At 71.6% G+C, this 82774-nt stretch carries 63 protein-coding genes, 2 tRNA genes, 3 rRNA genes and 2 pseudogenes; 21 read left to right on the forward strand and 49 right to left on the reverse strand.

Features of this window, described 5'->3' with window-relative positions; translation table 11 throughout:
* Positions 1-327: 327 nt before the first annotated feature.
* Entirely contained in the window at positions 328-1053 is a 726-nt protein-coding gene (locus FHU30_RS44880) for a polysaccharide deacetylase family protein (protein ID WP_253883845.1), read from the forward strand.
* 549 nt (positions 1054-1602) lie between these two features.
* Here FHU30_RS44880 and FHU30_RS44885 read toward each other — a convergent pair.
* The 3 genes from FHU30_RS44885 to FHU30_RS44895 all read right to left on the reverse strand — a co-directional run bounded on the left by FHU30_RS44885 (position 1603) and on the right by FHU30_RS44895 (position 4522).
* On the reverse strand, positions 1603-2727 hold the full coding sequence (locus tag FHU30_RS44885; RefSeq protein WP_253883846.1) for a DUF4192 domain-containing protein: 1125 nt from the start codon (positions 2725-2727) through the stop codon (positions 1603-1605).
* Positions 2728-2938: 211 nt separating this feature from the next.
* Positions 2939-3439, reverse strand: a complete 501-nt coding sequence (locus tag FHU30_RS44890; protein WP_253883847.1) for a phosphoribosyltransferase — start codon at positions 3437-3439, stop codon at positions 2939-2941.
* Between the two features lie 60 nt (positions 3440-3499).
* Positions 3500-4522, reverse strand: a complete 1023-nt coding sequence (locus tag FHU30_RS44895) for an MlaD family protein (RefSeq protein ID WP_253883848.1) — start codon at positions 4520-4522, stop codon at positions 3500-3502.
* Between the two features lie 210 nt (positions 4523-4732).
* Here FHU30_RS44895 and FHU30_RS44900 point away from each other — a divergent pair, with 210 nt between their 5' ends.
* Positions 4733-6919, forward strand: coding sequence for an ATP-dependent DNA helicase (locus tag FHU30_RS44900; protein WP_372504076.1), 2187 nt, complete (start codon positions 4733-4735; stop codon positions 6917-6919).
* Between the two features lie 47 nt (positions 6920-6966).
* On the opposite strand, the gene FHU30_RS44905 is transcribed toward FHU30_RS44900, so the two are convergent.
* From FHU30_RS44905 to FHU30_RS44915, 3 genes are all read right to left on the reverse strand, one after another.
* Entirely contained in the window at positions 6967-8178 is a 1212-nt protein-coding gene (locus FHU30_RS44905; protein ID WP_253883849.1) for a pyridoxal phosphate-dependent aminotransferase, read from the reverse strand.
* A 328-nt stretch (positions 8179-8506) separates the two neighbouring features.
* On the reverse strand, positions 8507-11029 hold the full coding sequence (locus tag FHU30_RS44910; RefSeq protein WP_253883850.1) for an ABC transporter permease: 2523 nt from the start codon (positions 11027-11029) through the stop codon (positions 8507-8509).
* On the reverse strand, positions 11026-11817 hold the full coding sequence (locus FHU30_RS44915; RefSeq protein WP_372504078.1) for an ABC transporter ATP-binding protein: 792 nt from the start codon (positions 11815-11817) through the stop codon (positions 11026-11028). The genes FHU30_RS44910 and FHU30_RS44915 overlap by 4 nt, the downstream gene beginning before the upstream one ends.
* A 321-nt stretch (positions 11818-12138) precedes the next feature.
* On the opposite strand from FHU30_RS44915, the gene FHU30_RS44920 reads away from it, so the two are divergent.
* The 4 genes from FHU30_RS44920 (at position 12139) to FHU30_RS44935 (ending at position 16609) form a co-directional block, all read left to right on the forward strand.
* The gene (locus FHU30_RS44920; protein ID WP_253883851.1) at positions 12139-12936 is read left to right on the forward strand and encodes a TetR/AcrR family transcriptional regulator; all 798 of its coding nucleotides are present in this window, start codon (positions 12139-12141) and stop codon (positions 12934-12936) included.
* Complete coding sequence (locus FHU30_RS44925; protein WP_253883852.1) at positions 12933-13955, forward strand: AurF N-oxygenase family protein; 1023 nt, start codon at positions 12933-12935, stop codon at positions 13953-13955. Before FHU30_RS44920 ends, FHU30_RS44925 begins: the two co-directional genes overlap by 4 nt.
* Positions 13956-14002: 47 nt before the next feature.
* Positions 14003-15655, forward strand: coding sequence for a flavin-containing monooxygenase (locus FHU30_RS44930; RefSeq protein ID WP_308211518.1), 1653 nt, complete (start codon positions 14003-14005; stop codon positions 15653-15655).
* A gap of 129 nt (positions 15656-15784) precedes the next feature.
* The gene (locus FHU30_RS44935) at positions 15785-16609 is read left to right on the forward strand and encodes an SDR family NAD(P)-dependent oxidoreductase (RefSeq protein WP_253883853.1); all 825 of its coding nucleotides are present in this window, start codon (positions 15785-15787) and stop codon (positions 16607-16609) included.
* Positions 16610-16771: 162 nt separating this feature from the next.
* Here FHU30_RS44935 and FHU30_RS44940 read toward each other — a convergent pair whose 3' ends face one another.
* The 3 genes from FHU30_RS44940 to ctaD all read right to left on the reverse strand — a co-directional run bounded on the left by FHU30_RS44940 (position 16772) and on the right by ctaD (position 20629).
* On the reverse strand, positions 16772-17911 hold the full coding sequence (locus tag FHU30_RS44940) for a PP2C family protein-serine/threonine phosphatase (RefSeq protein ID WP_253883854.1): 1140 nt from the start codon (positions 17909-17911) through the stop codon (positions 16772-16774).
* A 282-nt stretch (positions 17912-18193) separates the two neighbouring features.
* Positions 18194-18883 carry a class I SAM-dependent methyltransferase gene (locus FHU30_RS44945; RefSeq protein WP_253883855.1) on the reverse strand — a complete coding sequence of 230 codons (690 nt, stop codon included), beginning with the start codon at positions 18881-18883 and terminating at the stop codon, positions 18194-18196.
* 72 nt (positions 18884-18955) lie between these two features.
* Positions 18956-20629, reverse strand: a complete 1674-nt coding sequence (ctaD, locus tag FHU30_RS44950) for an aa3-type cytochrome oxidase subunit I (protein WP_253883856.1) — start codon at positions 20627-20629, stop codon at positions 18956-18958.
* A 119-nt stretch (positions 20630-20748) separates the two neighbouring features.
* Between ctaD and FHU30_RS44955 the strand changes: the two are divergent.
* From FHU30_RS44955 to FHU30_RS44970, 4 genes and pseudogenes are all read left to right on the forward strand, one after another.
* Positions 20749-20922, forward strand: a pseudogene (locus FHU30_RS44955) (2-thiouracil desulfurase family protein); the annotation flags it as partial.
* 240 nt (positions 20923-21162) lie between these two features.
* Positions 21163-21564, forward strand: a pseudogene (locus tag FHU30_RS44960) (2-thiouracil desulfurase family protein); the annotation flags it as partial.
* Positions 21565-21574: 10 nt separating this feature from the next.
* The gene (locus tag FHU30_RS44965; protein ID WP_253883857.1) at positions 21575-22339 is read left to right on the forward strand and encodes a glutamate racemase; all 765 of its coding nucleotides are present in this window, start codon (positions 21575-21577) and stop codon (positions 22337-22339) included.
* Between the two features lie 441 nt (positions 22340-22780).
* Entirely contained in the window at positions 22781-23539 is a 759-nt protein-coding gene (locus FHU30_RS44970) for a hypothetical protein (RefSeq protein WP_253883858.1), read from the forward strand.
* Between the two features lie 78 nt (positions 23540-23617).
* Here FHU30_RS44970 and FHU30_RS44975 read toward each other — a convergent pair whose 3' ends face one another.
* The 8 genes from FHU30_RS44975 to FHU30_RS45010 form a co-directional block, all read right to left on the reverse strand.
* Positions 23618-24505, reverse strand: a complete 888-nt coding sequence (locus tag FHU30_RS44975) for a hypothetical protein (RefSeq protein ID WP_253883859.1) — start codon at positions 24503-24505, stop codon at positions 23618-23620.
* A gap of 3 nt (positions 24506-24508) precedes the next feature.
* A complete protein-coding gene (locus FHU30_RS44980; RefSeq protein WP_253883860.1) occupies positions 24509-25072 on the reverse strand; it encodes an RNA polymerase sigma factor in 564 nt (187 codons plus the stop codon).
* A gap of 86 nt (positions 25073-25158) precedes the next feature.
* Positions 25159-25773, reverse strand: a complete 615-nt coding sequence (locus FHU30_RS44985; protein ID WP_308211517.1) for a class I SAM-dependent methyltransferase — start codon at positions 25771-25773, stop codon at positions 25159-25161.
* Positions 25673-26308 carry a DUF1707 SHOCT-like domain-containing protein gene (locus FHU30_RS44990; protein ID WP_253883862.1) on the reverse strand — a complete coding sequence of 212 codons (636 nt, stop codon included), beginning with the start codon at positions 26306-26308 and terminating at the stop codon, positions 25673-25675. Before FHU30_RS44990 ends, FHU30_RS44985 begins: the two co-directional genes overlap by 101 nt.
* Positions 26309-26484: 176 nt before the next feature.
* Positions 26485-26601: ribosomal RNA gene (gene rrf / locus FHU30_RS44995) — 5S ribosomal RNA — on the reverse strand.
* Positions 26602-26751: 150 nt separating this feature from the next.
* Positions 26752-29859: ribosomal RNA gene (locus FHU30_RS45000) — 23S ribosomal RNA — on the reverse strand.
* A 430-nt stretch (positions 29860-30289) separates the two neighbouring features.
* Positions 30290-31818, reverse strand: a 16S ribosomal RNA gene (locus FHU30_RS45005).
* Together the 16S, 23S and 5S rRNA genes form the textbook arrangement of a ribosomal RNA operon.
* Before the next feature lie 607 nt (positions 31819-32425).
* The gene (locus tag FHU30_RS45010; RefSeq protein ID WP_253883863.1) at positions 32426-33247 is read right to left on the reverse strand and encodes an SDR family NAD(P)-dependent oxidoreductase; all 822 of its coding nucleotides are present in this window, start codon (positions 33245-33247) and stop codon (positions 32426-32428) included.
* A 66-nt stretch (positions 33248-33313) separates the two neighbouring features.
* Here FHU30_RS45010 and FHU30_RS45015 point away from each other — a divergent pair, with 66 nt between their 5' ends.
* Entirely contained in the window at positions 33314-33928 is a 615-nt protein-coding gene (locus FHU30_RS45015; RefSeq protein ID WP_253883864.1) for a TetR/AcrR family transcriptional regulator, read from the forward strand.
* 17 nt (positions 33929-33945) lie between these two features.
* Here the strand turns inward: FHU30_RS45015 and FHU30_RS45020 are convergent, their stop codons facing one another.
* On the reverse strand, positions 33946-34671 hold the full coding sequence (locus FHU30_RS45020) for a DUF6882 domain-containing protein (RefSeq protein ID WP_253883865.1): 726 nt from the start codon (positions 34669-34671) through the stop codon (positions 33946-33948).
* 181 nt (positions 34672-34852) lie between these two features.
* Between FHU30_RS45020 and FHU30_RS45025 the strand changes: the two genes are divergently transcribed.
* Together FHU30_RS45025 and FHU30_RS45030 are read left to right on the forward strand one after the other, a co-directional pair.
* Positions 34853-35836: an ATP-binding cassette domain-containing protein gene (locus tag FHU30_RS45025; protein WP_253883866.1), complete on the forward strand. Its 984-nt coding sequence runs from the start codon at positions 34853-34855 to the stop codon at positions 35834-35836.
* Positions 35833-36660 (forward strand): ABC transporter permease, encoded by an 828-nt coding sequence (locus FHU30_RS45030; protein WP_253883867.1) that lies wholly within the window; start codon positions 35833-35835, stop codon positions 36658-36660. The genes FHU30_RS45025 and FHU30_RS45030 overlap by 4 nt, the downstream gene beginning before the upstream one ends.
* A 149-nt stretch (positions 36661-36809) precedes the next feature.
* Here the strand turns inward: FHU30_RS45030 and FHU30_RS45035 are convergent, their stop codons facing one another.
* Entirely contained in the window at positions 36810-40094 is a 3285-nt protein-coding gene (locus FHU30_RS45035) for an AfsR/SARP family transcriptional regulator (protein WP_253883868.1), read from the reverse strand.
* 85 nt (positions 40095-40179) lie between these two features.
* Between FHU30_RS45035 and FHU30_RS45040 the strand changes: the two genes are divergently transcribed.
* The gene (locus tag FHU30_RS45040) at positions 40180-41289 is read left to right on the forward strand and encodes a baeRF2 domain-containing protein (protein ID WP_253883869.1); all 1110 of its coding nucleotides are present in this window, start codon (positions 40180-40182) and stop codon (positions 41287-41289) included.
* Positions 41290-41367: 78 nt separating this feature from the next.
* On the opposite strand, the gene FHU30_RS45045 is transcribed toward FHU30_RS45040, so the two are convergent.
* The 7 genes from FHU30_RS45045 to FHU30_RS45075 form a co-directional block, all read right to left on the reverse strand.
* Positions 41368-41440 (reverse strand) — tRNA-Ala (locus FHU30_RS45045).
* A 138-nt stretch (positions 41441-41578) separates the two neighbouring features.
* A complete protein-coding gene (locus tag FHU30_RS45050; protein ID WP_253883870.1) occupies positions 41579-41809 on the reverse strand; it encodes a hypothetical protein in 231 nt (76 codons plus the stop codon).
* Between the two features lie 112 nt (positions 41810-41921).
* Positions 41922-41994: transfer RNA gene (locus FHU30_RS45055), tRNA-Ala, on the reverse strand.
* A 128-nt stretch (positions 41995-42122) separates the two neighbouring features.
* Positions 42123-42725 carry a histidine phosphatase family protein gene (locus tag FHU30_RS45060; protein WP_253883902.1) on the reverse strand — a complete coding sequence of 201 codons (603 nt, stop codon included), beginning with the start codon at positions 42723-42725 and terminating at the stop codon, positions 42123-42125.
* 94 nt (positions 42726-42819) lie between these two features.
* Positions 42820-43230, reverse strand: coding sequence for a ribosome silencing factor (gene rsfS / locus FHU30_RS45065; RefSeq protein WP_253883871.1), 411 nt, complete (start codon positions 43228-43230; stop codon positions 42820-42822).
* Positions 43231-43503: 273 nt separating this feature from the next.
* Positions 43504-44103 (reverse strand): nicotinate-nucleotide adenylyltransferase, encoded by a 600-nt coding sequence (gene nadD, locus FHU30_RS45070; protein ID WP_253883872.1) that lies wholly within the window; start codon positions 44101-44103, stop codon positions 43504-43506.
* A 78-nt stretch (positions 44104-44181) separates the two neighbouring features.
* Complete coding sequence (locus FHU30_RS45075) at positions 44182-45474, reverse strand: phenylacetate--CoA ligase family protein (RefSeq protein WP_253883873.1); 1293 nt, start codon at positions 45472-45474, stop codon at positions 44182-44184.
* 188 nt (positions 45475-45662) lie between these two features.
* Between FHU30_RS45075 and FHU30_RS45080 the strand changes: the two genes are divergently transcribed.
* Positions 45663-46715 (forward strand): M48 family metallopeptidase, encoded by a 1053-nt coding sequence (locus FHU30_RS45080; protein WP_253883874.1) that lies wholly within the window; start codon positions 45663-45665, stop codon positions 46713-46715.
* 79 nt (positions 46716-46794) lie between these two features.
* On the opposite strand, the gene FHU30_RS45085 is transcribed toward FHU30_RS45080, so the two are convergent.
* Entirely contained in the window at positions 46795-47895 is a 1101-nt protein-coding gene (locus FHU30_RS45085) for an epoxide hydrolase family protein (RefSeq protein ID WP_253883875.1), read from the reverse strand.
* Between the two features lie 55 nt (positions 47896-47950).
* Here FHU30_RS45085 and FHU30_RS45090 point away from each other — a divergent pair, with 55 nt between their 5' ends.
* Positions 47951-48916, forward strand: a complete 966-nt coding sequence (locus FHU30_RS45090; RefSeq protein WP_253883876.1) for a helix-turn-helix transcriptional regulator — start codon at positions 47951-47953, stop codon at positions 48914-48916.
* 51 nt (positions 48917-48967) lie between these two features.
* Positions 48968-50263 (forward strand): hypothetical protein, encoded by a 1296-nt coding sequence (locus tag FHU30_RS45095; RefSeq protein ID WP_253883877.1) that lies wholly within the window; start codon positions 48968-48970, stop codon positions 50261-50263.
* 18 nt (positions 50264-50281) lie between these two features.
* Here the strand turns inward: FHU30_RS45095 and FHU30_RS45100 are convergent, their stop codons facing one another.
* Positions 50282-50968, reverse strand: a complete 687-nt coding sequence (locus FHU30_RS45100) for a TetR/AcrR family transcriptional regulator (protein WP_253883878.1) — start codon at positions 50966-50968, stop codon at positions 50282-50284.
* A 93-nt stretch (positions 50969-51061) separates the two neighbouring features.
* Between FHU30_RS45100 and FHU30_RS45105 the strand changes: the two genes are divergently transcribed.
* Both FHU30_RS45105 and FHU30_RS45110 read left to right on the forward strand, forming a co-directional pair.
* On the forward strand, positions 51062-52246 hold the full coding sequence (locus FHU30_RS45105) for a serine hydrolase domain-containing protein (RefSeq protein ID WP_253883879.1): 1185 nt from the start codon (positions 51062-51064) through the stop codon (positions 52244-52246).
* Positions 52247-52409: 163 nt separating this feature from the next.
* Entirely contained in the window at positions 52410-52946 is a 537-nt protein-coding gene (locus FHU30_RS45110) for an NUDIX domain-containing protein (protein WP_504928396.1), read from the forward strand.
* A 34-nt stretch (positions 52947-52980) separates the two neighbouring features.
* Here the strand turns inward: FHU30_RS45110 and FHU30_RS45115 are convergent, their stop codons facing one another.
* The 7 genes from FHU30_RS45115 to FHU30_RS45145 form a co-directional block, all read right to left on the reverse strand.
* A complete protein-coding gene (locus FHU30_RS45115; RefSeq protein WP_253883881.1) occupies positions 52981-54738 on the reverse strand; it encodes a TIGR03767 family metallophosphoesterase in 1758 nt (585 codons plus the stop codon).
* 110 nt (positions 54739-54848) lie between these two features.
* Complete coding sequence (locus tag FHU30_RS45120) at positions 54849-56144, reverse strand: glutamate-5-semialdehyde dehydrogenase (RefSeq protein WP_253883882.1); 1296 nt, start codon at positions 56142-56144, stop codon at positions 54849-54851.
* A gap of 67 nt (positions 56145-56211) precedes the next feature.
* Complete coding sequence (proB, locus tag FHU30_RS45125; RefSeq protein WP_372504077.1) at positions 56212-57318, reverse strand: glutamate 5-kinase; 1107 nt, start codon at positions 57316-57318, stop codon at positions 56212-56214.
* 45 nt (positions 57319-57363) lie between these two features.
* Complete coding sequence (gene obgE / locus FHU30_RS45130; protein WP_443612904.1) at positions 57364-58848, reverse strand: GTPase ObgE; 1485 nt, start codon at positions 58846-58848, stop codon at positions 57364-57366.
* Between the two features lie 87 nt (positions 58849-58935).
* Positions 58936-59193 carry a 50S ribosomal protein L27 gene (rpmA, locus tag FHU30_RS45135; RefSeq protein ID WP_253883883.1) on the reverse strand — a complete coding sequence of 86 codons (258 nt, stop codon included), beginning with the start codon at positions 59191-59193 and terminating at the stop codon, positions 58936-58938.
* A gap of 12 nt (positions 59194-59205) precedes the next feature.
* Positions 59206-59520, reverse strand: a complete 315-nt coding sequence (rplU, locus tag FHU30_RS45140) for a 50S ribosomal protein L21 (RefSeq protein WP_253883884.1) — start codon at positions 59518-59520, stop codon at positions 59206-59208.
* A 346-nt stretch (positions 59521-59866) separates the two neighbouring features.
* Positions 59867-60817, reverse strand: coding sequence for an NADP-dependent oxidoreductase (locus FHU30_RS45145; protein WP_253883885.1), 951 nt, complete (start codon positions 60815-60817; stop codon positions 59867-59869).
* Positions 60818-60921: 104 nt separating this feature from the next.
* Between FHU30_RS45145 and FHU30_RS45150 the strand changes: the two genes are divergently transcribed.
* A complete protein-coding gene (locus FHU30_RS45150; protein ID WP_253883886.1) occupies positions 60922-61890 on the forward strand; it encodes a GlxA family transcriptional regulator in 969 nt (322 codons plus the stop codon).
* Between the two features lie 155 nt (positions 61891-62045).
* Here FHU30_RS45150 and FHU30_RS45155 read toward each other — a convergent pair whose 3' ends face one another.
* From FHU30_RS45155 to FHU30_RS45210, 12 genes are all read right to left on the reverse strand, one after another.
* Positions 62046-65246, reverse strand: a complete 3201-nt coding sequence (locus FHU30_RS45155) for a ribonuclease E/G (protein ID WP_253883887.1) — start codon at positions 65244-65246, stop codon at positions 62046-62048.
* A 218-nt stretch (positions 65247-65464) separates the two neighbouring features.
* A complete protein-coding gene (locus FHU30_RS45160; RefSeq protein ID WP_253883888.1) occupies positions 65465-66325 on the reverse strand; it encodes a TIGR03936 family radical SAM-associated protein in 861 nt (286 codons plus the stop codon).
* A 147-nt stretch (positions 66326-66472) separates the two neighbouring features.
* Positions 66473-68395: a TIGR03960 family B12-binding radical SAM protein gene (locus tag FHU30_RS45165; protein ID WP_253883889.1), complete on the reverse strand. Its 1923-nt coding sequence runs from the start codon at positions 68393-68395 to the stop codon at positions 66473-66475.
* Between the two features lie 166 nt (positions 68396-68561).
* Positions 68562-69740: a rod shape-determining protein RodA gene (rodA, locus tag FHU30_RS45170; protein WP_253883904.1), complete on the reverse strand. Its 1179-nt coding sequence runs from the start codon at positions 69738-69740 to the stop codon at positions 68562-68564.
* A 5-nt stretch (positions 69741-69745) separates the two neighbouring features.
* Positions 69746-71992 (reverse strand): penicillin-binding protein 2, encoded by a 2247-nt coding sequence (gene mrdA, locus FHU30_RS45175; protein ID WP_253883890.1) that lies wholly within the window; start codon positions 71990-71992, stop codon positions 69746-69748.
* Complete coding sequence (gene mreD, locus FHU30_RS45180) at positions 71989-72582, reverse strand: rod shape-determining protein MreD (protein WP_253883891.1); 594 nt, start codon at positions 72580-72582, stop codon at positions 71989-71991. The genes mrdA and mreD overlap by 4 nt, the downstream gene beginning before the upstream one ends.
* 159 nt (positions 72583-72741) lie before the next feature.
* Positions 72742-73737: a rod shape-determining protein MreC gene (gene mreC, locus FHU30_RS45185; RefSeq protein WP_253883892.1), complete on the reverse strand. Its 996-nt coding sequence runs from the start codon at positions 73735-73737 to the stop codon at positions 72742-72744.
* 32 nt (positions 73738-73769) lie between these two features.
* Complete coding sequence (locus FHU30_RS45190; protein WP_253883893.1) at positions 73770-74804, reverse strand: rod shape-determining protein; 1035 nt, start codon at positions 74802-74804, stop codon at positions 73770-73772.
* Between the two features lie 276 nt (positions 74805-75080).
* Positions 75081-75491, reverse strand: a complete 411-nt coding sequence (gene ndk / locus FHU30_RS45195) for a nucleoside-diphosphate kinase (RefSeq protein WP_253883894.1) — start codon at positions 75489-75491, stop codon at positions 75081-75083.
* Positions 75492-75598: 107 nt separating this feature from the next.
* Complete coding sequence (locus FHU30_RS45200) at positions 75599-77293, reverse strand: hypothetical protein (protein ID WP_253883895.1); 1695 nt, start codon at positions 77291-77293, stop codon at positions 75599-75601.
* A gap of 610 nt (positions 77294-77903) precedes the next feature.
* Entirely contained in the window at positions 77904-78293 is a 390-nt protein-coding gene (locus tag FHU30_RS45205; RefSeq protein ID WP_253883896.1) for a DUF4233 domain-containing protein, read from the reverse strand.
* A complete protein-coding gene (locus FHU30_RS45210) occupies positions 78290-79660 on the reverse strand; it encodes a bifunctional folylpolyglutamate synthase/dihydrofolate synthase (protein ID WP_253883905.1) in 1371 nt (456 codons plus the stop codon). The genes FHU30_RS45205 and FHU30_RS45210 overlap by 4 nt, the downstream gene beginning before the upstream one ends.
* Positions 79661-79820: 160 nt before the next feature.
* Here FHU30_RS45210 and FHU30_RS45215 point away from each other — a divergent pair, with 160 nt between their 5' ends.
* A complete protein-coding gene (locus FHU30_RS45215) occupies positions 79821-81002 on the forward strand; it encodes a folylpolyglutamate synthase/dihydrofolate synthase family protein (protein ID WP_253883897.1) in 1182 nt (393 codons plus the stop codon).
* Here the strand turns inward: FHU30_RS45215 and FHU30_RS45220 are convergent.
* Both FHU30_RS45220 and FHU30_RS45225 read right to left on the reverse strand, forming a co-directional pair.
* Positions 80999-81505, reverse strand: a complete 507-nt coding sequence (locus FHU30_RS45220; RefSeq protein WP_253883898.1) for a hypothetical protein — start codon at positions 81503-81505, stop codon at positions 80999-81001. The two genes, FHU30_RS45215 and FHU30_RS45220, sit on opposite strands and share 4 nt — an antisense overlap.
* Before the next feature lie 456 nt (positions 81506-81961).
* Positions 81962-82774: helix-hairpin-helix domain-containing protein (locus FHU30_RS45225; protein WP_301324561.1), on the reverse strand; the 813-nt coding region annotated here is incomplete at its 5' end.

The raw sequence follows: 82774 nt of genomic DNA on the forward strand, positions 1-82774 counted from the left end.
CCAGCTTGGCGACCGTTGTTCCCCGGTTTCGGCGGATTCCGAAACGGTCACGGAATCTCATTGGATGTCCCGTCCGTTCCTTGGCGTTCGAGATGCGGCGTACCTGAGCAATGGGCATTATGGCGTGAACGATCGCGGGGGTGATAACGGTTCCCCGACATTCGGGCGCGCCCGGGAGGGCGGCGTTCGGGTGCGGCCTACACTGGCGGGCTCCTGCGATCAATGCAACGGGCGCGCCCAGGAGGCGGGATGAGTGTTCGGCAGGCGTTGGTTCGACGGGGAGCGGCGGCTGTGGCCGTCGCGGCGGCTTGCGGGGCGGTGAGTACGATGGCGCCCGGTCTCGCGGCCGGGAAGCTGGATCTGGCGGCGGGACGGCACGGGGCGCCGCAGCAGGCGCAGCTGCTGGGGGCGCAGCGCGGCCCGGCGGCCGCGCCGCCCAGGAAGATCAACTGCGCGAAGGTCAAGTGCATCGCGCTGACCTTCGACGACGGGCCGGTCTCCGGTACCGACAAGCTGTTGAAGATCCTGGCGAAGCGGCATGTCAGGGCGACGTTCTTCCTGGTGGGGCAGAACGCGAAGGCGCACCCGGACCTGGTCCGCAAGGAGCTTGCGGCCGGGCACGAGGTCGGCAACCACAGTTACACGCACGCCGACCTGACTCGGTTGTCGTCGGCGGGGATCAAGAGCGAGATCACCAAGACGCAGACGGCGATCCGCAAGGCCAGCGGGTTCACCCCGCACCTGCTGCGCCCGCCCTACGGGTCGACGAACTCGCGGGTCGCGGCGGTGACCAAGCGGCTCGGCATGCCGCAGATCATCTGGGCGGTCGATCCGCTGGACTGGCGTGACCGAAACTCGGCCACGGTCGAGCGGCGCGTCATCAAGGCGGCCCGGCCGGGATACATCGTGCTGATGCACGACATCCACCCGACCACGGTCAATGCCGTTCCGACGATCCTCAGCAGGCTGGCCGCGAAGGGATACGTCTTCGTGACCGTTTCCGAGCTTTTCGGACGTCCCCTCAAGCCCGGCAAGACGTACGCACACCGGTAAAGCCCCCTAACAACCGGCCAGTCCCTTTTTCCCGGGACTGGCCGGTTGTGGCTTTAACGAGCCACCCAGACGCGACGTCCGCGATGGGGCCCCGGCAACATCACCGAGACGCCGCAGGCCGGAACCCGGTGACCGACTCCCTCCGGACGACATCGGGCCGCACGCGAACGCGCACGGCATGCCGGGCACGGCACGCCGGCAGCCCGGCACACGGAAAGGCGCCAACGCCGGACGTCCAGCGAGGGCGTTGTCCGCTCATATTGGGCGTCGCTGCAGTGATCAGTGGGGGCCACGTGCCGGGCCGCGGGCTGGGCCGCCTCCCCCAGCGGTGATGACCGGGTCGGCCAGTACGGCGATCAGCGTTCGGTGCGCCTCGCCGATCTGGTGTTCTTCCTGTCCTGTCCTGGAGGGCGTCCGTCGCAGACTCGTCGCTGGCGGCCCGCAGGCGGGAGACGTCGCGGCGGACGGACCCGCGGCGGCCAGGCGGGCAAGCGCGTCACCACGGCTGTCCCGGCCGTGAGTGGGATGCGCGGGGTCGTTGGCGAGGAGTTACGGCTTCAAGCGTTGGTGCGCGGCTGGGCCATCCTGCTTGAGCGGCCCTTGGGGAGGGGGCGGGGGCTTGGGTTGGTTGTTGGCGGGGGTCGGGGTTTTGGGGCGGGGTGGGGGTTGGGCTGCTGAGCCGGTGTTGTAGAGGGAATTCAGGTCGTTGGGGGTTAGTTTCAGGCGGGCTTTTTGGGGTGGGACGCCTAGGGCGATGATGGCGCGGATCAGGGCGGCCAGTGAGTAGTGGGGGTTGGCTTCTTCGGCTCGTTCCAGGGCTACGTTCGCCAGGCTGCCGTCGCCGGCGCTGTAGGCGAGGAAGGCCAGGAGGGAGGCTGGGGCGGCGGCGTGGGGGGTGGGGGTTCTGCGGAGGATCTCTCGCCAGAGAGTGATGTCTCGGGAGTTGAGGCGGATCCAGATTTCGTCTCGGACGCGTTGGTCGGCCATGAGAACGGACAGCATGGCTGAATCGGAGTTCGTGGGCGGGATTGTTGTTGCGCGGAGGTTTTCTAGGAGGTCTAAGGCCTTGGTTGTTTTGCGGGCGGTGAGGAGGTCGGCGGGAGACTCCTTGCTCCACTGGGTGATTTCGGCCTCGGCTTGGAGGGTTGCCTTGCGGACGGCGGATTCGGCCTTGCCGGGCGGAGGTGCTATCGAGCGGCGCAGCTCGTCCCGGTCGGGGAGGGCGGCGTGGCCGGTGTAGGTGGCGTTGGCGGCGATCTCGGTCGTGGTGGTGTCGAAGGAGCGGCCTTCGGGCGGGCAGCACTTGTCGAGGCAGGTGAGGGACCACCAGCGGCGGTCGGCGACGCGCATGGCTTCGGTGATGCGGACGCCGGCGGCGGCGAGGGACTCCCAGGCGGCCGCGGCGGCGGCGGTGACCCGGGTGGACGGGCCGTAGCCGATGATCAGGGCGCTGCGGAAGCCGTTGCGGCCGATCACCGAGGCGATGTGGTCGGCCGCGAGGCGGACGGTCGACGGGTCGGAGGGTAAGTCGACGCGGATGGCGCAGGTGTTCGCGGGGCCGTCGAAGCCCAGCACGACGAGGCTGTCGGACGGGTGGAAGCCCAGCAGGTACGGGACGGCGGCGATGGCGTCGTCAGGGGTCCGGATCACCAGACGGGTCGGTTCGTTGCTCATGCTTCGAGCCTGGTCGAACCGGCTCCGCCATCCCAAGCCGGCCCCCGGTCTGTGGATAACCAGAGGGGTGCGTTAGGGCGGTGCTGGATTCTGTTGGTTCGCCTACAGGGCGCGCCCTTTGGCTGGCCTTGTTGAGGGGTCCGGGTTTAGGTGGAGGCCTCTGGAAGGCCGTGGGGTGCGGCCTTCCAGAGGAACGTTCCAGGGGTGGGTGTCAGGCGTCCAGGATCTGGTCTTCCCGCTGGACCACCGGGGGGAGCGTGGACCAGGGGAAGTTGATCCAGCGGTCGGTGTGCCGCCAGACGTACTCGCACTTGACGGTCGAGTGGGGCTTCTCGTAGACGACGGCGCAGCGGACGTCCGCGACGTGGTCGGCGCAGAAGTCGCGGACGAGCTTGAGGGTCGCGCCGGTGTCGGCGACGTCGTCGGCGACCAGGACGCGCGCGCCCGAGAGGTCCACGGGGGCGGGGACGGGCGGGAGCATGACCGGCATGTCGAGGCGCTGGTCCACGCCGGTGTAGAACTCGACGTTCATGACGTGCAGGTTCTTGACGTCCAGGGCGTAGCCGAGGGCGCCCGCCACGAACAGGCCGCCGCGCGCGATCGACAGGATCAGGTCCGGCCGGTAGCCGCTCTCGGCCACCGCCATGGCCAGGTCGCGGCCGGCCGTGCCGAACAGTTCCCAGGTCAGGACTTCTCTTTCAGCATCAGACACAGCAGTATCTTCGCGGACGCTCCGGACCACTCCGTCCCCGGGCCGCGCCGAACGGGGTGGTCAGCGCGCCGGGGCGGCGGTCGTGCAGAGGTCGATGAAGATGCCGCAGGGGGCGATCTGCTGGCTGTCGATCATCATGGCCGTCCGGTAGCCGGACGGTCCGGGGCCGTTCAGCATGCCGCCGAGGCCCTCGAAGAGGCGGGTGAGGTCTCCGGTCATCAGGCTCACGCGCGCGCGGTTGGCCGCGACCACCGAGGCGGGGCCGCTCAGGTCGTCGATGAGGTTGCCGGCGTTCGCGCCGTGGTCGCGCAGGTGGTCGCCGACGCGCCCGCTCAGCAGGCCCGCCTGGTCGAGCAGGGCGGTGATCCGGTCCGGGTGGTCGCCGACGAGGGCGGTCAGGCCGGACGCGTCGCGGCTCGTCCGGACGATCGCGTCGCCCCGGCCCTGGAACGTTCCCGACAGGCCGTGCAGGTTGCCGATCAAGGTTTGCAGCTCGGCGCGGTCGGACGCGGCCAGGTCGGCCAGGCGGCTGCCGTTGCCGATCGTGCGCCGCAACGCCTGGCCCTGGCCGTTCAGGCCCTCCGAGAGCGTCCGCGTAAGGGTGACCACGTCGTCGGGGTCGATCGCCTTGGAGAGCCGGTAGGCGGGGGTCGCCGTCTCGGACAGGTCGGACGCCTCGTGCGTGCGCGTGATGGCGTCGCCGTCGGCGAGATAGGGACCGGATCCGGATCCCGCGAAATCCAGGGAGATCTCCTTCGGCCCGAAGACCGACACCGGGTCGACGCGGGCTTCGGCGCCGCGCGGGATCCGCACGGAACGGTCCACACGGAGACGCACGCGCACATGACCGTCGCCTGTGAGTTTGACCGATTCGACGTTCCCGACCGTCACGCCACGCACTTTGACGTCGGACTTGCCGTCGAGTCCCTGTCCCGCGCGCGCGAAGGTCGCGCTGTAGTGGCGGGACGGCGGCGGCGACGGGTTCGCGGCGTAGGCGGCGACCCCTGCGGCACCGGCGAGGACGGCTGCGCCAAGGCAGCCGAACAGCGCGCGTGACCGCGTGGACAGCCCGACTTCGGACATGCGTCGACCCCCTCGACGGGCGGCGGGATAAGTGAGTGCTTGCATTATGTGGGCTCGGACAATGGCGCAACCCCCTCGAACCGTGTGATCCGGGCAACTGTCCCGAACGAAACGATCATGAAAGTGATCCAGGTCACGGACATGTCACTGGCGGCACAACCGCGCCGGCTTGGCCGCGAGCACGGCGGGCGGACGGTAGCGTTGGGCGTCGTGCCCGCCCCTGATCTGCTCTCCACCTCCGCCGACGCCGACGCCGACGCAGGCGCCGACAAGTCCGCCGGTTCCGCGCGTCCTGCCACTGCGGACCGCGTGCCCGACACGGCCACGCTGCTCTCCGCCGCCGTCCAGGCCATCGGCGGTGCCGAGCGCTCCGGCCAGGTCGACATGGCGCGGGCCGTGGAGAAGGCCCTCGGCGACGGTGAACATCTGGCCGCGCAGGCGGGCACCGGCACCGGAAAGTCCCTCGCCTACCTCGTCCCGGCGATCCGGCACGCGGTGACGAAGGGGCGGACGGTCGTGGTCTCGACCGCGACGATCGCCCTCCAGCGCCAGCTCGTCGACCGCGACCTGCCGCGCCTCGCCGAGGCGCTGCGTCCGCACCTGGGCACCGAGCTGAAGTTCGCGATCCTCAAGGGCCGCCGCAACTACCTGTGCCTGCACCGCGTCCAGACGGGCGTCCCGGACGAGCAGGAGGAGGACCACAGCCTCTTCGACCCGCAGCAGCTCTCCACGCTCGGCCGCCAGGTGAAGCGCCTGAACGAGTGGGCGGACGAGACGCAGACGGGCGACCGCGACGAGCTGGTCCCGGGCGTGACCGAGCAGGCGTGGCGGCAGGTCGCGGTCACAGCGAAGGAGTGCCTCGGCGCGACGCGCTGCCCGCAGGGCACCGAGTGCTTCGCCGAACTGGCGCGCGCGCAGGCGGGCGAGGCGCACATCGTCGTCACCAACCACGCGCTCCTCGCTATCGACGCCCTAGAGGAATTCCAGGTTCTCCCTGAGCACGACGTCGTCGTGGTAGACGAGGCACACGAACTCGTCGATCGCGTCACCGCCGTAGCGACCGGCGACATTTCCGCGTCCGCCGTAGACGCCGCTGCACGCCGCTGCGGACGGCTCATCGAAGAGGGCATCGCCGACCGGCTGAAGGTCTCGGCAGAGGATTTGACCCTCCTCCTAGAGGAACTCCCCGCCGGACGCATGGACATCCTGCCCGACGCCCTGGGCAACTCACTCGCCGTAGTTCGGGACGCCGCACACGCCTGCCTCACTGCGATCGGCCCTGAGAAGAAGGAAATGGACCCCGCCGACGCGGGCGCGCGCAAAGCGGCCCGTTCGGCGCTTGAGGACCTGCACGACACGTCCGTGAGGCTTCTGGAGTCGTACCAGGTCGAGATCGCCGCGCGGAACGAGGTCGTGTGGCTGGAGAAGCCGTTCGTCCAGGACGGGCGTCCGAAGCGTCCGCCAACATTGCACGTGGCGCCGATCGGTGTAGGCGGGCTCCTGCGCACAACGCTCTTCGAGAAGCGAACCGCCGTCCTTACGTCCGCGACGCTCACGCTAGGCGGGTCGTTCGAACCGCTCGCGCGCCAATGGGGTTTGCCTCCGCTTGAGGTCCCGGCACAGCGCGATAGCGAGGAGTCCCCGAAGAAGGATGGCAAAGAGGCCGGGAAGAAGGACAAGGCCAAGCAGGAACTCGCTTGGACGGGCATCGACGTGGGTTCGCCCTTCGACCACCCGCGCTCCGGCATCCTCTACGTCGCCCGGCACCTGCCGCAGCCCGGACGCGACGGGCTCCCCGACGCGTACCTGACCGAGATCACCGAGCTGATCGAGGCCGCCGGCGGCCGCACGCTCGGCCTGTTCTCCTCGATGCGGGCCGCCCGCCAAGCCGCCGACGAGCTGAAGGACCACCTGTCGCACCCGCTGCTCTGCCAGGGCGAGGACTCCACGTCCCAGCTGGTCAAGCAGTTCGCCGAGGACGAGCGGACCTGCCTGTTCGGCACCCTGTCGCTCTGGCAGGGCGTGGACGTGCCGGGGCCGTCGCTGCAACTGGTGATCATGGACCGGATCCCGTTCCCGCGCCCGGACGACCCGGTCGCGTCGGCCCGCCAGCGCGCGGTCGCGGCGCGCGGCGGCAACGGCTTCATGACGGTCGCGGCGACGCACGCCGCGCTGCTGCTGGCCCAGGGCGCGGGCCGCCTGCTGCGCGCGATGGACGACCGCGGCGTCGTGGCCGTCCTCGACCCGCGGCTCGCGACCGCGCGCTACGGAAGCTTCCTGAAGGCGTCGCTGCCGCCGTTCTGGGCCACCACCGACCCCGACACCGTCCGGGGCGCCCTCCGCCGCCTCGACCAGGCCGCATCGGCCGACGCAGCGCCCGAGGGCAATGACGACTGAGCCTGAGCGCTACAGAAGTCGCCCTGACGGTTACGGTCGGTAGACGGTTACGGTCGGTAGGTGGTGAGGAAGTCGCCGATGCGGCCGATCGCCTCTTCGAGGTCGTCCGCGTACTGGAGGGTGACGATCCGGAAGTGGTCGGGCGTCGGCCAGTTGAAGCCGGTGCCCTGCACGACCAGGATGTTCTGCTGCTCCAGCAGGTCGAAGGCGAACCGGACGTCGTCCTTGACCGGGTACATGTCCGGGTCGAGGCGCGGGAAGACGTACAGCGCCCCCTGCGGGCGGACGCAGCTCACCCCGGGGATGTCGTTGAGCATCTTCGCGGCGCGGTCGCGCTGCTCGCCGAGCCGTCCCGTCGGGAGGACGAGCTCGTCGATGCTCTGCGTGCCGCCGAGCGCGGCCTGCACCGCGTACTGCGCCGGGACGTTCGGGCAGAGCCGCATGTTCGCCAGGATGTCCAGGCCCTCGATGTAGGACTCGGCGTGTTCCTTCGGGCCGGAAAGGATCAGCCAGCCGGACCGGAACCCGGCCACCCGGTAGTTCTTCGACAGCCCGCCGAAGGTCAGGCACAGCAGGTCCGGGGCCAGCGAGGCGATCGAGGTGTGCGCCGCGCCGTCGTACAGGATCCGGTCGTAGATCTCGTCGGCGAAGATCAGCAGGCCGTGCCGGCGGGCCAGCTCGGTGATGCCGAGCAGCACCTCGCGCGGGTAGACCGCGCCGGTCGGGTTGTTCGGGTTGATGATCACGATCGCCCGGGTGCGGTCGGTGATCTTGGCCTCCATGTCGGCCAGGTCCGGCGCCCAGCCGGCCGCCTCGTCGCACCGGTAGTGCACCGGGACACCGCCGGACAGCGAGGCCGCGGCCGTCCACAGCGGGTAGTCGGGGGTCGGGATGAGCACCTGGTCGCCGTCGTCGAGCAGCGCCTGCAGGGTCATCACGATCAGCTCGGAGACGCCGTTGCCGAGGTACACGTCCTCGACGTCCACCCCGGCGATGCCCAGCTCCTCGCACCGCTGGACCACGGCGCGGCGGGCGGGCAGGATGCCCTTGGAGTCGCTGTAGCCGTGCGCCTCCGGCAGGTTGCGGATCATGTCCTGCAGCAGCTCGGGCGGCGCCTCGAACCCGAACGGCGCGGGGTTGCCGATGTGCAGCTTGAGGATCCGGTTGCCCTGGGCCTCAAGCTCCTTGGCGCGCTTGAGGACGGGACCCCGGATGTCGTAACAGACGTTGGCGAGCTTGCCCGACTGGTTGACCTGCATTGCAACAGCCTATCCAGGCAAACCGCGCATCCCACGGCGCAACTCCCCCGCAGCCCGAACACCTCCCCCGCCCCCGCACACAGGCCGTCCCCGCACGCGCACGAGGCGTCCTCATGCGCCCGCGCATCCGAGGCCGATGTGACTCAGGGAGGCCCGAGACACAGGAGTGACGACCGGACGACGGCAAGCCCGCACGCCCTCCGCCCCCGAAATCTGCCGGACGAACGGCGCGACGAACATCACCCGCGAACGGCCCTCGCCCACCGAACTCGCTTGGCGGACAGGTCCCGCCCACCGGACGTATCCGATCTCGTCCGGCGGGCGGGGGTCATCCGGAGGCCACGGCAGTGAGTGCGGGCAGCTTGGCCGCGCGGCGCGCGGGCCGCAGCGCGGCCAGGACGCCGGCGACCGCGCCGACCAGCAGGATCACCACCAGAGGCACGGCCGGGACGCTGAACGGGTTCGACATCGCGCCGGCCAGGGCCCAGCCGAGGAACAGGCCGAGGCCCGCGCCACCCGCCGTGCCGAACAGCGACACGATCAGCGACTCCCAGCGGATCATCGCGCGCAGCTGCCGCCGCGTCGCCCCGACCGCGCGCAGGAGCCCCAGCTCGCGCGTCCTCTCGTGGACGGACAGGGCCAGCGTGTTCGCGATGCCGAGCAGCGCGATCACGATCGCGAGGGCCAGCATCACGTAGACGATCCCGAGGAACGCGTCCATCTGTTTGGTCTGCGCCGCGACGTACTCTGGCCGGTTCTGGACATCCGGCGCGCCGTACGAGCGGGCGAGGGAGGCCAGCGCCGACCGCGCGTCCGCCTCGGACACGCCCGGCTTCGGCTTGGCGAACACCGCGATGTCCTGCGGGCGACGGTTGTGCTGCGCCCAGACCGTCCGCGGGACGAGGTAGTCACCGGCCAGGTCGGTCCGCTTGTAGATCGCGCCCACCGCCATCGGCAGCCGCGTCCCGTCCGAGAACGTGACCGTCACGACCGACCCGACCCGCCATTTCCGGTCGTCCGCAATCTTCTTGGCCACCCCCAGCCCACCGGTTGCGGCGGCGTCGGACGGGAGGGTGCCGGACGTGACGTCCAGGCGGAGGACGCGGGCGAGGAGCACCGGGTCGGCGATGCCGACCGTGGCGGTGCGGCCATCGACGCGGGCGGCGCCCTTGCCGAGGCCCGCGGCCGTCTCGATCTGCGGCAGAGCGGCGGCGCGCACGGCCAGGGACGGCTCGAAGCCGCCGCTGGAGTTGGTACCGCCGTTGACGACCAGGCCCGAGCGGAACGAGCCGGCCACGCCGTCCGCCAGCGAGGCGCGCAGGGACCCGGCGAAGACCGTGAGCAGCGTGACCACGCCGACGCCGATCATCAGCGCGGTCGCGGCCCCGGCGGTGCGGCGCGGGGTGCGCACGGCGTTCTCGCGGGCGAGCCGTCCGGGCACGCCGCGCAGCCTGGCGGCGGGCATGCCGATGAGGGCCGCGGCCGGACGGGCCACGGCCGGCCCCAGGACCACCATCGCGACCAGCGACATCAGGGCGCCGACCCCCGTCCACGCCCCGCGGCCGACGACCCCGCCGAAGGCCGCCGCCCCGATCCCGACGGCCGCCACCACCGAGCCCACGATGACACGCGCCTCCGACACTCCGCCGGACTCCGCCGCGGACTCGCGCATCGCGGCGATCGGCGGGATCCGCGCGGCCCGGACCGCGGGTCCGAGCACGGCCAGCAGCGTGACGGCCAGCCCGACGGGCGCGGCGATCAGCGGCGTCCGCGCGGTGATCACGACGCCCTGCGCGTCCAGGCCCATGCCGAACCCGCTGAACAGCAGCTTCAGCAGCGCCGCGCAGCCGACCCCGCCCGCGAGGCCGAGCAGCGTGGCGAGCCCGCCGACCACCAGCGCCTCGGCGCCGACGAGGACGGTGAGCTGGCGGCGGCTGGCGCCGACCGCGCGCAGCAGCGCCGACTCGCGCACCCGCTGGGCCAGCGTGATCGCGAATGTGTTGTGGATGGAGAACGCCGCGACCAGCAGCGCGACCGCGCCGAACGCGGCGAGCGCGCTCTGGAAGACCTTCAGGAAGCCGTCCCTGACCTGGCCGATCCCCTCGTCGACCAGCGCCTTCCCGGTGGCCGCCTCGGTCCCGGACGGCAGCACGCGAGAAATCCGCGAAGCGAGTTCACTCTGCCCGACCCCCGGCCCGGCGCGCACGGCCACGCCGGTCAGGCGCCCGGAGCCGTGCGCCACGAAGCGCTGCGCGCCTTCCAGGGAGAACGCGGTGAACGCGGTCTCGCCGAACGCCGGGTCCTTGCCGAACGTCGTGATCCCGACGACCGTCACCGGGACCCGTTCGGGCGTGAGGACGACGGTCCGGTCCCCCACGCGCAGGTGCCCGTCGTCGGCGGCGCGCTTGTTGATCACGACCTCGTCCGCGGCGCGCGGCGCGCGGCCCTGCGCGATCCGGTAGGCGTTGAGCGCGGGGTCGCCGATCCAGTTCCCGGCGACGCGCGGGCCGCGCTCCGGGATGACCTTCCCGTCCCTGCCGAGCGGCTGCCCGGCGCCCTGGATCACCGGCTGCGCGTCCGCCGCGCCCGGCACGCCCTTCACCTTGGACAGGACGGCGCCGTCGATCTCCCCGGGCAGCTGCCCTGGGAGCTTGCTGACCCGCGTCGCGTTCCGGACCATCACGTCGGTATCGCCGTAGGCGTTCGCGAAGTAGCGGTCGATCGCGTGCGACAGGGTGTCGCCGAGCGCGAGCGTCCCGGTGAGGAAGGCGACGCCGAGGAACACCGCGACCAGCGACGATGCGAGCCGGCGGCGCCGTCCCCACAGCTCCCGGACGGCCAGCCCGATCATGACGCACCGCCCAGCGAACGCATCCGGTCCAGGACGCGGCCGGGCGTCGGGGCGTCCATGACGTCCACGATCCGGCCGTCCGCGAGGTAGACCACCGCGTCGGCGTGCGCGGCGGCGGCCGGGTCGTGCGTGACCATCGCGACGGTCTGGCCGAGGTCGTCCACCGACCGGCGGAGCAGCGCCAGCACCTCCGCGCCGGTCCGGGAGTCGAGGTTGCCGGTCGGCTCGTCCGCGAACACGATCTCCGGACGGGTGATCAGCGCGCGGGCCAGCGCGACCCGCTGCTGCTGCCCGCCGGACAGCTGCGCGGGACGGTGCCCGAGCCGGTCGCCGAGGCCGAGCGTCCGGACGATGGTGTCGAACCACTTGGTATCCGGACGCGTCCCGGCGAGCGTGCACGGCAGCAGGATGTTGTCGCGCGCGGTCAGCGTCGGCAGCAGGTTGAACGCCTGGAACACGAACCCGATCCGCTCGCGGCGCATCCGCGTCAGCTTCGCGTCGGGCAGCGCGCCGAGGTCGACGCCGCCGACGAAGACCCGTCCCGAACTGGGCGCGTCCAGGCCAGCGACGCAGTGCATGAGCGTGGACTTGCCCGCGCCGGACGGCCCCATGATCGCAGTGAACCGGCCGCCCGGGAGGGTCACGGTCACGTCGTCCAGGGCCCGCACGGCGGTCGTCCCCGTCCCGTACACCTTCGACAGGCGTTCCGTCCGCGCCCCGCCCTCCCCGTTAGCGGACCCACCCGACCCCCGGGTGGCAACTGGCGCCCGCGCATCAGTTGAAGCCAAAGTGCGCGCATCGGTTGAAGGGCGCGCGGGCGGCGGTTCGTTCGCTGGACGCCGTGCGGCGGCTTGGTCGTCTCTGCTCTTCGTCATGGCGTCGATGGTCCGCGCGGGGTGGCGGACGCGTCGTCCGGCGTGGAGCGGCTTGGGCGGTGCGCCCTGCGGAGCACGCGGCGCCGGACGGACTACCGCGCCGGGCGTAGCCGGACGGAGAACCCGCATGTCCGGGCCTCGCCGCAGCAGTGATTGGACTCGTAGTCCAATTGTGATGCGGGCAACATACAAGCAGGCTTGCTTGCTTGTAAGTGTGTCCGTACTGTCTGGGTTGTGTCAGTAAGTACTCGCCGACGCCACGCGCGGCGCCGGTCGTCCGGGACGCGCCGGACGCAGGAGGAGCGCCGCTCCCGGACGCAGGCCCGCCTGCTCGACGCCACCATGGAGTGCCTCGTCGACCTCGGCTGGTCCGGCACGTCCACCACCGAGGTCGCGCGCCGCGCGGGGGTGTCGCGGGGCGCGCAGCAGCACCACTACCCGACCAAGATGGTCCTGGTCGCGGCGTCCCTGGAGCACCTGCTCGAACGGCAGCGGCTCGCCTACGAGACCGCGTTCGCGGTGCTGCCGCCGCAGCGGCGCAACGTCGAGGGCGCGCTCGACCTGCTCTGGGAGGTCTTCCGGGGCCGTCCGGCCAAGGCGCTGCTGGAGCTCGCGGTCGCCGCGCGCACCGACGACGAGCTGCGGCCGCTCTGCCGCGACCTGAACGAGCGCATCCTGGAGGTCATCCTGGAGACGTTCGAGCGGCTCTTCCCCTCGAACACCCTCCCCGACGACTACGTCCCGACGATGCTGCGCGGCGTGTTCGCCATGTTCGTCGGCCTGTCGGTGCAGCACGCCCTCGACGACGACGCGGCCGGTCACCAGAAGGCCGTCCTCGACCAGGTCAAGAGCGTCGCCCGACTGATCATCCCGGAGCAGGGCGCGGCCTCCCCCGTGCCGTTCAGCTCCGGCGCGGACGCCGGCCCGGACCCGGCGCCGCCCACGGACCGTCCGGACCTCACGGACGTTCCGCCTGCCCGCACCGGCTCGGGAACCGACCTACCCCCGACCCCCGAGGGAGCACAGCCATGACCAAGGCCCCCACCGAACTCGCCGAGGAAGTCCGCGAGCAGGTCAAGGACCGCAAGTCCTACCTGGGCGTCATCGACCGCCTGAACAAGGCGTCGGTGGACAAGCACTGGGAGGCGTACGCGGACATCCCCTGGGACGACCCGGACCTCCAGGTCGACAAGAACGACCCGCGCTGGGTGCTGCCGCCCTTCGACCGCCTCGGCGGGACGGAGTGGTACCGGTCGCAGCCGCCGGAGATCCAGGCGCAGATCGGCCTGTGGCGGGTCGCGACCGCGATGAAGATCGGCCTCCAGTTCGAGAACCTGCTGAAGCGCGGCCTGCTGAACTTCGCCTACTGGCTGCCGAACGGCCGTCCCGAGTTCCGGTACGTCTACCACGAGACGACCGAGGAATGTCATCACGGGATGATGTTCCAGGAGTTCGTGAACCGCACGAAGATGCCGATCAAGGGCATGCCGAAGGCGCTCACCCTGGTCGCCCAGCTGGCCCCCTGGATCCCGCTGATCAGCACCGAGATGTTCTTCGTCTTCGTGCTCGGCGGCGAGGACCCGATCGACTACGTGCAGCGCAAGTCGCTCAAGGGCGGGCACATCAAGCACCCGCTCGAAGAGACCATCATGAAGATCCACATCGCCGAGGAGGCCCGGCACATCTCGTTCGCCCGGCACTACCTCAAGCACCGGGTGCCGGGGATGCCGAAGCCGCGCCGCCGCGCCCTCGGCATCGCCACCCCGATCGTGCTCGGCGTGATGGCGCGGATCATGCTCTCCCCGCCCGGCCCGATGGTCCGGCACTTCAACATCCCGAAGGACGTCGTCCGCGAGGCGTACAAGAACCCGGTCGCGCAGGCGGAGATCGCGAACTCGGTCGGCAAGATCCGCGACCTGATGGCCGAGCTGGACGTGATCACCCCGGTGAACCGGCAGATCTGGAAGGCGTTCGGTATCTGGGACAAGCCGGGCGAGCGCCGCCCGCTGCCGGACGAGCAGCCGTCCCGCCGCGCCGCGAAGGCGGCCTGAGCGTGGCCGACCACCCCGAATCCGAGGCATCCGCTGCCTCGTCCGCCGTGCGGGCCGTCCCGCATCGGACGGTCTCGCCGGCGGCGGGGCCCGGCGGGGCGTACAAGGTCGTCATCGTCGGGACGGGTTTCTCCGGCCTGTGCATGGCGATCGGCCTGAAGAAGGCGGGCGTGCACGACTTCGTCATCCTGGAGAAGGCGGACGAGGTCGGCGGGACCTGGCGGGAGAACACCTATCCCGGGTGCGCGTGCGACATCATGTCGCTGCTCTACTCGTACTCGTTCGAGCCGAAGGCCGACTGGTCGCGGATGTTCCCCAAGCAGCGCGAGCTGCTCCAGTACATCAAGGACATCGTCGAGAAGTACGACCTCCGCCAGCACATCCGGTTCAACACCGAGGTCGTCGGCGCCGAGTACGAGGACGAAGCGGACACTTGGCGCGTCCTGGTCAATGGTGACGAGCCGGTGCGGGGGCGGGCGCTCGTCTCCGCGATGGGACCGCTCCACCAGCCGAACATTCCGGATCTGCCCGGCCTGGCGTCCTTCGAGGGGAAGGTCTTCCACTCGGCCGAGTGGGACCACGACTACGACCTGACCGGCAAGCGCGTCGCGGTGATCGGGACGGGCGCGTCCGCGATCCAGTTCGTCCCGCAGATCGCGAAGAAGGTCGGGAGCATGACGGTGTTCCAGCGGACGCCGCCGTGGATCATCCCGAAGCCGGACCGGGCGATCAGCGGGGTCGAGCGGGCGCTGTTCCGGCGCGTCCCCGGCGTCCAGCGGGCGTACCGGAACGGGATCTACCTGCTGCAGGAGAGCTTCGTCCTCGGGTTCAAGAACCCGCGGCTGCTGAAGATCGCCTCGACGCTGGCCAAGGCGCACCTGAACCGGCAGGTCGCGGACCCGGAGCTGCGCCGCAAGCTCACCCCGGACTACACGATGGGGTGCAAGCGGACGCTGGTGTCCAGCGACTACTACCCGGCGCTGACCAGGCCGAACGTCGAGCTGACGACGGCGGGCATCGAGCGGGTGCGGCCCGGCTCGGTGGTCGCCGAGGACGGCCGCGAGTACGAGGTCGACGCGATCATCCTCGGCACCGGCTTCCACGTGACCGACGCGTTCGAGCACGCGCACATCGTCGGCAGGGGCGGGCTGAAGATCCAGGACGCCTGGCAGGACGGCATCGAGGCGCATCTCGGCGTCACCGTCGCGGGCTTCCCGAACCTGTTCCTGCTGCTCGGCCCGAACTCCGGGCTCGGCCACAACTCGATGATCTTCATCATCGAGGCGCAGGTCCGGCACGCGCTGCAGTGCCTGCGCCTGATGGACGCGACGGGCTCGCGCACGATCGCCGTCCGGCGCGGCGCGCAGGACCGCTTCAACGCGTGGGTCCAGCGCAAGTCCGAGGGCGCGGTGTGGGTCGCGGGCGGCTGCACGTCCTGGTACCTCGACCGCGACGGCGTGAACCGGGCGGCGTGGCCCGCGTCCACGGCGAACTACTGGCTGCGCACCCGGCGGCTGGACCCGGCGTCCTTCGTGCTGACCGGCGCGGCCGCCGGTTCACGGGCCGGGCTCGACGGCACGACCGCCGGGCCGGACGGCGCGGCCGCCGCGTCGCGGGCCGGGCTGGACGGAGCGGCCGGTCGCGGCCGCGGCGATGCCGGTTCCGGGGGCCGCGCGCAGGGCGCGGAGGCGGCTGGCTAGACTGCCCGCACGGCATCTATTGAACGAGCAATCCAATTAGCCCCCGCGGGGCCGGCCGCACTCCCCCTCTGGCCGGTCCCGCGGCCACCGGACGCGCCGGTGGCCCGAAGAGCGAGCGGAGCAGCGACGATGAGCATTGCGATCGTGACCGGCGGAGCGTCCGGCATCGGCCGGGCGATCGCCACGGCCCTGGTGTCCCGCGGGAACACCGTCGTGGTCACCGACATCAACGCCGACGGCGCGGCCAAGGTCGCCGACCGGCTGAACACCCTCGGCAAGGGCAAGGCCTCGGCCGCCCGGCTGGACGTCACCGACGCCGCCGCCGTCGCCGAGCTCTACCAGGGCGTCAAGGACGAGCACGGCTCCCTCGACCTGGTGTTCAACAACGCCGGCATCGCCATCGGCGGCCTGGCCGAGGAGCTGACCCTCGACCACTGGAACCGCGCGATCGACATCAACCTCAAGGGCGTCGTGCACGGCGTCCACGCGGCCTACCCGATCATGCTGGAGCAGCGCTCCGGGCACATCGTGAACACCGCCTCGCTCGCCGGGCTCGTCCCGATGCCGATCGGCATCCCCTACACCGCGACCAAGCACGCCGTCGTCGGCCTCTCCCTCGGCCTGCGCGCCGAGGCCGCCGGGCGCGGCGTCAAGGTCAGCGTCGTCTGCCCGTCCTTCGTGGACACCCCGCTCCTCACCAACGTCAACCCCGACCTCCCGGCGACCCCGATGTCCGGCGACGCCAAGGAGGACATCAAGAAGGCGTCCCCGCGCCTCTACACGGCCGAGAAGCTGGCCCGCGACATCATGCGCGGCGTCCAGAAGAACCAGGCCCTCATCGTCGCGCCCGCGCACGGCCGCGCCGCGTGGCGAGGCGTCCGCCTCAACCCGTCCGCCGCCGTGCGCGTCGCCCAGATCGCCGTGAACCGCGTCCGGGCCGACCAGAACCGCTGACCACCCTCCACGAGTGCCCGCCCATGACCTCCCGGGCGGGCACTCTCACGTCCGCCCCGCGCGCGTGCACGAGGATGCGCTGGCGCGCTGGTTTTGGGATGGCCCTCGTGCGCGCGGGCCCCTCGCGCCTCTTCGAGCATTCCGCTTCCAGACCGTGTCGGGTCAGCAGCCGTCTGCGGGTTCGTGCGCCCGGTCGCCTCGTCTGGGACGGGGGTCGGAGGGCTGGCGCGGCGGCGGGACGGGGTCCAGGTTCAGGACGAGGAGGGCGGCGTCGTCCTGGAGGCGGCCGCCGGCGTGGGACTGGAGGTCCGCCTGGAGGGCGTCCAGCAGGACGTCGGGGTCGGGGTGGACGAGGGCGGCGGCGCGTTCGGCCAGGGGGTAGAAGCGGCCCGACCGGTCGCGGGATTCGGTCACGCCGTCGGTGTAGAGGAGCAGGTGGCCGCCACCGGACGGCAGCGGGAGCCGGCCGGTCGGGCAGGGGTCGCCGGCCAGCGCGACCAAGCCGAGCGGGGGCGCGGGCGGCAGCGCGTCCACGAAGGTGGCGGCGCCGTCGAGGGACAGCAGCAGCGGCGGCGGATGGCCGCAGTTGAGCAGCTCGGCCGGGGCGTCCGGCGGGATCTGCAGGAGCAGCGCGGTGACGAAGTCCTCGGCGTCGGCGCGGCGGGCGAGGAAGCCGTCGAGCCGCAGGGCCATGCCGGTGAGCGTCGGCTCGTTGTGCGCGAGCTCGCGGAACGCGCCGAGCACGTCGGCGGACTGCTCCACCGCGTCCAGGCCCTTGCCGCGGACGTCGCCGACGATGACGCGGACGCCGTAGGCGGTCTCCATCACCGCGTACAGGTCGCCGCCGAGGCCGGCCTCCGCCGCGTCCGCCAGGTAGCGGACGCGGGTGCGGACGCCGCCGGTGCGGTGCGGCGCCGGACGCATCACGGCCCGGCGCATGGTGTCGGTGATCGCGCGCAGGTCGGCCTGCGCGTGGTCGCTGCGCTCGCGGCGGCGCGTGGCGACCGCCATCATCGCCGTCGTGCCGAGCACGCCGCCGGCCAGGGCCGCGAACCGCACCGCGTCGTCGCCGAGGGCGGGAACGCCGAGGACGCCGGCGGTCGCGAGGGTGGCCACGCCGGTCGCCGCGACGAACCGCCCCGAGGACGGCCGCAGCCCGGCGAGCACCGGCACGGCGATGAGCAGGCCGAGCACGGACCCGCCGTCCGGCAGGCACACGTCGGCTGCCGCGACGACCAGCAGCGCTGCGAGGGGAACGAACGCCGCCAGGTCGACACGTGGAGAGTGACGAATCCAGGCCATGGGAGGGGGGTGCCGTTCATCGTGGACCTCATCCGCGAGCCACGGTGCGCTCACGGACCGCTGTCAGTCGCCGATTGTAGCCCGATGGACACGAACCGGATCCTTTTCCGCGCCAACGGTTTCCGGACGCGCACAACCGCGCGCGCACGAGGCGGTCACGGCGGTAACCGCAGAAATGCCCCGCCCCGCAGGTGAGAGCCTCGCGGGACGGGGCCGGACGCGCGCTTCGATCATGCGGACAGGAAACAGTGGCCGGTTCGGGACGGAACTAAGTCACCCCGGTCATGTGGGCCAGGGGCTGCCGTTGCGGAGGACGTCGTAGCCGACGAACGTGAACATCCGGACGCCGGGACGGAAGGGCTGCGGGGTTCCCGTGAAGCGGTGCACGCCGACGCCGAACGCGCGCTCCTCCGGCGGGGAGATCCAGCATTCCTCGAAGTCGTGCTCGGCGAACCAGCCGCGGATCCGCGGGGTGATATCGGGGGCTTTGCGGTTGCGCGTCCAGACGACGAACGCGCCGGGCGCGCACAGCTGCGGCAGCAGGCCGATCGTGCGCTCGATGTCGGCGTCCCGGATGTTGCCGAACACCCCGCACACCATCACGACGTCCGCCGGGACGGCCCCGGCGTAGGCGTCGGTGCGGGACGCGTCGCCGACCACGGCCGAGACCCGCTTGAGCCCGGCGTCCCGGGCGGCCCGTCCGGCCAGGCGGACGTTGGCCGGATCCAGCTCGACCAGGCGTCCGACCAGGTCGTCGCGGCGCGGGTGGTCGCGCAGGGCCCCGATCAGGTCGCGGCCCTGCCCCGCGCATAAGCTGATCGCCCGGATCCGTCCCGGCGGCGCGGCGTCGACCGCCTCGCGGAGGCGCTGCTGGACGGTGCGCAGCCGCCGGGCCAGCGCCGACCCCGGATCGTCGTATGCGTCGTGCCAGGCGGCCCAATCCCGTCGTTCCGGCTGGTTGCATTGCTCCATGGGCAGCAATGTAGGACGCAGCGTGAATCCTCACGCACGGAACGGAACCCGTTGTCCGATCCCGGACGGGGGCTACCCCTCCGGCTCCGGAGCATGCTCGGCGCCGCGCTCCACCGGGATCTTGGGATAGTGCAGGTCGAAGGCCGGTCGCTCCGAGCGGATGCGCGGAATCGCCTTGAAGTTGTGCCGCGGCGGGGGTGAGGACGTGGCCCATTCCAGGGAATTGCCGTATCCCCAAGGGTCGTCCGCGTCGACACGCTTTCCATGCCTCCAGGTGATGTAGACGTTGTAGAGGAAGAACAGCGTGGACGCGCCGAGCAGGAACGCGCCGACGCTCGACACCCGGTTCAGCGCGGTGAACTCCTTCGGGTAGTCCGCGTACCGCCGGGGCATGCCCGCCGCGCCCAGCCAGTGCTGGAGCAGGAAGGTGGTGTGGAAGCCGACGAACAGCGTCCAGAAGTGGATCTTCCCGAGGGTCTCGTTCAGCATCGTCCCGGTGAACTTGGGCCACCAGAAGTAGAACCCGCCGAACATCGCGAACACGACCGTCCCGAACACCACGTAGTGGAAGTGCGCGACGACGAAGTAGGAGTCCTGGAGCTGGAAGTCCAGCGGCGGCGACGCGAGGATGATCCCGGTCAGCCCGCCGAACAGGAACGTCACCAGGAACCCGATCGACCACAGCATCGGCGTCTCGAAACTCAGGTTCCCCCGCCACATCGTGCCGACCCAGTTGAAGAACTTCACCCCCGTCGGCACCGCGATCAGGTAGGTCATGAACGAGAAGAACGGCAGCAGGATCCGGCCCGTGGTGAACATGTGGTGCGCCCACACCGCCATCGACAGGCCCGCGATGCAGATCGTCGCGCCGACCATGCCGAAGTAGCCGAACAGCGGCTTGCGGCTGAACACCGGGATGATCTCGGTGATGATCCCGAAGAACGGCAGCGCGATGATGTACACCTCGGGATGGCCGAAGAACCAGAACAGGTGCTGCCAGGTCAGCGCCCCGCCCACGTCCGGGTCGAACACGTGCGCGCCGAACCGGCGGTCGGCCTCCAGCACCAGCAGCGCCGCCGCGAGCACCGGGAAGGCCAGCAGCACCAGCAGGCTGGTCAGCAGGATGTTCCAGGAGAAGATCGGCATCCGGAACATCGTCATGCCGGGCGCGCGCATGCCGATGATCGTGGTGATGAAGTTGACCGCGCCGAGGATGGTGCCGAACCCGGACAGCGCCAGGCCCATGATCCACATGTCGCCGCCGATACCCGGCGACCGGATCGCGCTGGTCAGCGGCGAGTAGGCGGTCCAGCCGAACGCCGCCGAGCCGCCCGGCGTGACGAACGACAGCATCACGATGATGCCGCCGAACAGGAAGAACCAGTAGCTCAGCATGTTCATCCGCGGGAACGCCACGTCCGGCGCGCCGATCTGCAGCGGCATGATCTCGTTCGCGAACCCGACGAACAGCGGGGTCGCGAAGAGCAGCAGCATGACGGTGCCGTGCATCGTGAACAGCTGGTTGTACTGCTCGTTGCTGACGAACTGCCGGCCCGGGGAGAGCAGCTCCGCCCGGATCACCATCGCCATCAGCCCGGCGAGCAGGAAGAACGCGAACGAGGTGATGAGATAGAGGTGCCCGATCACCTTGTGGTCGGTGGTCGTGATCCAGGACACCAGCACCGATCCCCGGGTGCGCCCCTTGCGGGCGGACGCCTCGGGAAGGGGGCGGCCGAGTAGGACCATGCCGTGCTCCCTTGGGACGGGGGGTGGCTCCCTTGGGACGGGGGGTGCCCTCAACTATTCGCCGCCGCCACCTGAGACGCAAGTCACACCTGTTCACCTCGACCTCCTAGGCTGTTCCCGTGGAGCGGATACTGGTGAGTTCCTGCCTGCTGGGCAGGCCGGTGCGTTACGACGGCGCGGCCAAGCCCGTCGCGGACGCCCTTTTCGACCGCTGGCGCGCCGAGGGCCGCCTGGTCGCCGTCTGCCCGGAGATCTCCGGCGGCCTCCCCGTCCCCCGCCCACCCGCCGAGATCACCCAGGCCCCCGCCCGCACCCTCCTCCCGGTCCCACCCGTCCCACCCCGTCCCGTCCCGCAAGCCCCGGCCTACACGCAGGCACACGCCGAGGCCGCCACGCAGGCACAGGCCGCCACGGAGGCTGCCGCCGCCACGCAGGCCCCGGACGACACGGAGGCTCGTGCCGCCGCGCAGGCACAGGCCGACACGCAGGCTCGGGGCCACACGCAGGCACAGGCCGCCGCACAGGCACAGGCCGACACGGGGGCTAGGGCCGACACGGGGGCTCGGGCCGACACGCAGGCCCCGGACGACACGGAGGCTCGGGTCGACGCGCAGGCCCCGGACGAGAAGCCGCCTGCGCCGGCGGAGGGGCGGGCGCGGATCGTGACCGCGGCCGGGGAGGACGTCACGGACGAGTTCGTCCGCGGGGCGCGGGTCGCGCTCGACACCGCCCGGCAGGCCGGGGTCCGGATGGCGATCCTGAAGGAGTCGAGCCCGTCCTGCGGCAGCCACCGCGTCTACGACGGCACCTTCACCGGCACCCGCGTCCCCGGCGAGGGCATCACCGCGGCGCTGCTCACCTCGGCCGGGATCCGGGTGTTCAGCGAGGACGAACTTCCCGAAGCCGCCGCCTACCTGGCCGAACTGGAATCCTGACGAGGCTCGCATGCGCATCGCTCTCATCGACTCGGGCTTCGGCCTGCTCGCCGCCGCCGCCGCGGTCCGCCGCGCCCGGCCGGACGCGGACCTGGTGCTGTCCTGGGACCCGGACGGCGCCCCCTGGGGCCCCCGCCCGGAGGAGGAGATCACCGAGCGGGCGCTGGCCTGCGCCGGAGCGGCCGCCGCCACCGAGCCGGACGCGCTGATCGTGGCCTGCAACACCGCCACCGTGCACGCCCTGCCCACGCTGCGGCTGGCGTTCGAGCCCGCCGTCCCGGTGATCGGCACCGTCCCGGCCATCAAGCCCGCCGCGGCGGCTGGCGTGCCGGTGGCCGTCTGGGCCACGGTCGCCACCACCCACAGCGCCTACCAGGCCGACCTGATCCGCCGCTTCGCCCCGGACGTCCCGGTGCACCGCGTCGCCTGTCCCGGCCTCGCCGACGCCGTCGACTCGGGCGACCCGAAGCGCCTGCGCATGGCCATCGCCACGGCCGTCCGCGCCACCCCCGACGACGTCAAGCGCGTCGTCCTGGGCTGCACGCACTACGAGCTGGTCGCTCCCCAGATCGCCGCGGCCTTCCCCTCCCCTCCCGAACTCTTCGGATCCGCGGCGGCCCTGGCCACCCAGACCCTCCGCCGCCTGGACGAGCTCCCCGCTCCCGAAGCCGCCCCCACGGGCACCGTCACCGTCTTCCAGAGCGGCCGCCAGACCGACCTCCCCCCAGCAGCCCAGCGCTACTGGTCCGCCCTCTTCCCCTCTCCCGTCTCCTGACGGAACCCCCACGCCGCACCTCACGACGTGGCCCCCAGCCCCAACAGCCGCCGCAAGGTGGCCGCACCTACGCCCCCGACGTGAGATGGCTCACCTCCAGTAGGCGGTGGGAGAAAGCGCACCACCCATGTGGACGCAGTGAAGTGGCGGCAACACATAACGGGATGCCGCGTGGTAGCGGCACGCACAGCGGACGCCGTGAGGTGGCCGCACCTACGCCCCCGACGCAAGATGGCTGCACCTCCAGTAGGCGGCGGGAGAAAGCGCACCACCCATGTGGACGCAGTGAAGTGGCGGCGACACATGACGGGATGCCGCGTGGTAGCGGCACGCACAGCGGACGCCGTGAGGTGGCCGCATCCGGGACATAGGCGGTGATGTGGGACACAACAGGCAGGTGGGCCCGCCTGAGCGGGCCGAGCTTCCCTAGGGTGGCTCAGCATGCCGACCGACGAGGAACGCGCAGCCGCCAAGTCCGCTGCGGCCGAGGTGGTGCGGAGCTGGCGCCGCGGCCGGATCCTGCTCTCGGGATATCTCGCGGCCGTGGCCGTGATCCTCTGGCCCTGGGCCTACCTGGATCGCTCCCTCCGGGATCTGGCCGAGGCCACGGGGCTTGCCCTGATCGGCGGCTTCGTTCTGCTCGGGCTGGTAAGCCTCCGCAATGCGCAGGCCGGCGCCGCGCTGGCGAAGTGGAAACCAGGGCTCCGCGCGCCCGTGAAACTCTTCGCAGGGCCGCGCCTTCGGCACCGCGGCGGGCTGCCCTACATGGTCGGGCTGCTCACGGTCACCTCCGTTTCCCTGCTGGTACTGCTCGTCTCGGACAACCTCGCCGCGACCGCGAAGGGCACCGCCCACGTGAAGTGTTCGACGGAGGTGAGCTCCGGTCGGACCGTCACGACCACGACCACCTGCCGGGGAACGTGGGTCGTGGCGGGCAGGACCTACTCCTCCGGCAAGCTGCCGCGAAAGGCCTGGGACGGAACGATCCACTACGCCCCGGACGATCCGTCCACCCTGGGTGACCGGTCGCTCAACTGGCCGATCACGTTCGTGCTCGTCGGGGCTCTGATCAGCGCGTTCACCACGCGGAGATGGATCACGCGGAGCAGGGACCCCTATCTCGCCAAGGTCGAGCGTCTCGCCACACGGCGCCTGCACCCGCGGCCTACCCCTGAACCGGCCGCCAAGGACGGCGCCTGAGTGAGCGGACGCCAACCGGAATGTCGGGTCAGCCCGGAGTAGCGGCAGGCGGCTCAGCCCGGCGTGATGGCAGGCGGGTCAGCTTGGGGTGGTGCGAGGAGTTGCCGGTGCTATGCCGGTCTTGGGGTTGGCCGGGCCTGCGCCGCCTCCTACAAACGGGGCCGTGGTCGGGCGGGTGCCCTGGCGGGCGGTGATGCCGGGGCCGTAGTGGGCGAGGACGCCGGCGGCCTCGGCGGGGTGGTCGGTGGTGACCTCGATGCGGCCGTCGGGGAGGTGGCCGCCGCTGAAGACCTCGAAGGTGGGCTGCTTGGGGTGGGCCATGATCTGGGCGACGATGCGGTTCGCGTCGGCCTCGTTGCGGTAGGCGCCGCGGATCTCCACGGTCACGTCGCGGACGGCGCCGCAGACGGCCGTGTCGAGCCGGTCGTTCGGGACGCGGTAGACGGTGACCTTGCGCCAGGTGGTGTCGATCGCGAGGCCCGCGTACCAGCGTTCGAGCGGGCCTGCCTTGCGTCCGCCCTTGGTGACCTCCTTGCCGCCGCCGACCACGTTCTCGATGGTGCGGGCGGCGCGGTCCAGGGCGGCCTGGTCGGGTGGGCCGGACTGGTGCGGGCCGGGGGTGGACGGAGTGGTGTGCCGCGGCGCGCCGCAGAACTTCGGGGCCGCGTTGACACCCGGGGGTGGCGCGGCGCCGAGCTTGAGCTCCGGGGACACCGAGACCGACCCCCGACCGGTCGCGATGTCGGGGTGCACGGTCGGGTGGGTGGCCGCCCAGATCTGCGGGACGCCCACGGCCGTCGCGGCCGCCGCGCCCGCCACGACGGCGATCGTCGCGTTGCGCGTGCGCCTGCGCCGCCGGACCCGCCGGGTCAGCTCCGCCGAACCGGCCGACAGGGGGTGCGCCTCGTCCGCCAGCTCGCCGATGCGGCGCGCCAGCAGCTCTTCGAGCTTCGACTCCATTGCCATCTCCTACTTCCTCGCCGCCGGACGGGGCTGCCGAGCGCCCGCGGTGGGTGCGGCAGCCTCCGTCCGTCCCTCGTCGGCGGTCTCGCCGTCGCCCAGCAGTTCGGCCAGGCGCTGGTGCGCCTCGCTCAGGTAGCGCTTGACCGACCCCTCGCGGCAACCGAGCTGGGCCGCGATCTGCGCGACGGTCAGATCCTCGTAGTAGCGCAGCACCGCGCAGGCGCGCTGCCTCGGTGACAGCCTCGCCAGTGCCGCGCGGACGTCCGCGTTCACCACGACCTGGGCGGACGCGTCGGGTACGTAGTCCTTGCCGTGCACCAGCGGGCTGACCCTGCGCCAGACCCGCCGGCTCCGCTTCCCGTCCAGGAACCGGTTGAGCATGATGCGCCGGACGTATCCCTCGGCCTCGTCCTGCGTGCGCCTGCCGGGCCGCGCGAACGCACGGACCAGCGCCTCCTGCACCAGGTCGTCCGCCTCGGCATCGTCACCGCACAGCAGGAACGCGTATCTCTTCAACGCCGCGCCCCGCCGGTCCGCGAGCGCGGCCATGGTCTGAGCCCAAGCAGCCATGCAGCCTCCGCCTCAACGTCGTCACCCCTGAAAAACGGCTGACGGGCACGGAACGTTGGGGTGGAATCACAACTTTGTTCTCGCGATCACTCGGCGCGCGCCACGAACCTTCGTTTGCCCTGGTCAGGCAGGTCCTGCTGGAGGAGCACCGAGAAATTATCGGGGAGGAGCGCCGCGGGTTCGTCCTCGGCGAGGCACCATTCGGCGGGCAGGGAGGGGCGGCGACGGCGCGCCTCGGCGGTGAACGCCTCCCAGAGAACCAGTCCGCTCGGCCGGACGGCCTCGATCGCCCGCAGGAAGACCTGCTCGTACCAGAAGCCCGTGCAGAGGACGATGGCGTACTTCTCGGTGGGGGACGGTCGCCAGGACGAGAGGTCCGCCTGGACGGTTGTGACCAGTCCATCCACGCCACGGCGACGCGCCTCGTCTTGGAGCAGGCGCAATGCGACCTCGGAGACGTCGATCGCCGTCACGGCACGTCCCTCGGCCGCGAGGCGCAGCGCACTGCCGGACGGTCCGCACGCGAGATCAAGCACTGGCCCGGTGGGGACGTCGGCAACGAGAGCCCAGTCGACCAGGGGATGCGGAGCGAAGCGCGGTTCACCGGCCGCCTCGTACTTCGCGTTCCAGCGCATCCGGTCCGGGTGCGTGGACAGGTCGCCGGCTCCCATCAGTACTTGGGCGGACGGCGGAACAGCCATCCGAAGAACCCGCGCCTGGGCGGACGCGCGACGATGTTCCCGCTGGCCACCGTGCCGGTGATCTCAACACGGAGGAACGTCTCCGGACTCGCCCCCTTGGCCCCCGCGGAACGCGGACCTTCACGTTCCCGCTCTTCACCTGCGCGGCGATGCGGAGGACGCCATGGCTGATGACGGCGCGCGTCAGGTCGAGCTTCACGTTGCCGCTGCGGACGGCGATGTCCATCGCGCGAGGGACGATCCACTCACCTTCGCGCGACACGCTGCTGCTCCCGACCTCGATCCGGACCAGATCCTTGGCCTTGGCACTCGGGACGGGCGACGTCTCGCTCGCGACCGCCGGCAGATCGGTCACCAGGGCCGCCAGGTCGGACTCCGTCCGCGCCGACAGCGCCTTGTCGAGCCGCTCGTCCAGCTCCTCCAGGGTCAGCCGGCCGTCCCCGGCCGCGACCCTCAACTGCTCGGCGACCCGGTCCCGGTCCTCATGCGAGACCCTCAGTTCGGGACGTCGCTCCGGCAGGTTCTCCTCCGTCATGGAGAGAACAGTATTCCCTCGGCCCGCTCCGGAGCAGCGCTTCGTTCGATAGTGGCCGATGCGATTCGCCCGGTGACGCAGAGCGGAGGACGTTCAGCACGCGCGTTCCAGACGGATGCCGTGCCCGTGAAATGCGAAAGGCCCCGCCATGAAATGGCGGGGCCTTTCCAAGAAATGTCCGGCGGCGTCCTACTCTCCCACACAGTCTCCCATGCAGTACCATCGGCGCTGAGGGGCTTAACTACCGGGTTCGGGATGGGACCGGGTGTTTCCCCCTCGCCATAACCACCGAACGATCAACGCACACACCCACGGGGGTGCGGCAAGTCTCGTCCGAGCCAGGCTCGGCATATTCTGTTGTAGCGGAACCCAGGTTGTTTTCTGGGAACCACACAGGGACGCGAACATCGTTAAGCAGGATGCGATTGGTTTGAACGCTATGTGTGTTCAAGCCACTCGGCCTATTAGTACCGGTCGACTCCACACGTTACCGCGCTTCCATCCCCGGCCTATCAACCCAATCGTCTCTTGGGGGCCTTACACACCCGAAGGTGTGGGAGAACTCATCTCGAGGAAGGCTTCCCGCTTAGATGCTTTCAGCGGTTATCCCGACCGAACGTAGCCAACCAGCCATGCCCCTGGCGGGACAACTGGCACACCAGAGGTTCGTCCGTCCCGGTCCTCTCGTACTAGGGACAGACCCTCATCAATTCTCCTACGCGCACAGCGGATAGGGACCGAACTGTCTCGCGACGTTCTAAACCCAGCTCGCGTGCCGCTTTAATGGGCGAACAGCCCAACCCTTGGGACCTACTCCAGCCCCAGGATGCGACGAGCCGACATCGAGGTGCCAAACCATCCCGTCGATATGGACTCTTGGGGAAGATCAGCCTGTTATCCCCGGGGTACCTTTTAGCCGTTGAGCGACACCGCTTCCACACGCCGGTGCCGGATCACTAGGCCCTGCTTTCGCACCTGCTCGACCTGTCGGTCTCACAGTCAAGCTCCCTTGTGCCCTTGCACTCACCACCTGATGACCAACCAGGCTGAGGGAACCTTTGGGCGCCTCCGTTACTCTTTGGGAGGCAACCGCCCCAGTTAAACTACCCACCAGGCACTGTCCCCCACCCGGATCCACGGGTGCGGGTTAGACGTCTAAGGCGACCAGAGTGGTATTTCACCAACGACTCCACGAACACTGGCGTGCCCGCTTCACAGTCTCCCACCTATCCTACACAAGACACATCAAACGCCAATGCCAAGCTATAGTGAAGGTCCCGGGGTCTTTCCGTCCTGCTGCGCGAAACGAGCATCTTTACTCGTACTGCAATTTCGCCGGGCCTGTGGTTGAGACAGCGGGGAAGTCGTTACGCCATTCGTGCAGGTCGGAACTTACCCGACAAGGAATTTCGCTACCTTAGGATGGTTATAGTTACCACCGCCGTTTACCGGCGCTTAGATTCTCAGCCTCGAACCCCGAAAGGCTCTAACCGGTCCTCTTAACGTTCCGGCACCGGGCAGGCGTCAGTCCGTATACAGCGTCTTACGACTTCGCACGGACCTGTGTTTTTAGTAAACAGTCGCTTCCCCCTGGCCTCTGCGACCACCCCCAGCTCACGGTGCAAGACCGGTCACCGGGCATGGTCCCCCTTCTCCCAAAGTTACGGGGGCAATTTGCCGAGTTCCTTAACCACAGTTCACCCGATCGCCTTGGTATTCTCTACCTGACCACCTGAGTCGGTTTAGGGTACGGGCCGCCGGCACACTCACTAGAGGCTTTTCTCGGCAGCATGGGATCACTCACTTCACCAAAAACGGCTCGGCATCACCTCTCACCCTCAATGGACCGCGGATTTGCCTACGGTCCGGGCTACAGGCTTACCCCGGGACAACCATCGCCCGGGCTGAGCTACCCTCCTGCGTCACCCCATCGCTCACCTACTACCGTCTCGGGCCCCACGCTCCCCACACGAACAAGCCCGAAGGCTCGTAAGGTGGTTCGGGTGGTTAGCATCAACGGGCTCGGCGTTGGCGCGTACCAGCGGGTACGGGAATATCAACCCGTTGTCCATCGACTACGCCTGTCGGCCTCGCCTTAGGTCCCGACTTACCCTGGGCGGATTAGCCTGCCCCAGGAACCCTTGGTCATCCGGCGCACACGTTTCTCACGTGTGATTCGCTACTCATGCCTGCATTCTCACTCCCACACCCTCCACCGCACGATCACTCGACGGCTTCACCGGACGCAGGACGCTCCCCTACCCACCCCAACTTGCGTTGGAGTGCCACGGCTTCGGCGGTGTGCTTGAGCCCCGCTACATTGTCGGCGCGGAATCACTTGACCAGTGAGCTATTACGCACTCTTTCAAGGATGGCTGCTTCTAAGCCAACCTCCTGGTTGTCACGGCAACTCCACATCCTTTACCACTTAGCACACGCTTAGGGGCCTTAGCCGATGATCTGGGCTGTTTCCCTCTCGACTACGAAGCTTATCCCCCGCAGTCTCACTGCCACGCTCTCACTTACCGGCATTCGGAGTTTGGCTGACGTCAGTAACCTTGTCGGGCCCATCGGCCATCCAGTAGCTCTACCTCCGGCAAGAAACACGCAACGCTGCACCTAAATGCATTTCGGGGAGAACCAGCTATCACGGAGTTTGATTGGCCTTTCACCCCTAACCACAGGTCATCCCCCAGGTTTTCAACCCTGGTGGGTTCGGGCCTCCACACCGTCTTACCGGCGCTTCACCCTGCCCATGGCTAGATCACCCCGCTTCGGGTCTACAGCATGCGACTATTTCGCCCTCTTCAGACTCGCTTTCGCTACGGCTACCCACCACTGGTTAACCTCGCCACACACCATAACTCGCAGGCTCATTCTTCAAAAGGCACGCCATCACCAGCAACGCCCGAAAGCGTTGAGGAGGCTCTGACGGCTTGTAGGCACACGGTTTCAGGTACTATTTCACGACCCCTCACCGGGGCACTTTTCACCTTTCCCTCACGGTACTGGTCCGCTATCGGTCATCAGGAAGTATTCAGCCTTACCACGTGGTCGTGGCAGATTCACACGAGATTTCACGGGCCTCGTGCTACTCGGGAACACACCCAGAAGCCACTGGAATTTCGTCTACCGGACTCTCACCGTCTACGGTCGGCCATCCCAAGCCGTTCAACTATCCCAGCAGTTTGTAACTCCTTACCAGGCTGGCAGGCCTGATCGGATGGTCCCACAACCCCGCACACGCAACCCCTGCCAGGTATCACACGCGCACGGTTTAGGCTCCTCCGCTTTCGCTCACCACTACTCACGGAATCACTATTGTTTTCTCTTCCTGCGGGTACTGAGATGTTTCACTTCCCCGCGTTCCCACCAACCGGCCTATACATTCAACCGGCGGCGACACCCCATGACGAGTGCCAGGTTCCCCCATTCGGAAATCCCCGGATCAAAGTCTGGTTGCCGACTCCCCGAGGCATATCGCAGGCTCCCACGTCCTTCATCGGCTCCTGATGCCAAGGCATCCACCGTATGCCCTTAAAAACTTGAACACACAAAACGATCAAACAAATCGCAACAGAGATGGATACACCAACCCCACCAACCCGAAGGAAGACGAAGATCAGCGATCCATCAGAGATGCTCGCGTCCACTGTGTAGTTCTCAAAAAACAACCGGGCCCACCAAGACGACCGAACAGAAAACCTGTCCGGCCGGGCTTGGTCCCGCAGTCCAGAAGATCCGGACACTCAACGTGCCCGTTCCTTCAGGACCCAACAGCGTGTCCAGCCTGCCGGCCACCCGGGTCCCTCGTTCCCCTCCCCTTGCGGGGCGGTACTAGCGAGACCGCATGACCAGCGGACTGAGTAGCCAGTGCTCCACATCTATGAGCAGCCATCCAGCGAACATTCGCCGCTGATGATGGCCACCGACTGTCCCCCTGCACGAGTGCAGGCCAGGCAGCCGATTGGTGCTCCTTAGAAAGGAGGTGATCCAGCCGCACCTTCCGGTACGGCTACCTTGTTACGACTTCGTCCCAATCGCCGGCCCCACCTTCGACCGCTCCCCCCCTTGCGGGTTGGGCCACGGGCTTCGGGTGTTGCCGACTTTCGTGACGTGACGGGCGGTGTGTACAAGGCCCGGGAACGTATTCACCGCAGCGTTGCTGATCTGCGATTACTAGCGACTCCGACTTCATGGGGTCGAGTTGCAGACCCCAATCCGAACTGAGACCGGCTTTACGGGATTCGCTCCACCTCACGGTATCGCTGCCCTCTGTACCGGCCATTGTAGCATGTTTGCAGCCCAAGACATAAGGGGCATGATGACTTGACGTCATCCCCACCTTCCTCCGAGTTGACCCCGGCGGTCTCCCATGAGTCCCCACCACCCCCGAAGGAGCGTGCTGGCAACATGGAACGAGGGTTGCGCTCGTTGCGGGACTTAACCCAACATCTCACGACACGAGCTGACGACAGCCATGCACCACCTGTCACCCACCCACTAAAGGAACCCCCATCTCTGGGGGGGCATGGGCGATGTCAAGCCTTGGTAAGGTTCTTCGCGTTGCGTCGAATTAAGCAACATGCTCCGCCGCTTGTGCGGGCCCCCGTCAATTCCTTTGAGTTTTAGCCTTGCGGCCGTACTCCCCAGGCGGGGCGCTTAATGCGTTAGCTACGGCGCGGAATCCGTGGAAGAACCCCACACCTAGCGCCCAACGTTTACGGCGTGGACTACCAGGGTATCTAATCCTGTTCGCTCCCCACGCTTTCGCTCCTCAGCGTCAGTACAGGCCCAGAGCACCGCCTTCGCCACCGGTGTTCCTCCCGATATCTGCGCATTTCACCGCTACACCGGGAATTCCATGCTCCCCTACCTGCCTCTAGCCTGCCCGTATCGAATGCAGACCCACGGTTAAGCCGTGGGCTTTCACACCCGACGCGACAAGCCGCCTACGAGCTCTTTACGCCCAATAATTCCGGACAACGCTTGCGCCCTACGTATTACCGCGGCTGCTGGCACGTAGTTAGCCGGCGCTTCTTCTGCACCTACCGTCACGTTAGCTTCGTCGGTGCTGAAAGGGGTTTACAACCCGAAGGCCGTCATCCCCCACGCGGCGTCGCTGCGTCAGGCTTCCGCCCATTGCGCAATATTCCCCACTGCTGCCTCCCGTAGGAGTCTGGGCCGTGTCTCAGTCCCAGTGTGACCGGTCGCCCTCTCAGGCCGGTTACCCGTCGTCGCCTTGGTAGGCCATCACCCCACCAACAAGCTGATAGGCCGCGAGCCCATCCCCAACCGAAAAACTTTCCACACACATCCCATGCGAGAGTGTGTCACATCCGGTATTAGACCCAGTTTCCCAGGCTTATCCCAGAGTCAGGGGCAGGTTGCTCACGTGTTACTCACCCGTTCGCCGCTCGAGTACCCCCGAAGGGGCCTTTCCGCTCGACTTGCATGTGTTAAGCACGCCGCCAGCGTTCGTCCTGAGCCAGGATCAAACTCTCCATCAAGGTCCAACGACCACCCAGGGGGCGAACCCCAGGCAGCCAAACCTCACGAAGGAATCCGAAGATCCCAGCAAAGCAATCCCGAAAGATCGCTTGCCTCAAAGAAATCCCCACCCCGAACCACAAGGCCCGGAGTGCGGGGCGATCAGACAAACTTGCCTGATCGATAAAGGCACTGGCTTTTAACACGCTGTTGAGTTCTCAAGAAACGGACACCCACCGCGCTCCACCCGCTCTCGCGGGCCTCGCTCCGGGGCAACCCTTCAACCTTACCAGGATCTTCGCTCGTGTCAACCGGCCCGTTCGGATCGATCTCGTGAGCGTGCCCGCCCACCGTACGAGGACGCGGACGACGAGACGTCGTCCGACGTGATCATTCGGTGGAGTCCCACGGGCCGTCCGCCGTGTCCGGCGTCCTGCATCCCGTTCCGGGCTGACCACACCAGAGTAACGCGGTCCGAAGCATGCTTCGAACGGTTTTCCTTCGGTGGCCTCCCCGGGGCCGTCCGCCGTGACCGGCGTCCCGCATCCCCTCGGGGCAGGAAGAACATTAGGTACTCCCCGAGGGGTCGTCAAATCGGAGCGTCCCGCGACCCGGGCGGGTGCGGTTTCAGCTGGCGCGGGGCGTCTTCGCGGGCGGCATCTGGCTGAACGGGGCCATGCCGGCGAGCTTGCCGCCGTCGATCGGCAGAACGGAGCCGGTGATGAAGGACGCGGCGTCCGAGCACAGCCAGACGACGGCCTCCGCGACCTCGGAGGGCGCGCCGATGCGGCCCATCGGCATCGCGCGGGCGGCCGCCGCCTGCGCCTGCTCCCCCGCGCGTTGCAGCTGCTCGGTGAGGATGGGCCCCGGCGCCAGGGCGTTCACGCGAATCCCGGCGTCCGCGTAGTCGAGGGCGGCGGTCTGCGTGAGGCCGATGAGGCCGAACTTGCTGCTGACGTATCCCGCGAGTCCGCCTACTGCCTGGAGTCCGGCGGTGGACGACATGTTGACGATGGCTCCCCCGCCCGACGCGAGCATCGCGGGGATTTCGTAGCGCATCGCCAGGAAGACGCCGCGCAGGTTGATGGCGAGGGCGCTGTCGAAGTCCTCGACGGCGACGTCCGCCAGGCGGGTGGGGCGGTGGCCTCCGCCGGCGGCGTTGTTGAACGCGGCGTCGAGGCGTCCGTAGGTGTCGAGGGTCTCCTGGACGAGCCGCTCGACGGCTCCCGCGTCGCTCACGTCGGTCGGGACGGCCAGGGCGCGGCCGCCCTCGCCGGTGATCTCAGCGGCCAGCGCCTTCAGGGCGTCCGCGTCGCGCGCCGCGAGGACGACGGCGGAGCCGGCGCGGTGCAGGGCGCGGGCGGACGCGGCGCCGATGCCGCGGCTCGCTCCGGTCACGATCGTCACGCGGCCGTCCAGCGGGCGGTGCGTCGGGGTCGAGGTGTTCACGGCGGACCTGCCTTCGGCTAGTATTCGTTGGACAGACAGTAAATCCAAACTTAAGGTCGGTCAAGGATGTCGCCCCGCCCCTACCGCTCGGACCGGCGTACCGCCGCGGCCGAGGAGACCCGCCGGCGCGTCCTCGCGGCGGCGCGCGAGCACCTGTCCGGGCCCGCGGTCACGCGCGTGTCTGTGGACGCGGTCGCCAAGGCCGCGGACGTGTCGCGGCAGACCGTCTACAACGCGTTCGGGTCCAAGTCCGGCCTGCTGGAGGCGCTGTTCGACTCGCTCGCCGAACACGCCGGGCTGTCCCTGGAGGCCGCCTTCACTGCGGACGACGCTGACACAGCGTTCGCCGAGTTCTGCAAGGCGTTCTGCAGTTTCTGGGCGTCCGAACGCCCGGTGGTGCGCAGACTGCGCGGCATGGCGGTACTGGACGACGACCTGGACGAGCTCCTGCGCGCGCGAGACGAGATGCGCAAGGCGGGCCTCACGAGCCTGTTCACCCGCTTCGAGGGCGAGGAGCCGTCCCCGGACGTCCTGGACGTGGCCTGGCAGCTCACGAGCTTCGAGTCCTACGACCTGCTCGCCGGACGCGACGGCGACGCGGCGCGCAGCACCGAGGACGTCGCCCGGATCGTCGCCGGTGCCGTCGTGTCCGTCCGTAAGGGCTTGTCAACCGGCGCCTAGCAAAGCGGGCGACAGCCCTAGGAGGGCGACTTGCCGGCGGAGATGGCGGCTATGCGCCCGTGGGCGTCGAAGCGGACGGCCAGTTCGCTGCCGTCGACCATGTCCCCTGCCACGACGTCCGGGCCCTCCTTGTAGGTGGTGCCATAGCGGGCGATGTAGCCCTGGACGATGAGCTTGGGGTTGGCGGGAAACACCTCGGCGGCGGTCATCAGCAGGCGTGCGGAGGCGATGTGGCTATAGGTGGCCTCGGGAATCTGCGGATCGTCCAGGTGGATGTAGGCCGAGCCCTTGCCGTCGTTGATGCGGCATGACCAGCAGCCGTTTCCGCCGAGGATGTCGGCCGCGCCTAGGACCATCGTGGTCGCGGCCTGGGCCGGGTTGGGGAACGCGGAGAAATCGATGTGGCCGGTAGTGAGCTCGACGATCCCGTACTGGGAGCCGTAGTCGTAGATGGCGCGCAGCGGGGCGATGAACGGGTCGTCCCAGGAGAAGTTGGGGTTCGCCCACGACCAGAGCCAGGTCTGGCTCAGGTGGGAGAAGCTGCCCATGCTCGTGACGCCGCCGAGGACCGTGTCCGGCCCCGAGAGGGTGCGCTCACGCAGGTTGAACTGGCGGTCGGCGTTGCCCAGGAACTGGTTCAGCACGTCCTGCCGGTGGATCACCGCGGCGGACGACCGTCCCGCGAAACTCTCGAAGGCGTCGCTGTAGCGGGCGAGTGCGAGGGGTTCTTCGATGCCTGGCATGCGGCGTGATCTTAGCCAGGTGTCAGGGCCGTGTCAGCGGAACGTCAGCGCGGTCCCGGGCGGTGACGGCGGCATGTCAGGCAGGGGGACGAATGTAGAGGTCACGGACGGCGTCCCGGCGCCGTCGTGATGGCGCGGCGGGGGGTTCGACCGTCGTCGCGGGAACCTCTGGAGGCTGCTGATGAGTCAGGTGATACGGGCGGAAGGGCTGCGCAAGCGGTTCGGCGAGACGCGGGCGCTGGACGGCGTGGACCTCGCCGTCGAAGAGGGGACGGTGCTCGGCGTCCTCGGCCCGAACGGCGCGGGCAAGACGACGGCCGTGCGGGTCCTCGCGACGCTCGCGAAGCCGGACGAGGGCCGCGCGGAGATCTGCGGCTACGACGTGATGCGGGACGCGACCCGCGTCCGGGCGCTGATCGGGCTGACCGGCCAGTACGCGTCGCTGGACGAGGAGCTGACCGGCCGGGAGAACCTGGTCATGATCGGCCGGCTGCTGGACCTGCCGCGGGCCGAGGCGCGTGCGCGCGCGGCGGGCCTGCTGGAGCGGTTCCGGCTGAGCGACGCGGCGGGCCGCGCGGTCAAGACGTACTCGGGCGGCATGCGGCGCCGGCTGGACATCGCGGCGAGCATGATCAACCGGCCCCGGGTGGTGTTCCTGGACGAGCCGACGACCGGCCTGGACCCGCGGGCGCGCGGGGAGGTCTGGGACACCGTCCGGGAGATGGCGCTGGACGGCGCGACGGTGCTGCTGACCACGCAGTACCTGGAGGAGGCGGACGCGCTCGCGGACCGGATCGCGGTCTTCGACCACGGCCGGGTGATCGAGGACGGCACGCCGGCCGAGCTGAAGGCGCGCGCGGGGCGGCAGACCCTCGTCGTCCGGGCGGCGGAGGTGTTCCGCACCGAGCAGCTCGCCGCGATCGTGGCGGAGCTGACCGGCGAGCGGCCGGAGGTCCGGCTGGACGCGGGCCTGGTCACCGCGCCGGTGACCGACCCGGGCGTGCTGCGCGCTGTGGTGCAGCGCCTGGACGAGGCGGGCCTGGTGGCGGCCGAGGTGGCGCTGCGGCTGCCGAGCCTGGACGAGGTGTTCCTGAGCCTGACCGGACACGCGGCGGACGCGGCCGGATCCGCCGCCGAAGAGCAGCTTGAGGGGAGCGTCCGATGACGACCATGACCACGATGACGGGCACGACGGCGCACGACGCGCTGCCGCCCGCGCGGATCAGCCTGCGGCGGACCGTCCGGCACAGCCTGACGCTGGCGTGGCGGAACATCGCCCAGCTGCGGCACTCGCCGGAGAAGCTGATCGACGTGACGCTGATGCCGCTGGTGTTCCTGGTCCTGTTCCTGTACGTGTTCGGCGGAGCGGTCGCCGGGAGCACCCATGCCTACCTGCAGCAACTGCTGCCGGGGCTGGTGGCGCAGATGGCGATGTTCGCGACGATGGGCCTCGGGACGGCGCTCAGCGAGGACATCCGCAAGGGCGTGTTCGACCGGTTCCGGAGCCTGCCGATCGCGCGGTCCGCGCCGCTGATCGGAACCGTCGTGGGCGACACGGTGCGGTTCCTGACGGTCGTGGTCGTGCTGTCGGTCGCGGGGACGGCGCTGGGGTTCCGGTTCGGCTCCGACCCGCTGCGCGTGCTGGCCGGATTCGCCCTCGCGTACGTGTTCTACCTGGCGTTCTCGTGGATCTCGGTGATGGTCGGGCTGATCGCGCCGTCGCCGGAGACCGTCCAGGGGCTCGCGTTCATGTTCGTCATGCCGCTGACGTTCGGCAGCAGCGTGTTCGTCGCGAACACCAGCACGATGCCGGGCTGGCTGGAGACCTGGACGAAGATGAACCCGGTGTCGCACCTCACGGACGCGCTGCGCGCCCTGCTCGTCGGAGGTCCCGTGGGGAACCACGTCTGGATCACGCTGGCCTGGGCCGTCGGGATCGTCACGGTGACCTTCCCCATCGCCATGCGCATGTACGCCCGCCGCGCATAGCCCAGTCCTCGCGCGTAGCCCAGTCCTCGCGCGTAGCCCAGTCCTCGCGCGTAGCCCAGTCCTCGCGCGTAGGCCAGTCCTGGCGCATAGCTCCGTCCTATGGCGTTCGTCCGTCCGCTAGCAGCGGGCGGCCAAAGGCCATTCGGGGGTCAAGGCGTTAGGGCGAGGGCGTCTTCCGCAGTGGCGGCGCGGCCTCGCTCGTACGCCGCGTCGAAGGCGTCCTGGCCCAGGACGGGCAGGATCGCGTCCATGACGCGGCGGCGGTCGTAGCCCTGCTTGTCGCGGAAGCCCAGGACGGAGTGCGCGGTGCCGAGGAGTTCGGCGGCGCGTTCGTGCTCGCCGCGCGCCATCGCGAGTCCGGCGACGCCCTCGACCACCGCCGCGATCGTCTGGCTGACGAGCATCGCCTTCGGTTCGATGGACCGCAATGCGCGGGTGTGCCATTCGGCCGCGCGCACGAGGTCGCCCTCCAGCGCGTACAAGGTGCCGAGCTTGCTGTACGTGAGGGGCCCGGCGCTGTGGAAGTCCGCGCGGGCCATACGGGGCTCGGCCAGCTTCATAGCCTGATCGACCGCTTCGCGTGCGGCGGCCAGATCGCCGTCGCGCATGTGGAACTCGGCTTCGGTGATGTAGCCCGTCGTCGCGTCCGCGTACTCGCCGATGCGGACCGCCGCGCGGACGCCTTCGGCCAGGTCCCGGTAGGCGCGTTCGGTGTCGCCGAGTTCTGCTCGTGCGCGCGCGAGCTGGATGAGCAGGATCGAGCCCTGGTCCGGGTTGACGCCCTGGGCGGCGTACCGGCGGGCCTCCTCGCCGTACCGGAGGGCCTCCTCGGGCCTGCCCTGGCTCATCGAGATCTGGACCAGGACGATCAGGGTGATCCCCATGCCGAGCCGGTCGCCGAGGTCCCGGAAGCCCTCGTAGGACCCGCGGGCGCGCTCGTAGGCGCCGTCCACGTCGCCGTCGTGCAGGCTGCTGAAGATCAGCATGGTCGTCGCGATCGCGCGGATCCACGGGTCCGGATGGCCGGTCAGCTCGCCGAAGCTCTCGGTCGCGCGCTCCACCTCGTGCAGGAACAGCTGCGAGGCCGGACGGGCGATCACCGCCATCGGGTGCCGCGGCCGCTCGGGCAGGAAGCGCAGCAGGTCCGAGATCGTCTCGCCGAACAGCTCGGGCGCGGGCCCGTGCTCGCCGGACCGCGCGACGACCGAGCCGGTGAACGCGCAGATCGCGTACTGCTCGCTGAGGCCGGGCGGCGGCTCGTCCCCGGCCAGCTCGTGCACGGCGGCGGCCCAGCGGCACGCCTCCCGCTCCAGGTCGCGCATCAGCCAGTACCAGACCAGCGCGGTGACCAGCCGCAGCCCGGTCACGACGTCGCCCGCCTCGATGACGGTCTGGAACGCCGCGTTGTGGTTCTCTCGCTCGGCGGTGAGCCGCTCCACCCACAGCAGCTGCTCGTTCCGGCGCAGCTCGGGTTCGGCGCGCTCGGCGAGCTCCAGGTAGTAGGCGGCGTGCGCGGCGCGGACGGCGCCGGTCTCGCCCGATTCGTCCAGGCGCTCGCGCGCGTACACGCGGACGGTCTCCAGCAGCCGGTAGCGCGGCTCGGCATCGCCGTCGGCCATCACCAGGGACTTGTCCACCAGGGACGCGACGACATCGACGACATCGATGAACTCGTCCGCGGAGCCGGAGCCGGAGCTGGCGCCAGCGCCGAAAGCGGGCGGGTCGGTGGCGCAGACGCGTTCGACGGCTTCGAGGGTGGCGCCTCCGGCGAACACCGAGAGGCGGCGGAGGACGCGGCGCTCGTCGTCGTCCAGCAGGTCCCAGCTCCAGTCCACGACGGCGCGGAGCGTGCGGTGCCGGGGCAGGGCGGCGCGGCTGCCGCCGGTGAGCAGCCGGAACCGGTCGCCGAGCCGGGCCGCGACCTGCGCCGGGGTGAGCGCGCGGAGCCGGGCGGCGGCCAGCTCGATCGCGAGCGGGATGCCGTCCAGCGCGCGGACGATCTCGACCAGGTCGGCGACGTTCGCCTCGTCCACGGCGAAACCAGGACGGACGGCGGCGGCGCGGTCGGCGAGCAGGCGGGTGGCGGCGTGTTCGAGCGCGGTCGCCGGGTCCGCGCCGACGGGCGGCAGGGAGAGCGACGGCACCGGGTACAGGGTCTCGCCGGTGATACCGATCGGTTCGCGGCTGGTCGCGAGCACGCGGGCCTCGGGCGCGGCGGCGAGCACCCGGTCGGCCGCGGCGGCGACCCCGTCCAGGACGTGCTCGCAGTTGTCCAGGACGAGCAGGGTGCGGCGGGTGGCGAGCAGGTCGGCGAGGCGGTCCAGCGGGGGCGGCGCGGTGCGGCCCTCGGCCGGGCGCAGCAGGTCGGGGACCTCCAGGGCGACGAGCACGGCCTGCGCGACCGCGTCGCCGGACCCGCCGGACGCCATCGGGGCGAGCGGGATGAACCAGACGCCGTCCGGCAGGCGGTCAACGAGCGGCGCGGCCGCCTCGGAAGCCAGCCGCGTCTTGCCGGCGCCGCCCGGCCCGGTGAGGGTGACGAGCCGGGATTCGGCGAGCATCTTGCCGAGCTGCCTGACCTCCTCGTCCCGGCCGACGAAGCTGGTCAGGCCGGCGGACAGGTTCGTCCTGCGTTCGGGAGCGGCCGGCGCGGGCGCCGGCCGCGCGGGTTCAGCGGGCTCGACCTGCGGTTTCGCGGCGGGCTCCGGTGCGTCCCGGCGGAGGATGGACAGGTGCAGCGCGGCCAGCTCGGGCGCGGGATCGACGCCGAGGTGCTCGGCCAGGTGCTCGCGCGTCTCCTCGTACACGCGCAGGGCGTCGGCCGGACGGCCCGCCGCGTTCAACGCCTGCATGAGCAGGCACCGGACGCGCTCACGCAACGGATGCGCGGCGGCCATCGCTTCCAGCTCTGGCAGCAGCGAACCCGACTCCCCTAGCGCGAGTTCGGCCTCCATACGGTCTTCTGATGCTGTGAGGCGCAGTTCCTCTAGGCGGGTCGCCCGTGCGTGCGCGAAATCAGCGTCCGCTACGTCGGCCAGAGCCGGGCCACGCCACATGTCCAAGGCTTGACGAAGCGCAACGGCCCGCTCGGACGAGGACGTCAGCGTGCGCGCGGCGGCCACGGCGCGCTCGAACGCGACAGCGTCCACGGACGCGGGATCGAGCGCGAGGCGGTACCCGGCCGGACCGTGCTCGATCAGGTCCCGGCCGGTCAGGGCGCGGAGCCGGGAGACCAGGGCCTGGAGGGCGTTGCCGCCGGGCGGGGCGCCGTCCCACAGGTCGTCCAGCAGGCGGGCGGCGGACACCGGGCGGCCCGGTTCCAGCGCCAGCCGGATGAGCAGGGCGCGCAGCCGGGGCCCGCTGATCTCGACGGGACGGCCGGACGCGTCCCGCGCCTCCAGCGGCCCCAGTATGCCGATCCGCGCACCTGCCATGCCTGCATTCTCCCCCACCCGGGGCGTCCGGATCATCCATGCCGAAAGGGACGTTTGATGCGGACGGGACGGGTAGGGCCGGTACATGGATCTGACTTTCCTCAAACCGCTGTACGCCGGGTCCGGTCCGTTCGCCTCCCTGTACCTGGACCTGACCCGCACCACCGAGGACGCGGCGAAGGCCGCCGAGCTGCGCTGGCGGGCGCGCCGCGGCGAGCTGGCGGCGCAGGGCGCCCCGGAGGCGGACCTGCACGCGCTGGAGGCCGTCGTCATGGAGGACCTGCGGGACCGCCGCTCCGAGGGGCTGGTCGCGTTCGCGACGGACGGGAAGGTCGCCTACCTCCGGCGGATGGACCGGCCGCCGCGCGCCGAGCAGGCCCGCTGCGCGCCGCTGCCGCACGTCCTGCCGCTGCTCGCCGAGCTGGGCGAGCGGTTCCCGTACCTGGTCGTGGCGGTGGACCGGCGCGGCGGGAAGATCACCTGCTTCGCCCCGGCGGACGGCCCGGACGCCGCCGCGGACCCGCCACCGCAGGTCGTCGAGGTCGCCGGGGACGAGGAGTACCCGATCCACAAGCCCAAGGGCGGCGACTGGAACCAGTCCCGCTACCAGCGGGCCGTCGAGGAGGCCTGGAAGGCCAACGCGCGCAAGGTCGGCCGCAAGGTGGAGGCCCTCGCCCGGCGCTGCGGGGCCGAGCTGGTCATCCTCGCCGGCGACCCGCACGCGCGCTCGGCCGTCCTGGAGGAGCTCGGCGAGAACCTGCTCGCGCACACCGTCGAGACCGACCGCGGACCGGACGGCGCCGGGATGAAGGCCGAGGTCGCGCGGATCCTGGAGCTGAAGCGCGCCGAGCGGATCATGCGCGTCGCGGAGCGGTTCGAGCGGGAGCTGGCGGCCGGGCGGCGCGCCGTGACCGGGCTGCCCGCGACGGCCGAGGCCGCGTTCGGCGGGCGCGTCGAGTCCCTCCTGCTGGACGAGGACCCGAACGCGCCGACCCGGCTGTGGGTGGGCCCGCGCCCGCACGAGATCGCCGCCTCACCGGACCGGCTGCGCGAGCTGGGTGTCGAGGAGCCGGCCGAGGAACGCGCCGACGCCGCCCTGATCCGCGCGGTGGCGGCGACGGACGGCGACCTGACCATCCTCCCGGCGATCACACCGCAGGCCGAGCTGGGCGTCGGCGCCGTCCTGCGCTACTGACCGCGCCGTCCTGCGCGACTGAACCAGAGGGGAAACGCGAGAGGGGCCGGTGTCGCCACCGGCCCCTCTCGTTCGCTGTGGAGCTATGGGGATTCGAACCCCAGACCTCCTCCATGCCATGGAGGCGCGCTACCAACTGCGCCATAGCCCCGCGTCGAGCCCGCCAGGGAGTGTCTCCCGGGCGACCTGCAGGGAAAAGCTTAGTGCATGCCGCGACCGCTTCGGACCAACCCGGACCAGCCGCCGGGACGTCCGCGGACGGGCGGCTCAGCTCCAGCGGAGGGGTGGCTCAGCTCCAGCCGAGGCGGTCGGCCACCTCGTCGGGGGCGTAGCCCTCCTGGCGTCCCTCGCCGATCCAGACCATGCCGTCGGCCTCGGCGATCGCGCCCACGGTGAGCTCCTGGGGCATGCGCGGCTGGGTGGCGAGCCGCACCTCCATCTCGGGCGGGTACCGGCGCAGCGCGTCGATCAGGTCGGCGACGGTCACCTCGCGCCGGGCTCCCCTGCGATGTCTTCCCATGGACGGTAATGAAACCATCCGAGTGGGAGTGATTTGGCCGCCTGTGTCCGATTTTACGAAGCCCGGGACAACGAAAGAGAGCGGCGAGCACTGCTCGCCGCTCTCCGGGTTGTGGAGCTATGGGGATTCGAACCCCAGACCTCCTCCATGCCATGGAGGCGCGCTACCAACTGCGCCATAGCCCCGTGCGACTGCGATGGACGTTCATCCCCGCAGCGCTCCGCCAGCATATAGGACCGGCGGCGTTCAGACGAATCGAATAACCCGCTGGGCGCGACCGCCGAGCCGGTCCCGGCAGGACGGATTCACCCGGTCAGGCGCGGTCGTCGCTGAGGACGGGTTCGGGGAGGGTGCCCGCGTTGTGCTCGGCCAGCCGCCAGCCGCCGTCGCGCAGTTCGGTGAGCACCGACCAGGAGCAGTTCGACAGGCCGCCGAGGCAGTCCCACACGTCCTCGGGGAGGCCGAGCAGGTGCGCGATGCCGAGCCGCAGCGCCGCGCCGTGCGAGGCGACGACCAGGACGCCCTCGGGGTCGAGCGCCGCCGCGTGCCGCTCCAGCGCCGCGCCGACGCGCTTGGCGACCTGCGCGCTGTTCTCGCCGCCCGGCGGCTCCCAGCGGGCGCGCTCGGCCGGGAAGCGCTCGCGGATCTGCTTGGCGGTCAGGCCCTCCCACTCGCCGCCGTCCCGCTCCACCAGCTCCGGGTCGTACTCCACCGGCAGGCCGGTGAGGTCGGCGAGGGTCTGCGCGGTGTCGCGCGCGCGCACGAGGGTGGACGCCACGAGCGCCGTCGGGTTCAGCGCGGCGAGCAGACCCGCCGCGCGGTGCGCCTGCGCCACGCCCGTCTCGTCCAGGGGGATGTCGGTCCGGCCCTGGAAGCGCTGCTGGACGTTCCACTCCGTCTGGCCGTGCCGCCACAGGACGAGCCGCCGGCGCCCGGGGACGCGCGGGGCGGGCGCCGCCTGCGCGGCGCCGGACCCGGGGGCCGCCTGCGCGGCGTCCGGTCCGGGGGTCTCACTCACCGGGGACCGCCGACCGGCCGCGCTGCGCCATGTGCGCGTTGACGTCCTCGGGCAGCTCCATGGTCGGGCAGTCCTTCCACAGCCGCTCCAGGGCGTAGAAGGTGCGCTCCTCCTCGTGCTGGACGTGCACGATCACGTCCGCGTAGTCGAGCAGCACCCAGCGCCCCTCGCGCTCGCCCTCGCGGCGGACGGGCTTGGCCCCCGCCTCCTCGCGCAGGCGCTTCTCCACCTCGTCCACGATCGCGTGGACCTGCCGGTCGTTGGGGGCGGAGCACAGCACGAACGCGTCGGTGATGACGAGCTGCTCGCTCACGTCGTAGGCGATGATTTCGTCGGCCAGCTTGTCGCCCGCCGCCTCGGCGGCGAGCCGGACCAGCTTGGCGGCCCTTTCGGATGCGGTCACGGTGCGCTCGTGATCCTCCCTGTGGGGGTGGTTTCCGGGCACAGCCTCTCACGGCGGGCACCCGGGGTCCCCGGTGTCGTCCATCCGTACGGACGGGCCGGGACGGCCCGCGACGGTCTCTCCCTTCCAGGGTATGGGGCGCGGGCCACCGCTTTTCCTGCCCAGGACGAGGGATTCCGCACTCGTCCCCGGCGATGACTCGCGGACGGGCCCCGGTCGCGCCGAACGGGGCCGGATGCGCCGCACGGGCCCCGACCGCGCGGGAGAGGGGGGTCAGGACGGGTCGCGGTAGAGGTCGCGCTTGTTGATGTACTGGACGATGCCGTCCGGGACCAGGTACCAGATGGGCTCGCCCGCGCGGACCCGGTCGCGGCACTCGGTGGAGGAGATCGCCAGCGCCGGGACCTCCATCAGGCTGACCCGCCCGTCCGGCAGGCCGGGGTCGGTGAGCCGGTGCCCGGGCCGGGTGACCCCGACGAAGTGGGCCAGCTCGAACAGCTCCTCGGCGTCGTGCCAGTCGAGCATCTTGGCCAGGGCGTCCGCGCCGGTGATGAAGAAGTACTCGTTGTCGTCGCCGTAGAGGGCGTGAATGTCGCGGAGGGTGTCCACGGTGTAGGTGGCGCCCTTGCGCTCGATGTCGATGCGGCTGACCGAGAAGCGGGGGTTGGACGCGGTGGCGATCACGGCCATCAGGTACCGGTCCTCGGCCGGGGTGACCTGCTGGTCGGGCTTGTGCGACGAGAGGCCGGTGGGCACGAAGACCACCTCGTCCAGCGCGAAGAAGTGCGCCACCTCGCTCGCGGCCACCAGGTGGCCGTGGTGGATCGGGTCGAACGTGCCGCCCATGATCCCCAGCCGCCGCTTTTGCGTCATGCCGACGAGAATAGCCAGCGCCGCAAACCGCCCCAACGCCGGGCCTGCGGCGCGGGACCAGGCGCGGGGCGGGGCGGGTCAGGTGAGGCCGGGGAGTGGGGGTGCGCCCTCGTTCCACAGGACGACCCGGACGGCCTTGCCGACCTCGACGCGCGGGACGTCCCCCGCGGGCAGGACGGCGATGTCGGCGTGCAGGCCCAGGTCGGCCTTGAGGAGCCGGACGAGCCGGTCGGACGGGTCGTCCTCCCCGGCGGCCTCGCAGGCGACGACCAGCCGGACCGCGGCCTCCGCCCGGCGGTCGACGACGATCTGGTAGTGCGGGCCGACCAGGCCGGAGCCGAGCAGGACGCGCTCGATCTCGCTCGGGTACACGTTCACGCCCCGGACGACGAGCATGTCGTCCGCGCGGCCCATGACCTTGCTCATGCGGACGAGCGTCCGCCCGCAGTCGCAGTCCCCGCGCGTGAGGGACGCCACGTCGCCGGTGCGGTACCGGACGAGCGGGAGGGCCTGCTTGGTCGGCGTGGTGAAGACCAGCTCGCCGGGCGTGCCGTCCGGGACGGGCTCGCCGGTCGCCGGGTCGACGGCCTCGACGATGAAGTGGTCCTCGTTGACGTGCAGGCCGTCCTGCTCCAGGCACTCGGTCGCGACGCCGGGGCCGATGATCTCCGAGAGGCCGTAGATGTCGAGCGCCTTCACCGGCAGGACGGCCTGGATCGCGGCGCGCAGCTCCTCCGACCAGGGCTCGGCGCCGAAGATCCCGGCCTTGAGGGACGACACGTCCGCGCCGGCCTCGGCCGCCGCCTCGCCGAGCCGCAGCGCGTACGCGGGCGTGCAGGTCAGGATGTCCGGCTTCAGGTCGGCGATCATGCGCACCTGGCGCTCGGTCATCCCGCCGGACATCGGCACGACGGTCGCGCCGAGCTTCACCGCGCCCTGGTGGATGCCCATGCCGCCGGTGAACAGCCCGTAGCCGTAGGCGTTGTGGACGAGGCTGCCGGTGTCGGCGCCGGCGCAGGCCAGCGACCGCGCGCACATCGAGGCCCAGAGGTCCAGGTCGGCGCGGGTGTAGGCGACGAGCGTCGGGCGGCCCTTCGTGCCGGACGACCCGTGCACGGCGGCGACCTGGTCCTGCGGGACGGCGACCATGCCGAACGGGTAGGCGTCCCAGAGCTGCTGCTTGGTGGTGAACGGGAGGCGGGGCAGGTCGTCCAGGTGGACGTCGGAGCCACCTTCGATGCCGGCCTCGCGGAGCCACCTGCCCTGCGGGCCGTCCGCCGCGAGCAGCCGGTCGATCATCCCCCACAGGCGGTGCCGCTGGAGCGCGGCGCGCTCGTCGACGGACATCGCCTCGGCCTTGGGGTCGAACATGCGCGCCTCCCTCGTCCACCCAGAGTGAAGCGCGTCACACGCTCCGGGCGCAAGACGTTACTGACCGGCCGTTCGGTAAGTCCAGTCCCGGGGGCGAACGGTCGTGGCGCGGAGGTGGCGGGCCAGTGTCGGACGCGGCGTCCGGGAACCCCCGCACCTCGGCGATCGTCGGACGTACCATGCCGGATATGACGACCAACACACCGGACCGAGCACGAACGCGCTTCCCCGGGATCAGCTCCCGGGCCTACGAACACCCCGCTGACCGCTCGGCGCTGGTGGCGCTGCGCTCGCTCACGGGGTTCGACGTCGTCCTGCGCAAGATGTCGGGGCTGTTCAACGAGCGGGCCATCCGGCTGACCTTCCTCGGCGGGGCCGTCCGCGCGGGCGAGGACCAGTTCCGCAACCTGCACGACATGGTCCGCGACGCCGCCTACATCCTGGACCTGCCCGAGGTCCCCGAGGTGTACGTCACGCAGGACCCGCGCGCCAACGCGATGGCGATCGGCTCCGACCACCCGTTCATCGTCGTGACGACCGGGCTGCTCGACCTGCACGACGACGAGGAGCTGCGGTTCGTCATCGCGCACGAGGTCGGGCACATCCTGTCCGGGCACGCGGTGTACCAGACGATGATGATGATCCTGATGCAGCTCGGGTCGCGGCTGGCGTGGCTGCCGCTCGGCAACATCGGGATCGCCGCGATCATCATGGGGCTGCGCGAGTGGTTCCGGAAGGCCGAGCTGTCGGCCGACCGCGCGGGCCTGCTCTGCGGGCAGGACCTGGAGGCCGCCAAGCGCGTGATGATGAAGCTGGCGGGCGGCACCCGGCTGGCGGAGATGAACGCCGAGGCGTTCCTCGCGCAGGCGCGCGAGTACGACGCCGCCGGCGACGTCCGGGACGGCTTCCTGAAGTTCCTGAACCTGCTGAACCAGTCGCACCCGTACTCGGTGATCCGGTTCGCCGAGATCGACCGGTGGGCGCGCAGCGGCGAGTACGAGCGGATCCTCGCCGGCGACTACCCGCGCCGCGACGACGACTCCAGCGCCTCGATCACCGACGAGGTCAAGAACGCGGCCAAGTCGTACCGCGAGTCCTGGGAGAACAGCGCCGACCCGTTCGTCGGCAAGGTGCGCGACATCGCGGACGCGGCGGCGAACGCCGCGGGCGGCCTCTTCGACCGCTTCGGCCGCCGTGGCAACGGGGGCAACGGCGGTAGCGACACCACGTCATCGAACTGACGTCGTCACGGTGACGGGCCAGAGCGGCCGTCGCGCGGGGGCGCGACGGCCGTTTCGCATTGGGCGCGGGCAGTGCGGATCAGGTGAGGTCGAAGAAGGCGCGCATGTCGGCGGCGACGGCGGCCGGCTCCTCCATCATGACGAAGTGGTGCGTGCCGGGGTTGCCCTCGCCCCAGTGGACGATCTCGTTGGTGCGCTCGGCGAGGCGGCGGATGCCGGGCGCGCCGCTGTAGGTGCCGGACGGGACGTCCTTCTGCCCCTCCGGCCAGGACATGTCCTTGCCCTTGTTGTAGTACGACCAGGCGGACGTCCCGAACGAGCGCGTGAACCAGTAGAGGCTCGCGTTGGCTAGGAACAGGTCGCGGTCGATGGCGTCGAACGAGCCGGTGGCGAAGTCGTTGAACTTGTGCGCCATCCAGGCGAGCGCGGCGGTCGGCGAGTCGTCCCAGCCGTAGCCGAAGGTCTGCGGGGCGATGCGGTTGACGTGGTGGTGGTCGAGCACTTCCGACCCGGCCCACTGCTGCATCAGGTCGTACTGGGCCTTCTCCTCGGGCAGCATGTCCGGGACGTCCTGCTCGGTGGGGAAGCCCAGGCCGCTGATGATGTACACGCCGGCCACGCGCTCCGGGGCGATCTTGGCCATCTCGGGGGCGACGTAGGCGCCGAAATCGCCGCCTTCCACGCCGTACCGGTCGTAGCCGAGGCGGCTCATCAGCTCCGTCCACATGCCCGCGATGCGCGCGGCGTTCCAGCCGGTGTCGCGCGGCGCGTCCGAGAAACCCATCCCCGGGACGCCCGGGACGACGACGTGGAAGCCGCGCTCGGTCAGCGGCCGGATCACCTCCGCGAACTCGACGAACGAGTTGGGCCAGCCGTGCGCGAGGAGGACCGGCAGAGCGTCCGGGTCGTCCGAGCGGACGTGCAGGAAGTGCACGTCATAACCGTCGATCTCCGTGACGAACTGCGGGAACTCGTTGAACCGCGCCTCCTGCGCGCGCCAGTCGAAACCGGTGCGCCAGTACTCGGCGAGTTCCTTCATGAACTCGACGGGCACGCCGCGGTCCCAGCCGTCCCCCGGCAGTTGCCGGCCCCATCGCGTGCGCGCGAGGCGGTCGTTCAGGTCGTCGATGTCGGCCTGCGGGACGTCGATGCGGAAGGGACGGATCTCATTGCTGCTCATGAGGACAACGTTAGGATCGGAGTAGGACAGGATCGTTCCTATATGGAGGTATTCCTTGGCGGAGACGTCGTCGCGGCTGCTGCGGCTCCTGTCCCACCTCCAGACGCCCCGGCGCTGGTCGGCGTCCGAGCTCGCCGAACGGCTGGACGTGACGACCCGGACCGTCCGGCGGGACGTCGAGCGGCTGCGCGACCTCGGCTACCCCGTCGAGACGGAGATGGGCCCGGCGGGCGGGTACCGGCTGGTCGCGGGCGCGGCGATGCCGCCGCTGCTGCTGGACGACGAGGAGGCCGTCGCCATCGCGGTCAGCCTCCGCACGGTCGGCGGCCAGCCCGTCGAGGGCATCGGACCCGCCGCCGTCCGCGCGCTGGCGAAGCTCGAACAGGTGCTGCCGTCCCGGCTGCGGCACCGGGTGTCGGCGCTCGGCCGGGCGGTCGACGCGCCGCCGCCCGACCCGGACGAGCCGAGCGTCGACCCCGGCGTCCTGGCGGTGATCGCCGCCGCGGCGGCCGCGGGCGAGCGGCTGCGCTTCCTGTTCCGGGACGAGCGGCGCATCGTGGAACCGCACCGGCTCGTCCCGGTGGGTCGGCGCTGGTACCTGGTCGCCTTCGACACCGTCCGCGACGACTGGCGGGTGTTCCGCGTCGACCGCGTGTCCGAGCCGTCCCGGACGGGGCAGCGCTACCCGGACCGCGCGATCCCGGGCGGCGACGCGGCCGCGTTCGTCCGGGACAAGCTGTACTCCATCGTCCCGACCTTCGAGGTGGACGCGACGCTGCACATGCCCGCCGCCGACGCCGTCCGCGCCCTCCGGGCCGCCCCGGACGAGATCGAGGCGCTCGACGACCGCACCTGCCGGCTGCGCGGCCGCGCCGACACCCTCCCCTGGCTCGCCGCCCGGCTGCTCATGCTCGGCCGCCCCTTCGAGGTCCACAACCCGCCCGAACTCGCCTCACACCTGCGCGACCTCGCCGTCCGCGCCGCCGCCGCCGCGAACGGCCGGGGCGATCTTCCGGGCTGACCGGGGCGGGCGTACGATCACGTCCTCACTTTCGAGAAAGGTCGAGGTTCGGTGCGCCGTTCCGCTCTGTTCTCCCTCGCCGCGACCGCCGTGACGGTCGCCGCGTCCCTCCAACCCGCCCACGCCGCCGCGATGTCGGGCACCCTCTTCACCGATCTGACCGCGTCCACCACTACGGTCGGCTACGAGCACCGGACGGTCACCGTCCAGGGCCACCTACACCATTTCGTGCAGCGCCAACGGCAGCCGCTGGCGGGCGTGCCCGTCCAGATCAAGCTCGGCGGCGTGCTCGGCACCGCCACGACGGACGCGGACGGCGCTTTCACGGCGACCGTCGACCTGCCGTCCGGCGGCATCCTGACCGTCGCCTTCGCAGGTGACGCCCAGAACATGTCCTCGTGGGCCAACGTCGCGAACGAACGCGCCCAGCAGGCGCCGTCGCGCGTCCTTCTCGACCCGGCGCCCTCGTCGGTGCGGGCGGGGACCGCGGTCACGTTGACCGGAGTCGCGCAGATCTCCCTGGGCGGCGTCTGGAAGCCCCTTCCGCAGGTGCGGATCGATCTCGTCCGCGACCGCGGCGCGGGAGACTCCACGACCACCGGCGACGATGGCCGTTTCCGCTTCGAGGCCCGCGCCGACGTCCCGGACGCCTGGACGGCCAGGCTGTCCTACGACTCGCGTTTCTACTACGACTCCGGACAGGCCGGGGCCGCGGTGATCGAGGCGTACGACAACACCCGCTTCGTCTTCTTCAAGATTCCGAAGACGAACGAGGCCCATCGGCCCGGCCAGATCACCGGCCGGGTGCAGTGGAGCCACGGGACACAGTGGGGCGCCCCCGCGGATCCTCCGATCGTCAGCGTCTTCTACCGTCCGAAGGGCTCCAGGGCCTGGCACACCATCGGCGGGACGCAGACCGACGACTTCGGGAACTTCTCCATGGTCGCCTACGCCCCGATGGGCGCGGCGGACTGGCAGGCCCGCGTGATCGGCGATCACACGAACCTGGCGAGCACCAGCGCCACCGCCCCGCACACCATCACCGACCAGGGCCACTTCGCGAACCCCGCGCCGCACGCTGACCGGAGCAGCCGCGGCACGACCGTGTACGGGCACCTCCAGGACTGGTACGACGGCCAGCACACGTTCTCCAATATGGGCGGGCTCAAAGTCGGGCTGTACTACCGGCGTGCGGGCAGCAGGACCTGGCACTGGTACCGGACGACGAAGACCACCAAGACCGGCATGATCTACATCGATCGCCTCGGGCTCGGTAAGGGGTATTACTTCCGGCTGTACCTGCCTGCTCAGGGTGCGTACCTGGCGGCCACGAGCAAGACCTTCTGAGGACGGTGCGGCGCCCGGTCAGTTCCGGGTGGCGCGGAGTTCCACGGCGTCGAGGAACAGGTCGAGGGCGACCTCGAACTGGTCCTCGGCGTCGACCTCGGGGAGGTGGGGGGCGACCTCGGCGATGTTGGGGTACTCGTCCGGGGGCAGGGACAGGTACTCGCGGCTCCAGGCGCGGCGGTCGCCGGCCATGGCGTCGTCGGACAGGGTGAGCTGGACGGCCTCGAAGGCCGAGTAGGCGAGCGCGACGTCCACCAGGGCGCGGTAGCAGGAGGCGGCCTCGCGGCCCCGGAGCCCCGCCTGGAGGAGCGCGCCGATCACGATCTCCGCGCCCACGAACTCGGCGTCGCGGCGGGCGGTGCGGCCCGCGACGAGCGCGGCCGCGTGCGGGTGGGAGCGGCAGGCGCGGCGGACGCGCCGGGCCAGGTCGGAGAGGGTCTCGCGCCAGCCCTCGGCGGGCTGGAAGCCGTCCAGGGACTCGGCGAGCAGCCGGTCGGTGATCGCGAGGAGCAGGTCGTCCTTGCCGCCGAAGTGGCGCAGCACGGCGGTGTGGTCGACACCCAGCTCGGTGCCGAGCCGCCGGAAGGTCAGCGCGTCCGCGCCGTCCCGCTCCATGATCGCCATGGCCGTGTCCACGATCAGCTCCGGGGTGAGGAAGCCCAGGGAGCGGCGGCGCCGGACGGGTGCGGGAGCTGGCTCGGTCATCGCGCCAGGATAGCCGCGGACGTTAAGCACCATTGTTGACACCATTGGTGCTTAGCTGTTTTCATGCGGGTCCCCCCAACGAACGGAGCCCCCATGCTCAAGCGAGGTGTGGCCGCCGCGGCCTCGACGGCCGTGCTGCTGGCGTCCGTCCTGTCGTCGCCGGTCAGGGCGGACGACGGCCCCCTGCCCCTGCCGCTGCTGGCGCACGTGCCCTTCTACCCGACGACCACGATCGCGGTTTCGGGACGTCCCGAACCTCTCGTGACGCGCGCGCACGAGATCGACCCCACGTACACCTACAAGGGCCAGACGAGAACGCTGTCGGACTTCCTGAAGCGGTCGTCCACGCTCGGCTACCTCGTCCTGCATGACGACCAGGTCGTGGACGAGCGCTACTTCTCCGGCTACAACCAGGCCAGCCGCTTCAACTCGTGGTCGGTCGGAAAGTCGATCACCGCGACGGCCGTGGGCGCCGCCATAGCGGACGGACACATCCGCTCGGTGGACGACCCGGTGACCAAGTACGTCCCGGAACTGCGCGGGACGGGCTACGACGGCGTCAGCATCAAGGACGTCCTGCACATGGCGTCCGGCCACAAGTACGACGAGACGCAGTACACGGACCCGACCAAGGGCTCTACGGCGACGACGATCCGCATGGTGTTCGGGACGCCCCTCACCGCGCAGGCGCGCGAGGCCGTCCGCGACCGCGAACCCGGCACCAGATGGAACTACGACTCGATGAACACGTTCGTGCTCGGCTGGGTCGTGAGCAAAGCCGTAGGACGTCCCCTATCGGCCTACGTCCAGGACCAGATCTGGCGTCCTGCCGGTATGGAGACGCCGATGCTCATGGGCCACGACTACGCGGGCAACGACATCGGCTACTGCTGCTACCACGCGACCGTCCGCGACTTCGCCCGCTTCGGCCTGCTCTACCTCCGCAACGGCCGCGCCGGCGGACGCCAGGTCATCCCGTCCTCCTGGGTACGCGACTCCACGCACAGCACCGAGCCCTACCTCCAGCCCCACCACCTCACCCCGGACACCCCCGACATCCCGGACAACACCTACGGCTACGGCTACCAGTGGTGGCGCGGCGACGGCGACAGAGGCGACTACACCGCGATCGGCATCCTCGGCCAGTTCGTATACGTCTCCCCCAAGGACCACGTCGTCATCGTCAAAACCAGCCAAGACCTGAACTCCGACACCCACATGGCCGAAGCCCTCCACGCCTTCCGCGCCGTAGCCACCACCCTCACAAACCACCACTGACCCGTCGTCCACGCGATACAAGGGGCGGCGGCACCGGCGAACAGCGGCTCGGCAACGTCCCAGCACCGACTCCAGGCGTTGCCGAGCGCGTCCCAGCCCGCCACGAATTCCACAACCCCGCGCGCTCCGCTCCGGCGAGCGCGCGGGTGGGGATGATGGGGGGATGAGTGGGATCAGGCAGGTTGGTAGTCGGGTGGTCTACGAGAATCCTTGGATGCTGGTGCGGGAGGACGAGATCGAGCGGGGGGACGGGTCTCGGGGGGTTTACGGGGTGATCGATCGGCCGGACTTCGCGCTGGTCATTCCGGTGCAGGATGACGGGTTCGTGCTGGTGGAGGAGTTCCGGTACCCGATCGGGCGGCGGGCGTGGAACTTTCCGCAGGGGGCGCGGCCGAACCGGGAGGACGGCGACCCGGAGGAGCTGGCGCGGATGGAACTGGCGCAGGAGACGGGGCTGCGGGCGGGGAAGCTGCAGCACATCGGGTTCCTGCACGGCTCGCACGGGTCGTCCAACCAGGGCTTCAACGTGTGGGTGGCGTCCGAGCTGGAGCAGGGGCCGCACGACCGGGAACCCGAGGAGCAGGACATGCGGCAGGGGTTCTTCTCGCGCGTCCAGTTCCGGGACATGGTGCTGCGCGGCGAGATCACCGATGACTCCAGCGTCGCCGCGTACACGCTGCTGACGCTCCGGGGCCTCTGAGCGCCGGCGATCCGCGGATCGCCGGCGCCGCAGGTCAGAAGGGGGACGGGACTAGCAGCTCGACGTTGCGGTCTTCGGGGGTGCCTCGGCGGTGGGCGGGGGTGTCCTGCCAGTCGTTGGCGGAGAGTTCGCGGGAGAGGGACGCGAGGGAGACCGGGTCGGTGAGGCTGCGGGAGGATTCGGGGGCCGCGGAGTCCAGGACGGTCGCGAAGACCGAGAGGGTGCCGTCGCGGTTGTCGGCCAGTTCGACGATGCGGCTCTGCTGCGGGAAGTCGATGTGGGCGGCCGTGTTGACCTCCCAGAAGCCGCCGCCGCCCTTGCGGGGGTGCGGGGTGACCTGGTTGACGTGGGTGTGGCCGTTCACCCAGAGGACGACGTTCGGGAAGCGCAGCAGGAGCGCCTTGACCTCGTCGCCCAGGACGCGTCCGCCGCCGAGGGGGTTGCCCAGGGACGCGAGGGTGTGGTGGCTGAACAGGACGAACAGCCGGTTCTTCACGTTGTGCGAGACCTTGCGGCCCGAGGTGTCGTAGTAGGTGCGGCTGCCGGCCTTGAGCTGGGCCTCCAGCCAGGCGAACTGGGCCTTGTCGAGCGAGCCCTCCGAGTAGCCGTTCGGGTTGACGGTGTCCAGGACGAGGCCGCGGACGATGCCCTGGTCGAAGCCGTAGTAGGCGGTGCCTTTGCGGAGGTTCTCGGCGGTGAAGCCGTGGCCGCGCAAGGACGAGGTCGTGTTGAAGTGCTCGCGGACGACCTCCGCGCGGGACAGGACGCGGCGCCGCGGGTCGGGCGTGACCTGGCGGAACAGGCCGCCGTTCGACTGCGCGGCGATGCGGGCGAACTCGCCCGCGTTCCCCGTGCGCAGGACGCGGGCCAGGCGGTCGGCCTGGGCGGCGTCGGCGGGGGCGACGATCTTCGTGCCGCCGGTCGCGAGCGAGGCGAGCAGCGGGTTCGGCGGGAGGTTGCCCTGCATGAGGCCGTCGTGGTTGCCGAACGCGGCGAGCCACGGGGTGCGCAGGCCGGTCGCGTGGAACGGCCGGCGGGCCGCGTCGAGCAGGCCCGGGACGCGCGGGAAGCCGTGCTTGGCGATCGCCTGGTCGGCGGCGTGGCCGGGCGGCGGGCCGTCCGGGTGCCAGTAGGCGGCGCTGTAGCCGACGCCGTCCATCACGCCCTCGTAGCGGCGCGGGTCGCCGGAGTCGGGGGTGATCGGGCGGCCGTCCAGCAGGTCGATGATCCAGCGCAGCTCGTTGAGCTGGGTGTTGTCGGCGGCGTCGCCGGTGTTGATGGTGAACGCCAGGCCGAGGCCGGTCGCGGGGCCGCGTCCGACGCGGTTCATCGCGCGGACCATCGCCTCGGCGACGTGCGTGGTGAGGATCTCCTGCGGGCGGTAGGCGCCCTCGGTCGGGATCGCGCTCACCAGGTCCTTGATCCGGTCCAGGAACTCGACCCGGCCCGGGGACTGCGCGTCCACGATGTGCACGTCGGTGAGCTGGCCGAACGCGAGGATCCCGCGGCGGGTCGCGGCGCGGCGGGCGGCGGCCGTCCCGCCGAGGTCGCGGCGGAGCAGGTGCGGCTCGCCGGGGCCGGCGACGAGCTTCCGGTAGCCGCCCGCCCCGGGACGACCGGGGACCAGGGTGCGGTCCAGGGTCGTCCCTGCGGCCGGGCCGCGGAGCGGGGGCGCGGCGAGGCCGGGACGGGCGGGGAACGCGGCCAGGCCGGAGACCGCGAGTCCCGCGGCCCCCGCGCCCAGCAGGACGCTGCGGCGGGACACGCCCGCCGACCGGGAAGCTTGGTTCACGAGAGTGAATCAGACCACAGCGTGCACAGTTACATCAAGAGTCAATCTGTCACATGAGGCGCAGAGCACAGCGCCGCGCCCCGAACGGGACGCGGCGCCGCAGTAAAAGGTCAGCCCCGGGTGTGGCCCTCGCCGGTGACGACGTACTTGGTGGACGTCAGTTCCGGCAGCCCCATCGGGCCGCGCGCGTGCAGCTTCTGCGTCGAGATGCCGATCTCCGCGCCGAACCCGAACTCCTCGCCGTCGGTGAACCGGGTCGAGGCGTTCACCATCACGGCGGCCGAGTCGACCAGCGCGACGAACCGCTTCGCGGCGGGCTGCGAGTCGGTGATGATCGCCTCGGTGTGCCCCGACCCGTACCTGCGGATGTGCGCGACGGCCTCGTCCAGCGTCGGGACGACCCGGGCGGCGATGTCGAGCGAGAGGTACTCGGCGTACCAGTCGTCCTCGGTGGCGGCGACGACGTCCGGCGAGTAGGCGCGGACGAGCTGGTCGCCGTGGACGGTCACGCCCCTGTCCTTGAGCGCAGCGAGCGCGCGCGGCAGGAACTTGTCGGCGACGTTCGCGTGGATGAGCACGGTCTCGGCCGCGTTGCACACCGACGGGCGCTGCGTCTTGGCGTTCACCAGGATCTCCAGCGCCATGTCCAGGTCGGCCGACTCGTCCACGTAGACCGAGCAGTTGCCGACGCCGGTCTCGATCACCGGGACCGTGGACTCCTGCACCACCGAGTTGATCAGCGACGCGCCGCCGCGCGGGATCAGCACGTCCACGAGGCCGCGCGCCCGCATCAGGTGCTTCACCGAAGCGCGCGAGGTGCCCGGGACGAGCTGGACGGCGTCCTCCGGCACGGCCGTGCCGCGCAGCGCGTCCTGCATGATCGCGACGAGCGCGGTGTTCGACCCGACCGCCGAGGACGACCCGCGCAGCAGCGCCACGTTGCCGCTCTTCAGGCACAGCGCCGCCGCGTCCACGGTGACGTTCGGACGGCCCTCGTAGATGATCCCGACGACGCCCAGCGGCACCCGGACCTGCTGCACCGACAGGCCGTTCGGCAGCACGTAGCCGCGGACGGTCTCGCCCACCGGGTCAGGCAGCTCGGCGACCTTGCGGACGGCCGCGGCGATCGCCCCGACGCGCTCGCGGCTCAGCGCCAGCCGGTCGATCATCGCCTCGGACGTGCCCGCCTCGCGCGCCCGCGCGACGTCGCCGTCGTTCGCCTTGACGATCTCGTCGGCGCGCGCGACCAGCGCGTCCGCGATCGCGTGCAGCGCCGCGTCCTTGGCGGCGCGCGGCAGCGGCGCCAGCTCCGCCGACGCGGCCCGGCCGAACTCGGCGACGCGCAGGAACGCGTCCCGCTCCTGGTCGGCCGCCTCGATCGGCTGCTCGTTGACCGGCTCGCTCATCGGCGAACCCCTTTCCCATGTTCCGCGGTTCGGACGGGCGCCATTGACCGTATGCAGGTGGATCGGCTCAGGCCAGCACGACCAGGTGGTCGCGGTGGATGACCTCGCGTTCGTACTCCGGGCCCAGCTCGCGCGCCAGCCAGCGCGTCGAGCGGCCCATCAGCTCGGGGATCTCGGCGGCGTCGTAGTTGACCAGGCCGCGCGCGACGACCAGGCCGTCCGCGCCGACCAGGTCGACCGGGTCGCCCGCCGCGAACTCGCCCTGCACGCCGGTGACCCCGGCGGGCAGCAGCGACTTGCGGCGCTGCACGACCGCCTCGACCGCGCCCGCGTCCAGCACGACCCGGCCCTGCCCGGTCGTCGCGTGCGCGAGCCACAGGTTGCGGGACGACATGCGCGGCGCGTCCCCGGGGTGGAAGTAGGTGCCGACCGGCTCCCCGGCGAGCGCGGCGGCGGCGCGCGCGGCGTTCGTCAGGACGACCGGGACGCCGGCGATCCGCGCCGCCTCGACCTTGGTGACCATGCCGCCGGTGCCGACCCGTCCGGATCCGCCGAGCTCGATCCCGGCGAGGTCGGCGGGTGTGCGCACCTCCTCGATCCGCGCCGCGCCCGGACGGGACGGGTCGCCGGTGTACAGCGCGTCCACGTCGGAGAGCAGGACGAGCGCGTCGGCCCTGGTCAGGTGGGCGACGAGCGCGGCGAGCCGGTCGTTGTCGCCGAACCGGATCTCGTCGGTCGCGACCATGTCGTTCTCGTTCACGATCGGGACGATGCCGAGCGCGAGCAGCTGCCCGACCGCGCGCTGCGCGTTGCGGTGGTGCGAGCGGCGCATCATGTCGTCCGGCGTGAGCAGCACCTGCCCGACGGTCAGCCCGTACCGCGCGAACGACGCGGTGTACCGGGCGACCAGCAGCCCCTGCCCCACGGACGCGGCGGCCTGCTGGGTGGCCAGGTCGCGCGGGCGCCGGGCCAGCCCGAGCGGGCCGAGCCCGGCGGCGATCGCGCCGGACGACACGAACACGATCTCGGTCCCGGCGGCGCGGCGCGCGGCCAGCACGTCCACCAGCGCGTCGATCCGGTTGGCGTCGATGGTGCCCTGCGGCGTGGTCAGCGAGGACGAGCCCGCCTTCACCACGATCCGCCGGGCGCTCCCGATCGCCTTTCGGATGGTCACCAGTCCTCCTGGGGGGTCGAGCCGGCGCGCGAGGGCCAGGCCGGGTCAGTCCTCGTCGGTGTAGCCCGCGCGCCGGGCGGCGCGCTTCTCCTCAAGTTCGGCGCGGCGCTCGACGTTGGTGCGCCGGTGCCCGGACGCGGCGTCGAGCCGCCGGTCGGTGCCGCGCGGGGAGTCGGCGGCAGCGGCGGCCGCGGCCTCCGGCTCCCAGTCGAACACGATCGCGTCGTCCATCGTGCCGATCATGACCGTGGCGCCGGCGGTCGCGCCGGCCCGGGCCAGCTCCTCCTCGACACCGAGGCGGGCGAGCCGGTCGGCGAGGTAGCCGACGGCCTCCTCGTTGCTGAAGTCGGTCTGCTTCAGCCAGCGGACGGGCTTGTCGCCGGTGATCAGGTAGGTGTTCTCGCCGATGTGCTTGACCTCGTAGTCGACGTCCCCGCCGACCGGCACCGGGCGGATCACCAGGCGGGTCGGCTCGACCGCCGGGAGCGACGCGCGGTACTGCTTGACCATCTCGGCCATCGCGAACGACAGCTCGCGCAGCCCCTCGTGCGTCGCCGCGGACACCTCGAACACCTTCAGCCCGCGCTTCTCGAACTCGGGCCGGACGATGTCGGCGAGGTCGCGGCCGTCCGGGACGTCCACCTTGTTGAGCACGACGATGCGCGGACGGTCCGACAGCGGCCGGTCGCCGAGGACGCGGTCGTACGCCTGCAGCTCGGTCTCGATGACCTCGAAGTCGGAGACCGGGTCGCGGCCCGGCTCCAGGGTCGCGCAGTCGAGGACGTGCGCGAGCGTGGACGACCGCTCGATGTGCCGCAGGAACTCCAGGCCGAGGCCCTTGCCCTCGCTGGCGCCCTCGATCAGGCCCGGGACGTCCGCGACGGTGTAGGTCGTGTCGCCCGCGCTGACCACGCCGAGGTTCGGGATCAGGGTGGTGAACGGGTAGTCGGCGATCTTCGGCTTGGCCGCGGACAGCGCCGCGATCAGCGACGACTTGCCCGCGCTCGGGAAGCCGACGAGTGCGACGTCCGCGACGCTCTTCAGCTCCAGCACGACGTCGCGCTCCTCGCCGGGCTCGCCGAGCAGCGCGAACCCGGGGGCCTTGCGCTTGGCGGTCGCGAGCGCCGCGTTGCCGAGGCCGCCGCGCCCGCCCTGCGAGACGACGAAGCGGGTGCCCTCGCCGACCAGGTCGGCCAGCACCTCGCCGTCGCGGGTCTTCACGACCGTGCCGTCCGGCACCGGCAGGACGACGGTCTCGCCGTTCGCGCCGGTGCGCATGCCGCCCTGGCCCGGCCGCCCGTTCTGCGCCTTGCGGTGCGGGCGGCGGTGGTAGTCGAGCAGGCTGGCGGTGTTGGCGTCGACCTCCAGGACGACGTCGCCGCCGTTGCCGCCGTTGGCCCCGTCGGGACCGCCGAGCGGCTTGAACTTCTCGCGGTGGACGGAGGCGCAGCCGTGCCCGCCGTTCCCCGCCGCCACGTGCAGCACGACCCGGTCCACGAACTGCGCGCCGGCTCCGGTGTTGGGGGCCACGACTCCTCCTGGTCTCTCCTGAACAAAGCGAAGGGGCGGACCGCCGAAAACGGTCCGCCCCTTCTCTAACGTCGCTGCGTGGCGGACTTACTCCGCCGGCGGGACGATGGTCACGGCGTTGCGGCCACGGTACCGGCGGAACGCCACGTGCCCCGCGACCAGCGCGAACAGCGTGTCGTCGCCGCCGCGGCCGACCCCCGGGCCGGGGTGGAAGTGGGTGCCGCGCTGGCGGACGATGATCTCGCCGGCGTTGACCAGCTGGCCGCCGAAGCGCTTGACACCCAGACGCTTGGCGTTGGAGTCGCGGCCGTTGCGGCTGGACGACGCGCCCTTCTTGTGTGCCATTCGGGGCCTCCCTTACTTCCCGGCCTTGATACCGGTGATCTTGACCTCGGTGTACGGCTGACGGTGACCCATCCGCCGCTTGTACCCGGTCTTGTTCCGGTAGTGCATGATGTGGATCTTCGGGCCCTTGACCGCGCCGAGGATCTCGGCGGTGACCTCGTAGGAGGCCAGGTCGGCCTGCTTGCTGACGACGTTGCCGCCGTCGACGACCAGCAGCGCCGGGAACGTCACCGTGGAGCCGACCTCGGCGTCGAGCTTGTCGACGGTGAGGACGTCGCCCTCGGCGACCTTCTCCTGCCTGCCGCCTGCGCGGACGATCGCGTACACGCGGAAACCCTTCGTTCAACGCGCGCTTCCGGATCGAACCGGTCCCGCGCGTGGTCTTCACCAGCCCCCAGGATTGGGGGCCTATCCCCGGCCGGGGCCGGGGACGGCGCACCACACGGCCAGGTGGCCGCGGGCGCTCTCTGCTCCTCCCCGGCCGGACGGGCCGGGGTGTCTGCACCGACCGCGGCGTCACCGCCGCTCCGCGTGCAAGTCGAGATGGCGCGCTGACACGCGCCGTCTGCCAAGGTTACCGGACGCTCCGGGGTAAGGCGAACCGCGCCCGCCCCGCCGGCTTGATCACCGGACCGCGGTCCCGCTGCCGCGCGGAGATCGTCCGCGCGGGCCGCTACGCGACCGTCAGGACGATCTTACCTGCGGTCCGGCCGGTCTCCCCCGCCGCGTGCGCGTCCGCCGCCTTCTCCAGCGGGAAGGTCTCCTGGACGCGGACCTTGAGGCGGCCGTCCTCGACCAGCGCGGCGATCTCGCGCAGCGCATGGCAGTCCGGCTCCACCAGGACGAACCCCGCCCGGACGCCCCGGTCCTCGGCGCCGGGGACCGGGCCGTCCATTGGGAGGATCGAGACCAGGCGCCCGGTTCCTGGCTTCAGCGTGCGGACGGACCTTGCCGGGTAGTCGCCGCCGATCGCCTCCAGGACGACATCGACGTCCCGGACGGCCTCGGCGAAGTCCTGCTCGGTGTAGTCGACCAGCTCGTCCGCGCCGAGGTCCCGGAGGAAGCCGTGCTTGGCGGCGCGGGCCGTGCCGATCACGTACGCGCCGCGCGCCTTGGCGATCTGGACGGCCAGGTGGCCGACCCCGCCTGCCGCCGCGTGGATCAGGACCCGCTCGCCCGGCCGGACGTCCGCGGTGTCGACCAGCGCCTGCCAGGCGGTGAGCGCGGCCAGCGGCAGCGCGGCGGCGTGGACGTGGTCGAGGCTCGGCGGCTTGGGCGCGAAGTGCCGGGTGGGCGCGGTGACGTACTCGGCGTAGGCCCCGGCGGGGTGCGGGAAGCGGGGCATGCCGAACACCTCGTCCCCGGGCTGGAAGAGCGCGACGCCGTAACCGACGGCCTCCACCACCCCGGACACGTCGAACCCGAGGGTGAACGGGGGCGTCGAGCCGTCCGAGAACCGGCCGCGCTGCCGGGTCTTCCAGTCCGTCGGGTTGATCCCGGCGGCGTGCACCCGGACCAGCACCTCGCCCGCGCCCGGCTCCGGCCGCGCGGTCTCGACGATCTTCAGGACCTCCGGGCCGCCCGGCTCGTCCTGGCTGACGGCGCGCATCGTGTTCTCTGCCATGTGATCTTCCTGCCCTGCATGCGTGGATCGGACCGCCTCCAGGTTCCCGGTCTCCGACCGGGCCTGGCAGTGGCCCGATGGACGCGATACGAAAGAATCGGGCCATGCATCGTGTGGTGGTCCTCGCGCTGGACGGCGTCGTCCCCTTCGAACTGGGCATCCCCGGACGGATCTTCGGAGCGGCCCGCTCGGCGACCGGCGAGCCGCTCTACTCGGTCGCGACGTGCACCCTGGACGGCGGGCCGGTCCGGGCGAGCGGCGACTTCTCGATCGCCGTGGAGCACGACGCGTCCCTGCTGGCCTCGGCGGACACGGTCGTGCTGCCGCCCTCGCACGCGCTGGACGGCATCCGGCACGGCGCCCCGCTGCCGGACGCGCTGCGCGACGCCCTCGCGTCCGTCCGCCCCGGCACCCGGCTGGTCGCGATCTGCACCGGCGCGTTCGTGCTGGCCGCCGCCGGGCTGCTGGACCGCCGCCGCGCCACCACGCACTGGCGCGAGGCCGACCTGCTCCAGCGCATGTTCACCGCCGTCCGCGTCGATCCCGACGTCCTGTACGTGGACGACGGGGACGTGCTGACCTCGGCCGGCGTCACCGCCGGGATCGACCTGTGCCTGCACCTGGTCCGGCGCGACCACGGCAGCGAGGTGGCGGGCGAGGTAGCGCGCGCCTGCGTCACCCCGCCGTGGCGGGACGGCGGGCAGGCCCAGTACGTCCGGCGGCCCGTCCCGGAGGAGCGCGCGGACGGCCTCTCCCCCACCCGCGCCTGGGCCCTGGAACGCCTCGGCGACCCGCTCACGCTCGCCGACCTCGCCGCGCACGCGGGCCTCAGCGTCCGCACGTTCACCCGCGCCTTCCGCGCCGAGACCGGCGTCAGCCCCGGCCGCTGGCTCGCCGGCCAGCGCCTGGACCTGGCCCGCCACCTGCTCGAAGCCACCGACCTCCCGGTGGACGCCGTGGCCCGCCGCGCCGGCTTCGGCACCGGAACCGCCCTCCGCCAGCGCTTCCGCGCCACCCTGGACGTCTCCCCCCAGACCTACCGCCGCACCTTCCGCCCCACCCCCGCCGCCTGACACAGCGCGCAGGCGGAAGCGCCGCCTCCCGCAGACGGACGCCGTCTGACACGTACCGCCCGTCTGGTGCAGAACGGCGAGGCGGACGCACCGCGTCCGAACGTGAAAGCGCCCCCGGCGTCCCGGGGTGGGACGGCGGGGGCGCGTTCGGTGGGTCAGTCGGCGACGGCGGGCTCGGGCGGGGCCGCGGCCGGGCGGGTCGCGCGGCGGGTGCGGCGGCGGGCCCGGCCGTTCGAGGACGCCTCGACCGGCTCGTCGGTCAGCGCGCCGGGCGCGGTGCCCTCGGACTCCTCCGCGGCCTCGGCGGCCTCCACGGCGGCCTGCGCGTCGGGCTCCTCGTCGTCCTTGCGGGACGAGCGGGACAGCTTCTCCTCGACCGCGCGCTCGACGTCGCCCTTGCGCTTGCGGCGGCGGCCGGACTCCTTCGCCGGCCCGCCGCCGGACGCCTTGTCGGCGCCCTTCGGCTCGACCGGCGTCAGGTGCACGTGGATGCCGCGGCCGTTGCAGCTCTCGCAGGTCTCGGAGAAGGCCTCCAGCAGGCCCTGCCCGACCCGCTTGCGGGTCATCTGGACCAGGCCCAGCGAGGTCACCTCGGCGACCTGGTGCTTGGTGCGGTCCCGGGACAGGCACTCCACCAGGCGGCGCAGCACCAGGTCCCGGTTGGACTCCAGCACCATGTCGATGAAGTCGATCACCACGATGCCGCCGATATCGCGGAGCCGGAGCTGCCGGACGATCTCCTCGGCCGCCTCCAGGTTGTTGCGGGTGACCGTCTCCTCCAGGTTCCCGCCCTGGCCGGTGAACTTGCCGGTGTTCACGTCGATCACGGTCATCGCCTCGGTGCGGTCGATGACCAGCGAGCCGCCGGACGGCAGCCAGACCTTGCGGTCCAGCGCCTTGGCGATCTGCTCGTCGATCCGGAACGCGCCCATGACGTCGCCGGCGCCGGTCCACTTCTCGACCCGGTCCTCCAGGTGCGGCGCGACGTAGCCGACGTACTCCGAGACCGTCTCCCAGGCGCCCTCGCCCTGGACGACGAGCTTGGTGAAGTCCTCGTTGAAGATGTCGCGGATGACGCGGATCGTCAGGTCCGGCTCGCCGTGCAGCAGGGACGGCGCGGACGCCGTCTTGACCTGCTTCTGGATGTGCTCCCACTGGGCGGCCAGGCGGGACACGTCGCGCGCCAGCTCCTCCTCCGTCGCGCCCTCGGCGGCGGTCCGGACGATCACGCCGGCGTTCTCCGGCATGACCCGCTTGAGGATCTGCTTGAGGCGGCTGCGCTCCTTGTCCGGCAGCTTGCGGCTGATGCCGGTCATCGAGCCGTCCGGCACGTACACCAGGTAGCGGCCGGGCAGCGAGACCTGGCTGGTCAGCCGGGCGCCCTTGTGGCCGAGCGGGTCCTTGGTGACCTGCACCAGCACCGACTGGCCGGACTTCAGCGCGGACTCGATCCGGCGCGGCTGGCCCTCCAGGCCGGCGGTGTCCCAGTTGACCTCGCCCGCGTACAGCACGGCGTTGCGGCCCTTGCCGATGTCGACGAACGCGGCCTCCATCGACGGCAGCACGTTCTGCACCTTGCCGAGGTACACGTTGCCGACGTAGCTCTGGTGGCTGGCGCGGTTGATGTAGTGCTCGACCAGGACGTCGTCCTCAAGGACGGCGATCTGGGTGCGGTCGCCCTCCTGCCGGACGACCATCTCGCGCTTGACCGACTCGCGGCGGGCCAGGAACTCGGCCTCGGTGACCACCGGCGGGCGGCGGCGGCCCTGCTCGCGGCCCTCCCGGCGGCGCTGCTTCTTGGCCTCCAGGCGGGTCGAGCCGCGGACGGCCTGCACCTCGTCCTCGACCGGGCGGGACGGCGCCTCGCGCACCTCGCGGACGTGCACGACGGTGTTCGGCGGGAGGTCGTCGGCGGGACCGTCCTCGCTGCCCGAGCGGCGCCGGCGGCGACGGCGGCGGCGGGACGAACCGGACGCGCCGGACTCGTCGCCCTCCTCGTCGGACTCGTCCTCGTCCTGCTCCTCGGCGGCCTTCGGCGCGGCCTTGGCGGCCTTGGCCTGCTTGCCGTCCTTGCCGTCCTTGGCGGACGCGGTGTCCTTGGCGGCGCGGGCGGTCTCGGCGGGCTCCTCGTCCTCGGACTCGGCGGCCTCGTCCTCGCCGCCCTCGCGGTTGCGGCCCCGGCCGCGGCCGCCCCGGCGACGGCGGCGGCGGGACGACGGGCGGTCGTCCTCGTCCTGCTCGTCGGCGGACGCCTCGGCGCGCTCGTCGGTCTCCGGCTCGGTCTCGGCCTCGTCCTCGGCGGCGGGCCGCTCCTCCTGCGCCTTCCTGCGCGAGGGCGGCGCGGTGGACGGCTGCGGCGGCTGGAACACGACCATCGTCGGCGGCTGGAACGTCACGCCCGGCACGCCCACGCCCGACGCGGGCTCGTTCTCGTCGACCTGCGGCTCGGCGGCCTCGACGGGCGCGGCGCCCGGGACGGGCGGCACGGTGCCGGTGCTGCCGGCCGGCTCGGCGGAGTCGGCGGTCACGGTGGCGCGCTTGCGCGTCCGGGTGCGGGAGGTCTTCGGCGCCTCCTCGGCCGGCGCCTCGTCGGCGTCGGCACCGGCCTCGGCGCCGGTCACGGCGGGCGCGCCGGTCTCGTCGGCGGCGCGGGGCGCGCGGCGGCGGGTGCGGCTCCGCTTCGTGGCGCCCTCGTCCTCGGCGGGGGCGGACACGGCCGCGGTGCCGGCGTGAGCGGCGGCCTCGGCCTCGGAAGCCTCCTGGGAAGCGGATTCCAGCGCGGAGGCGCTGCCGGCGGCTCCCGCGGAGGCGGTCTCGTCCGGCTCGGGCGGCGGGGCCGCGGCGCGGACGGCCGCGCGGCGGCGCGTGGTCCGCGTCACCTTCACGGCGGGCTCGGACGCCTCGTCCTGCCCGGACGCGGCGGACGGCGCTTCACCATCGGCGGACGCGTCGGACGCGGCGGCGGTCGTGGCGCGGGTGCGCCGGGTGGTCTTCGCCTTGCCGGCGGCCTCGGCCGGAGCCGCAGTGTCGTCGGCGGCGCCCGGAGCGGCGGCCGAGGCGGCGGACTCCTCGACGTCCGGCGGCGGCGCGGCGGCGCGGGTCGCGGCGCGGCGGCGGGTGGTCTTGACGACCTTCACCTCGGCGCCCGGCTCGGCCGTGGCGGCCGACGTCTTCGCCGTGCTCTTGCGCGCGCGGGTCGGCTTCTTCGCGGCGGAACCGGCCGCGTCGTCGTCGACGTCCGGCGGCGGACCGGCCGGACGGCTCGCCACGCGGCGGCGGGTGGTGGTCACCGAAGGGCGCGCGTCGCCGGCGCCTTGGGCCTCGGTGGCCGGATTGTTCGGCTCGTTATCAAGCATGCGGGCAATCTCCCGTCAGGCTCCCGGGCGCGTCCGCGCGTGCCGCCCTGCTTGGGCGGTCCGCCGCGGTGCGCCGCACGAGAGCACTCCGTCAGTCATCGGCGCCGACGCGCCTGGACGTCGGGTCCAGGCACGACGACGAAGTCGTCGGGGGCGCGCCCGCCGCTCCCTGCGGCCGGTTCCGCGCCGCCACGGGCGTGGCGGCGGCGGCTTCGGCCCTACGAGCGGGCGCTGACGGCATCCACGCCCACGGCGTCGCCGGACCGCGGCAAGGCGGGACCATCGGCCCGGCCGGCATCGTCGCCGGCCGCTGCCGCGGTCTCCCGGTCGGGATCGAGCGGATCCGCGAGCTCACCGGTCCGCTCGTCCAGGGGCCCCTGCGCCAGCCTGGTCACCAGCGGGGGTGACGGCGGCGCGAGGTCGGCGACCTGGCGGAGACCGGTGAGGATGTCGTCGGGTCGTACGGCGGGTGTGGTGTGCCGCACAACCATGCGAAGTATCGCACATGGGGCATCCGTCGCCCCGGTGCCGCGCCGGTCGTCCGGAGCGAGCTCCAGGGCCGACACGGCCGCGCGCACGTCGAAACGGCGGCGTCCCTTCTTGGTAAGGCGTTCGACCTCTACCGCGCCGGCGTCCAGGAACCCGGACACGGCCGCCGCGGCGTCGCCCTCGGCGACACCGCCCAGCCGTACCCGCCACTCGGACGCCTGGAGCCGGTCGGCCAGCGCGCTGCTCTTGCCCGTCCCGGCCGGGAGGGCCACGACGTCCACGATGTCGAGGCCCGGCGGCAGGGCGGCGTCGAGCTCGGCGCGCACCCGCGCAGGGTCGCGGGGCTCGGTCAACCCGATTTCGAGGTATTCGGCCTCACTGGCCACCCCGGTCGCCGCCGCACCCGCATAGGAGATCTTCGGGTGCGGAGTGAATCCGGCACTGAACGCGACCGGAATCCCGGCACGCCGCACGGCGCGTTCCACGGCCCGGGAAATGTCGCGGTGGCTCGTGAACCGCAGCCTGCCCCGCTTGGCATAGCGGACGCGCAGGCGCTGGATCACGGGGGCCGGTGCAGGACCCTCCGGCATGGGAGGCAGCGTTCTGGTCCTTCCTACTCGTGTCGAGTCGAAAACGTCTCCCTATAGAGTACGGCCACCTGGCCGCGCTTGGGCCCCCGGGCATGCCGGAACCCCCGACACCCCCTGCTCACAAGGGGTGTAGGGGGCCCGGGAGCGTCAGACCACGCTGAGCGGGAGCAGCTTCTTGCCGGTGGGGCCGATCTGGATCTCGGTGCCCATGGTCGGGCAGACGCCGCAGTCGTAGCAGGGCGTCCAGCGGCAGTCCTCGACCTCGGTCTCGTCCACGGCGTCCTGCCAGTCCTGCCAGAGCCACTCGCGGTCGAGGCCGGCGTCGAGGTGGTCCCAGGGCAGCACCTCGACCTCGTCGCGGTCGCGCAGGGTGTACCAGTCGACGTCGACCGGCTCGTCCGCCAGGGCCTTCTCGGCGGACGCCGTCCAGCGCTCGTAGGAGAAGTGCTCGGACCAGCCGTCGAACCGGCCGCCGTCCTCCCACACCGCGCGGATGACCTTGCCGACGCGGCGGTCGCCGCGGGACAGCAGGCCCTCGATCACCGACGGCTGGCCGTCGTGGTAGCGCAGGCCGATCGCGCGGCCGTACTCCTTGTCGGAGCGCAGCTCGTCGCGGAGCAGCCGGAGCCGGCGGTCGACGGTCTCGTGGTCGGTCTGGGCCGCCCACTGGAACGGGGTGTGCGGCTTCGGCACGAACCCGCCGATGGACACCGTGCAGCGGATGTCCTTGCGGCCGGTGGCCTCGCGGCCCGCCTGGATGACGCGCTTGGCCATCCCGGCGATCTCCAGGACGTCCTCGTCGGTCTCGGTGGGCAGCCCGCACATGAAGTAGAGCTTGACCTGCCGCCAGCCGTTCTCGTAGGCGGTGGTGACGGTGCGGATGAGGTCGTCCTCCGACACCATCTTGTTGATCACCTTGCGCATCCGCTCGGAGCCGCCCTCGGGCGCGAAGGTCAGGCCGGAGCGGCGGCCGCCGCGGGAGAACTCGTTGGCGAGCGTGATGTTGAAGGCGTCCACCCGGGTGGACGGCAGCGACAGCGAGGTGTGCGTGCCCTCGTAGCGGTCGGCGAGGCCCTTGGCGACGTCGGCGATCTCGCTGTGGTCGGCCGAGGACAGCGACAGCAGGCCCACCTCGGTGAACCCGGTCTGCTTGATGCCCTCGTCCACCATCGCGCCGATCGTGGTGATCGACCGCTCCCGGACCGGACGGGTGATCATTCCGGCCTGGCAGAACCGGCAGCCGCGGGTGCAGCCGCGGAAGATCTCGACCGAGAACCGCTCGTGCACCGTCTCGGCCAGCGGGACCAGCGGCTTCTTCGGGTACGGCCACTGGTCGAGGTCCATGACGGTGTGCTTCTCGACCCGCCACGGGACGCCCGGGCGGTTCGGCGCGACGCGCTTGATGCGGCCGTCCGGCAGGTACTCGACGTCGTAGAACTTCGGCACGTACACGCCGCCGGTCTCGGCGAGGCGCAGCAGCAGGCCGTCCCGGCCGCCGGGCTCGCCCTCGTCCTTCCACTCCCGGATCACCTCGGTGATCGCGAGCGCGATCTCCTCGCCGTCGCCGAGCACGGCGGCGTCGAGGAAGTCGGCGATGGGCTCGGGGTTGAACGCCGCGTGCCCGCCCGCGAGGACGATCGGGTGCGAGTCGTCGCGCTCGGCCGCCTCGAACGGGATGCCCGCCAGGTCGAGCGCGGTGAGCAGGTTGGTGTAGCCGAGCTCGGTGGAGAACGACACGCCGAGCACGTCGAACGCGCCGACCGGGCGGTGCGAGTCGACGGTGAACTGCGGGATGCCGTGCTCCCGCATGACCTGCTCCATGTCCGGCCAGACCGCGTAGGTACGCTCGGCGAGCACGCCCTCGCGCTCGTTCAGGATCTCGTAGAGGATCTGGACGCCCTGGTTCGGCAGCCCGACCTCGTAGGCGTCGGGGTACATCAGCGCCCAGCGGACGGTCGCGTCGTCCCAGTCCTTGGCCTGGGAGTTCAACTCGCCACCGACGTACTGAATCGGCTTCTGCACGCTCGGGAGCAGCGGCTCCAGGCGCGGGAAGATCGACTCTACGGACATGACGGTGCGCCTCCGATGGCTGGACGTGGGACAGACCCTCAAGCCTATCCCCGGGGAACCGGTCGATCGGACGCCCGTCCGCCGCGCCGACGATCAGCCGCGCCGACCGTCCGGGCGACCGTCCAGGTCAGCCGTCCGGGTGAGCCGTGCGGGCCGACCGCCCGGGTCAGTCGAAGGGGCGTCTTCGGATGTGCACGGCCTGCAGCAGCCCCAGCGCGATCATGTTCGCGAACGTCGCGGACCCGCCGTAGGACACGAACGGCAGCGGCAGCCCGGTGATCGGCATGATCCCCAGCGTCATCCCAATGTTCTCGAACGACTGGAACGCCAGCCAGCACACCACGCCCGTCGCGACCAGCGTGCCGAACAGGTCGGCGGCCTGCGAGGCGATCCGCAGCCCGCGCCACAGCACCAGGCCCAGCAGCAGGACGATCAGGGCCGCGCCGAGGAAGCCGAGCTCCTCCCCCGCGACCGTGAAGATGAAGTCGGTCTGCTGCTCGGGGACGAAGTGCCCGCCCGTCTGCTCGCCCTGGAACAGGCCCTTGCCGAGGACGCCGCCGGAGCCGATCGCGATCCGCGCCTGCTGGGCGTTGTAGCCGGCGCCGCGCGGGTCGGCGTGCGGGTCGATGAAGGCGGTGAACCGGGCGAGCTGGTAGGGCTTGAGGATCCCGAAGAACCAGACCGCGAGGGCGAGCAGCACGCCGCCGCCGACCAGCCCGGCGATCCACCGCTTGGCCGCGCCGGACACCGCGAGCATGCCGATCACGACCACGGCGAACACCAGCGTGGTGCCGAGGTCCGGCTGGAGCATGATCAGCCCGGCCGGGACGCCGGCCAGGGCGAGCGCGAGCAGCACGTCCCGGCGGCCGGGGCCGACCTCGCCGTCCCGCGGCTCGCCGAGCACCATGGCCATCACCACGACCAGGCCGACCTTGGCGAACTCCGACGGCTGCACCTGGAAGCCGCCGCCGATCACGATCCAGGAGTGCGAGCCGTTGATCGTCGAGCCCAGCGGGGTGATCACCGCGAGCAGCCCGACGCAGGCCAGCCCGTACAGGATCGGCACGTACGCGCGCAGCAGCCGGTAGTCCAGGACGGTCACGACCGTGCCGAGCCCGAGCCCGATCGCCAGGTTGAGGATGTGCCGCTTGAGGAACCACTCGGGGTCGCGGCCCTGCTCGGTCAGCAGGTGGAAGGTCGCGGACCGGACCAGCAGCGTCCCGATCACCGACAGCGCGACCACCGACAGGACGAGCGTCCAGTCGAGGCGGCGCAGCCCGGCGGCGCTGCGCCGCCAGGTGTTCCGGTCGCCGTAGCCCTCGACCGGCCCGGCGAGCCCGCTCAGCCCGGTCACGGCGTGCCTCCCGCGGTGGCGCGGCGCCCGGCCACCTCGGGCGGCGCGGACGTCTCGGACGGTGTGGACGGTCCGGACGGCGTGGACGTCGGCCGGGTCAGCGGCCCGGGCGGCGCGCTGCGCCTCGGCCCGGACGGCCCGGTGGACGGCTTGGTGACCGGCCCGGACGGCTGCGGGTCGAGCGCGGCCTGCGGGCGCGGCAGCGCCGACGGCAGCCTCCCGTCCTTGCCGACCAGCGGCGGGTGGTCCTTGGTCCCGTACATGGCCTCGTAGATCTGCCGGACGGCCGGGGCGGCGGCGTTCGCGCCCTGCCCGCCCTGGGAGATCATCACGACGACCGCGTAGCGCGGGTTGTCCACCGGGGCGAACGAGGCGAACCAGGACGTGTCGTCCTTGCCGTAGACCTCGGCGGTGCCGGTCTTGCCCGCGACGTCCACCTTCTTGAAGTCGAAGCCGTTGAACGCCCCGGCGGCCGTGCCGGACTTGGTCACGCCGTCCAGGCCGCCGCGGATGTACGCCAGCACCTTCGGATCGACCGGGAGCTTGCCGGCCGCCGGGTCCGGGACGCGCCGCACGACGCTGCCGTCCGCGCGGACGACCGCCTGCCCGATGTGCGGGACGACGAGCCGTCCGCCGTTCGCGAGCGCCGCGTACGCGCGGGTGAGCTGGAGCGGCGTCGCGAGCACGTCGCCCTGCCCGACCGAGAAGTTCGCCGCGTCACCGGCGCGCCACACGTAGCCCTCGGTGCAGTTCTCCGCCGCGACCGCCTTCAGGTACGCGGCGCGCGTCGGGTCGGACTCCTCGATGTCGGGGTAGCCGTCCTTGGCGGCCTTGCAGTCGGCCTTCTTGGTCGCGTTCCAGTACGCGGTCTTCCACGCCCGGTCCGGGATCCGGCCGGACGACTCGCTCGGCAGGTCGATCCCCGTCCGCTTACCGAAGCCCCACTGCCGCGCCATCTGCACCATCGGGTCGGACGGGTTCTTCTTCGGCTTGGTGCCGCCGTCGCGGAGCCACTCCTCGTAGGCGAACTTGTAGAAGACCGTGTCGCAGGACACGACGAGCGCCTCGTGCAGGTTCATGCTGCCGCGCGACTCGCCCTCGAAGTTGCGGAACGCGCGGTTCCCGACGTCGTAGGAGCCGGGGCACTGGTAGGTGCCGTGCAGGTCGTAGCCGTCGCCGACGGCCGCCGCGACCGACGAGACCTTGAACGTGGACCCCGGCGCGAACTGCCCCTGCGTGGCCCGCGAGATCAGCGGCTCGCCCTTCTTCTTTCCGAGCAGCGCGTCGTACTCGTCCTGCGAGATGCCGCCGGTCCAGATGGACGGGTCGTAGGTCGGGTAGCTGGCGAGCGCGACGACGTGCCCGGTCTGGACGTCCATCACCACGGCCGCGCCCGAGTCGGCCTTCTTGCCCTGCGAGCGCGCCGACTTCACCGCGTCCTGGACGGCCTTCTCGGCCGCGCCCTGAACCCCGGCGTCGATGCTGGTCACCAGGTTGCCGCCGGGGACGGCGGACTTGTCCTGCGCGGTGCCGGTGACGCGGCCCTGGCTGTCCACCAGGACCTTGCGGAAGCCGGGCTCGCCGCGCAGGTCGGCGTCGTAGACCGCCTCCAGGCCGTCCCGGCCGATCAGGTCGGCGCCGCTGTAGCCGGTGACCTTCAGGCCCTTGCGCTTGTCCAGCTCCTCCTGCGTGATCGGCTGGAGGTAGCCGAGCGCCTGGGCGGCGTTCGCGCCCTCGGGCCGCGGGTACTCCCGGACGGCCTGGACCTGCGCGGTGACGCCGGGGAAGTCCTCCTGCCGCTCCATGATCTGCAGCGCGCGCTTCGGGTCGACCTTGTCGTCCACGGGGATGGGCTGGTACGGCGACCCGGGCCAGCACGGGCGCTTGATGCCGGGGCCGCACAGCCGCGTCTTCATCATCAGGTCGTCGTAGCTCGTCCCGAGGACGCCCGCGAGCCTTGTCAGGACGGCCTTGCCGCGGTCCTTCTGCCGCGCGACGACCGTCCGGTCGACCGACACGACCAGCGCCGTGCGGTTGCGGACGAGCGCGCGGCCCTGGTCGTCCAGGATCATCCCCCGGACGGCCGGGACGATGATGTCGCGCGTGCGGTTGTCGGCGGCGACCTCCCGGTAGTGCTTGCCCTGCAGGACCTGCATCGTCCACAGGCGTCCGACCAGGACCAGGAGCAGCGCGCCGACCGTCACGTAGAGGACGATCAGCCTGAGATGGGTCCGGTTGGTCACAGGCGCGTCCGTCCCGACATCGCCCGGTACCGCGCCGCCGGGACCGAGAACCGGTCGCGGCCCCGCTCCGGCCGTTCGTACCGGCGGGTCGCGCGCAGCACGGCCCACACCACGAACGGGCTGGCGATGACGTCGTAGAGCACTTGCAGCGGGACCATCCGCGCGACGATCGTCCAGGACGCGCGCGGGTCGCCGAGCAGCATCCCGATCGCGGCGTAGGCGACGGTGCCGAGCAGCGCGCCCGCCGCGACGGCGAAGAACGGGACCATCGACTGCCGGTCCATCTCGGCGGCGGCGATCCCGCACACGTAGCCGATGATGCAGTAGACCAGCGCGTACCGGCCGATGGTGTGGTCGGCGGGCGGCACGATGTCGGCGGCGAGCCCGGCGCAGAACCCGGCGACGCACCCGGTCAGCGAGCCCGACACCAGCGCGAGCGCGACCACGCTGAGCAGCACCAGGTCCGGGGTGACACCGCCGGGCAGCGGCAGCCGGTTGGCCACCGACACCTGGAGCACCAGCGCCACCACGATCACGACCGCGGAGATCACGCGCCGTCCGGTCGGCGACGCCTCCGGAGCGTTCAGCATGTTCGGGCTCCCTTGTGGGCTGACTGGGCGGCCGGGCCGGCCGGGGCTGCTGGGCTGGTCGGTCGGGTAGGGCTGTCGGGCGGGTGGCAGAGGGTGGCGGGGCGGTTTCTCAGGGACGGGTCGGGACGGTCACGGGGTCGGCGGGACGGGTCGGGACGGTCACGGGGTCGGCGACGGCTTGGGAGACGGACCGGCGGCGGACGAGCTCTTGCCCGCCTTGCGCCCCGGCCCCGGCGAACCCGACGGGCTCGGCGCGGGCGGCGGCGTGGACGGCGTGGGCGTCGGCGGCAGCACGGCGTCGCGCGGGTCGGACTTCGGCGGCGCGACCACCACCGCGACCACGTCGAGGCTGGTGAAGTGGACGAACGGCTGGACGTAGGCGGTGCGGGTCAGCCCGCCGCCGGGCGCGTCGATGCGCTCGACCGTCCCGATCGGGACGCCGGGCACGTACGGGCGGTCGCCCTGCGAGCCGAGCGTGACCAGGCGCTGCCCGACCTTCACGGGAGCGTTCGCGTCGAGCAGCTGGAACCGGATCGGGGTGCGGCCGCCGTCGCCGAGGCCGCGCCGGCCCCGGCCCTGGACGATGCCGATCTCCTTGGAGTCCTCCAGCCGCGCGCCGATCGAGGAGTTCACGTCCGTCGCGAGCAGCACGGTCGCGGTCGCGGGGCCGACCCGGGTGACGCGGCCGACCAGGCCGTCCGCGCTCATCACGGTCATGTCGGTGTGGATCCCGCTGCCCGAGCCCGCGTCGATGGTGACGGTGTCCTCCAGGCCCTGCCCGGCGGAGATCACGTTCGCTGCGACGATCTTGTAGCCGCCGAGCCCGGCCGAGCCGAGCAGCCGGTCGAGCTGGGCGGCCTTCCCCTGGTCGATCCGCGTGGTGCGGAGCTGGTCGCGGAGGCGCTGGTTCTCGCGCTGCAGCCGGTCGGCGCGGCGGCGCTCGCCCGGCGCGTTGAACACCGCGTCCAGGCCGTTGCCCACCGGCCGGACGACCGCGGCCGAGGCGCGCTCGACCGGGCCGAACACCGCCTCCCCCGCGCCGCGCAGGCCGCGCAGGGGCGAGGAGTCCCCGCCCCGGTAGTCGATCGTGATCATCGCGAGCGCGGCCACCAGCAGCACCCCGAGCACCACGCGGCTGCGTCGGGTGTCGTTCACCCGCGGACCTCCCGTCCCATCGTCCTAGGAGATCAGTGCCGCGACTCCGGTACCAGCACCTGGCGCAGCGAGTCGAAGTCCTCCACGGTCTTCCCGGTCCCGAGAACGACCGAATCGAGCGGGTTGTCCACCAGGTGGATGGGCATCCCGGTCTCCTCACGCAGCCGCTCGTCCAGGTGCTTGAGCAGCGCGCCGCCGCCGGTGAGGGCGATGCCCCGGTCCATGATGTCGCCGGACAGCTCCGGCGGGCACTTGTCGAGCGTGGTCTTCACCGCGTCCACGATCGCGTTGACCGGCTCCTCGATCGCGCGGCGCACCTCCTCGGCGGAGATCACCACGGTCTTCGGCAGCCCGGACACCAGGTCGCGGCCGCGGATCTCGGCGTGCGGCTCCTCGTCCCCGCCGGGGTAGGCCGAGCCGATCGCCATCTTGATCTCCTCGGCGGTGCGCTCGCCGAGCATCAGCGAGTACTCCTTCTTGGAGAAGCTGATGATGGCCTGGTCCAGCTCGTCCCCGCCGACCCGGACGGACTGGCTGGTCACGATCCCGCCGAGCGAGATGATCGCGACCTCGGTGGTGCCGCCGCCGATGTCCACCACCATGTTGCCGGTGGGCTCGTAGACCGGCAGCCCGGCGCCGATCGCGGCGGCCATGGGCTCCTCGATGATGTACACGCGGCGGGCGCCGGCCTGGTAGCCGGCCTCCTTCACCGCGCGCTGCTCCACCCCGGTGATCCCGGACGGCACCGCCACCACGATCCGCGGCTTGGCGAAGTGCCGGCGCTTGTGCACCTTCTGGATGAAGTAGCGCAGCATGCGCTCGGTGACGTCGAAGTCGGCGATCACGCCGTCCTTCAGCGGGCGGACCGCGACGATGTTGCCCGGCGTGCGGCCGATCATCCGCTTCGCCTCGATCCCGACCGCGACGATCTTGCCCGTGTTGGTGTTGATCGCCACGACGGACGGTTCGTTCAGCACGATGCCACGCCCGCGCACGTACACCAACGTGTTAGCGGTGCCTAGATCGACCGCCATGTCACGGCCGAGGAACGACAGCTTGTTACCCATGAAGAAAGGGAGCCCTTCATGCTTGTCGGGCGTGCAGAGCGGCGCTCCCATCGTAACGTGCCCGCGACGTGCCGGGCAGTCGCCCCTCCGGCGGCACGGCGCGGAATTCCACGCTGCGACCTGGCTGCTTATGCGAATGAACCCGAACACGCGAATGCTTCAGACCCGCGTGTCTACCCGCGTCCAACTCCGCGAAACCGGCCCGCCGGCGGCGGCCCCGGGAAGCGCGGTGCCCCGGCGCGCGAGGCGGGCCGGGGCACGGGGCGAGCGGGCGGGTCAGCCGAGCTCGGGGAAAAAGATCTTGACCTCGCGGGCGGCCGAGTCGGGCGAGTCGGAGCCGTGCACGATGTTCTCGCCGATCTCCAGGGCGAAGTCGCCGCGGATCGAGCCGGTGGCGGCCTCGACCGGGTTGGTGGCGCCGGCGAGCTGGCGGAACGCCTTGATCGCGTTCGGGCCCTCGACGACCATCGCGACCAGCGGGGCGCTGGTGATGAACTCGACCAGCTCGCCGAAGAACGGGCGCTCGACGTGCTCGGCGTAGTGCGCCTCGGCCGTGTCGCGGGACAGGTGCTGGAGCTCCAGCGCCACGAGCTTCAGGCCCTTGCGCTCGATCCGCGAGATGACCTCGCCCACCACGCCGCGGCGGACGCCGTCGGGCTTGACCAGGACAAGAGTGCGCTCGGACACGGAGTTTCTCCTCAAGGAAAAGGGGATCGGCGGCGGCGCCGCTCGGTGGCGCGGACGATGGCTCGGACCGCGCCGGGCATGGCGCCAGTGCTTACTGTACCGAGCGCTTACTGTACCGAGGCGCTCGCTCTGCTCCGGTTCGCGACGGCCCGCCCGCGCCCGGACGCGACCGACCGTCCGGCGGCGGCGAGCAGCACCGCGAGCAGCGCGGCGGCGTCCAGCCACATCCGGTAGCCGCCGGTCAGCGCCGCGAGCTGCGCGTCCGCCGTCGCCGGAGCGGGCTGCAACCGCGCCGCCTGGAGCGACAGCACCACGAGCTGCCCGGTGAGGACGGCCGGGAAGCACAGCGACAGCCCGAACAGCGCGGCGGCGACGCCCGCCCCGCGCAGCGCCGCCGCCAGCGCGAGCCCGGCACCGCCGCCGAGCGCGACCATCGCCGCGGTCGCGACGACCGGGTCCTGCACGGGCGCCACCAGCAGCGGGACGACCGCCGACACGATCAGCACGTGCCCCACGACCACCAGCTCGCGCGCAAGGTTCGGGCGTCCAGCACCGCGCTGGTTGGCGAGGGCGCGCGCAAGGTCCGGACGCCCACCGCCACGCTGGTCGGCCAGGTCGCGCGCAAGGTTCGGGCGCCCAGCACCGCGCTGGTCGGCGAGGCGCGCTTTCGGCCGTGCGGACGGCCTGGGCAGACGGGCGACGACCAGGGCGGCGACGAGCGCGGCGGCGGCTCCGGCGGCGAACGGCAGGTACGTGCGGAAGGACGCGCCGTCGCCGTTCCTCGCGGTGGCGGCGGCGATCCCGGCGAGGGGCGCGGCGATCGGGTAGGCGAGCAGGCCCGTGGTGACCATGACCACCGCCGCGCCGAAGGGGCTGCCCGCCGTGGCGTCCCGGCTGGCCACCAGGGCGAGTCCGACCAGGCCGAGCAGGGCCAGGGCGGCGAGGGCGAGCCGTCCGCCCGGGGACCAGTCGTAGGTGGAGACGACCGCGATGAACGCGAACCCGGCGGCCGGGACGAGCGGGAGGACGAGCTGGCCGCGCTCGGTGTGGCGGAGCGCGGGGAGGCGTCCGGGCCGTCCGCGCAGGATCAGGCAGAGGGGCAGCGCGACCGCGACCGCGGCGGCGAACCAGGGGAACGGCGCGAGCGCCGCGTGCCAGTCGGTCGCGTGCGCCGCATCAGCGGCGGCTTGCCCAGCGGTGTCCGTGCCCGCGGCGGCGGGTCCGGCGCTGTCCATGCCCGCGCCCGCCGCGTCCGCGTCCGGGTCGCCTGGAAGCGGGACGCGATCGAGCGCCAGCGGCATCGCGGCAAGCAGGGACGCGACGAGCGCGCCCGACCAGAGCGCCGGGGCGAGACGTCCGCCGCGCTCCCAGGCCAGGACGAGCGTCGCGGGCAGGATCAGGCCCGCGCCCGCGCCCTGCGCCGCGCGCACCGCCCCGACCAGCAGGACGTCGTCGGCGCGGCCCACGAAGAGCAACCCCGCGACCAGCAGCGCGAGACCGGCGAGCAGCACCGGACGCGCCCCGAAGCGCCGTGCCGCGACCGCTCCGACCGGCACCGCGGCCAAGAGCACCGGCACGCTCAGACCGGTCGCGCGCAGCAGCCCCGGCAGGTCACCAGGCGCGAGACGCAGCGACCGCGCCGCCTCCTCCACGACGTTGGACGACGTGTCGGGCAGCACCAGCACCGCCGCCGGGACCGCGACGACGATCACGGCGAGCGCGGCCAGCGTCGCCGCCCTCTCCCGCCTCCGAGCAGGCCGCACGACCGCCTGCGAAGGCGCGAGCGCCCGCGCAAATTCCAACGGCCGCACCACCCCAACCGCCCCAGCACCACCGACCGCCCCAGCACCGCCGACCGCCCCAGCACCGCCAACCGGACTCGCGCCACCAACCCCGCTCGCGCCACCAACCCCGCTCGCGCCACCAACCCGGCTCGCGCCACCAACCGGACTCGCGCCGCCTACCACCTCAGCGCCGCCAACCAGACTCGCGCCGCCTGCCGACTCAGCGCCGCCGGTCGGGCTTGCGCCGCCGACCGTCCCAGCACCGCCAACCGGATTCCCGCCCCCGACCGCCCCAGCGCCGCCGACCGGGCTTGCGCCGCTGACCGTTCCGCGTCCCGTGTCTGCCGCGGTCCCGGTGCGCGGCCGGGGCAGCACAGCGTCCTCGGTCAGGGGCGTGCTTTCGGGGGGTTCCAGGAAGACGGGTTCGGCGGTGGCCGGGATGGGCGGGAAGGTCTCGGTGGGGTTGGTGTCGGGGTCGGGGGACGGGCGGCTCGGGGGTTCGGTCGGGGAGGACACGGCCTGCTCCTAGGGAAAGGCCGCCCGTCGCTTCAGCGAATATTGTCCAAATTGCGCGCTATTTCGGAATGGCGAATAACGGCGGGCGGAATCGGCTGCCTTTCCCGGGAACCTAGCGCGCCCGCGCCTGTTCCGCCTGGCGTCCGAGCCAAAAAGCAGTTCCCCAAAGCGCACCGAACAGCACGCCGAGGATGAACATCATCGGAACCACGAACCCGGTCAGCAGCACGACCACCTGGAGCGCGGTGCCGACCGCGAACCCCCATGGGCGGCCCATGACGCCGCACGCCAGCAGGCACAGCACGGCCAGCGCGCCGCCCGCCCAGCCCGCGGTCGTGCCGTCCACCTTCTGCACGGAGATCGCGACCGGGATCGCGAGGCCGATCACGACGGCCTCGCACGCGAGCACCGTCGAGTACAGCCGCCGCTCCGGGTTCGACGCCCCGTCCGCCTTCCCCCGCCGCCCCGCGGCCGGGGTGCTGTGCTGCTGGTCGCTGGTCATCGGGCCTCTCCTACGCGCAGGAGCGTGCGGGCCTCGCCGGCGGTGACGACCGAGCCGGTGATCAGCACGCCCGCGCCCCGGTACTCGCCGGTCTCCTCGGCGAGGCCGATGGCGCGGTCGATCGCGTCGTCGAGCCGGTCGACGATGTGCACGCGCTCGGGGCCGAAGGCGCCCTCGGCGACGTCGGCCAGCTCCTCCGGCGACAGCGAGCGCGGCGAGGAGTTGGTGGTCACCACCAGCTCGGCGAGGACGGGTTCGAGCTGGTCGAGCACGCCCGCCACGTCCTTGTCGGAGGCGATCGCGAGCACCCCGACGAGCCGGGTGAAGCCGAACGACTCGGTGATCGTGTTGACCGTGGCGGCCATGCCGGCCGGGTTGTGCGAGGAGTCGATCAGCACGGTCGGGCCGGTGCGGGCGACCTCCAGCCGGCCCGGCGAGGCGGACTTGGCGAACCCGCTGCGGACCAGCGCCGGGTCGAGCTGCCCGTCGTCGCCGCCGGTGTAGGACTCGCCCGCCGCGATCCGCGTGGCCGCCTCCAGGTTGTGCTCGCCGCGGGTCGGCGCGCCGGACGCGAACGCCTCGACGGCCGCCAGCGCGGTGGCCGCGTTGCTCGCCTGGTGCTCGCCGAACATCGGCAGGAAGATCTCGTCGTACTCGCCGTGCAGCCCGCGCACGGTGATCATCTGGCCGCCGACCGCCACGTCCCGGTGCACGACGCCGAACTCGATGCCCTCGCGCGCCGCGACCGCGCCGGCCTCGGCCGTGCGGCGCATCAGCACCTCGGCGGCCGGGAGCGCCTGCTGCTCCATCACCACGATCTGGCCGGCCTTGATGATGCCGGCCTTCTCCTCGGCGATCTGCTCGATCGTGTCGCCCAGGTAGGCGGTGTGGTCGAGGCCGACCGGGGTGATCACCGCGACCGTGCCGTCGGCGACGTTCGTGGCGTCCCAGGAGCCGCCCATGCCGACCTCGACGACCGCGACATCGACCGGCGCGTCGGCGAAGGCGGCGAACGCCATGGCCGTCAGCACCTCGAAGAACGACAGCTTGGCGTCGTTCTTGGCGTCGATGAGGTCGATGTAGGGCTTGACGTCCTCGAAGACCTCGACGAACCGCTCCTCGGAGACCGGCTCGCCGTCGATCGCGATGCGCTCGCGCAGGGTGGTCAGCTCGGGGCTGGTGTACAGGCCGGTGCGCAGGCCGCGCTCGCGCAGCAGCGCCTCGATCAGCCGCGCCGTGCTGGACTTGCCGTTGGTGCCCGCCACGTGGATCACCGGGTACGCGCGCTGCGGCTCGCCGAGCACGTCCACCAGGTCGCGGACCCGGTCCAGGGTCGGGTCGATGTCCCACTCGACCCCCCGGCTCATGATCGCGCCGACCGTGTCGCGGTAGCCGGGCGGCCCCGTCACCTGACTCACGTCTTGGTTCCCTGCCTGTTCAGCGGTTGCTCCTGCGGACACGAAAAGCCTACTCGCGCCCCGCCGCCGGGCCGCCCGGCCCCGGCATCCTGTGGATATCCTCCGTCGGATGGCCGCTGATCAGGTGTTCTTCCGCGAGTGGACGGCCCGGCGCCCGGGCGCGCGGCGGTCCGTCGCGAGGGCCCGCGAGCTGGCCCTGCTGCTGGATCTGCTGCCTCCCGGCCTTCCGGTGCTCTCCGTGGTCGGCTCAAAGGGCAAAGGAACGGCCGCCGCCTATGCGTCAGCGACGCTTGTGGCAGCAGGGCTGCGGGTGGTTTCCGTCATGAGTCCCGGGCATCGCTCCAACCGCGACCGCCTGCGCGTGGACGGACGCGCGATTTCGGCTTCTGAATTCGCTTCGCTGGCCGGACGGCTCGAAGCGGCGATTTCCAAGCTCCCGCCGGTTTCGGATGGCTACCTCTCCCCCGCCGGGCTGTTCACCTTGGCCGGGCTCGTGCACGCGCGGGAGGTCGGGGCGGACGCCGTCGTCCTGGAGGCCGGGATGGGCGGCGGCTCGGACGAGATCAGCCTCTTCCCGGCCTCCGCCGTCGCGGTCACCCCGATCTTCGGGGAGCACCTGGGCGTGCTGGGCGACACCGTCCCGGAGATCGCCGCCGAGAAGGCCGCCGTGATCGTCCCGGAGACGCGCGCGGTGGTGTCGGCGCCGCAATCCGCCGAGGTCGCCTCGGTTCTGGGGCCCGTTGAGCTTGCTACCGAGACCCCTTGGGACGATCTGCTGCCGTCCGGGCTCAGCCGGGCCAACGCGCGCGCAGGAGTGCTGGCCGGGGTTCGCCTGGCCGAGGAGTTGGGACGTCCGCCGCAGGACGCGCGCGTGCGCGAGGTGCTGGCCTCGGTCGTCCTGCCAGGACGGCTCTCCCTGCACGAACGAGACGGCGTGGAGGTGCTCGCGGACGCCGCGATCAACCGCGCCGGCGTCGCCGCCGCAATGGACGCGGCCCGCGCCCGCTGGGGGACGGTCGACCACGTCCTGGTCTGCCTGCCCGACCACAAGGACCTGACCGGCGCGATCGCCGAGCTGGACGGCCTGCCCGTCACCTTCGTCCGGCTGCCGCACGCCCACCTGCGCTTCTCGCGGCCCCTCCCGCCCTCATGGGACGTCCTCGACGCCGCTGAGCTGTCCATGGACGCGCTGGCGGGCCTCGGGCGGCACGTCCTGGCCCTGGGCACCGTCTACTTCGTAGGACTCGTCCTGGACGTCCTGGACGCCGACATCGAGCGCCTCTTCGGCTAGCCGTCCAGGTCGGCCCGCATCCGGGACGCGAGCTTCGCCAGATCCACCGTGTCCTGCGCCGGGGCATTGGACGCCACGAACCCGTACGAGCCGGACGTCGCCCACGCGCAGTACGGATGCACGGCCGACAGCACCGCGAACGTCCCGCAGGCGGCCGTCCCGTTGCGCTGGAAGGACAGCACGGTGTTCGGCCTGGCGCGGTCCAGGAACGCCGCCGGATCGGCGATCGACGCCGTCCCGCCGACGAACAGGACGTCCCGCGAGGAGCCCGTGTACACGGCGGAGGTCTGCTGCGCCCCCGCCAGCCGTCCCCGCCGGACGGCCTCGGCGATGAACGGATACGCAACGCTCGCGGCAGGATCATCCGCGGTCTTCCGCAGCCCACCCGCCTCGGCACTGAGCTTGATCACCTTCGTCGCCCCGTCGTGCCTGCCCTTCAGCACCACCATCCCGCCCGCCACCGCCGCGAGCGCGCACAGCCCGCCAAGCGCGACAACCCCCACCACCCTCCGTGCCCCACTCGCCGACGGCCCAGCAACATCAACGTCCGCCGGCCGCGCCCGCAAGTCCCCCAAGACCTGCTCACGCCCGGCACCCACCGCCCGCGCAGCCCCCGACGCTTCGCCTGACGCAAGGCCCGGCGCCCGCGCAGCCCCCGCTTCGCCTGACGCAAGGCCCGGCGCCCGCGCCGTCCCAGCTTCGCTTGACGTAGGGCTCGGTGCGACCGCCGTAGCGGGCGCAGGGGTTGGGTGCTGCGGGTCGGGGGGTGCGGCGTCCTTGAGGGCCGGGGCGGACGGGTGCGGGGCGTCCTCCTCGGCGTCGGCGGCGAGCCACCAGGGCGGCGAGTCGCCCCAGCGGGACGGAGGGACCGGCGAATCGGGCATCGCTCTCCTGCGCTTCGGACGGACGGCAGGATGGTAGCCGGACGCGGCGCGCGGCACGCCGGGAACCGGTCCGGATCAGCGCAAGTAGAGCCCGTACTCCACCAGTTCGGGCACCAGCCGCGGCGGCAGGTCGCAGACCACGGCCATGTCCTCGCCGGAGCTGAACCCGCCGGTCTCGCCGCGCAGCTCGACCGCCTTCTCCGCCTGCTCCGGCGTCAGCCCGAACCGGGTGAGCTCCAGCGCCGGGACGGCGTTCACGTCGATCAGCCCGCCGTCGTCGTAGGGGCGCTGGGCGGGCGGCAGGTCGGTGCGTCCCAGCCGCAGCTCGCGGGCCATCAGCGGGTTGTCGGCGGCGAGCGCGCGGGCCTCGCGGCGGCGCTGCGCGCGGGCGTTCATGTGCTGGACGGCCGCCCGGTTGGCCTGGTCGGCGCTGAGCGGCTGCTGCCACGGCTGCGGCGGCGCGGGCGGCAGCGGCGGCGTCCGGTTGCTCGCCACGACCGCGTGCACGATCCACACCGGGATCCAGAGCCCGCACGTCACCAAGGTCAGGATCAGGTGCAGGGCGTGCGTGGTGTTGTCGAGCCCGCCCGGACGCGGAGCGGGCGGGGGCACCGACGGATGGGGATGCGGCGCGGGCGGGGGCGGCGCGGGCGGCGTCATCGGCGGAACGTGGACGTTGACGTTCACGATCGGGGGCTGCGGCCCCGTCGCGTCCTTGGCGGGCGGCGCGGCCCGCTCAGGCGCCGCCGGACGCTCCGGAACCGCCGGAGGCTCTGGCGTAGCGGCGCGCTCTGGCACGCCGGGACGTTCCGGTACAGCCGGAGGCTGCGGGACGGCCGGGCGTTGCGGGACGGCAGGGGGTGCTGACGGGACGGCCACCTCGGCCGA

This window comes from Actinomadura rupiterrae (assembly GCF_024172125.1).
GTDB classification, from domain to species: Bacteria; Actinomycetota; Actinomycetes; order Streptosporangiales; family Streptosporangiaceae; genus Spirillospora; species Spirillospora rupiterrae.

What these genes read in the sequence shown, in the direction of transcription:
- FHU30_RS45030 (WP_253883867.1), top strand. Translation starts at nt 35,833, where the DNA reads ATGACGACCATGACCACGATGACGGGCACGACGGCGCACGACGCGCTG.
- mreD (WP_253883891.1), bottom strand. Translation starts at nt 72,582, where the DNA reads ATGCTGAACGCTCCGGAGGCGTCGCCGACCGGACGGCGCGTGATCTCC.
- FHU30_RS45120 (WP_253883882.1), bottom strand. Translation starts at nt 56,144, where the DNA reads ATGAGCGAGCCGGTCAACGAGCAGCCGATCGAGGCGGCCGACCAGGAG.
- FHU30_RS45160 (WP_253883888.1), bottom strand. Translation starts at nt 66,325, where the DNA reads ATGCCGGAGGGTCCTGCACCGGCCCCCGTGATCCAGCGCCTGCGCGTC.
- FHU30_RS44935 (WP_253883853.1), top strand. Translation starts at nt 15,785, where the DNA reads ATGAGCATTGCGATCGTGACCGGCGGAGCGTCCGGCATCGGCCGGGCG.
- FHU30_RS44975 (WP_253883859.1), bottom strand. Translation starts at nt 24,505, where the DNA reads ATGGCAATGGAGTCGAAGCTCGAAGAGCTGCTGGCGCGCCGCATCGGC.
- FHU30_RS44940 (WP_253883854.1), bottom strand. Translation starts at nt 17,911, where the DNA reads ATGGCCTGGATTCGTCACTCTCCACGTGTCGACCTGGCGGCGTTCGTT.
- FHU30_RS44895 (WP_253883848.1), bottom strand. Translation starts at nt 4,522, where the DNA reads ATGTCCGAAGTCGGGCTGTCCACGCGGTCACGCGCGCTGTTCGGCTGC.
- FHU30_RS45210 (WP_253883905.1), bottom strand. Translation starts at nt 79,660, where the DNA reads ATGAGCCGGGGGGTCGAGTGGGACATCGACCCGACCCTGGACCGGGTC.
- FHU30_RS44925 (WP_253883852.1), top strand. Translation starts at nt 12,933, where the DNA reads ATGACCAAGGCCCCCACCGAACTCGCCGAGGAAGTCCGCGAGCAGGTC.
- FHU30_RS44885 (WP_253883846.1), bottom strand. Translation starts at nt 2,727, where the DNA reads ATGAGCAACGAACCGACCCGTCTGGTGATCCGGACCCCTGACGACGCC.
- FHU30_RS44880 (WP_253883845.1), top strand. Translation starts at nt 328, where the DNA reads ATGGCGCCCGGTCTCGCGGCCGGGAAGCTGGATCTGGCGGCGGGACGG.
- FHU30_RS45150 (WP_253883886.1), top strand. Translation starts at nt 60,922, where the DNA reads ATGCATCGTGTGGTGGTCCTCGCGCTGGACGGCGTCGTCCCCTTCGAA.
- FHU30_RS45155 (WP_253883887.1), bottom strand. Translation starts at nt 65,246, where the DNA reads ATGCTTGATAACGAGCCGAACAATCCGGCCACCGAGGCCCAAGGCGCC.
- FHU30_RS45145 (WP_253883885.1), bottom strand. Translation starts at nt 60,817, where the DNA reads ATGGCAGAGAACACGATGCGCGCCGTCAGCCAGGACGAGCCGGGCGGC.
- FHU30_RS44990 (WP_253883862.1), bottom strand. Translation starts at nt 26,308, where the DNA reads ATGACGGAGGAGAACCTGCCGGAGCGACGTCCCGAACTGAGGGTCTCG.
- FHU30_RS44970 (WP_253883858.1), top strand. Translation starts at nt 22,781, where the DNA reads ATGCCGACCGACGAGGAACGCGCAGCCGCCAAGTCCGCTGCGGCCGAG.
- FHU30_RS45035 (WP_253883868.1), bottom strand. Translation starts at nt 40,094, where the DNA reads ATGGCAGGTGCGCGGATCGGCATACTGGGGCCGCTGGAGGCGCGGGAC.
- FHU30_RS45190 (WP_253883893.1), bottom strand. Translation starts at nt 74,804, where the DNA reads ATGGGTAACAAGCTGTCGTTCCTCGGCCGTGACATGGCGGTCGATCTA.
- nadD (WP_253883872.1), bottom strand. Translation starts at nt 44,103, where the DNA reads ATGACGCAAAAGCGGCGGCTGGGGATCATGGGCGGCACGTTCGACCCG.
- FHU30_RS45080 (WP_253883874.1), top strand. Translation starts at nt 45,663, where the DNA reads ATGACGACCAACACACCGGACCGAGCACGAACGCGCTTCCCCGGGATC.
- ctaD (WP_253883856.1), bottom strand. Translation starts at nt 20,629, where the DNA reads ATGGTCCTACTCGGCCGCCCCCTTCCCGAGGCGTCCGCCCGCAAGGGG.
- FHU30_RS45040 (WP_253883869.1), top strand. Translation starts at nt 40,180, where the DNA reads ATGGATCTGACTTTCCTCAAACCGCTGTACGCCGGGTCCGGTCCGTTC.
- FHU30_RS45165 (WP_253883889.1), bottom strand. Translation starts at nt 68,395, where the DNA reads ATGTCCGTAGAGTCGATCTTCCCGCGCCTGGAGCCGCTGCTCCCGAGC.
- FHU30_RS45205 (WP_253883896.1), bottom strand. Translation starts at nt 78,293, where the DNA reads ATGACCAGCGACCAGCAGCACAGCACCCCGGCCGCGGGGCGGCGGGGG.
- FHU30_RS44910 (WP_253883850.1), bottom strand. Translation starts at nt 11,029, where the DNA reads ATGATCGGGCTGGCCGTCCGGGAGCTGTGGGGACGGCGCCGCCGGCTC.
- FHU30_RS45020 (WP_253883865.1), bottom strand. Translation starts at nt 34,671, where the DNA reads ATGCCAGGCATCGAAGAACCCCTCGCACTCGCCCGCTACAGCGACGCC.
- FHU30_RS44945 (WP_253883855.1), bottom strand. Translation starts at nt 18,883, where the DNA reads ATGGAGCAATGCAACCAGCCGGAACGACGGGATTGGGCCGCCTGGCAC.
- FHU30_RS44965 (WP_253883857.1), top strand. Translation starts at nt 21,575, where the DNA reads ATGCGCATCGCTCTCATCGACTCGGGCTTCGGCCTGCTCGCCGCCGCC.
- FHU30_RS45025 (WP_253883866.1), top strand. Translation starts at nt 34,853, where the DNA reads ATGAGTCAGGTGATACGGGCGGAAGGGCTGCGCAAGCGGTTCGGCGAG.
- FHU30_RS44980 (WP_253883860.1), bottom strand. Translation starts at nt 25,072, where the DNA reads ATGGCTGCTTGGGCTCAGACCATGGCCGCGCTCGCGGACCGGCGGGGC.
- FHU30_RS45215 (WP_253883897.1), top strand. Translation starts at nt 79,821, where the DNA reads ATGGCCGCTGATCAGGTGTTCTTCCGCGAGTGGACGGCCCGGCGCCCG.
- FHU30_RS45085 (WP_253883875.1), bottom strand. Translation starts at nt 47,895, where the DNA reads ATGAGCAGCAATGAGATCCGTCCCTTCCGCATCGACGTCCCGCAGGCC.
- FHU30_RS45105 (WP_253883879.1), top strand. Translation starts at nt 51,062, where the DNA reads ATGCTCAAGCGAGGTGTGGCCGCCGCGGCCTCGACGGCCGTGCTGCTG.
- FHU30_RS44905 (WP_253883849.1), bottom strand. Translation starts at nt 8,178, where the DNA reads ATGCAGGTCAACCAGTCGGGCAAGCTCGCCAACGTCTGTTACGACATC.
- FHU30_RS44985 (WP_308211517.1), bottom strand. Translation starts at nt 25,773, where the DNA reads ATGGCTGTTCCGCCGTCCGCCCAAGTACTGATGGGAGCCGGCGACCTG.
- FHU30_RS45075 (WP_253883873.1), bottom strand. Translation starts at nt 45,474, where the DNA reads ATGTTCGACCCCAAGGCCGAGGCGATGTCCGTCGACGAGCGCGCCGCG.
- FHU30_RS45100 (WP_253883878.1), bottom strand. Translation starts at nt 50,968, where the DNA reads ATGACCGAGCCAGCTCCCGCACCCGTCCGGCGCCGCCGCTCCCTGGGC.
- FHU30_RS45015 (WP_253883864.1), top strand. Translation starts at nt 33,314, where the DNA reads ATGTCGCCCCGCCCCTACCGCTCGGACCGGCGTACCGCCGCGGCCGAG.
- rpmA (WP_253883883.1), bottom strand. Translation starts at nt 59,193, where the DNA reads ATGGCACACAAGAAGGGCGCGTCGTCCAGCCGCAACGGCCGCGACTCC.
- FHU30_RS45110 (WP_504928396.1), top strand. Translation starts at nt 52,410, where the DNA reads ATGAGTGGGATCAGGCAGGTTGGTAGTCGGGTGGTCTACGAGAATCCT.
- FHU30_RS45050 (WP_253883870.1), bottom strand. Translation starts at nt 41,809, where the DNA reads ATGGGAAGACATCGCAGGGGAGCCCGGCGCGAGGTGACCGTCGCCGAC.